Raw genomic sequence first — 110,126 nt, 5'->3', positions numbered from 1 at the left:
GCGGCAGCTGCGGACGCAGCCGCCATGGCGCGCGGCGTCGACGGACGCCGCGGCGGAAAAGTGCTGCGATTTCTTTTGGATCAGTGGCTAAACGGCCCAATCTCGAACGTGCCGTCGGGATTGATTCGATTGGCGGGATCTGCGGCCCAGGCCTGCGAGATAAAGCCGCCGCGTCCGTCGGGCTGAAGTTTTGACGCCCAAGCGACCAGCACCGGCAGAATGACGGTCAGGACCGCACCGACCACCGCAACGCCCTCCTCAGCGACCGCCGCCGGCGGATAGATGACGGCGATGGCCTTGAGCAGGCCCTCGACGATGGGGAGGCCGGCCGCGAGCTCGGCTTGCAGGTTCTTCGATCTCCACGCGGCTTCGAGAGCCGCGAAGTCCGGGCTGATCGGCGTCAGCGCGGCAAGGACTTCGGAAACGTCGGAGACGCCCGTCGAGATGGCGGTCGGAACCGCAGCGACGTCTTTTTCGACCGCCGGGACTGCCGCCGCGACGGTCGTTTCGGCCTTGGTGAAAAAGCCGAGGATCGAGCTGAGAAGGCTCATTTGCCCGCGTCCGGATTTGCGACCGTGCCGGTCTTGTTGCCGTCTTTCGCGGCTAGCCCGGTATAACCGGCGCTGATCAGGCCAGCGCCCATCGCAAGCTGTGCGCCGTCAGAATTCCAGTTCGGCGCATGGCCGGCGGCGAGCGCTTGGGTCGCCTCAGCGACGACGCCCGCGATGAGTGCGACGCCGGCGGCGATAGAACCGATGCCGCCAAGGGTCGTTTTGATGTTGCGATAGGCCTCGATAAAAAAGCTCATGCTTGCGTTCCTTTCATTGTAGGGGCGGCGGCGAGCATCGAGCGGCTCAGCTCGGCTTCGACAGCACGCGCAACCGAGTCCAACTGGCGTTGCTTGGCGGCCATCTGCAGCGCGAGCGCCTGGCATGCCGCAACGCGCGCGTCCCAGCCCTTGCCGAAGCGGGTCCAGTTCGACAGTCGATGCAGGAAGGTGAGGCGCCTCGCGCAAAGGGCGCGGATCACGGCGTCGACGTCGGCCTTGGCGCCGCCGGCCGCGCGCCATTCCGAAAGCGCTTTTGCCGGACCGGAATTGACCGCGTAATCCAAGACCACGAGATCTTCGCCTGCGCGCAAATCATCGCCGCCAATCGCGTCCCAATATTCGCGGCGATAAATGGCGTCGCGTTCGGATGGCGCCATCAGATAGACGCTGCGCAACGGCAAGCGGCGCGCTTTGCGCCAGGCATTGTAGGTGCGCTGCGTGATCCCTTCGTCCGTGCGTCCGCCCGGATCGCGAGGATCGTCGACTTTCCCGCCTTCGCGCCGAAGCTCAAAGGCTAAACAGGGAGAGAAATTTGCAGAGGCCATCAGAACCCTCCAGGCAATAAAAAACCGCCCATGGGGCGGCGGGGAACGACGATATTTTGTGAGAAGGAAACCGAGTTCAGGCGCTCGATGCGCACGGCAGAGACGGCCGCCCTAAATGGGCGCGCCGTCCTTCTGAATTTTAGCTCGCCGGGCGGCTCAGATTGATGACCGGCGGGGTCGTTGGGGTGATCGGAATGATCGGGGGCGGCGTCGCCGGGCCAGCCGGCGCGCTCTTTGCCGCCATGCTCAGCGGCGTCGCAAGAGATGGCGCCGGCGGCGAGGTCGGTACCGGCGGGATCTTCGACATGATGGTCGAAGCCAGAGTTGTCAGGGTGGTGATCGCCGTGCTTACGCTGGTGCGGGAAGAAGGCGCCGTCTGCAGCGCCGCGACCTGAGCTTGAAGCGCGGTGATCTGGGCTTGGAGCCCCGAGATCGTTGCGGCGTCGGCGGCCTGCGCGGCGGCTACCGCAGCTGGGATAGCGGCCTGCGCGGCGGCGACAGCGGTCTCCAGAGCTGCGACGGCGGCCGCGAGTGGATCTGTCGTGGTTGCCATCTTAATTTCCTTTCAAAATGAGAGGGCGTCGGGCGCAGATCCGTTCAATCGACCCGCGAGATCTGAACCAGGGCCACTCCGACCTGCGTCATGCCGAGCGCGCGAGCGGCGCCAAGGCTGAGGTCGATGCATCGGCCTGTCCAAGCGGCGGGGCCGTAATCATTGAGGCGCGCGACGACCGAGCGGCCGCGATAGGACACTTTCACCCTCCCCCACCTGTGCGTGGGCATCGCGACGCTGATCCGATGCGGATTGAAGCTCTCGCCGCTGGCGGTGATCGATCCGCTCTCATATCCGTAATAGGAGGCCCGGCATGTTTCGGATCGGGCGTCCATGGCCAGGCCAGCCCACGCGAGGATCGTGAGCAGCCCAAGCAACAAGAGCTTTGACAGGATGATCTCTCCAATGAAAAAGCCGCCCAAAGGGCGGCTGGAGCTCGGTTTGAACGAAAGTGAAATCGGGTCAGGGCGCGGAAGGATGCAGCGACGGCCATCCGGAATGGATATCGACCGCCGAGGGATCGGGCGCGGCGGCTATTGCGGCTTTGAGGGCGTCGGCGTGGCTTGCGCAGGCTTCAAGATGAGCGCGGGCGGCTTGCTGCGGCGTCACGCTGTCCGGCAGCTGCGCGAGCCAAGAGGGGGTGAGCGAGGTGTGCTGCGCGGACGAGTGACGCCGCTCAAGATCGCGCAGTTTTGCCGCGCGCAATTCCTCGACGGTTGGCGCCGGCTTCTCGACGATTGCCAGCGTCTTGAGATCGACAAAGTGCGATCCGAGGGATGGAACAAATCCCCGTATCGTAGCAGTTCCAGACTCAATTTCTGCGTCCAGGCATTCGTCTTGCATGGTTCCAAAGCTTAGAATTTTTCCTGTATTTACGTCGTATCTTATAAACTCCGCCATTATTACCTCGCATATTCGATTGCAATAAGTGAAACGACGCCAGTATTTAACGGCTCGCCATCTGGACCCACTACATTTATATTTACACTATGGGTTCCAGCTTTGGAAGACAATAAAGTGAACTGCGCAGTTGTTGCATTAAATATCGTGTTAATTGAAGATGAACCACACAGAGCAATATCTACCTGTTGAACAACTGCTCCATCTATCTCTAATGTAAGCGTCCCAGGTTGAGGTGAGCCTGAAGTAAGTTGGGCTGCATTTCCTCCCGCATACGTTCCAATTATAAAGAAAGGCAATCCTCCCTTTAGGGACATATTAATAGTTATGTTCTGAATTCCATTTGCTGACGCAATCGTCGTAATGGAATTAGGGGCAATCGCCGACGTCGTGACGGAATTCGGGACGCCGAGGTTCGTGATGTCCTGGTTATTGCCTGATGCCGCAGATCCCAAATTGCTCCGCGCGCCGGCGGCCGTCGTGGCGCCGTGGCCGCCCTGATCAATCGAAAGCGGCGTCGTCAGGCCGTTGATGCTCGTTATGTTCGAGTTTTCGCCCGCCTCGGCCGCGCCGAGATTGGCGAGCGCGCCGGCGGCGGTCGTAGAGCCATGGCCGCCCTGGTCAATCGAAAGGGGCGTCGTTAGGCCGTTGATGCTCGAAATGTCCGAGTTGGGACCAGAGGCGGCTGCGCCGATGAGCTCGCGCGCGATTGACGGCGGCGTGAATCCCTTGCCTGAGGGCGTGAACTCGAACACCGCGCAGGTGGAGAGATCCTGAACCGAATTTCCAAAAACGTTGAAGCTTTGGAACTTCATGAAGATCGTTTTGCCGATCATCGCGGTGGGCAGCGGAAATTCGAAGATCGCGTTGTCGAGGCGTGCGAATGGAGCGCCCAAATTGTGCGATGCTACCGTCGTTCCGAACAATCCGCGTTGCAGAAAGCCTAGTTCGTAAGCGTTCGGACCTGTGAGCGTCGCCGTTGCGTAGGCGAACATCTCATCGTCAACGATGCAAAGGGTGACGCCGCTCTCGGCGTCAGCGTCCGTACCGGACTGCAGCGCGCCGCCGCTTTCGAGCAAGCTCACCGGCATCTGGTTGACGGGATCGGGATTCTGCGCGCCGATTCCAAATCCGACGCTGAGCACGCCCATGCGGGATGCGCCCGTGATCCGGCCGACCTGCGAATAGGTGTTGTTGTCGGTCGACAGGAAGATGTTCGCGCCGCCCCAGTTCGGGTCGGCGGTTCCCCCTATCGCGCCCGATGGAGTGGCGATCGCTTCCTCGATTATCGCAGCAGCAGGGCTATTGGGGGCAAAGGCCGGAAGGAAGGCGAGAGGCTCGTTGCCAGCAGAATATGCCGCGCCCCAAAAGAAGAATCCCGATCCAGGCACGCCTTCGTAGGTGACGTTACCAGGGGTGTTCGAAAGAAAGATGACTAGCTCTTGATCTCCCTCCGCTTGTATGACAAGCGAGGCAGTGATCGTGAACCATCCGTTCCCCTGGTTTATGATGTTGGCATCGACCGTCGCGGTTCCCAGGGTGTTGATCGTGCCAGCGACAAGATCGAACTCTAGATTTGCAACAGTCTGCACGACGTCCAATAGCTGAAGGAATCCTGCTGTTCGCTCTGCCGGCTTGATGTTGACCGAAAAAGTGACCAGCGTTCCTTTTGGCTGAGGCGGCGTGATAAGAGCGGCTGCAAAATTGGTGGTAGTGGTCGAATTTTCTTCCAGCTTAAAGACCGGAGCGACGCCGCCGGATATGGCCACCCAGACCGCCGCAGCGCCGTTGGTCAGTTGGAACGGCGGCTCGAAAATGATCGGCGTGTTGACCTGAGAGGGAATGGCTGCGGCGTTGAACACCGTCGATGCGCCGCTGCTGAGCTGCACAGGATATTCGACCGCCGTAGCGGCCCCTTGCGGGAACTCCTCGGCCGTCACGCTCAGCAGCCCCTGATCGTCCTCTTCAATCGAGGTGATCCGGACCACGGTGTTATTCAAACCGATGTCCACATCGGTGAGGGTCACGAGATCCATGGGCTCGAGCAGGCAATACTCGTAGGACAGCTTAAAGGAATAGGTGTTCCGGATGTAGAGCATCCGCTGCAAAATGAGCTGCGCGGATATCTGCGCGCACGACGAGACGCAGAACTCGTGCGCCGTGACCATCGAAGCTTTTTGCGTTCCGAAAAGATCGATCGAGGCTTGATCGAACACATCGACGGGAACCGGCGCGTAAGCGTTGCCGGCTCGATCCAGGAACTCCAGCGAAAGCCAGTTTTTCGCATTGAACGGATCGGTGCGCTGAATCTGAACCGGATCGGCGCCCTGCTCCGCGATAAAATCATCGTCGGTCAGATTATAGACCGGCGTCACATTTGGAATATACGTCGCGAACTGGCCCGCGACCTCGGCGTCGCCGTAGGGGATGAATTTGAGTTGGCCGCCAGACCAGACGGCCGCGGTGTTGGTGATCTGAAGCCAGCGCGCGAGAATGCTGGACCCCTGCTCCGCGTTGACGAGCGCCGGAGACATCGCAAGGCCGACCGCCTTGCAATAGGTCTGATAGGACGAGTCCCCGGACGATCCGAGCAGCGTCGGCAAATCGATCGTGAGGTCGCCAAGCACGCCATATTGCGGATTGGACAAAAAGTCCTGAATGATCAGCGCCGGATCGCCATCGATGGCGCCGGCCACCGGCGAATTGAACTTCGACGCGGCGAAAACCTCGAACGACAAGGCGGGCAGCGACGGCGAGCCGCCGAGATCGAAGGAAAAATTATTCGCGTAAGCGGTGCCGCGATAGGACAGAGCCGGATTGTTTAAGACGGGAGACAGCGGCCCCTGCGTCGGGCCGCCGGTTTGAATGCCGAAGCCGATCGCGCCGAGGCCGGTGTTGGCCGCGCCGTTGAACGCCTGCGGCGCGGTAAAGCTCGGCGTCGACTGATTGTCCCAGACGCCGCCGACGCCGTTGATCTGGCCTTCGCAGATCGCCAGATAGAAGCCGCTCGTATAGTCAAAGCTGCCGCTGAAGGCGTTGCCGGAAGAAATGCCGCCTTTGCCGCCGCTGGAATGCCCAACGGATCCGACGCTTTGCGGGAACGAATGAAAGTTGCCTGTCTCGATGATGTTCGGGGCGATGCGGACCGCGCCCCAAACAATAGCGATCGGAAGCGCGTTGCATGACGTTTGAAGCTGCAGGCCGGTGTATGCCGGAGCCGTCGGAGCCCTGTGGTTAAGAAAGCTCATTTTATCCTTTCCCAGAGGCTATAATAGCGACGCTGGCGAGCCGGATCTGACAGTTGAATGTTGGCGTCCAACCCCTCTTCGAACGTGGTCCGATAGGGGTGGTAGGCGTGGACGAGGCGAAGCGGGTCGGTCGAGGTCACCACCCCGCCATGGCTGTAGCAGCGGCCGTAGCGGAATACGACGATGTCGCCGAGGCCGGGCTGTTCGACCTGCTCGCAGCGCTCAGTGACAAACCCGAGATATCTCTCGGCGCTGCGGTGCAAATGCCAATCGGGCGGATAGGGACGCGGGTCGAACGGCGCGACGAGGCCGGTGTCGACGAACACGCGAACGATCAGCATGCCGCAGTCGACGCCGGCGCCGCGCACGTCGGCGCAGGGATGGTAGGGCGTGCCGATCCACTTGCGCGCCTCGGCGACGATCAGCGCTCTGGTCTCCAGTTCGGTCAAAACCATGTCAGAGCGCAAAGCTTGGCGGGGGGACGAACGGAAACCCGCGAAAGTTGACCAGATTGTTGAATTTGTTCTGGCAAGTCGAAAACGAATGGTCGCAGCCCTGCGACACTTGGAACGTGTCGCCGGCCGTCGGCTGGTTCAGCAGCGGAAACGACAGGGCCAGTTGCGTATTCGTTGCGCTCTTGACGTTCGCCGTGGTCCCGGTGTTCGGGCCGCTCAAGAAGACGATCGAGCCCTGCGCGAACGCCGGCAGCGCGCCGGACCAATTGATGACCGAAAATGTCGATCCCGCGCCGACGCTCCCGTTTGTCGTGAAATTGGCCTTGAGCAAGGTGCATCCGGAATCAAACAAGGCGTGCTGGCAGTTGGGCGAATAGAGGTTGCGCGGCATATCGACGTCGAGCAGAACCAGGTCCGAATTGACGGTGATCTGCGCCGTGGTGCGCCCGATGCTATCGACCGCGCCGACGCGGCCCTTGAACAGGATAACGCTGCCAATCGGGTTCGCGGCGTCGATCAGCGCAAAAGAATTTAGGAAGGCGCGCTGGCGCACAACTTCGGCGCCGTCGAAGAGGCCGTTTTGGATGGCCTGCATCAGCGGGATTCCGCCGACCGTTTCAGTCGGCAGGGCCTCGATCGTAATCTGCTGCTCGTCGACGCTCAGTCCGACCTCGGACTTGTATTTGAGGCCGTTGACCAGGACCGAGTTTGCGACATAGACGAGACCGTTGATGACGACCGGGACCTCGATATTCGTGTAGGCGAGCGTCAGCCCGGCCATCGTCGTGATCAGGAAGCAGTCGGCCATGAGCACCAGCCCGTCTTTGCTCGCGCGCACGGCGTTGAGAAATTCGATCAGTTGAGGTGTTGCCGCTTTCAAGGTTTGACGCTCCGGAATTTCAATGAACTGACCTTCCACAGGCCGGACATGAAGTTCTCAAAGTCCTCCTGATCGTCGGTGAATCTGCACTGGAAGGCGTAAGTGAAGTCTGCAACGATGCCAGACGGGGCTGGAGAGGGCTGCGCGCCTCCAACTAGAGTCGCGCCGATAACTTGAGAAGGGCCTATCCCAAAATTGGCGGGGGCAGCGCTACCCAATGTGAATTCTATTTGCGTAAAGAACGCTCCGGCGCCTGGAACTCCTTGATATGAAGTGATTCCGTTTGGAGCTTCTAAAAGAGCAATATCTCCCTGGACTCCTAGACCTGATGTCGTAAGAAAAGTCATTGAGCAAAGAAAAAACCCGTTGCCGGCGGGAACCATTGAAGTCGACATAACGTTGCTTGATGTCGTTCCAGGTTGAACTTGTCCAGTCGCCATGTTGTACACAGCCTGAAACCCTACGACGCTGTCCGATACAAACATTACGAAAGAAGTTCTTTGTGCCGGAGCGGCATAAAAAAAGAACGTCACTTCAGTTCCAACAGGCAGGGGAGCAGAAACCGCCGTTTGCGCAAGATGCTGGCCGTTAGACCCATCCTCTGCAACGAAGTTGGAGGCTGTTGGAATCTTGATAGGGGGGCCTAGCGTGAAGACAAGTTGGTTAGGCTGTAAGAGAATCCATGACGAAGGATTGGCCACATTTGGTGATGTTAGAGTTCCATTTGCCACTGATACCCAAGCAGGAAGGAAGTTGGGAGTTTCGTTTCCGACCGCCACGTTCGATCCGAAAATATAAACTCCGCCTCCAGATGTTCCGGCAATCGCAAGAGCCCCATCTAAAAAAAGAGCGAGGGTAAGCTCTACGTTTAAAGCTGGTTTAGAGGTGATTGATAACCTAAACCATCCTCCGCCAATCGGCGTTATAGATTGCGAGATTGGAACCAGGTTACCAGGAGAAGGACCTAGTGATGTCCCCGCTTTCAAATCAAAGTTACAGTCGACTCCCGTTACTGTATCCCCAATAAAAAGGACAATCTGGCTTTCCTCTGCCGCCTTCGCATATACTGTGAAAGTGAATGAAGTTCCGACCGGAACTCCCGGGACTGCTTGCTCCGCGACGTGCTGGTTAGCCGATCCATCCTCCGCGAATTTTTGCACAGGACTCAGAGTCCCGGTCGTGTTCGGATCTTGCAAGGACCAGATCGACGGTTGCTGTATCCCGTTCAAGAAGACGTTTGAGACCCGCGTCACCCAGCTCACCGCGCCCGTCGACGGCCCGAGGTTGCGCATGAACGTGAACGAGTCGGACACCCCGTCCGGAATGGCTATTTGCTGATTGGCGGCGGCATTGTCGGTCGGGTCGGTGTAGAGGAAGGTGCCGAACTGCCCCTGGACATGGTTATAGAGGCCCATGAGGCTCTGCAGGCTGTTTGGCGTGACGCCGGGGAATTGTCCGTCTGAATCCAGCCCGTCGTAAGTAAGCTCGAACTCGTACAGCGGATTCACATAATAGGGCGCGCGAACTTCGCGGCCCGAAACGTGACTGGCGATGCGCGTGCTCCAGGACGGCCGTTTATGAACGGACCATCCTTGGCCGCCGAGCACTGGAAATAAGGGAGGAATCGTCAAGCCGAGGTCTTTCTAAAAACTATGTCCTATCGCCGAGCCGGGCCAATGCCATGCTGGACGCCGCGGGACATGGCGCGATGAATCGTTTTGATCAGCGCCTTGTCGTTGTTCTGAAACAGCCGCTGCACGCCTTGAGCATCTGGCGTGTTGAAATGGAAATGCGTGCCGCCGTTGCCGCCGCCCGCGCCGCTGGCGCCGGTCGGCGAGGCGCCGCCACCGGAGAGCGCGCTGCGCATCGCCGCCGCCGGTCCGGCCGGGACGATCATTTCGCCCTGATGCACCTGCGCAATCGTGTCGCTCGGCAGCTCCCAGGCGCCGGTCGCAAAGCCAGGAAGGTGCAGCGCGCTGAGGAGACCGGTTAGGATGCTTCCGCCGGGAATCAGATTGATGCCCTGCTTGACGAAGCCGCCGAAGAGCGGGGCTATCCCCGCTCCGATCGCCGAAGTAACCCCGCCTTCGACCCCGCTCGCGGCCGCGCCGCCTGGGCTCGCGGCGCCAGCCACAGCACCGCCGCCCGCGCCCGCAGCGCCGGTCGTTCCCTGTGCCGGCGCTCCGAAGATGCTTGGCAAGGCCATTTTGGCCATCTGCAGCGCCCAATTCTCGACGATCTTGACGCCCGCCTGCAGAAAAGTGTCTTCAATCGACGTCGCCAGGCTCTTGGCCGCCTGGCCGAACGTCGTGGTGCGCTGGATCATGCCCTCGAGCGAGGTGGTGACGTTCGAGCCGATGGCGTCGAAAGCGCTTTTCCAGCTCGCCTGCACCTGCTTTGCCGCTTCCGCCTGCGCTTTGGCGTTGGCGTCCGCCGTAGCGCTCGGAATCGTCTGGATCTGCGTCGCCGCCGCGCGAAATTGCGGCGTGCCTTCGCCATAGATCTCCTGCAAGCGCTTTTGGTGCGCGATCTGGAGCGCCTCGATTTGGGCATTGACCGCGACCTGCCGCGCAAGCCCTTCCTGGGCGGCGATCTCGCGTTCCTGCGTCTCCGATTTGATCAGCGTGATGCGCTCATTAAAGCCATTCAGCGCCGTCTGATATTTGGCCTCTTCCACTGCTGCGTCGTCGGCCGCCTGCGCCGCCTGGAACGTCTTGTTCGCCTGCTCGATCTGATTCTGCGCCGCGATAAACTGCTCAGAACTCCGATCGGGGAACGCCGCCTGCACATGCTGTCCGGCCGCGACTTGCGCGTCGCGCTTTGCCGCCGGCGTATCGGCCCGGGTGATGGCGAGTTGATCCTGCGCCTTGACCACTGCGAGCTGTCGATCGGCGAGCGCAGCGCGCCCCTGCTCGAGCTGCAGCTGCAGGGCGCTCCTGGCGCTGAGGTCGTTGGTCAGCGCCAGCTGCCGCTCGAGCGCGGCGTTGCGCTGTTCCTGGTCGGCGACGTCATTGCGGGCCCCGGCAGCGTTGCGCGCAGCGATCGCCAAATTGGCCTGGTCGAGCGCGTTGCCGCCCGCCTGCTTGTCGAGCAGCTGCTGACGCAGATCGAGCTGCGCCCGCATATCCGCCGTAATCGCCGCCTGATTGCCGACGCCGCCGGGCGCATTGGTGATATTGGCCGCTTCCTGCTGCCGGCGCATGGGGTTCGACGTAAGGCCGCCGATCGCGCTGGCGACGTTTTGGTCGCTGCCGGTGCGCGCGGCGGCGATGACGGAGTCCGGGACATGACCGTAATTATAGGCAACCGAGGCGATCGACGCTTTGGCGGCGGCCGACAGATTATTAAATTGGGCGCCGATCTCCTTGGCCGCTTCGGCGGTGAATTCGGGAATGCGACGATTGAGATCGCGCCAGGCGTCCTCCATCGTCACCACAGTGCTGCTGGTCACCGGGCTGACCTGGCCGGACGCCGAGGTCGTCGTGTCCGAGCCAAAGCCGGCGCGGAACCTGCCGTCGCTATCGACCTTGGCATTCGCCGAAAAGCTCTCAAAGCCTGCGACCAGCTTGCCCGCGTCGGTCGTCGATCCCTGCAGGCCGGAGCGCAGCGTGGCGATCCTGGCGTTGACGGCGTCGAGTTGCGCAGTGAGCGGATTATCCGATTGCAGGACGCTGTTGATGGCGCGCGCCGATTGCTCGAGCGTCAAAGGTTGGGCCGAGACGGCCGCGCCCCGCGCGCGCAGCGCCGCGACGTTGCTGGCTAGCGCCTCGTTCTGCTGCCGCAGGCTTTCGGTCAGGCTGTCGACGAATTTTTGGCTGGTCCCAAAGGCTTGGGCATTCTGCAGCTGCTCGGCGGTGGCGCGCGTCGCTTCCTGGCCGAGAGCCTGGAATCTGTTGACGATCACGTCATAGATGGCGGCGTTCATCCGGTTGACGTTGCCGGTCTGCTGCGCCGCGCGGAACTGCTCGACTTCCGCGTTGGTCACGCCGGCGAGGCTCTGCAGAAACGCCTGTCCGCGCGCATTTGGGTCGTCGAAGACCGCCGCCCATTCCTTGGCGGCGGCTTTGGCCTGGTCGGAGGAGCCGGCATATTTGGCCAGCAGATCGACCAGGGCGTCATTGACGGTCGATGAATAATTATGGATCGACCCGAACAGGCCCTGGATGGCGGTGGCGTCGCCTTGGGTGACGCCGGGTATTTTCTGCAGCTCATTGATATAGTCGCCGATCACCTTGCCGGTGAACACAAAGCCATTGGCGGCGGCCTCGATCGCCGTCACATTGCCGGCGAAAGCCATCTGACGGCCGACCTGCGCGATCGAGGCTGCGGTTTCCAAAGCCTTGGCCTCGAGATAGGCGAAGGCCGCCGCGCCGACGAGCGGAGCGGCGACCAGGGCATAGCCCAGCGCGTTCGCCGCGACGGTGGTCACGACGGCGCCCGAGGCCGCGGACAAAAGGCTCGACGCGTACGTCCCCGCGCTGATCGCGGCGCGGCCCATGGCCGAGGCGCTCAGCGCGGTCGAGGCCGCCAGTCCGGCGTCACTGAGGGCGAAGACTTTAACGGCGGCATTGGCGGCGACGATGCCCGCCGCGACCTTTGCGGCGTCGGAGACGATGCTGCCGATTTGCTGAAAAGCGCTATTGGCGTTCTCGACCGAGGATCGGACGTTGCCCGCAAATTCGTTGACCGACCGCGACGCCTGGAGCATCGCGGTCCCGACGCCCGAAACGTCAGCGCCGAATTTTAACGTAACGTCCCTTGCGGCCATGATTTGTCCAACAGAGAAAGGGCCGCCTAAAAAGCAGCCTCAGCAGAGCAAACTATTTGGAAATGTATGGCGACCAGCGTCCGAACGAGTGGCGCCGGATATCAGCGCTTCAGAGTTTTTGCGCGGACATATGCCGAAGCTTTTTGAAGACAGCTTGGACTTCTTTGAAGCTTTTACTGTCTTTTATCCGGGCGATTTCCCGACTATCGTCTACGAGCTCGCCCGGCTTTTTGGGCCTCTCGATGCGATGAACCGCCTTCAGAATTTCATGGACCGGCGGATTTTCGGTCCAATAGTCGAGCAGGTCGCGCACCTCGAGCCAGGGCTCGTCGTCAATCTGGGCTGACGTCCAGCCCAGGGCCGTCTTTAGGCGGCTCCGGATCCAAGCCCAGGTGCTGCGCCGGTCGTCGGCGCTTCGGCTTCCCCCCAGGCGGATTGCTGAACAACGGCGAGGCTCTTGCCTGTGACATCGCCGGGAGCCTTGATGACGTCTCCGTCGATCATCGCGGAGTAGACAAGGCCGCCGAGCGTGCAGCGGCCCAACATTCGGCTGTCGGGAACCATGACGCTGTCTATGCCATCAAGCAGCTGGTTGACGATGCTGGATGGAATGGCGTTTTCGTCCTGGCCGACGTCGCAATAGACGATGGCGCGGACTTCAAGGGTCCGAATTGGCGGTTGGTTTGGCGACGGCCGCTCATATGTCTCGGAATGCTCGACCAGCATCAGCGCCGGCGTGTTGATCGCGGCGATCGATTCCGGCCTGCGGTTGCGTCGCCCTATCGTTGCGAACTCGCCCGATCCGGCGAGACGGGAAAGCAGCGCAGTCATGATCTGTTCGCGGCTCGCGGCCATCATGCCCCCGTCGCATTGTTGATCGCGGCCTCGAGGGCATCGACGATCTCATCGTCCATCTCAGCCAGCGCGCCGCTGAGGATATGCTCCGGCTTGATCTTCGCCCCCGGCCAATGCACGGCTTTGGCGAAGACCTCATGCGCGTCATCCATGAAGTGCAGGGCTTGCTCGACATTCGGCAGGATCGTTCGCGCCGGCAGCGTCGCGCCGTCCTCGAGGATATGCGCGTAGAAGACGCCGGCCCAAACCGAAGCGATGACGCCCGTCGCAGTCGCGGCCACGTCGCCATCGATGCTGGCGCGATAGGCGGCGGTGCGGACGTGCGCGCGGCGGCGCACGCGATCGACGAGCTCGGCCTCGAGCGCCTGCTCCGCCGTGAGCAGAGCGGCGCGGATGCGGCCGTTCATCTCGTCGAGATAAACGAGCGCATCCCTGTCGTCGATTTCGACGGAAACGCCCAACGCCATCAGGCGACTCCCGCGGCACCGAGCTCGATGGCGCCAGCGAAAGCGCGTTTTTGCATGTCGACGCGCGTCACGTTCAATTTTTCGCCGGTCGAGGACAGGATGATATTGTCGTTCTTTTGCACGGGCAGCGGGAAACGCGCCTGCGCCAGATCCTCGATCATGACGATGACCTGGCGGTCGCCTTGGGTGATCGAACCGGGCTGACTGGCGCCATAGCCGGCCCGCGCCGGGTCCTGGCCGTCGGGCTGGTAATTGGCGACCATGGCAGAAACGACAGCGGAGAAAGTCACCGTGCGCGGCGCGACGCCAGAGATCCTTTGGAAGATGACCTCCTCACCTCGCTGGGCAATGCCACGCCGATGCGCCGCTTGGGCGCTGAGGCTAATCATCGCTGTCGAAGCCTCGCAAACTCTCAAGCGCGGCAATGCATGCCACCGTGTCGCTATTGGCGAGCGCGGTCTTTGCAGCGTCTATAGCGACGGTCATCATAGCGATCGCAAATTGTAAGTTTGCCTGCGGACCCGCATCCTTGGCGTACTCGCGCCAGCGTTCGCGCTTAGCTGAAACGCGTTCGATTTCGTCGAGGAGGCATGTCCCTACGGATTCGCCTTCAGCCATAGCCCTCTCCATTTATCGCACCATCGCCGTCGCGTTGAGCAACGTCGAATTATTGTAGGTCCCCGCGACCACGACGACGGCCCGCAGCCGATCGCCGAGGACGCCGTCAACGCTGGAATTGGGCGCCAACGATTGCTGCGTCGGCTCGGCCGGCGTCGTCTTTGGCGTCAGGGCGGAGAGATTGACGATCTCCGTGCCGCTCGCCTGCGCGAACTCGATTGCGGCGATGTCGATCGCCGTCTGGCCCTGGTCGATCGAGGTCTGGATGTAGACCGTGCAATTCTCGCCGCCGGAGCCGTAAAGGAACTGCGCCTGCAGCGATGCCGAGAGCATCCCCGCGAGGCCAGTGATCCAGTCGCCGACGAAGGTTCCGGCGCCGGTAATTTGGAACGCGCCGCCGTTGAATGTGAGCTGTATAGGACCGGGATTATCCATGTGATTTTCTTTGCTGCTTCTCTTCGCGGACGCGCTGACTAGGCGATCACGGGCACGCGATAGTTGCGATCGAGCATGGCGCCGATGTCGGCTGGCATATCTTCCGCCGCGCCAGGCCCGGAGCCGTAGAAATATTGCGCTTCATAGACGCCGGCGGCGTTCTCAGAGCGGATCAGCGGATCGCGCTCGCGCGAAAACCAGCGCATTTTCACGAGACGAATGACCGCCTCGCGCAGATCGTCCGGGATCTCGACGTAACCCGCCTGGTACTGCACGATGATTGGCAGCGCCGGCCATTGGCGGACGTTGCCATCGAACGAAAGCCGCGCCAGCTGGCCGCTCGTGTGATCGACCAGGAAGCCGACGCCTTCCGCCACTGATTCCGGATGCAAGGCGCTTTGCGATGGAAAAGTGCGTGGCGGCACGCTCACCGGCGAAATCGGCGAGTGCACATTCTCCACGACCGTCACGCTGTTCGGCGGCGACTGCGTGGCCGTGACGAGACCTGTGGCGGGCAAGGTCCAGGCCTCGCCGATCGGCATCGGCGCGGCGTTCTGCAGCTTCTCGCCAAAACTTGTCGTCGAGGCGTAGACGTTCCAGCCGATCGCCAGGGCATTCTTGTCGAGCGGCGGCCCGGCGACCTGCAGCAGATTACCGGCGCCGACCACAAGCCGCGTCTCGAGCGATGGCGCCGTCTCGCCTTCCGCGGTCACATAGGTGATGCGGACATAATAGATGCTCGCCGCGAGCGCGCCGCCGGCGTCCGCCGACAGAAAAGGCGCATGCGGCGGCGCGATCCCCGCTGGCGAAATCCGCGCGACGATCGGCCAATGCGCGAGTTGCAGCGGCAGGAAACCGCCGTGGATCTGCCAGGGATGCGCCTCGCGCCGCGCCCAAAATTGATCCTGATAGGTTTGCACCTGGAAAACGCGGTTGCAGAACTTGGCGACGGCGCGCGACTGCCGCGTGATGACGTCTTTGAGCCAAACGTCATCAGCGCCCGAGGCGATTTTGAGCTCCAGCTTGATGTCGGCGAGGGAAATCAGGTCGAGCGGCGCACCGCCCTGAAAGGCGGGAACGGCGGGGATCAGCACCCTCGATAGGATCGTCGGGGACGAGGCCATCAGTACAGCGCCACAAGGCCGGAGGCCGTGGTTCCGGTGGCCCAGACGCGCTGCGCTCGGATGCTCAGCACGGTTCCGACCGGGACATTGGAGAGGGTGACGCCGGGGGAGCCAGCCTGGCCCATTGCGGTGATGGTGATGTTGCCGGCTTTTCCGAAATAAATCGCCTTGGTCACGAAAGGCAGATCGGTTGCGTCGCTCGGGGCGATGACGGCCAGATTCGTCGGCGGGCTCACCAGGTCCGGGCCCATGCCCTGAAACAGATCGGTCATGTCGATCCTTGCTATTTGGTGAGATAGGTTTGGCGGCGGTTATGCTTGGCCGCCTTCGGTGACGCGGAGTCCGGCTGACTCTGCTGAGTGGGAAATGGCTTTTTCCCATGATCCGGCGGATTGGCCGCAATTTCGCCGGACGCCTCGAGGCGCGCCGCGACGTCATCCGGCAACACCCGCCTTTCGCCAATACGGTGCGGCAGGACGTCACGTGTAAATTCGACGAGCTTCATTTGTTTTATCCCTGCTGCGTCTCCGCGCCGCACCGATATTTGCTTGCCACTTAGGCGATTGCTGATTAATTCTGCGGCGAAGCGCTCAAATATTGCTCACTGATTCGAACTGAGTGGGAGCGTTTATTAGTCGAACGGTCGCTGTAGTGATGACTACCGCCGGCCGCGATTTTCAGGAGTTCACACTATGAACATCTTCAAGATGTTAGCCGTAGCCACGATCATTGCAGGCTCCACGGGTTTCGCTGAAGCAAAGCAGGCGAGTTCCCATTTTGATGATCAGCGTCCGGCTCAAGAAGAGGGCGTCACCATGGGGCGCTCCGTCGGGGCCGACCCCCAGAGCCTATCGCGTGGCGGAGTGGAGCAGTTGCCCTCAGCGGGCAGCTCGTTTGAAGCGCTGCCCCCAGCCCGCGGCCCCTATCAGCGCTATTAGATCGTGACAAGCTACCAGTGATTAAAGAGGCGGGAATCAGTCCCGCCTTTTTATTTTTGTCCGGAACAATGCTCTAGCCGACCGGCGCTTCGAGGGTGTCGAAGCCGGCAAATACTCCACTTGGGAAGATGACGGCAGTGTCCGTCGTGGCGCTCGAGAGATGCGGCGTGACGGTAAGCCGGATGAAGCGCCGCGCGCTGTCGAGCTGAATGCTCGGCGAAGCGAGATTGCCGGGAAGGTTAAACCCCTGTCCCGGAATATTGGGATTATCCGCGTTGACGAGCGTCAGGCGCGCGACGCCCTGGATGTGGCCGCCGCCAGTCGGCCCCGTCAGATAGGGCGCCGAAGGAACGGTGGCGTAATCCGCGAAGTTGACGCCGTCGGCCGAGTCCTGAACGTCGAAGGCGACCGACAAGGTCGCACCGGCCGCTAAAGTCGCATCCAGCAGGACCCCGACGTCGAGTGTCTGCGGCAGGCTTCCCGTTGGGAAGCCCAGGCGGTCGATGACGTTGCCAACCAAGGGCACGTTGTCCTGCGCCGAGCCGGCGGTCCAGGACAGGGATTTTGACAGCGCCTTGATGTCGATCAGGTCGCCGATATGTTTGCGGTCGGAAAAAGCAGACACGTGCGTGCCTCCTCAAAAAAATGTGAAATGGAGAGGGCCGGTCAACCGGCCGCGAGGATTACTGGATCGCCGGGAACCAGCGGACGAATTGTGCGATGGCGATCGAGGCCGGGTGACGCATCTGGAAATCATGCTCCATGATGCCGCGGATCAGGGTCTCATCGTTCGAGAATGCGCTTTGCGTGACGCCGGCCATATCGACGTATGTGCCCTCGCGAGACACAGCGAGCTCCAGGGTCATGGAGTCGAGGATCATGGCGTCGGTCATCTCGACCAGCATGACGAAGGAGCAGTCCTTATTGGCGCCCGTCGCGTCCTGGATGTTGATCGGAATCTGCGTCGACTTTTTGAAGGGGTAATTTAGAAGTTTCCCTTCGGACAGTTCCTCGCGGTAGATGTATTCGCCGAGCGAGTTCTGCACGTTGTTCAGATAGTTGAACGATCGCGGATGCATGAACCACATGCGGCGCATGTCGGAGACGTTGGCGGTGTCGAGCTTGTTGACGAGGCCGCCGAGCTCGGAAGCAGCCGTAGCGAAGGTGAAATTTTCATTTGAGGTGATGAAGTTGCCACCGACAGCGGCCGTCGAAGGCGCCGTCGAAAGAAACACGCCGACGGAGCCGCCGTTGACCGCCGCCCACTGGTTGGCGAAGCTCAGGAAGCCGCGCGGCGAATCCTGCGTGCCGTCGCCGACCAGGAAGGCCAGATCTTCGCGCAGGGCACAGACCTTGACGAGATCGTCGCGGACAAAGGCGTCGGCCGCGGGATCGGCAAAGCGCATCAGGTCGTTGGAGACGGGGATGAGGGCGCGGAGCTTCTTATAAGTCGCGACGATCTGGCCGAGGCCAGGTTGCGTCGTGCCGATCGGCGAATGCTCGGACCCGTAGGTGGCGACCGATGCGCTGGTCTGCGATGGCAGAGTCATCGTGCCGCGGGGCATGGGCAGCACGCGCGGGTTGGAGGCGCGAACTACAGCGATCGGGCGCAGGAGTTCGATGATCTCGTTGACATATTCCGGCGGCACAATGAAGCCGCCGGAGCTGCCGATGCCGGCCACGAGAGCCTTGGTGACGAGATGACGTTCGCCGTAAAGATCCTGGGCGATCTGGCGAGCGTGATAAGGGTTGCCGCCGGCGGCGCCGATCATCTTCGCCAAGCCGCCGAGGATAAGGCCCTTGGACGAGCCAAATCCCTTACGCTCGGCCGCGGCGTCATCGGTCCAGGGATCGTCTTTGACGGCGGCGGGCACGCGTCGCTCGTCCTGGCCAGCGACCGGAAGCGCGGTTTGGGCGCTCAGCTCCTGAGAGGTTTTCAGGCGCTCAATCGAGGCGTCGAGCTCTTTGATCTCGCCTTGAAGTTTTTCGAACTTCGGCTGATCGACCAGGATTTTAAAGTCAGGCTTTTCGGCGAGCGCCTTGAACTCATCATAGACTGTGGCGCGCCTCGCGCGCAGCTCATGTATAGACATAAGAGGCTCCATCTAAGGGATGCGGCGTCGTCCGACGCGGCGGTTGGGGGTTGCCTAAGCCCACAATGAGAAAGGCGGCGCTCCGCATGTCGCAGGAGTGGAATCCTGGGCTGACCAACAAGCTACAATCGTAGCCCGGTCGTCTCTTCACATCGGGTTCATTTGAGGAACTTGGCCTGCAGAAGGCGAGTTTCCCCGCCAGCGATGTTAGGAGAACTAACTCATGAAAAGATTAGGTGTTTTGGCGAGCGCCGCTGCGCTCGGAATTGCGATAATTTCTAGTGGTCCTGTCTTAGCGCGCGGAGGCGGAGCGCACGGCGGCGGCGGTTTTGGCGGCGGCGGTTTCCACAGCGGCTTCGGCGGCGGGGGCTTCCGAGGAGGCGGTTTTGAAGGGCGCAGCGTGGGATTCAACCGCGGCTTCGGCAACCGCGGTTTTAACAGACGCGCGTTCTTCGGCGGGGGCTTCGGATATGGCCCATGCTATGGCTACGGCTATTATGGCTATCCTTACCCTTATGGCGCGTGTGGCTTTTACTAACCTTCCACGCAGGTAAACCCACTTCCGGCATTTTGAGCACCCCTCCAGAGGCGACCCTTTGGAACCGGGCCTGAATCCGAGTTGCTTGAAAAAAGCAATACCAGGAGGACTCATGAAAAGACTTGGCATATTTGCTAGCGCCATTGCGCTTAGCGCGGCGGTTATGTGTAGCGGCGCGGCACTAGCGGCGGGAAACACTGGCGGAGCCGGTTCGGGCGCAGGCGCCGCCGGCGGCCCGAGCGGAGGCGCTATGACCGGCGGACACCCTGCTATAGGGGAGGCCGGAACGGGCATACGCGCCCCGGGCGCCGGCTCCGAAGGACGTAGCGTTGGCGGCTCTGATGGCCTCGCCGTTCATTCGAATGGAAACGGGACGGGTTGCGTTCCGCCGACCACCTGCAACCAATAGACGCGAGGTTGCTATGGCGCTGGAGACAAAGCCAGCGCCATTGCCAGACGCTTGCGATGCTCGATCTCGCCAGCGAGCTCCACGTCTGCAAGCTCGTCGGAATCACCCGGCTCATTGGAGCCATCCGACGATCCAGCGCGGTCCTGGATATCCTTGACGTGGCCGCAGGCGGTTTCAATATGGCCTGCGGCCTTGGACATACAGTCCATCGCTTTTTCGAGGCATTTGGCGTTTTCGGCGCTGAGCATGCGGCCTGACTTGCGGAATGCGGCGCGCATGCGTTTGGTCGCGTCAGTCAGCGAGTCGTCAGAGGCGAGATCGACCGGAATGACCTCGACGTCGCGGCCAGCGAGCAGCTCGGCGGTCTCCTCCGCCGTCATGGCCAGGAAGACGTCTGCGAGGGACTGCAGCGCGTCGGCGAGCATCGCCGGGACTTTGCTGCCATCCTGCTCCCACTCAGCCTCCCAAACTGAACTGTCTTGCAGGCAGCCGAGTTCGCCTAGCAGGCGCGCCAGACAGGCGACATCGTAGAGGCCTTTGATTTTGGGCTTGATCGCTTTGGTCTTTGATGCTGGCGCGTTCTTTCCGTCTTTCATTTTTGCCTCGTAGTCGTCGAGCACCGCACGGGCCTTTTTCAACACCTCGGACGGAACCTCCGCGCCAATCATGTCATCGGCATCGGCCGCGTCTTTGATGGCCGTCAGCCTTCCGTCGATCACGTCGGCGAAGGGCAGTCTGTAGGAGCTTTTCAGCCTCGGATTGGCGTCGTCATAGGCGAGGAAGCCTTTGCGCGCCCAGGCGACGTCGGGATTATCACCATCGAAACCGGCCTTCGCGAAAATGCGTTCAGCAGCCTCTGAGGCGTCCCAATCGCTTTTTTCCGCGATCGGCAAATTGAGCGAGGCGCCGCATTTCCAATTGCAGCGGTCGCCTGGCAGCGAACGGGCCGTGACGACGGCGCCAGGATCGCAAGGGACCGCGACGCATGATAGCTCCATGAGCTCCCACTCCTTGTAGAGCCAGCCCCCGCCCTTGATTGGCTCTGCGGCGATCTCGCGAAAGCCGACGCTGACTGTTTTCATGACGCCGGCTTTGTACAAGGCGCAATATTCGTCTGCCTTGGCCGAAGCTCCAGCCGGCGCGAAGGTGATGACGCCTTCGACGCGATCATCCTTGATCTCGGGCGCGAAATTGCCGACCGGGCACTGCGGATTGTGATCGGCCAGGACGATATTGTTCGACAAATAGTTGTCGAGCTTGCAGCCCTTGGCGACGAGGACGTCCCTGACGCGATCGCTTTTGCCGCTGTTGGCGACGACGCGGATCTGCCGATCGCCGAGCGCCGCGTCGGAAACGACCGAGCCGGCGAAGAGTTTGTTCTGCATGGTCACGGATTCCAAGGGACTCCGACCGCCGCCCTATTAGGCGTTCGGTCGATCTAAATTGGTCTGCATTACGGCCGCTCGCGGACATCGTGAAAATCTCGCGCAGGGCCGGTCTCGGCCGAAGTGGCAGCCTGTCGGCTTTCGGGCGAGCAACCCGGCAAATCGGACGCCAACGTCGGAGGGCGGCTACGGTCGCTACTGTTCCCCAAAGCAGACTTCAAGGCAGTCCAGCAACCATTGTGTGTGCTCCCGAGTTAGAGCTGAGCCTGCTTCATCGGCTCACTCCGAGGGTAGCTGACGGGATGAATCGGACGTGGACGCAGGGAGGGTCGTTTTGATCAACGGTGAAAGTCGGCTTCAAAGGCAACAGGAGGTACTAGCCGAGTTCGGCGAGTTGGCCCTGCGCTCGGACAACTTGGATGAAATCCTTACCGAAGCTTGCCGCCTGGTAGGCGAGGCCCTGGATACGGACTTGGCGAAGGTCATGGAGATGCAGGAGGACGGCGTCACGCTCCTGGTTCGGGCTGGCGTGGGGTGGAAGTCCTATGTCGTAGGTAAAATAACAGTCACGGCCGTGAGGGGCTCGTCCGAGGGTTATGCCCTACAGACCGGCCTGCCAGTGATGTCGGACGACATTGACCAAGAAACAAGGTTCAAATACGCGGACTTCATTAAAGACAACGGCGTAAAGGCGATCGTCAGCGTCATCATATTAGGCGCGGACGGCAAGTCTCCTTACGGCATATTACAGGTCGACAGCCGAACCCCCCGAAACTTTAATGAACAAGACACCAAGTTTCTCCGCGGCTATGCAAATTTGCTTGCAGCGGCGGTGGACCGCCTCCGCGTCGCTGGTGAGATGCGCGACGCGCAAGCGGCTTTGCGAGAGAGCGAGGCCGCTTTGCGCGAATTGAATGAGACGCTGGAGAAGCAGGTCACGGAACGTACGCGCGAGCGGGATCAGATTTGGCGGGTCAGCCCAGACCTTTTCGTATTGTGCGGTCTTGATGGGTGTTGCCGTAGCGTTAATCCAGCCTGGACTGAATCGCTGGGATACCCTCGCGAGGACCTCATCGGCGCGCGCTTTGAGCACTTGGTTCATCCGGAACAGCTAACCGCCCTGCGCGGCGCATTCGAGCGGCTGGTTCAAGGCACAGTGGTGCACGACCTTGACGTTCAGATGCGAGCTCGTGACGGCTCATATAATTGGCGCAGCTGGACCTGCATACCCGAAGATGGCGAGTTCTATGCGGCCGGGCGTGATATCGATGATCGTAAGCAGCTTGAGGAACAGCTGCGTCAGTCGCAGAAAATGGAAGCAGTGGGGCAGCTGACGGGTGGCCTTGCGCACGATTTCAACAACCTTCTGACCGGCATCACAGGTAGCCTGGAACTGCTAGGAACCCGTGTCAGACAGGGGCGCCTCAAAGATGTCGACCGCTACATCGGCGCGGCGCAGGGAGCCGCTACACGGGCGGCGGCACTGACCCACCGGCTACTGGTGTTCTCGCGCCAGCAGACGCTCGCCCCGATCGCAACCGACGTCAACCGACTTGTAGCGGGGATGGAGGAGATGGTCCGGCGCACGGTCGGACCCGCGATCGAAATCGAGGTCGTGGGCGCGGCTGAATTATGGACCGCCTTGGTGGATCCCAACCAACTTGAGAATGCGCTGCTGAATCTGTGTATCAACGCACGCGATGCCATGCCTGACGGCGGCCGAATTACCATCGCGACGGCCAACAACCGCCTGGATGAGCGGAAGGCCCGCGCGCGTGACCTGCCCCCTGGCGACTACCTGTCCCTTTGCGTCATCGATACCGGCACCGGCATGCCGCCCGAGGTGATTGCCCGCGCCTTCGACCCCTTCTACACCACCAAGCCGCTCGGACAAGGCACCGGCCTTGGCCTCTCCATGATCTACGGCTTTGCGCGGCAATCTGGCGGGCAGATTCGCATCCAATCCGAGGTAGGAGCGGGCACGACGATCTGCCTCTACCTGCCGCGGCACGATGGTGAGGAAGCGAAGGTGCAAAGTCCAGCAGGGCTCGATGATGTCGTCTCCCGTGCCGAACATGGCGAGGCGGTACTTGTCGTAGACGACGAGCCGACCGTGCGGATGCTGGTGGCCGAAGTGCTTGAGGATCTGGGCTACATCGCGATCGAGGCGGCCGATGGCGCTGCTGGGCTGAGAATACTGCAATCCGACGTAAGGATCGACTTGCTCGTGACCGATGTTGGCTTACCTGGCGCCTTAAACGGGCGGCAAGTGGCCGATGCAGCGCGCCAGGTCAGGCCCGAGCTGAAGGTGCTTTTCATTACCGGTTACGCCGACAGTGCGGTGTTCAGCCGCGAGAACTTGAAGCCCGGCATGTCTATCCTGATCAAGCCGTTTCCAATGGAAGTGTTGGCTAGCCGGATCAAGGAGATGATCAACGCCTAAAACCCCAATGTCCGATTTCCACCAGGTGCAGAAGTCTATCCGCCTGAACTCTTGCATCTGCAAGGTCCGCTTTTGGGCCTAAGCGAGATACCCGCCCACGGCCGGCGTGGGCGCGAAGCTCTGTTCGTCCGCGCGCGCCGAACGTCGCCCGAGTTTTATGAACCGTCATTCAGTGGCGGCGGCGCGCCGTTTGTCATTGCGTTATCGTTTGAGATATGGGTCGGCACATTGTCAGCCGCTGGCGCATCGCCTTCGGCCGCGGTCGGATGCCCCGCCCCGTCCGGCGCCGTACCGGTGGCGTCGCTGCCCAGCGCGGCCATGTTAAGCGGGCGATATACCTCGTCGCCGCCTTCGACTGGCGGAAGATTCTCGCCGGCGCGCACTTCGTTTGGCGAAAGGAAGCCGGTCAGCATGCCGACGCGGGCCGAATTGTAACGGGTCGTGATGTCGGCGCGGAGCAACACGGTTTCGTCCATGTCGATCTCAAGGCCCTCGTCAGAGAGGCCGAAGACCTGATCAAACTTTTGCTCCCAGCGATGCAAATCAGGCATGACAGTATTGTTGACGTAATCCTGATCCATCTGGACGATGTTGACGCCGCGCAGCTGATCCGTGCCGAGCTTATGCGGCGGGATGCGGTAAAAGCGGGCGATGTCTTGCACCTGGTAGGCGCGCTGGGCCATGAACTCCATGTCGACCGAGGTGAGCTGCAATTGGTTTGCCTTGATGCCTTGTTCGAGCACCGGCACGCCGCCGACGTTTTGAATGCCGGCGAAGGCGTCGCGGAACTGCTGACTGAGACGCTTCCCGGTGTCCTCGGACAGTTTATGAGGAGCCTCGAGCACCATGCTAGGCCGGGCGCCATTGGCCATTTGCCGCGCCGTTTGCTGCTCGAGGCCCATGGCGACGCCGATGGAATCGCGCGCGATGCCGATCGTCGAAAGCGCCATGAGCGCGTTCAAGCTCAGGCCGCGCAGATGAAAAATATCCTCCGAGGCGATCGAGGACGGAAACTCGCGCAGCATGGCGATCTGCCACAGACCGAGCCGATTGACGTTGTAGAAGATCTGGCCGTCGAAGCCCTCAAGGACCAAAACGGCGTCCGGATTGATCGGAATGAGCTCGGAGACAACGCCGCGCCCGTCGCGCTTGATGGCCGCATAGGCATTGCCGCGCAGAAGATAGGCGGCGTTCATTTGCTCCATAAACTCGAACCAGGTCTGGACCCGGTTGGGCCGGCGAAAGACCTTGCATAGCGGATGCGTGGTGTTCTCCGCGCGAGAGCCGTCGGACCGACGCGTGAACAGGCGCGGCGTGCAGCGGGCGGTATCCTGCGAGCGGATGGTGACGCAGGCGTAGACGGTAGAGACCGCCATCGCCGTGCCCTGGCTGATGTTCAGCCCCGTCGTCGACGGCGTCGCGCCCAGCGTCGGCAGATATCCCATCGCCGGGAGCGCGGCGCCGACGCTTTTCTCCTTTGGCGCGAAGGCCTGGCGGATGCGGGAGACGAGGCTCATGCGGAATTCATCTCATGTTCCAGATTTTGAGCCAGCCGCGGTAAACGACGACGCCAGGGATCATCCAACGGGACCTGAGCACGATAAACGAATTAGCGTGATCGGCAGACATTTGTCTTCGGAGGGCGTATTGTCTGATCGGATCAACCGCACGCTATTTTTAAGGCCATCCGCGCGCCGTACAGCTCCAGATCGGACTAGCGTTTTCCCAATGTTGAACCCAAGCCAGAACATGGCCGACGCGCACGCGATTGCGCTGGCGATCATCGATACGATCCCGGAGCCGTTTATCGTTTTGGATAACCAGTTTCGCGTGCTGGGAGCCAGTCGTTCCTTTTACCGCACTTTCAACGTCGACGCCGAGGACACAATCGGCTGTCTGTTCTACGCTCTGGGCGAAGGCCAATGGGACATCCCGGCGCTTCGCGTGCTGCTTGAAACCATCATCCCGGAACACGCGGCGATGGACGGCTTCGAGGTCGAGCACGATTTTCCTGACCTCGGCCGCCGGACCATGCATCTGAACGCGCGAAAGATGCTTTACAAAGACAGCTCAAGCTCGATGATTCTGCTCGGTTTCACTGATGTTACGGCTCGACGCGTAAATGAGCGCGAGAAGGAGGAACTTCTAACGCAAACCAAAGAGCTGTTGCGCCAGAAACAGGTTTTGCTTCAGGAAATGGAGCATCGCGTCGCAAACAGCCTCCAGATGATCGCGAGCATCCTGCTATTGAAAGCGCGGGCCGTCACGTCAGAGGAAACGCGGCTTCATCTGCGCGACGCCCATCAACGTGTCATGTCGATCGCCGCAGTCCAACAGCACTTGCATGCATCCGAGGGCATTCGACAGATTGAAGCTCGTTCCTACTTGGAGAAGCTTTGCGGCAGTCTAGCCTCATCGATGATCGGAGACGGCCAGCCTATCACGATTAAAGTGGTGGCGGATGAGGGGACCATCGAATCGGCTAAGGCGGTGAGCATTGGTCTCATTGTCACAGAACTTTTGATCAACGCGATTAAATATGCTTTTCCAGCCAACAAAGCCGGCGCCCTGGTTCTCGTCACTTACGAGGCCGAGGAGGCAGATTGGAAATTGACCGTCTCAGACAACGGCGTCGGAAGAGCCGACGGCAGTATGAGTGTAGGCGGCGGATTGGGAACGGCCATCGTTAACGCTCTAGCCAATCAACTCGAAGCTCGAACCCAAGTCGTTAGCGGCCCCGCAGGCATGAGCGTATCAATCACGCGGGCAACCTTCACATCGCGGCAGCCACAAGCAAAATGATTCTCCGATCTAAATTACAAGAAGGTTGTGGCCATCCTCATAGACCGAGCGACCTCCAAGCGGCTTAGGATTCTGGCTCATCAGCGCAACGGCGTTGAAGAGGGCCATCAATGGGTCGATCTTGGCGGAGCCGGAGGCCTGCTTGGTCACGACGATCGAGTTGCCTTTCGGTTCGACTTTCGCGTTGCTGACGCACCATGCCATCATCCCTGATCCGCAATGGACGAGGTTGCCGTCGGCCAGTTTAACTTCAGTCATCTTGATCGTGCCGGTCAGCTTGTAGCCCTGCGACACGCCGACGATGCGATCGTCGCCCGAAATGTCGCGCAGCGCCATGGCCTCGACGATCTCCGCGACGCCGTAAGGGTCAAGCCCGACGGAGGCGAGAGTTCCGGCCTGGTCGATCTCCTCCGCGATGTCGGCCACTGATTCGAAGGCGATCGACATGCGGTCGACGATGGTGAGATCGCCATGCTCGGCAAAATCGCGCAGTTTCGAGGCCTCGCTCTTGCGCCGCTCGAGCACCGAGACATGCGCGAAGGCGTGGCCCCATGACAACCACTTGCGCGTGATCCTGTCCCGACCCACGACGCCGACGCCGAGGAGATCGTCAAGGCCGCCGCCGTCGACGCCCATGGTCACGACGTCCGAACGCCTGATGATCTCACGGAGCGTGAGGCCAAATTCGACATTGGCCTCCCAAAACTCGGCGCCAGGCCAGCGATCGGCGCGGAGCGCGAGGCCGATCTCGACGTTGAGGTGCTGCGACGCCCAGCGCCGCAGCTGGCCATCGCCGCTGTCGACCGCCGTCTGATATTCTTCGATCAGCCGATCGAGCGTGACCGACCGGTCGAGATTGGGCGTGACCATCCACCAATTGGCGGAATCGTTCCAGGCAACATCTTCCGGAAACTCGTAAAGAATGGGCAGCATGGCGCCGCCGATGAGGCCGTCGCGGATGGCGCGGGCCTTGGCGAGCTCGGTCTTGAAAACGCCCGCGGGCGGCCGCTCAGACTGCGTTGTGATGAAAAACAGAAACCCTTCCGGCTGAGAGATGAGGCCGCCGCGGAGCTGCCCGATGACGCGGTCGGCGTTGGGGTTGTTGGAGACGACATGCAATTCGTCGACGAGAATGCCGGAGGGTTTCACGCCGGTGAGAATGTCGGTCGAAAACGATTTGATCTGCAGGGTCGCGCTATTGCGCTGATGCGTGATCTTTTTGAGGTGAGGTTGCACGTGCAACAGGCTGCGCAGAAACTTGTCGGTCGCGATCATGCCCTCGACCTGGCGGAAGGCGAGCTCGGCGATCTGCTGGGTTGGGGCGACGAGCAGGAACTCGGCGTAGGGCCTCTCGTTAATCAACAGCGCGGTCAGCAGGATGGCCGCGCCGCCAGTGGTCTTGGCGTTCTTCTTCGGGACAGCAGGAACGGCTCCCGAACCCGCCGGCGGCCGTTCGTCGGGTCGATCGACCCGAACAGCGCGCCGACGATGTCGCGGATCCAGTCCCCTGAAGCATCGCGCATAAGCGGCGTGCCGACGACGTCCGGTATGCGCAGGCGCCCGAACACCGTGATAGCGCGGGCGGCCGCCGCTTCGTCCAGCGGCAGGGTCGGCACGAGAGAGCGACCTGACCGCAAGCGATCCTGCCAATCTGGGCAGGCGAAAGACCATGCGCCGCTCAATTAAGAATGCCCGCCCACTCATTGAGATCAAGCTGCTCGCCTTTTTTCGAGGTTGGATTCTCCGCATCCGGCGAGGGCGGTTGCGGCGGCGGCGGCGGATCGACGAAGGCGGCGCGGCGACCGAAGCCGCGATCGAGCAGGGCATTGGAGGCAGCGACCGCCGCGGCTTCGCTGTTGCCGTACTGGGAGATAAACGCCAGGCGCTTGATGGCCGCCGGCGAGTAGGACCTGGCGAGGATGGCGATCTCTTTCTCGGAGGCGACGCCCTCGACCTGCTCGAGCGGCATCGGCTCCTGCGGCAGCTTCTCCGGGGAAACGGTCGCTTCCGGCGCCGCGGCCGAAGCGGACTTCACCTTCGACGCCGTGGATCTCGATGATTTACGCCCAGCGCCAGGCCGCGCGCCGCCATGCTTTCCGGCCATTTTACCTATCTCTTGAAAACTTGATTACTTGATTGCAAGCCCCTGAAATTATTCCCAAAAAAATCTCTCCGTTGGGGAATGTGCGGTGGCTAGACGAGGAGGTCAGAGTTTTCAAACCCCCTACCCTTCGGTCTTGCGCGATCCGTCTGGCCGCTCCTTGAACATGCGATCGTGACAATCGCAAAGAGATCGCAGGTTCGACATGTCATCTGCGCCGCCCCAGCGTCGAGCTCGGCCATGATCGACGAACTTCGCTGGCCTGCCGCATCCCTTGACCGTGCATGTGTAGCAGTCGCGCTCAAACACCTTCTGACGCGTCTTGGCCCACAATGGCGATGAATAGAACGGATCAACTCTCTTCGGCTGCATTGCAGCGATCGTGCGATCCTTCGCCACGCGAAGCGGCTTGATCATCTTCACGATTGGGCCTTCGCACAAAGAGAAGCCCAGCAACCTTGCGGCGCTGGACTGAAACTCACGACGCAGTTATCCCTGCGGGGTGATCATCGGTTCCACATAAGTGTCGCCGTATCGAAACGACACGTTAAACCGCAGGTCCTGAGCAGCAGATCAAGTCACGCTAATCAGCTCGTCAACCCCTATTTTCACTAATACCGCGCGGTTCAACATATCGATCATGACCGCGGCTTGAGTGCCAACGATCCTGAGGCACTCTCCACGTCGACCCTGCAAAGCGCCGCGCGCAAACTTGACGACTGCGCCGGCGACAATCGGTGATGGCTCGCGTTCGTCGTAAACGCCCGTAGCCTGCTCTTTCCGCATGTCCTCAATCAATTTCGTTGGCACGACGACTGGAGCGCCATCATTGGCCAGTATCGCTTCAACTCCATCGGTATGGCGGAGCGCATACCATGAGCAGCCCGGAACAAAGCCAACGAAAACATATCGCGGAAACAAGAAGCGCATAACGCGCACCCGCTTCCTCCGCAGCTTGATCTGCTTTGCGCCGGCCGGAGAAAACGTCAGGAAGCCCTTTCGCTGCAAGCCGTCCGCCGCGCGCTTTTCCGATTTGACGTTCGTATAGGCGACATACCATTTCGGCTCATAGATCTCGTCCGTGACGAGGCTCAAGCGATGCTCCTCAACCGTTCTCGCGTTCATATAGGCGGCATACCAATCGCGTTCGCCATCGCTCACCTTCGTCGCTCTTGCACCCATCTTCCCACCTCGCTGGCCAACTTTGTCACAAACGATTTTCACGAATTAAATCAACGCCCTGTCCTACCTGTCCTACCTTTTGATAAATAAAATAAAAGGTAGGACAGCTAATACCGATGCAACATCAAACGCTTGTCCGACCTGGCCGACCTGTCCGACCTTTTTTGGCTGCTCCGATCTCAATCGCAGGGAGCGAAAGACCTTCGCTGGATTTGCGCATCGCTCGCGCGCACGTGAGAAAAAGGTCGGACAGGTCGGCCAGGTAGGACAGCGCTTTGAACTCAAAAGGGAATTTCGCGTCCTATCTTTTCGTCTTCGTCCGAGAAGATCGGACAGTTCGGACAGCTAGAACTGCGCATCGTGTTCTCCTTCCCCCACGCCATCCTCATTTTCAGCCGAATCCTCTTCGTCGCTCGGCACGCCAAACGATCCCCAATCGACGGCCTGGGCGACGGCCGATTGAAATGCGGCGCGACACTCCTTCAGCGTTGGGAATAAAAAGCAGGGCACGCGGCGTATGACCGTCGACCCGTCTGCAAGTTCGACCGACATGCTCTGCTTGCGGGTCGAAACGGTCGGCACGAGCCTGCGCAGCTTCATGCCGAGGCTGATCTTTTCAGCCTTGCGCCGCACGCCAACTTTCTCGGCGTTGTGCACGTAATCGTCGAACATGGTGTCAACCGGAACCTGTCGCTTCCAGCTGCCGCCGCGCCTGGTCGTCGTGCCATCGCACAATCGTTCGAACCACCAGCTCGTCACCGGATCCAGCGACCGCAATTTTTGCTCGAGCAGCGCCGCGGTTTTCGGAATGATGCGCACGTTCGGCGCGTTCGGCGCGTCAAGGTCGTAGGCCAGCAAATCGGCGAGCAGCGCCTCGCGGCCGCCCGCATTCATTTCAGCGTCCATCTCGGCGAAATAGGCGTGGTTTTGCGCAACATGGGGCGCGACATCGAGCACGCAAAAGCGGCGTTCCTCAAGGCCGGCCGGAATCACCCAATCCTCATTCGAGGAAAACATCAGCCGCACGTAATTATCGAGCCGGATCGGATCGACGCCCTTAGCTTCGATCATTTGCTTGGGCGCTGTCGCCAGGCCTTTCAGCCGGCCCTCGGCCGCCTTGTCGCCGGCCCAAAAGCCTTCGTCCACCTGCAACAGCAGGCACGAGGCCATATGCGCGTTGAATTGCCCGACGAGATAGCGCGGATCATCAACGAGGAAATAGTGCGACTGGAAAAGCGAACCGAAGATCTCGCCGACCTTGGTTTTGCCGCTGCCCATCTTGCCGCGCAGCACGATCGCCGTTCCGGCGCGATCGCGCGGGCGCTGGACGATGTGCGCGCACCAGGCGAAAATCCAATCGAAGAGCTTTCGGTCGCCGTTGGCGATGTTCGTCAGCAGATGGTCGCGAAAGGTTTTATACTTCAGCGGACGTTCCGCGGCCGGCGTATCGAAGTCCGGCTTGACGGAAAAGCCGCGCCATACGTTGAAATAGTTTTTCGTGCCCGGCGCATTGTCAGGATCCGGAAAGAATTCGATGCCGTCATAGGTGCGGCGATTCTTTGCATTCAGCCAATGTGGCGCCCATTTGACCCAGCGTTTAACGTCGACCCAGGTCACCGTGCCGTTGGCGTCTTCACGCCGCTCGCGCTTTTTGACCGCTGAGCTTCGATTGGAGAAATAGGCCCTGAAGGCCTCGATCGACAACACCCGGGTGCGGTCCTCGATCGGCGCGTCGGGCGTCTCGCGCATGATGATGGCGCGAGATCCCATCAACACTAGACAATATTCCGCGTTGAGCTTCTCGACGATGCCGTCAATGCCGCCACCGTCGTCACCGGAGCCATCTTGATCGTCAGGGGGATCCACCGGCGGCGTGCGCGGAGGATCGCCTCCGCTATCGCCAGCGAGGGAGGCATTCGCCGGAAATGCGAGGATCTCCGCCGTTTCGACGGCAGCGACGATTGCGGTTGGATCGTTCATGAGCGTCAATCCTCGCATAATATCGCATATTGAGATATTATGCGCTGGCAATTAGCATCGCGATATGAGATAGTCGGCCTGTGAAAACGGTCTCCTTCACTCGCGCCGCGGCTGCCGACCTCCGCGTCCATCGCTCGGACGCCAATCGCATCGTGGCCAAGATCGAGCGCTATGCGCAGACCGGGGCGGGAGACGTGAAGCAGCTTGTGGGCTCGACGGGGCTGCGCCTGCGGGTTGGCGATTTCCGCGTGATTTTTGAGGAAACCGAAGCCGAGATCATCGTGACGAAAATCGGACCGCGCGGCGATGTCTATGATTGAAGGGAAAGCACAATGAGCCATCAGACCATCAGGACGCCAGGCGGGGAAACGCTGGTGATTTTGCCGCTCGCCGAATTCGAAGCGCTGCGCGACGCTGCGGATGCGGCCGACCACGCAAGGGCGATGGATGCGCTGGCGCGGGGCGAAGATGAGCGGTTGACGGCGAAGGAGGCGCTGGCGCTGGCTGAAGCTAAAACGCCGCTCGCGTTTTGGCGGAATAAGCGCGTGATGACGCAGGGCGAGCTCTCCACGCGCGCCGGCGTTTCGCAAAGCGCCATCGCCGACATGGAGCGTGGCGCGCGCGTTGGGACGGTTGCCGTCCTCAAGCGCGTCGCCGAGGCGCTGGGCGTGCGGATCGAGGATCTGGTCGCCGAGGAATAGGCGTCGCCTGCTCATGCCGCTTTCCCTTCCTGCCACATATCGTTGAAATCGACGCCGGGCGCGGCCATGGCCAGCCGAACCATCAATTGCGGATGCGCAGCGGAAAACCGCTTCGCCGCGCGCTCCAGCGCCATCCGCGTATAGAACGGCTCGCTATCGCCATCGCCCAACAGACAGAGCTCAAGCACGCCGGCGGGGATCCTGATCAGCGGGAACTCCGGATCATCGCGCGGCTCATTGTCGGGCACGAGAACCGGCCGGCTCTTGCCGTTCTTGTCGTCTCGGGTCAGCGTTGGATGCTTGATGCGGCCTCCGGCTTTACCGCAAAGATTGCCGAGATCGACCGAGGTGCGGAATTCAGCGCCCTCGAGCAGGGCCGACGCCGACGCCGCCAGAGCGCAATAGACCGAAAGCACCGTCTCAATGCCCTCGCCGAGAAACAGCCGCGAGGGGCCGCGCCGATCGCCGGGAAACGCCGCCTTGACGCCGCCCGAACGCAACAGGATCGTGCCGCCTTTGATCGAGCCGCGCGCTTTTTTGGACGAGAGAATCTCGCCGGTGTACGGGTTGACGATAAAGGCTTTGCCGTTCGGACGCTCGAGATCAATCCAGGTTCGCTGCACGCCGCGAAAGCGGCCATCCGGGCCGCCTATAGCGCCGAGCAACGCCGGACCTTCGTGAATTACCCGGCCGCCCTGCTCGCGCGGCTTGTCCCAATAGACGACCTTTTCGTGGAATCGCAGCCGCGCCTCGGGCGGCGCCGTCAGGCCGCGGCGAGATAAATAGGCTTCTCCCAGCGTGCCCCGCAAACCTCGCGCGCCGGTCCAGAGCTCGAACGCCGCACGCCGCTCGCGCTCGCGAAAACGAAAGCTCGCCGCCTCTTGCTCATGGCGCTTCGCCTCGTCGGCCGCGTGAGCCTTCGCCGCGCGCTCATTGATGGCGCGCTTCTCTGCCTCGGTCAGTGCGGACGCTCCACGAGGCGGCGGCTCGCCGGTCACGGTCTCGACCGCCGCCAGAAACTCGGTTCCGTCAATATGCTGCGCCAGGGCGATCGCGTCGCCGGCGGCGCCGGACGCGCGGCAGTTCCAGACATTCTTGCGAACGTTGACGCCAAATCGATCGCGGCCGCCACAGCCGGGGCACGGCACGCCGTTGTCTCCGGCCATGGCTTTCGACCAAAGACCGCGCCGCTCCAGTTCGGCTTTCACCGTGACCGCCCGCGCTCGCGCAATCCAATCGTCAGAGGCCTGGTCACGCATGATCGGCATTCTTTTTCAAATCTTCGATCGCATTCCAGACTGTATCGATCGCATAACCGGCGACCGAGGAGCATTCGCCAGCGTGGTCGCGGGTCATGGCGGAGCGGATCTCTTCAATCGTGGCGCCATGCTGCAGAGCGAAGCTGGCGAGGATCATGGCGTCGCGCGCCTCGGCCTCGAGATCGTTCGAGGTCTTGTCGGTCGCCAGAAAGATCTCGCCGACCCGAAAGGTCACAAAATCGAAGACCGAAAACGAGACCTTGAAGCCGCTTTGGCGATAGAAAAACTCGACCGTGAACGCGGTGCGCCGCTTCGGGAATAAACTGCGAGTCATCAGGCGGCCTCAAAGCTCTTGGCGGTCACGCCTCGCAGGAAGGTTTCGCCGCTCGTCATCTGGACCGGTTTGCCCTTGCGGGCGATGAGGGCGCGCAGGCTGCCGGTATGGTCGGCCAATGGCAGTTCGTCGAAAACGAACGTCAGCCGCCCGATCTGCGGCATTTCGAGCGGCAAGCCGCCGATGTTGCGGAGGCTGATGCCGACCCACACCCGCGCTTCCGGCATATCCCGGATGATCTTGAGGCCTGTCTCGAGCCTTTGCGTTATGATTATGTGCTCGGGCCTACGCGCCTCGCTCAGCGGCCGGCCGGTTTGCCCATGGCTCAACGGCAAGAAATAGCCGCCGGCCAGTCCAAAATACAGCCGCGGAGAGTGTGGAGGTTTAAGATCGGCGATCGCCGATCCATCCTCGCGCAGAAATGTACATTCGACTGAGCGTGACTCGTCGACATAAGTACTGAAACGTCCGATCAGCGCGGGATAAGATCCAGCGCCGAGACGGGCGACATAATCGAGATGCGGACGGAAAAGAACCCGGCCGTAGAGGAGCAAAGGACTGAGCGGCAAGAGCCCAAGCGAATCGAGATAGCGGCGGGCAATTGCCGCATCTGGATGATCCAGAGGAACCGCATGCCGGAGTATGTCTTTGACGCGGCAGGCTGAGCGCACGGATCCAGGCAAGGGTGCGCTGCGCCGATCGATAAGGCTCATGCAGCATCTCCATCAATTTGGATTGACGTCTTTGGTCGGCTCGTTTTCCTGCGCTGTGACGGCGGAATGAAGCCGGGCACGGAACGCTGGGCTAGAATGGCGTCGGAAGGCTTCGTCAGCGCCGCACGACGCCCTGGTGGGATCAGAGCGGTGGGGAAGGCTCCCGGAATGTACGGCGAGCGGCAGGGCTCGACGGTCCATACGAACCAGGCGTACATGGTCGCCGTCGATCCTTCAGGGTCATAGCCGCCCTCGCAGATCGGGACGCGCTCTACAAACGGCGCAAACAGCGCCGGCGGATGCGGCGAAAATATCTCCTCAAAGCGCCCATCGCTCTCGAGCCATTGGATACGTTCGAACAGGGCGACGCCGACGCGCGCCTCGTGTATAGCCACCTCAAAGAAGCCGGCGGCGCCTTCAAACGGCGGATTGGCGATGATCCAATCGACACCAGGCCGCCGCGGGGAATTGAGAAAGTCGCGCTGGTGGATTCCGAAAGCGGAGGTGGTTCCTCCTCCGGCCAATTTGTAGATCATCACATCGCTGGCGATGACGTGCTGCGAATACTCGGCCAGCACAGACGACATATGGCCGAGCCCGGCGCAGGGATCTTCAATGCACTCCCTGGCGTTCCAGCCAAAGCCAGGGATCATCGGCAAAACATGCTCGAACAACGCCCGCGTCGCCCAGGGCGGCGTCGGAAACAGCTCGAGCTTTTGCCAGGGCTGACCGTCGGATAGCCGGGGCCGCTTCATCGCCCGCACGGCGCTGTGGCCCTTCCCTTCCGTCATCGGCATTCCCCGGCGAGTTTTAGGAAGGCGAGCGGCCACGTGCGCGGCTCGTCGCATCCGTCAAACAAGACCCAGGCGAAAAGGCCGCTCGTGGCGAGCAGGCGACCGCTTGCGCGCAGCACAGGGCCACAGGTCGAGACATACTTCGAGCTCGATCCGATATCCCGTTCTGGGATAAACGGCACAGCGTGCGAATCGATAAGAATGGATGATTCCGCGACGCCGAAGGCGTTGTCATCAGCCATAGGATGCCGCCCTCCGCATCCGTGCCCATCGCAATGCGACGCCGGCGCCACGCAGCTCGCGTATCTTTTCGTTGATCGCGCCGCGGCTGGTCGCGAAGCGGGCGGCGAGATCGGTCGGGCCGACGCCGGCGTTCCAGGCTTCAATCAGTCGCTTTTCCGCATCGACGGTCCACTTGAGACGTCTCATGCCAGCGCCTTTCGTTTGGATAGAAGGCGGGTCAGATGATCAATGATCGCGGCTTCAAGCAGATCGGAGCTTTTCAGCTTCGGATGCTTTGCCGCTTCGATGGTCGCGATCTTGTATGCTTTGCAGAGGTCTACAGATGCGAACACCTCGATAAGGCGTTTGTCAGTCCGCCATTCGGCATGGTCCGAAAGCACGGTGGCGACAGCAAAGATGATTCGAGACAGCAACGAGCCGCCGCGTTTGCCCTCCGAGGCCCCGACAGCCTGCAGCGTCAGGATCGTCAACGCCTCGCCATATCTCGCGAGGCATATGCCGATCGTGCCGCAAGCAATCGTATGGCCCGGCTTCAGATCCTTGCCGGCGATGCAATGGGTGACGATCGTGACGCCGGCCTTGCGCGCGACGGCCTCGACCGCCAGGGCCTCCGGAGCGCCGGCGGCCAGCGCGCTCTTGTAGATCATCAGCCGGTTCATCCGCGTCACCTGGCCGTTGATCGCCCGGAAGGCTTGCGCCTGTTGTTTGCGATCGGCCTGGATGATCAGGCACGGCACTGAGTCGACGCCGATCGTCGCTGCGGCCGTGGTGCGGTGCTGGCCATCGACGATCGCATAAGCACCGCCGGCGACAGGGCTGACGACGACGGGCGCAAATTTCCTCCAGGAGAACGCATCTGCAATCGCGCGAATGTTGCGTTGGCCGGCTGGAGTGATCTCGCGTTGATAGGCGTCGTCGACGATCAATTTGCCGATCGGCAGCCACCGCAGCTCGGGCACGGGGCCGTAGTCTTCCGGGCCATGAACGTCGGCCAGGGGCTCAATTTGCCTCATGATCACGCCCTCTCAATTCGGTCGGCTACAGCGAAAAGCCATTTCGCGATAGCGAGATCGGCCCTGGCTCCGACGCCAATCGCCTTTGCGCAAAGGCGCACAATCTCGGCAGCAACAATCCGCATAAAAACCGCCCCTAAAGCTGGCCGATCTCGCGTTCGAGCCGCGCCAGCTCGGCGCTCAAATTCTCGCGACGCGCAGCGCGCGACGCAGTGCTCAGCCAATCGCATCCTGGGAAACAGGCGGCGAGGAATTCGGGACCATAGGCGGCGACCAGCCGACCAAACGCATGCATGTTCGGGGTTGAGGTTCCGTCCAGCCACTTCTCGACGGTGCGCTCAGACGCGCCAATATTTGCCGCGACGCACTGCGCCGTCTTGACAGGATGGCGTGTTGCAAAAAAGACACCCCAAACTTGGGTGTCGATTCCCCCAAACTTGGGGAAGAAAGACCCAGACTTCCGCATAAAACCCTCCGATGCTTGGGACATCGGGGGTTCCGGAAAGGAGGCGATGGAATAGTTTGAGACGCGCATTGCAATTATCCCAGAATGACCCGCGGGCGCTGGAACGCTCAAAGGTCGGAACGCATCAAAGGCAAAGCATGAGCAACGAGATCACGATCGCCTCGACGAGCGAGGAGATCGAAAGACTGAAAGGCCATCTCCTTGTTGTGGAGACGGCGCTCGGAAAATTGGTGTGGTGCTGCGCGCGCGACGCGCGGCGCCACGGCGATTGGCTCGCGGCGTATCTGGTCGCACTGCGCACGGAGCATGAATGCTGGGCAGATCAGCCGCCGTTAGGCGAGGCAGCGATGCACGAGGCCGAAGATCGCCTCGGCGGAATTCTGCAGGCGCTCGATCAGGGCGCCTTGGCGATTTGCCCGAAGAGTTGATGCCGCGGCGCGTGGCGATTTTCAGAGTTGGGCAAGGTTGCCGAATCATGAATTCGGCGTTTCCTGCTCCGTGATTTAGCGATGAAAGAGCAATGGTCATGGCGTCACCTCCTGCCTCGAAGGTGAGTTTTCGTGGCCGTATGAGAAACGCTTCAGGTCCGCGAGATCGAGAGACCCGCCAAATTCGGTAAACAACTTTATCTGCCAATGAGCAGGGATGCCGCGCTTTCGCCATTTGAATATAGCGGCCTGCGACGCACCCAGCTCCAAGGCTCGCCGTTCAATTTCCTGCTTCGTGGGAGAGGTCTCTTGCATGCACATTAAAATTGGACAATTCGTCCAATTTGTCAAGGACACGATGTCTAATGCTCTTGGACAAATCGTCTAGCATCATGCGGAGCATGGCAGAATCAAACGAAGAGCTAACGTTCAACACCGCTTTTTGCAGCCGCGTCAAAGAACTGCGGGAAGCAAAGAATTGGACAGCAGAGCAAATGGCCATAGCCCTGGGCATACCCTCAGAGCGATATCGCAAATACGAGGTTAGAAGCCCGCTGCCACAGTATCTCCTTCCCAGGTTTGCTGCGATCGTGGACCGCTCCATCGAATACATTGTGACGGGAATGGAGGTTAAGTCACAGACTGTCCGTCATCCGGTAAAGAAGCGAATGCGCGCGTAGATCCGCCCGGATCGGAAAGGACCCAAAAATACAAAAGAGAGATCGAGGCGCACCGGTAGAAGCCGTCTATACCGGTTCAATCCACGGCAGCCAAAGGGAATGCGCGCCCGGATTTGGCTGAAGCACAGGCGTGAAATCAGGGGAAAAACCAGCCCTCTCGACCTGCGGTTATATTTTTGGTTATATTTTAGATTGACTTTGTACGGCTCGTGGACGATTTTTGCTTCTTGGATAGGAGCCGGACATGGACCGTGAGGAAGACCAGAACAACGCGATGGCGATTGCCGAGCCCATACTGGCGGGCCTTTATGCGATCTTGAACGAAGCGGTCGCGTTTTATTTCGATGATGCGAATTATTCGAACGCCGCGCGCGCTGAGCACAATGACCGGGCCGTGGCGAACAATATCTATTCACACGCTGAAAAACGGGTCGTGACCTTTGCCGAAGGTACACCCGGCCTGAACGTCATCAACTCTCACTCATTGATAGTAGCTAATTATTTGGATCAAGGGCTGTTTCGCTTCAAAAAGGTCAAAGCGAACGGCAAGCATAGCAACTATCAGACAAAGCAACAGCAAGACTATGACGACCAAAAAACTTTTGCGGATTTCCCCGCTCCTGCGGTCCGTCTCACCGTCGGTTACGAACTGGATGCGTCTGGTGCTGGGCTAAAGCGGATCATGATCGCGAGACCGATTGGACGAAGCATTTTATGGACTGCTCAGGTGATGATGGAGGCAGAGGTCGCACGATGGGAAGACATTACACCGCGACGTTTTGATGCGACAGAAAGTATTGATTTCGATGCTGACCGGGCAAGGAGCCGTCGCGGCCGTGGCAGATGATATTTTTAACCCCGATATGCTTCGGCTCGCTCGTGACGCGCGAGAACTTACCCAAGCCGAACTGGCCACTAATACCGGCATGACGCAGGCGTTTATGTCTAAGCTTGAGCATGGTCTGATTGCTCAACCCGGCGAAGAAGCTCTCCGACTAATTGCCGAGGAACTTCGCTTTCCCGAGCATTTCTTCTTCCAGAGAGAGCGAGCGATTGGATTCCCGCATTTTCATTTTCGCAAACGAGCGAAGCTTGGCGCAAAGCCGCTGGCCAGAATTGGAGCTTTGATAAATATTCGTCGGCAGCACGTGGTTAAGCTCTTGCGTTCCTATGAAGCGCCGGTCGCGAAACCAATTCCGCAAATTGATCTTGACCAATCCGGAGCTACGCCGGAACAACTTGCTGAGCGGTTGAGAGCTTATTGGATGATGCCTCGTGGGCCCGTCTCGAACCTCGTCGAATTAATCGAGGAGGCGGGTGGTATTGTTACTTCTGCTCGATTTGGCACGAACCTTTTGGATGGCCTCAGTTTTCGAACGGAGGGATTGCCTCCTTTGTTTTTCATGAATCGGGAGATGCCAAACGATCGCTTTCGGTTTTCGTTAGCGCACGAGCTTGGCCACATGGTCATGCACAGCCTGCCGGATGATGACGAAAAAATGGAATCAGAAGCTCATCGCTTTGCAGCCGCGTTTTTAATGCCGGCGAGCGATATCAAACCATATTTGGTTTCTCCCAAATTGAATGCGTTGGGGCGTGTCAAAGCATACTGGAAAGTATCGATAAAATCATTGATTAAGAGAGCTTTTGATTTGGAGTTAATAACTCCTGGCCAATATAAATCGCTAAACATACAGTATGTAAAGTCTTTTAAAGGGGTTGAGCCGGTTGAGTTAAAGCCGGAGATACCCCTTCGTCTCAAAAACATAGTTACCTACCACCGAACGACTTTAGGGTATTCGACTGATGACCTGGCAAAAATGCTCGCTGCCCGGCCAGAGGATGTCGAGCGCGTTTACTTCGGGGGAAAGCCAGGGATTCGACTGGTTGTATCTAACTGAATAGAGTTCACCCCCTCCAGCGTGAAAGTCTAGCCGCTTGGGCTGAGGCGTTGTCTTGCTTCGGGTGGCAACGCTCACGACTCTTGAACCGGCTCAGCCCGGCCTTGCTCCGGGCTTTTATGCGCAGGATGGCAAATGGCGTGCGCTTGCAGGAAAAACTTGGACAATTTGTCCTTGACTAGTTGGACGATTTGTCCAATATTGCTTCATCACACCGATGGAGCGCCGACATGGCCCAAACCTTTCAGCCGCCGATCCACGCTAAAGCGGTGGCGGACGAGCAGGCAATCGCCGTCATGCACGGCGCCATCGAAAATCTGTCGTGGAATGAGCTCAATCTCTTCGAGCATCGCGTTTTCGCCTATCTCACCGCCGGCATTCCTTCGCGCTTCATCATGCGCTTCGACGAGGCGGCCCTCGCCGTCGAGCATATTCGCCGACGCGCCATGGGCGATGTGCCCGGCGCCGTCTTCGGCGAGGCGGCGTGATGAGCGGCCTGTTCTACGATCCGCCGCAAAGTCCAATCGGCTCCCAGATCGACGAAGGCAGTCGGACCGAGGGCTGTTGCTGCAAGCCGGACGACCCGAAACCTAACGCGCTGATCGAAGCAGCGATGATCGTTATTTACGCCGTCGTTGCGACCGCCTGCCTACTTGCCCTTGCAATGTTCGGCATCGTCGCCCCGCGCATCGTCAGCGATGCAATGCATTCCATTTCATGCCCCTCCGCGCCGGAGCAAAGCTCCTTGCAGCAGAGCCCGGCCCGCGTGTTTTCCCCCAGCGCGGGCCGGGTCTTTTCTCAAATCGATCCAATCCTCATCGCACCATTTTGGAGCCAGCCATGACGCTTGACGAATATTTCGTCGGCTCGTTCAGAGAGGTGGCTTGATGACTATTTTACGCCGCTCCCTCAAAGCGCCAGACATGCGCCAGAATGCGCTTGCGGAACGAAAGAATTGCTCTCGCGCCGGCGTCCCGGCCGAGCGATTGAATGGCGAGGTTGTGCGCCATATCTCTGGCTGCACGATAGACTGGCGGCGCGTCGCCGCTCATCTCGATCCAAGATTCCAATACAGCGCTGCGCCTATCCGGATCGTCCTTTCCCGCGGCGAGCTCTCGCGCAAGGGCGATATACCCTCGCGCCAGATCGGAATGCAGCGCCGCCCGTCCGCTAAAATCGAAGCAGAGATCTGCGGCTCCGAAAGCCGCGATCAAAAGTCCAGAAAGCCAAGCCACGAACACTTCTCCGGCCGCGGCAGTTCCAAGCAGGATTGTAAAGAACATCGTCCAACGATGCAGGCCGGTAAACCAGGCCTGCCTCGCGCGATGATAATGCACGTCTACCGCGAGATAAAATTCGAGATCTGCGGCTTCCGTGTTCAGCGTGACGACGTCGGCTTCGGAGCCGGCTTCGGCTGTGGCGGAGGAGCCGCTGGACGCGTCCGGGGCCACTCCTTCTGTAGCGGCTTTGTCGGAGGCGTGGGCGTCTGCCCAGTCTTGTTTGTTGCCCATTGTTCAACCCTTTCTATTCGTGATCTCCAATCGGTTGGTGGTTGGTGGTTGCGAGGCCCGATCCGCGTGCTGGCGGATCGGGCCACTTTCATGATTCGCGGAATGCCCAGCGATGGGAATTCGCCAATAGATCCGCGTCAACCCGCCGTTGAGGAGGACAGGCCGTTATGAGCCCTTCGATCAGCCCTACGCCGCAATCCGTCACTGAGGACGATTGCAATGAATTTATCGACCTTCTGGTCACGGAAGCGGCAGAAGGCGCGCCGCGGGACAAGGGAGTCGCGATGAAGACGCTGCCGCATTTCAGCCGCGCCAAAATCGCCGTCCTGAACGGTGCGCCCCGCACCGCCTATCGCATGATCATGCGCGCCGCCGACCTGTTGCTGAACGAGGCCGCAGAATGACCGCCGCCCTCCAAAGCTCACAAAATAACGGTCGCCAGTCATTGACCGTTTCGCTGCAGGCGATTGTCGGCGTTAGCGAACTAAACCCCCGCTTCTTCGATGATCGCGAGGACATCGACGGGCTCGCCGCCTCGTTGCTGGCGAGCGGACAATTGCAGCCGCTCCTCGTAATGACCACGGACCATCCGAGTCGTCCCGCCAATTGGGTCGGCGATTTTTACGTCGTTCTCGACGGGCAACGCCGCTGGCGCGCGATGCAGCTGCTCGCCGACCAGAATGGCGGCGCAGCGCACTATGCCGTTGACGTCGAGGTGTTTGCCGCCGACGAGCCTTCTCTTCGCGAGATCGCGCTGGCCGCGAATACAATGCGCCGGCCGCTGCACCCGGTCGAGGAATATGAGGCATTCGTGGCCATGGCTCGCGCCGGCTTCGACGAAGAGCGCATTGCGCGAGATTTTGGCCTCGGTCTCCGTCACGTCCGCCAGCGCCTGGCGCTGGGACGCTTGTCGCCCAAGATTTTGACCGCCTGGCGGGAAGGCAAGATCAACGCCGACGTGGCGCAGGCTTATACCGCCGGCGATGCGCACGCGGCGCAAGAGGCCGTCTTCGACCAGCTCAGCACAGGCGGTCACTATCCACATCAGATCCGGCAAAAGCTGCGCTCCGACACGCTTTCAGGTCAATCGAAGGAAGCGCTCTACATCGGCGCCGACGCCTATGTGGCCGCCGGCGGCCGGATCGAGGAAAACCTTTTCGAGGAAGAAATCATTTTCCGCGACGGCTCTCTGTTGAAGCGTCTCGCGCGCGAGAAGCTTTTGGCCGCGGCGGAGGCAATCGCGGAAAAAGAGGGCTGGGGCTTTGTCGTCGCCGGCGGCGATCAGCCCGACGGCGGTTATCTCGTCGAAGACTATGAGGTGGACTTCCTGCCGGCCGAGGAGCAACGGCTCGAAGCGATCGAGGATGAAGAAAACGCAGTCATCGCCGCCCATGGACCCAACCATGCTCGGATTAATGAATTATGGGCAGAGAGGGATGGCATTGAAACTCGCGCCCTGCTCCGCTCCATCCCCCAATCCCAACGCGCCACGCTCGGCCTCGTCGCTGACCTCCAGCTCGATGGAACCCCAATGTTCGGCAGGGGTTTCGAGGCTAGTCCTGCAACTCGCAGCGACGGTCTGTCAGTTCGTGATTCCGCGCCCCCCGCACCAAGGAGCGTGGAGAAGGGCGCGGCGGCCGAGTTTTCGCCCCTGTCGGTGGCCGCGCCCGACAAAACCTCAAAGGCCGTCCGCGCCGTCATCGACGAAGCCGTCGAGAATTCCTTTTCCGAATGCATTCGCTCGCGCCCCGATCTCGCCCTGATGGTCGCCGTCGCCAAACTCGGAACAGATTACGGCCAAGCCTATGGCTGCGTCGGCCTGTCGATCACAAGTAATCAATCCTTCGAGGCCAGGTCGGAGCTCCTTAAGAGAATAGGGCGGCTAAGATTTAACGAGGCGCTGGCGATTTGCGCCAATGCGCCGCTGGTCGATCTCTCGGTCGCTTTTACGGAACTCGTCGCGCGCTCGATCAGGATTGTCGGCGATTCTCTGCGGGGCGAAGTCCCGCTATCCGATCTGACGCCCCTCGCCGCAGCGCTTTCTATGCGCGGCGCCCCATTAGCTGCCCAGCTCGATCAAGCGTTCGATCGCAAGGCCTATTTCGACGCGGCGACAAAAGGCGCCGCCCTCGCCGTCGTCGACGCGATCGGCACGCCGGCGATCAATCGCGCCGACAAGAAAGGCGCCATCGCCGACTATGTCGCGGCCGACGCGACGAAAAAGAAATGGTTGCCGGCGCCGCTCGCCGCCTGGGCCGAAACGCCGGCGACGTCGCTCGAGCTCCCGCGTCAAGAACAGGACGAACGGCCACTCGCGCAGGCCATGGTCGAGGCGATCGACGCCGATGAGGACGAGGCGGCGGAGGAGGCATCGGGCAGCCATGCGATCCCCTCGCACAAAACTGCCGTACATTTCTTCCTCGAAGAGGTGATGGATTGCAGCACAGGCGTCGAACGGCCGCAAACCAAAGCCTCCGTCCTGCATCAGGCCTATTTGAACTTCGCCGCCGGGCGCGGCCTTCCCGAGCTGACTATCACCGCTTTCAGCGCCGCCGTTCTTGCGCTTGGCTATGAGAAAAAGCGCATCAAAACCGGCGTCCACTATCTCGGAATCGCTTTGCGCGAGCAGGTCGATGAGGCCGCATGATGTCGCCTCATCTCAACAAGCTCAAATCTCGCCTGGCGCACATCGAACGGCGCATCGGCTGCTGCGACCAAATTATTCGCAACGCAGTTCTTTCGAAATCCGAAATCGCGGTCGCCGTTGAAGATCGCGCCACACTCGCGCCCGAGCGCGAGCTGCTCGCCGATCAGATCACGGCGATCGAAGCCTTCGAAACCGCCAAGCGCGAACAACTCCTAACGGAGAACCCATGAACATTTTGTCTCACGCGTGCTCTTTCTTGAGCGAGGCCGACGATGAGCGGCGTTAACAAAGTCATTCTCATCGGCCGTCTCGGCCGCGATCCCGAGGTGCGGCGCACCAACGCCGGCGGCGCGGTCACCACCTTCTCGATCGCGACGTCGGACACCTGGCGCGACAAGGCCAGCGGCGAGCGCAAAGAGCGCGTGGAATGGCACAACATCGTCATCTTCAACGAGAACCTTGGCAAGGTCGCCGAGAGCTATTTGAAGAAAGGCTCGCAGGCCTATGTCGAAGGCAAGCTGCGCACGCGATCCTATACCGACAAGGATGGCGCCGAGCGCAGGACCACGGAGATCGTGCTCGAGCAATTCGGAGGTCAGCTCGCGCTGCTCGACAAGGGCGAAAGAACTGGCCCGTCGGCCGACAGCTATGGCACGGTCGGCGACAGGCCGGCGCGGCCCGCGCAGCAGCACGATGATCCGCGCATGGCCATGGGCGATCGCCCTACACGCACCGCCGACGTGATCGACGACGACATTCCTTTCTGAGGATTTCCCCCACCCCGTCTGGCGCCGTCACGTTCTGCCCCGCAACTCACGCAACGTTATTGACGCCGACATTTTCTTGAGGAGGCAGCGATGCCAGACGAGTTTCAAAAGCTCGCGTCAACGCGGAAAAGATTGAAACAACGCTCGGCGACGCTGAGACGCGCAAAGAAGCGGATCAAGGCGCAGCAGGCCACGATCAGCGCCTTGGAGCAGCAATTGCGACAGACCTTCAGTCGGGACCACGTCAATATTTTGTGTGAAACGATCACCGGGAAGAATGACAGGATTCTAGAGCTTGAGATAACATTGCAGCGGATCAAACGCATCGCAGATATCTCCGCAAATATAATGCTCAGTCCAGAGCGCATCGGAACTTGGAGCGCTCAAGAAATATCCAAGCAATTCCATCGCATCATAGATCGAAGCGTAATCGCCATTAAGACCGTAAGCCGGACGGCCTAGGCCAATGGAGCACTGTCGCCACAACAATCTACAAATCCATCGACTGCTGCCGTTACCTTCACAATCCACCTCCATCGCCGCGATGCTCGCGCCGGAGAAAGGCCAAGCCTGAACCATGAGTCGCGCCCGCTTAACCGATAGTTTGTTTCTTACCGAGGGGGAGATTGCCGCCAGGGTCGGGATGACGTGCCTTGAGTGGCAGGCGGCGGCCTATGTTCTTGAAAAGAATGGTTTGCCGACGCCTGACCCCGTATTTCACAACCGCCGATATTGGCCAGCAGTCAAGGCATTTTTGGACCGGCGCGCCGGGATAGGCAATGATGCTCCGTCGTTAACTCGCGACGGAGGAGAAAATTGGGATGGAAATCTTGGACGAAAGTCACGCGCCAGGGCGTAGGGTCATGCTCCGCAAGACGGGCAGGCGTGACGTTTATTGGGTTGCGTCAAGGGCCGCGGTAAAAGCCGGATACGAGCCAAAGACCCTATTTCTCAGGGACGATCCTGGGGATACAGACGCGCCACCACCGGTCGCAGCGCTGTGCCGGCGTTATTGGGCAGAGATGTTGGAATTTCTAAGAGGTGTGGCGACGACGCCAGGTGGCGCCTCGATTGGCACCATTGCGTGGCTGGCTGAGATGTACACCCGTGATGAGGAAAGCCCCTACCAGACCAAGCGGGCGGTCACAAAGGAGGGCTACGATAAAAGCCTTAAAATCCTAAAGGAGACGGTCGGCGCTCGCCGTATCGACGCTATCACGTCCAACGACGTTCGGAGGTGGCACAAGGAGTGGGGGCGGTGTGACGACGAGGGAAAGCTTGCCAACCCGCGCCGCGCCTATGGCTGCGTGCAAATGCTCAGAATCATTGTCAAATACGGCAAGGGACTTCGTAATTCGGCATGCAAAGATCTGGCGGGGATCCTCACGGATACCGAATTCTCACCCGGTAAGGGGCGTAAGCAGACGATATCTGTCGACCAGGTCAAGGCGTTTATCATCGAGGCTCACGCTGCCGCGTTGCCGAGCATGGCGCGGGCGGTCGCGATACAGTTCGCGTGCGCCCTCCGCCAAAAGGACGTGATCGGAGAATGGCTAAGAAAGCCAGATGGCAAACATTGGACGGTAGGTCTACGCTGGGGCGAGCACATCAAAGCCGATTGGCACCTGGAGAAGCCCACCAGCAAGAGCAATTTCGATGAAGTTGCAGAATTCGACCTGCGTCTCTTGCCAATGGTCATGGCGGAACTTGTGACAGTACCGATTACAAGCCGGATTGGCCCCGTGATTCTGGATGAGCGGTCCGGCCGGCCGTATATTCAGCGCGAGTTTGCCCGGCGCTTCCGCAAGATCGCCCAGGCAGCCAGGATTCCTGACAAGGTCTGGAACATGGATACGCGGGCCGGTGCGATTTCAGATGCCTATGACAAAGAGGCGAAATCGGAGGACGCCATGGAACTCGGCACGCACAAGCAGCTAGCGACCAACCTGAAATATAAGCGCGGCCGTATAGCCGCAACAAACCGCATTTCCAAACTGCGATTCGGCGACAAGAACGAGGGCTGAACGAGGCCGTCTAACACGTCGTCTAACACGAGTAGGTGCCAGGGATCTCGCACTCCTCCAATACACCTTTAAAATCAATGTGGTGCGGACGACGGGAATCGAACCCGTATGACCAAAGGTCGAGGGATTTTAAGTCCCTTGCGTCTACCAATTCCGCCACGTCCGCAACATGCCGTCCTTGGCTTTTGTCAGACATTGCCGACGGAGCCAAATCCAATCAAGCGCTACGCATGCGCTAGCGCTTCCGACCGCCTGAGGTAACGTGTTGCGGCGGCCGCGTCAAAGTCGGCGCCCGCATCGCGGTCGCCTTTGCGCCGCTCTAATCAGGCGCCGCCAATCAAAATGCCGGCCGCAAGGACGAGGCCTCCCCCAAGCATGACCTTGGCTGCCGCTGAAACCGGAGGAATGTCCATGAAGCGCCACTGGATATAGGCGATTATGAGCAACTCGAACATCACAACCACGGCCGCGATGGCGGTGGCGGTGTAGAAATTTGGAATGAGGTAGGGCAGCGTGTGGCCGATGCCGCCGGCGACTGTCATGAGCCCGCACACGAGCCCCCGAAGAAGCGGCGCGCCGCGGCCGGACAGCTTTCCGTCGTCGGCCAGCGCCTCTGCAAACCCCATCGAGATGCCGGCCCCAAGCGAGGCCGCCAAGCCGACCTGAAACGCATTCCACGGGTTATGCGTCGCAAAGGCCGCGGCGAAGACGGGGGCCAGAGTCGATACTGATCCGTCCATCAGGCCAACGAGGCCCGGTTGGATGATCTGGAGTATGAAACGGCGGCTCGCGTTCTCGTCCTCCCTCCCGCGTTTCTCTCCTGGCAGACGTTTGGCCTCAATCGCGCTCGCCCGCCGCTCATGGCCGGCCTCGGCCTCGGCGAGATCGCCGAGCAGCTTGCGAATCTCGGCGTCGCTCGTTCGCTCCATTGCGCGGTGGTAGAATCGACCGGCGTCCTGCTCCATCACCCTCGCCTGCCGACGCAGGATTTCGATGCCGAGCGGGCGCAGCTGCCACATCGGTCGCCGCTGGATCCATCCGCGAATATCCTGACGGCGAATGAGCGGGATGTGGCTGCCGAATTTGTTCGTGAACATGTCGATGAGCCAGCGGCGATGGTCGCCTTCCTCTTCAGACATATCGACGAACATTTTTGCGCTGTCGGGATAGTCATCGCGCAGCATTTCGGCGATGTCGGAGTAGATGCGGCCGTCCTCTTCCTCGCTGCTGATTGCCAGTGCCAGAATCTCGCGTTCAGTCAGCTCGGAAAAGCCCTTCATGTGCGCGCCCTAGTTTGGAATAATTCCAATCAAGGGCTAATATGGCGCCGCAACCAATCTCGCAAGAGAAAATCGGCGGGAGAAGATTGGGCAAGAGAAAATCAACGCGGAAAATCGGCGAGGGATCGGATGAGCTTGCTTCTCTCTCTAGCGGTTCAAACCCTCGGCCGCAGCGAGATGGACGCTTCCTCGGGCCGCCGGTCGCATCGCGCGCCATAGGCGGCGCGCGCATCGCTTTCCTGCCCGCTATTTGGACCGGCCTCCGACGACGAGGGACATATCGCTCGCGCCGCTTTCGATCGAGGCCGTTCCGTTAGTTGGCCCTGCTAGCGAGCGCTCATAGCTCAATTTGATTGGAACGGATAATAGCGAAGGCTGGTGAAAACTGAATTTTCCTCGGCCTTGGCTCCGCCGCCGAAGCCCTGGAAGGAAAATTTCTGGACATAGGCATATTGCAGACCGGCCCGGAATTGACCAAAGGGACCTGAATAGATGGTGTCCCAGAAACCGGCTGTGATGCTCCGAATCAGATGGGTGTTGCCGACGCAAGCGGTGCTGAGCACATTCGAGCATCCCGCGTTGGTGTACAGAGGATTGCCATCGCCGAAAGCGCTGACGGCGCCGGACGCGCTGATGCTGTTGGAGAAGCTCGCCTGCTGAATTTCTTCGCCCGCGTAGGTATAAATGTCCAAACCGGGCTGAGGACGCCAGATCAACCCGGCGAGCAAGGTCGTTTCCTGAATAGGCGAAAGCGAGCCGTTCGCATTGACGCTGACGTCGGGAAGCGATCCGGTGGCGTAGCGGCCGATGCCGCGCCCGTTCATGCCGGTGAATTGGAACTCGAGGTTTTGCGGAATGATGGGCACAAGTATGGTGCCGCCGTAGCTGCCGGCCGCGACATCCTGATTGCTGCCGTTGACCTGGTTATAAAAATCGCGGAACAGGCCGTAGGCCTCCACATGGATGTGACGATCGCCGAAAGTCGGATCCCAGGCGACCTTGCCGATGATATCCGGCATATGATTGAGCGATATCGAATTTCCCGAATTGAACAAGGACGAGCCGGGGGGCACGAAGGTGTTGACGAGGGTGCCGGGGAGAGCGGCTGTCGATCCGACCGTCGGCACGCCGCCGACAAATGGGCCGGCTTGCGCGCCGGGTCCGACGAAGGTGTTTGTTTGCGGGTTTTCCGCCGACACAGCGAACCACAAGGTTTTGTCGAAGTCCTTGACGACGCGGATCTGCGGCTGACGCGCCCAATTGAAGCCAGGCACGAACTGCGTGTCGATCGTCAGAGGCGTGTTCTCCGTGCGCGGCATGATGCCTCTCGTATTCGCCGTCAGCAACGACCAGTTCTGACCGGCGAGGACGTGAAAGCCGAAATCATCCTGATCCATCGTCAAATAGATGTTGCGAATGCGCGGCGTAAATGAATTGCTCTCGTTGCTATTGGCGGTTTGCGCCGCTCCGAGGAAATCAAGATCCATCCAGCCGGAGAGATGCGTCGTCGGATTGACATCGCCCTGCACGAGAAGCGAGACGCGGCTCGCGCGCGCGCTCATGCGGTACTCATTGGCGTTGCCGGTGCGCACATTGTTGTAAGGAATGTTTGCGAACGGCGTCGTGATGTCCGCGCCAATGTTGCGGCTGCGGAAAACGCTTTCCGCTGCGAGGAAGCCGCCGGGCGTAATGGTGACGCCATTGATGTAGATGCTCGGGGCGCCCGGCACCGGGCGGCCTTGGATTGACGCCTCCTCCGCCGAATAGCCGCCGGGCGGCAGCGGAGTTCCGCCGAGCGGGGCAATTCCCACTCCCTGGAGACCCCCGTATGGAGAGCCCGGCGTCGGACGCCCTTGTATCGATGCTTGCTCCGCCGGAAATCCTTGCGGCCGCACCGCTACATTGTGGATCTGAACCTGGGTTTCCTTCTGCTTGCGAGCCTGGTCGTTGACCTTCTCTTCAAGCTTCTTCAGCTGAGCCTTGATCAAGCGAATTTCTTCGGCGGCGTCATCTGCGCGCGCAGCGCCCTGGAAGGCCACAAGCGCACCCAAGGTCAAGGCCGCCACGGCCCGATTGCGGTCTCGTCGTTTCATAATTTGCCCTCCAGCCGCCGAAAGTCCCAAACGCGACTTTGCGCTCGTTCAGAAGATGTCGATTGGCCCTGCCCAATAATGCGTCTAACGCGCCAATTGTCTACTTAGTCTATAAAGATATATAAGCAATTGAACATACTAAACTTTCGCCGATTTGAGCTTCGGCGCGGCATTTAACAGAGCTGCAAAGAAAGCGAATTCGAAATTATGTAACTTATTTGTCACGCCAGACTTCAGATCCGCATGACAGCGGTCCCGCAGGCGACAGAATTTTACGGAAAAAATGAGACGCTTGAATCCTAGGCAGTAGTGACGAATTACCTGAGCATGATAGCAATAGCGGCGAGCAATACGAAGCCTCGGTAGTTTGCGAGGAGCTTGTCGTATCGGGTTGCGACGCGCCGGAACTGCTTCAGTTTATTGAAGAAACGCTCGACGAGATTGCGCTCCTTGTAGAGCGCCTTGTCGTAGGGGAGCGGCGCGCGGCGATTGGATTTTGATGGGATCACCGGCTCAGCCTCACGCATAAGAACAGCCTTGCGCAAGTGATTGGCGTCATAACCTTTATCGGCGATGATCGCATCGGCCGCAAAGCCTTCGATCAGGGCGTGCGCTTTTGTGATGTCGTTGCGCTGCCCAGGTCCGAGAAGGAGCCGAACGGGGTTGCCGAGTGCGTCTGTCGCGGCGTGGATTTTGGTGCTCAAACCACCGCGAGAGCGGCCCAGGCCTTGGGCATCCGCCCCCCTTTGGCGATCCTTGCGCCGGCCGCGTGCTGATGGGCGCGCACGATTGTTGAGTCGATCATCAGCCATTCGAGATCGGCCTCGGCGGTGAATGCCTCAAGAAATCCGTCCAAGGCGCCGCGCTCGATCCAGCGATAGTAGCGGCGTTTCACCGCCTGATGGTCGCCGAAGCGTTCGGGCAGATCGCGCCAGCGGCCGCCCGAGCGGGCCATCCATAACAGCGCGTCGACGAAGCGTCGATTGTCGCAGCGCGGCCCGCGCTGGCCGGCTCTTCCGCCTGGCACAAGATCACAAAGCCGCTCCCATTGATCGTCTCGCAGCGCATCGACATCCCGAATCATCAAGGCTGATCTCCAAAAATCAGCCTTGAATCATGGAAAGATCCTCGCGAGAATCCCCCAAACGCCGAATTCGTCACCACGGCCTAGCAGCCCATGATGGCGGTTACGGGTCATCCGATTTTGAGGAAAAACGAGATATCGCATGCGGCGAAATCAAGGGCGGAAGAGATTTCCTGCAACATGCCGTGCAGGTGGTTCTAAACCCTCTATCCCTGGCGTCAGCGAGGTGGCGCGACCTGACAGCGGGATGAGAATCTCTGAACATTTCATGTCGCAATTCATGTTGCGTAGAGCTGCTGCCGCATTTTGAAACTCATTTGAAATCAATGGTAATCGCTTGAGACACGCACAACATGGGAAAGAAGCTGCGGCTATCTAACCTATTGATTTTGTTGGCGTTCCGGAAGGAATTCGAACCGCTGACCTACGGTTTAGGAACCTGTAGGTGTTACTGCCCGAGTGGTGAGGTGACCCTCGTTCTGATTTCATGCGCAACGCGTGCCGAACGTTGGACCACGCCGGTCTGTCGCTGCCGGCGCCGCCCCCAAGCGAGAGTGACCGTGCCAATGTGCCTTTGCTGCGCGGTAGCCGGGTGGTAGCCCTGGATTTCGTTAGCTCTGGCGCGACCGTCTAAGTCATTGAGAATATTGGCTGGGGGACCTGGATTCGAACCAAGATTGACGGAGTCAGAGTCCGCTGTTCTACCGTTGAACTATCCCCCAACGAAGCTCTCGCGATTGAGGCTTTCGCTAGGCCGTTCGGCAAATCCTCAGGGGCTTTGCAAAGCGTGCGAATGGTCGGGAGATCTAGTTCCTTGCCCGGTCGCTGTCAACGTTTTGCCCCGGCCAAGGCTTCCGCCGCTTGAGAGCCAGCGGCTTTTTCGCCGTTCAAGGGGTTCACCGGGTCCCACCGGTAGCGCAATGTTTCGAATCGCATGCCGAGCGCATCGAAAAGCACAAGTCTGCCGACCAATCCTTCTCCGAAACCAACGATTTCACGCGTGACCTCCAGCGCCATCATTGCGCCGAGCACGCCGGTCAGGGCGCCAAGAACGCCGATTTCGGCGCAAGAAGGGGCGACGCCTTCGGGCGGGGGCTCTGGAAACAGGCATCGATATGTCGGATTCGGCTCGCCAGCCTCGCTTTGCTCATAGGGACGCAAAACCGTCAGCGAACCGTCGAAAGCGCCGACAGCAGCAGTGACCAGCGGCCGCCTGGCGAAAAAGCAGGCATCTGAGACGACATAGCGGGTTGCAAAATTGTCCGATCCGTCCGCGATTACGTCATAAGCGGCAACTATTTCCTGCGCGTTTTGCTCCGTGAGCCTCATTTGATGCTGCGTCGCCTTGACATGCGGATTCAGCCTTTCGATCGCCGCAGCCGCGCTCGAAACCTTGGGCCGGCCGACGTCGGCCGCGCCATGCAGAACCTGACGCTGCAGATTGGACAGCGAAACTTCGTCATCGTCGATAACGCCTATTTCGCCAACGCCCGCCGCCGCAAGATACTGGATCGCCGGCGAGCCGAGGCCGCCGGCGCCAATCACGAGAACGCGCGCGGCTTTCAACTTCTGCTGGCCGGGGCCGCCGACGCCGCGCAAAACGATATGGCGCGCATAACGCTCGATTTCTTGAGGCGAGAATATGGCTTCAGTCGGCGTTCGCAATGATCCCAAGCTCCTCAGCGCCGGCAGCCTGATATCGCAGGCGAATCCTATCGGCTACACGAGAATATAGTCGGTGGCGGCCCCCGTTGCGATATATCCCTCGAGCGCAATTACTTTGGCTTGGATTCATGCTAGATGAACCCGCCGCGTCGGGACCGCGCTGATTTTAAGTTTGGGGGGAACAACAACATGACGATGAATATGAAACGCGCGCTGGGCGCGATCGCCTTTTCGTGCGCCATGACAACGGTCGCCTTTGGCTTCACACAGCATCAGCAGCAGGCTTGCCAGGGCGACGCCATACGCCTTTGCGGTCACTTCATTCCTGACCACGGCAGAATTCACGCTTGCCTGACGGCGCACAGGGCGCATATTTCGCACGCATGCCGCGCCATCATATAGTTTGTCAGGCTGCATATAGTTTGTCAGGCTGAGTGCGACGAGGCATGCTCGCCATCAATTCAACTGATCCAGCCTGCTGTTCAGCTCCCTCTTAGCTGCGGACCCGCCGAATGCAGAGGCTAACGAAGGCATGTCCAATCTTGGGTTCATCTTTTCGTCAAGACCTTTGACTGAGCGCGTCTTGCGGCTAAGCTCCGGGACCTCACCCTTAACCCGGACCAATAGTTCGGATGGGTGCTGACCAATCTGTTTTGAGACTTCGCTCGCACTGCGCAACGTGGAATTGGAGGTTGAAAGAGAAATGCCGAAAAACCTGAAACGCATCCTTGGCGCTGCATTCATTTTGACCGCCATGACGACAGCTGGCCTAGCTGAGCCGACCTACGAGGAGGAGCAAGCCGACTGCGAGGGAGACGCCCTGCGCCTTTGCGGTCCCGTCATTCCCGATCATGAAAAAATTCGCGCTTGCCTCGTTGAATATCAAGCGTATCTCACGCCCGCCTGCCGCGCGATCGTCGCTCCGCAGCGCTCCGAGGAGACTCGCTGACCTAAAGGCGGCGACCATGCAACGCAGGATTGAAACGATCCTGCGTTGCATGTTCTCGAACTGCTGTTTGGCCTTATCGGACGGAGGCAAATTGCGCCCCGTTCACGCCGCCTGCGCCGAGTTGGCGAGGGCGCCGCAAACATCATCGACAATACGCTCGACGAGGTCGCGGTTATCGCCCTCCCCCATCACCCGGATGACGGATTCGGTTCCGGACGCGCGAATAACCAGGCGGCCGGCATTGCCCAATGTCTGGCGACCAGCCTCGATCGCGCGGACCACGCTGGCGTCTTCCAGGGGCTTGCCTTTGTTGACTCGCACGTTTTTCAGCACCTGCGGCACAGGTTCGAACCGGTGGCACACCTGGCTTACCGGCTTTGATTGCCGTTTGACGACCGCCAGCAGTTGCAGCGCGGCGACGAGGCCATCGCCGGTGGTGCAGTAATCCGACAGGATAATATGGCCGGATTGTTCGCCGCCGAGATTGTAGCCGTTTTGGCGCATATGCTCGAGGACATAACGGTCGCCGACCGGCGTGCGCGCCAGGGTGAGGCCGCTTCCCTCCAAATAGCGCTCAAGTCCAAGGTTCGACATCACCGTCGCGACGATGCCGGGCTGCGACAATCGCCCATCTTCCTTCCAGCTCTGCGCGATCACCGCCATCAATTGATCGCCGTCGACGATCTTGCCCATTTCATCGACGATCAGCACGCGATCCGCGTCGCCATCGAGCGCAATCCCGATGTCGGCGCGCACCTCCCGGACTTTCTTGACCAGAGCCTCGGGCGACGTGGAGCCGACGCCGCGATTGATGTTGAAGCCGTCCGGCTCGACGCCGATCGAGAACACCTCGGCCCCCAGCTCCCACAAGGCTTCGGGGGCGACCTTGTAAGCCGCTCCGTTAGCGCAATCGACGACGATGCGCAGGCCCTCGAGAGAAAGATTGCGCACGAGCGTCCGTTTGGCGAACTCGATGTAGCGGGCGCGATCGCCCTCGACTCGCATGGCGCGGCCAAGATCGGCCGGTTTGGACAATTTGAGCGCGAAGTCTTTTTCGAGCATCGTCTCGATCTTGGCTTCGACCTCATCGGATAATTTAAATCCGTCCGGGCCAAACAGCTTGATGCCGTTATCCTCGAAGGAATTATGCGAGGCGGAAATCATCACGCCGACGTCGGCGCGCATCGAAGGGGTCAGCATCGCGACGGCGGGCGTCGGCATCGGCCCGAGCAAAAGCGCATCCATGCCGACCGAAGCGAAACCGGCGACCATGGCGTATTCGATCATATAGCTGGAGAGCCTGGTATCCTTGCCGATCACAGCCCGGTGGCGATGTTCGCCGCGCTGAAACAGGACGCCGGTCGCCTGAGCGACCTTCATCGCCAGTTCGGGCGTGATGACTGCATTTGCGAGGCCCCTGATTCCGTCCGTTCCGAAATGTTTGCGCACCATAAATAAATATCCTTGAGCGAAAATTCAGCGAACAGATCGCGCCGGCACCGCATTTGACCCAATTCCCGCCACGGCCCCACTCTATCTTGCATTCCCCCGCCGTTTTACACCTGCACGAGGCTGGCTTGATTAAATCGCAATTGCGGAACCAAAAGCGCTCTGGATTAAATTCCGATGAAAGCGCTTATTTTATCCTAAATCGCGCCAAATTTACAACGGGAACTCGTGCATGAGGCTTTTCGAGAAACTTTTAGGCGCCTGCTTTGCGGCTAATCTATGCATCGCCATCGCGCCGGTCGCGCCGCGCGCGGAAACCACGAAGGCTCCAGAGACGCGGTTCGAAGTCGCGCAATATTATGGCTCCCCTCCCGGCAGCGTCGGCGAGGATAACTCCTATGGCGCGCCGCAACAGGACCCCTCCGCCCTTCTCGTTCGGATCGATCGTCTGGAGAACCAAATCCGCCAGATCAATGGGCAGATCGAGCAATTGCAGTTCCAAAACCGCAGATTGGAAGACCAGCTTAAGAAATTCCAGGAAGACGTCGATTTTCGGTTCCAGGATAATGGACGGGGCGGCCCGTCCGCCGCTCCCGCCAAGCCCTTGCAGAAGCGCAGCGAGGCGATCGACAATCTGATCGATTCCGACGATGAATCCCAGGCTCCCATCGCGGCGCCAAACCCGGCCGCGACGCCTTCCCGGGCCGCTTGGCGCGGCGATGCGTTTGATCCTTCCGCGGATCCAGACGCGCCCGGCGCGCCGCGCTCGCTCGGCAACCCGACAGCGTCCGCCTATCCGGCGGCGGGCGGGTCCAGCGCGCGCGGGACGCAAATGAGAAGCGACGCGGGCCTTGACCCGGCAGACCCCGAGGCCCCGCTCGATCTTTCCGGCGGCCGCTTGCGCAACGCGCAGCCTGCCGCCCCCTATCCGGCCAGTCCGAGATCGGCGACGCCGGGCAATGGCCCAGCCGACGCCCCTGTCGCCGCCTTGACGACCCCGAACGGCGTCGCGCCGGGCGCAGCGCCAATCAATCCGGTGAAAGAAGAGTTCGACGTCGCGCTCGGCTATTTCCGGCAAAAAGAATATGAAAGCGCCGAAAAGAGTTTCGCCGCCTTTATTCAGAAGAACCCCAAAAGCAAATTCACCTCTGACGCGACCTATTATCTTGGCGAAAGCTTTTTCCAGCGCGGACGCCAGCGCGAGGCGGCGGAGCAATATCTCAAGATTTCAACGCAATACGCGAATTCATCTCGCGCCCCCGACGCCATGCTGCGTCTTGGCCAATCGCTCAACGCGCTCGGCGCGAAGGAGCAGGCCTGCGCTACTTTCGGCGAAATCTCCCGTAAATATCCAAACGCCTCGGCGTCGGTTAAGTCCGGCGCGGAGAGGGAGGCCAAACGCGCGCAATGTTGATCGCCGAAAACCACGAGGCCGGAATTGATCTCGTCCAGGCGGACGCGGGCTGCGCTCTATCGGCCAACCGCGCCGCATTATTTTCGCCGGAGGCGATCGCGCGGCTGTTCAGCTCTTGGGAAACCGCGCAAAAAATTCTTCTCGCCGTGTCGGGCGGCCCCGATTCCATCGCCTTGATGCTGCTGGCCGCGGAATGGGCGGGCAGCAGAAGCCAGCGCATCTACGTCGCCACTGTGGATCATCGTCTGCGCAAGGATTCAGCGTTCGAGGCGGAACAGGTCGCCGCATGGGCCGCCGCGCTGGGCCTCCCGCACGCTACCCTTGTCTGGGTTGGTTCGCGGCCCAAATCAAAAATCCAGGAATTGGCGCGCGAGGCTCGCTATGACCTTCTGCTTCGCCATGCCGCCATCGTCGGCGCCGATATTGTGGCGACTGCGCATCATGCCGACGATCAAGCAGAAACGATCCTGTTTCGTCTGCTCCGGGGAAGCGGGATTGGCGGATTGTCCGGCATGACCCCCGCCCTGAAGCGCGGGGAAATCACCCTTTCCCGGCCTTTGCTGCAGCGCAGCAAAATAGAGCTGATCGCTATTTGCCGCGCCAAGGCGCATTCGTTTATCTCCGACCCTTCCAACCACAATCCGGCCTATGCCCGAACCCGTATGCGCTCCCTTGGAGCATTGCTCGCGGAACATGGTCTCGACAGCGAGGCTCTGCTGCGGCTTGGTCGCCGCGCCGCTAGAGCTGAGGCTTCTCTCGTCGAGCAAGCGAGAGCCGTAAGCGCCGCGCTCCCCGCCAAGCGCGATACAAATTGCTTCTCGGCCGATATTTCGCCCCTCGTGGATCAGCCCGAGGAAGTTTTTTTGCGCTTTCTCGGCCAAGAAATCGCCGCGCTCGGCGATCCGACCCGCGCCTTGCGCCTCGAGCGCCTGGAGACCCTGACGCTCGCCATGCGGCAGGCGCTCCGCGCCGGCGCCCCTCTGGCGGCGACGATGGGCGGGACGGCGCTTCAACTTGGTCGCGGAGGGGTTTTGACAATCCGAACGGAACAGCCGCGACGGCGAGGCAGAGCAAATTTGCAAATGCCGGACGATGGCTTGTAAATTGCCAGCCAGTCGTCATCCCAGCGCTGTTCCCCTTGGCAAGGTTGGACGCCGCGCCTACATTGACCTTACTAAAGGATTGGCGTGAAGTGAGTTTTTCTTTCAACGGGCGGCCGGCCTTCCGGTCTCAATGGCCTGTAGCGGGAAGTTAAGATGAATCCGAATTTTCGAAATTTCGCGCTGTGGGTGATCATAATCCTGCTCGTCGTGGCGCTCGTCATGCTGTTCCAGAATCCTGGGCAGCGCGCGGCTTCGCAAGACATTACGTTCAGCCAGCTTCTGACCGAGGTGGATCAGGGCCATGTTCGCGAAGTGACCATCGCCGGCAATGAGATCACCGGCCATTTCTCTGACAACCGCGCTTTTGCGACCTACGCGCCGAATGATCCGACGCTGGTCCAGAGCCTCTACAAGAAAAATGTGTCCATTTCGGCGAAACCGCCGTCCGACGGCAATAATTGGCTGCTGACGCTCCTCGTCAATGGTCTGCCTCTGCTCGCCATATTCGGCGTGTGGATTTTTCTGTCGCGACAGATGCAAGGGGCCGGCGGCAAAGCCATGGGATTTGGCAAGTCTAAGGCGAAGCTTCTGACCGAGGCGCATGGGCGCGTCACATTTGAAGATGTCGCCGGCGTCGACGAGGCCAAGGAAGATCTACAGGAAATCGTAGAGTTTCTACGCGATCCGCAGCGTTTCCAGCGGCTTGGCGGGCGCATTCCGCGCGGCGTGCTGCTCATTGGTCCGCCCGGCACTGGCAAGACCTTGCTGGCGCGCGCCATCGCGGGCGAAGCCAACGTCCCCTTCTTCACCATTTCGGGTTCGGATTTCGTTGAAATGTTCGTCGGCGTCGGCGCAAGCCGCGTCCGCGATATGTTCGAACAGGCCAAGAAGAACGCGCCCTGCATCATCTTCATCGACGAAATCGACGCCGTCGGCCGCCATCGCGGCGCGGGTCTTGGCGGCGGCAATGACGAGCGCGAGCAGACCTTGAATCAGCTGCTCGTCGAGATGGACGGTTTCGAAGCCAATGAGAGCATTATTCTCATCGCCGCGACCAACCGTCCTGACGTGCTCGATCCAGCTTTGCTGCGGCCGGGCCGCTTCGATCGCCAGATCGTCGTGCCGAATCCCGACGTCGTTGGACGCGAGCGCATTCTGAAGGTGCATGTTCGCAAGGTTCCGCTGGCTCCCGATGTCGAATTGAAAATCGTCGCGCGCGGCACACCCGGCTTTTCGGGCGCCGATCTGATGAATCTCGTCAATGAGGCGGCGTTGCTCGCGGCCCGCCGCGGCAAGCGCGTCGTCACCATGGCCGAGTTCGAGGATTCGAAGGACAAGATCATGATGGGCGCTGAGCGGCGCACCATGGTGATGACCGAACAAGAGAAAATGCTGACCGCCTATCATGAGGGCGGCCACGCGATCGTCGCGCTCAATGTTCCGGCGACCGATCCAGTGCATAAAGCGACGATCATTCCGCGTGGACGCGCGCTTGGCATGGTTATGCAGCTTCCCGAACGCGACAAGCTTTCGACGAGCTACGAACAGATGACCTCGCGACTCGCCGTGTGCATGGGCGGCCGCGTCGCCGAGGAGCTCGTGTTCGGCAAGGACCAAGTCACATCAGGGGCGCAATCGGACATCGAGCAGGCGACCAAACTGGCGCGCGCGATGGTCACCCGCTGGGGCTTTTCGGATCAGCTCGGCACGGTCATGTATGGCGAGAACCAGGAAGAGGTTTTCCTCGGCTATTCGATGGGCAAGCAGCAGACCATCTCTGAAGAGACGGCCCGCAAGATTGACTCGGAAGTGCGTCGTCTGGTCGAGTTGGGCCTTTCGGAAGCAAGACGGATCATCACCGAGAAGCGCAACGATCTCGAAATGCTCGCAAAGGGTCTGCTTGAATACGAGACTCTGTCCGGCGATGAAATCATCGGTCTTCTGCAGGGTCGCAAGCCCGTTCGAGAGAATCCCGAGGACTCGGCGCCCTTGCGTGGGTCGCCTGTGCCTACAGCCGGAGTTGGTCTGCGGCCGAAATCGGGTCCGGGCCCTGAGCCGGGCGGCCTTGAGCCTCAACCGCAGGCTTGAATAAAGCCATCAGCGCGGCGCTAATGATTTCTTGTGGCTGCTTTCTCGCAAGAGAAAGCAGCCACAAACATATTTAAGCCCTTCGGAAATTCCCTGCCGATCTATCGATACAACATGGCTCGCTGCGAGGCGCGGCGTTCTCCCTAAAGCGCGTCGTCGAACGCGAGAACCGCATTGAGCAATACCTGCGCCCCCGCGGCGCATTCCTCGCGCGAGGTCGACTCATTCACATTGTGGCTGACGCCGCCAAGGCAGGGCACAAAGATCATCGTCGTTGGAGCGATGCGGTTGAGGTAGGCCGCATCATGCGCGGCGCCAGACACCAGTCTGCGGTGGTTGAGCCCAGCCCGGTTCGCGCCGGTCTCAACGCAGGCCATCAGCTCGGGGGAGAATTTTACCGCCGGTGAATTCCAGACAGGCTCGACAGAATGCTCGAGGCCGATCTCGGCGGCAATTCGAACGAGGTTGGCGCTGAAGGCGTCAGCCATGGATGTCAGCACAGAGTCATCCGGATGTCGAAGATCGACGGTGAGAAAGACTTCTCCGGGAATAACGTTGCGGGAATTTGGGGAATTCTCCAATCGCCCAACCGAGGCGACCGCCTTGGGGCCATGGTCGTGAGCGATGCGGTCTACGGCCTCGACGAGTCGGGCTGCGCCCAAGAGCGCGTTGGTCCTCATGGACATCGGCGTCGCGCCCGTATGACCCGTCCGACCAGTGAGAGTCACGTCGTACCAGCGCACGGCCTGCACGCCGGTGACAAGCCCTATCGCGACGTTCTCGGCCTCAAGGATTGGGCCTTGCTCGATGTGCAGTTCAAAGACTGCGCTCAATCGATGGCCGCCAGCCTTCTCAATCCCCTTGTAGCCGATGCGCGCCAGCTCCTCGCCAAAACTTAACCCGTCGCGGTCTTTGCGGGACCATGCATAATCCGGCGTGAAAACGCCCGCGAACACCCCGGAGGCCAGCATCGCCGGCGCAAAACGGGCGCCTTCCTCATTGCTCCAGTTGATTACCTCCAGCGGGGCGTTGGTCAGGTAGCCGGCGTTCTCCAAGGTGCGGAGGATTTCCAGTCCAGCGAGCACGCCGAGAATGCCGTCGAACTTCCCGCCTGTCGGCTGAGTGTCAAGATGGCTGCCGATTGCAATCGGGGCTAAGTCGGCCCTCTTGCCGGGACGCCGGGCGAACATGTTGCCAACCTCGTCGACCGTCACGCTGCACCCGAGCGCTTCTGCTGCTTTCCTGAACCAGTCCCTTACGTTTTTGTCGTCATCGGTCAGCGCGAGCCTGTTGATGCCTCCGCCAGCGCAGGCGCCAAACTTTGCCGTCTCATGCAGGTCGTCCCAGAGCCGCGCCGCATCGATTGTGAGGTTTTGCATAAATTTCCCCTTGGTGGATTCCTTCGCTTCACCCGATGCAAGGGCGAAGGCGGCTCGTGATGGCGCGCCGCTGCCGTCTGAGCCGGATTGCTTTCCCGCAACCAGCCAGCTCAGCACATTTGCGTTCTCGCCAAGCCTATGCGGCATGGCCAAAAAAAGAGCGCCTCACAGGGTGAGGCGCTCTTATGTTCGACGTGACGAAAGCGCAGCCGCTGTTCAGGACTGCGTGCCTGCGAGGACCGTGACCGCGCGGCGGTTTTGCGACCAGCACGAAATGTCGTTGCAAACCGCGACGGGCCGCTCCTTGCCGTAGCTGGTGGTGCGAATGCGTGCGGCCGGAATGCCTCGCGCGACCAGATATTGCTTGGCCGCTTCGGCCCGGCGCGCGCCGAGAGCGAAATTATATTCGCGCGTGCCGCGCTCGTCCGCGTGGCCTTCAACGGTGAAATTATAACGCGCATATTGCTGCAGCCAGCGCGCCTGCTTGTCGAGCGTCGCTTGCGCGGTCGGGCTCAATTCGCTGGAATCGCTATCGAAGAAAACTCGGTCGCCGACATTAACAGCGAAATCCTGCGGACTGCCGGGCGTCGCCACCCTGCCATTGCCGGCGAGCGCAGCCGGATCTTCGGCGGGGTTTTTCGCGCAGGCGGCGATCGTGAGGGCGGCGCCCAGCACGGCGGCGATTTTCCAAGCGCCCCTCCGTTTGAGAAAGCTCATCCCTAAACTCCTTGTATGATCGCAGAACAAGCTTGGTCGTACCACTTCGATCGTTAATGGAAGGTTCCGTCAACCTTGATTGAAGCTTATCAACAACCGTTGCATTTGAGCATTCGAAGCCCATGGTTAGCCAAAAATTAACAGCACATGCTTGCCAGAATCTGGACAGCATCAGTTCAATAGCGGGCTCCAGGCGGGATCCGACGCAAAGCCCGGCGTCGGGACTGGAAACTCGCTGCGGCCGAACACGTCGACCATGAAAATTCTCGGGCCATCGGAGCCTCCCGGATCACGAAAGAACATCAAATAAAGACCATTCGGCGCCCAAGTCGGCCCTTCATTATGATAGCCTTCAGTCAAGATTCGTTCGCCGGTTCCATCCGGCCGCATGACGCCAATTGCAAAGGTATTGGCCTTTTGCTTGGTGAACGCGATCAAATCGCCGTTTGGCGACCAGACCGGCGTCGAATAACGTCCCTCGCCGAACGAGATCCGCTTTGGCGCTCCCCCGCTCGCAGACATAAGGTAGACCTGCTGGGTTCCGCCGCGATCCGATTCAAAGGCGATCTGGGTTCCATCCGGCGAATAGGATGGAGACGTATCGATCGCGCTCGAATCAGTCAAGCGCGTCGTTGTGCGCGAGCGAGTGTCCATCGTGAAGAGGTTCGTCGCAGCGCCTTGTGAAAGAGACATTATGATCTTCTGCCCATCGGGAGAAAACCGAGGAGCAAAAGTCATGCCGGGGAAGTTGCCGACGACCTCCCGCTGCCCTGTTTCAATGTTCAGCAACAGCACTTTGGGGTCAGACGCGCCGAAGGACATATAGGTTACGTCCTGCGAGGAAGGCGAAAAACGCGGCGTCACGACGAGATCATCGCCCCGCGTCAAATAGCGCACATTGGCCCCGTCCTGATCCATGATCGCCAGGCGCTTGCGGCGATGTTCTTTCGCGCCCGTCTCGTCGACAAAAACGACGCGCGTATCGAAAAACCCGGATTCTCCGGTAATCCGGGTAAAGATGGCATCGGAAATAATATGCGCCACTCGCCGCGAGTTATTGGGGTCCGTCACATATTGCTGGCCGGCGACCTGTGCGCCGGTGCTCACGTCCCACAGCCGGAACTCCGTCTGCAGGCGCCCATCAGAACTGCGCCCGCTGCGCCCGGTCACGACGAACTGCGCGTTGAGGCTGCGCCAGGCGTCCATATTCGGCGGCTGATCCGGGTTGGCGATCTGATCGACGAAAGTCGCCGGATCGATTGGCGCCAGAAACACCGAGCGCTTGAAATTATTGGTGATGATGCTGGTGACTTGAGCGCCCGCCGCCGGGTCGCCTGTAAATGGGGCGACAGCGATGATGATCGGCTTAAAATCGCCTCCTCGACGCACGTCGAGATAGCGGTCTTCGGCCCGGACAGGCGCCGCCGCAAATCCCGCGAAGAGAGCTGAAGCGAACAAGATTGCGCAAAACAGAAGCTGCGCCGGGAAACGTCGCGAAAAAACGGCAATTTTCAAAGCATGTCCTCGGGATCGAAACGGACGATCCGGCCTTTCCATTGGTCATAATAGGGTTGGAACTGCACAGGAATGCGCAGCGGATTGCAGCGCCGCACCGCCCGCACCGCGCTCTCGGCGAGGCCCCGGAGCGCGGGATCCGATGGTGGGTTGAGCAGCGAGGGCTGGCCGATCAAGGCGCCATCCTCCGCATATTGAACATGAATCTCGGGAACATACTTCAGTCCGCCGAGGCCGACATAATTCCAGCAACGCTTGTACTGTTCTTGCAGCAATCCGTCGAGCTGTCCCCATAGCGATGGCGACATTTTAGCCGCGCTCGCGGTCGGAGAACCAAGTGAGGCCACTTGCTGAAGTTCGGAGCCGGTCGCGGCTTTCCTCTGCGGCGCATCCTTGTTCAAGAATTTGCTGATGTCGCCCACATCGAATTTATCGATCGGATCTGCGGCTTCATCGCCTGATTTCGGCTTCGGCGTCGGTTTTGGGGGCGGATCCTTCGGCTTGGTTTGGTCAAGCAGTTTCGCGACCTCGTCCGGCTTGAATTTGGGCTCAAGCTTTTTCGGCCGCTCGACCGGCTTTGGCTCCGTCGCCGGCTGGTCTTTTGCCTCAATCTTGGGCGGGACTTTGGGACTGGGGGCGGCCTTTGGTTCGATCGCCTCGGCCGAGTCGGGCGGCGGCGGCTTCACCGGGGCGGGAGCGGCCGCTGCTGGTTTGACTGGCTCTGGCTTGGGGGCCGATTTGACGGGCTCCTCGACCGGTCGCGGCGGCGGCGCGATCGCGCTACGCTCCGGCGGCGTCGGGATGTCCTTTGTTTCGTCGCGGCCGGGATCCTGCTCGCGCTTGGCTTGCGGCGGAGGCGTTGCAACGTCCGTCTTGGCTTCGGGCAGCGGCGAAACGGGCTTCGTCTCGGCGAGGTCGGCCAGCTTCTCAACCCTTTGCTGCGGCTTGGCCTTTTGCTGAGCTGTCTTTTCGCCTTTCATGATCTGATTGAATTCCTGGTCGCTCACCATCTCGACCGGAACGCTTTCACTCGCATCGTCAAATCGAGGCGCGCGCGAAAATGAAATCAGGGCGGCGAGGAGCAACACGACATGTGCGCCGCCGGAAATCGCCGTGCCTGGATTTTCGCGCAGCGACATTGCCGTTTAGTTCTTGTTCGGATCGGTGACCAGCGCGACTTTCTTATAGCCGGCGGTGGTGATGATCGACATCACCTCGGCGATCTTGCCGTAATTCACCTGATTGGCGCCGCGCACATAAATCCGCTCGTCAAATCCCGATTTGGCGACGTCCTTCAATTTATCGGCCAGCTGATTCATGGCCACCGGCGCGTCCATGACGTAAACGTCGCCCTTGTCGTCCACAGCGACCGAGAGCGGCTTCTGATCGACGTTCAACGCCGCCGATTTGGTCTGCGGCAAGTCGATAGGCACGCCCGTGGCGAGCAATGGCGCCGCAACCATGAAAATAATCAAAAGAACCAGCATGACGTCGATAAACGGCGTCATATTGATCTCGGCCATCGCGCTATAGCGCCGCGCGCGCCGTCCCCGGCGTCCGCCTCCGCGCGCTGAAATCGCAGACATCCCCATATTCGCTATCTCCCGCGCCAGCCGCAAAAGGCGTTTTCAGCCAAAATGCGATAAACCCGCAGCGCCAGCGCCGTAGAGCCTTAATGCTTCAAATCGCTGGCGCTCACCGTCTCCGAAAAGTCCGCAACTTTTCGGGATCATGCTTTAAGCTGCTTGATCATGCGCCGCGCGCTGATCGATTTGACGCGACAAGATCGACGAAAATTCGTCCGCGAACCCTTCGAGCTGCGCCTGTTTCTTGGCGACGTCGCCCTGCAGTTTGTTATAGGCGATCAGCGCCGGAATTGCGGCGAAAAGTCCGATCGCGGTGGCGAAAAGCGCTTCGGCTATGCCCGGGGCGACTACCGCGAGGGAAGTGTTGCGCGACGCCGCGATCGAGCGAAACGACGACATAATGCCCCAGACCGTTCCGAACAGGCCGATGAACGGACTGGCTGACGCGACGGTCGCCAGCACCAGGAGATTGGATTCGAGCTTTTCGATCTCGCGCGAGATGGACACATCAAGCGCTTTCTCGATTCGAGCCGGCAAGCCCATGAAGGACGAGGCGGCGCCTTGCACGGAACGCCGCCATTCGCGCATTCCCGCGACAAAAACGCTCGCCATTCCGGTCGTCGGCCGCGACGATAAGGTCGCAAAAAGCTCATCAAGGGAGGCGCCCGACCAGAACACTTCCTCGAATTGCGCCATGGCGCGCTGCGTCCGGCGAAGAAGAATGGCTTTGTTGATGATGATCGCCCAGCACCAGACCGACGCGGAGAGCAGGCCGATCATGACGATCTTGACCACGATATGCGCGGACCAAAACATCGCCAAAAGGGAGACTTCGGAGCCAGAAGCGGCCAAACCGGAAGCTGCGACGCCTGTAGCCGCAATGTCGGCAGGATTCATTGTGTTCGTCCTCGTCGGCTGGCGGGTTCTAAAATGGCGGCCGCCTCACGCACTGCACGCCAATTCTGTTTTGGCGGGGAAATCGGTCATTTCTGCGGCTTTACAATGCCGGAAGTTTAACCTCAATCGGAGTTAATATCCCGTTACGGCGAATTGACGGGATTTGACTTGAGCTTGACCAGAACTTCTTCCGGAATTCGGATCGCCTTGCCTCCCGCGATCACGGCTATTCTGACTTTCGCCGTAACCAGAATCTCTTTCTCGCGGAGAATCGCCTGCGCCATTTCGATCGAGGCGCCGCCAAGAGCTTCAATTTGCGTCTCTACCAAAAGACGGTCATCCATCAGCGCGGCTCTGCGAAAATCTATGGTCATGGCGCGCACCGCGAAATTAAAGCCGCCGCCGTCTCCCGCAAAAACAGCTCGATGCTCGATCCCGAGCGCGCGCAAAAATTCGGTGCGTCCGCGCTCGAGGAAACGCAGATAGGAAGCGTGGTAAACGACGCCGGAAAAATCCGTGTCCTCGTAGTAGACGCGGACGCCGAATCGGTGCGGGGCCGAAGCCGCGCTCGCCGGCGGCTCAAAATTAGGTGGCATGGGCCTGATGGGCTGGAGTTTTGGGCGCGTCGAAATCCTTAGCTTTTTTGTGCGCACTCGCTCAAGCTCCGCGCTGGTCTGTCGGGGCGAGAAAAATATCTCCTCTCGCCAAGCTGAGCCTATCTCCTGTCACAATCGGCAGGCTCGATGGCGCTCAGCGTCCCGGCGCCAATATGAATGATCCCTTGTAAGGAAGGAATCTCTATGGCTATGGAGCGCAGCCGCAAGATCGCAGTACTCGGCGCGGGGGCTTGGGGCACGGCGCTCGCCAACCTCGCGGCGCGCGGCGGCGGCGAGGCGACGGCGGAGGCTGACGCCGAAGTGACGCTGTGGGCGCGCGACGCGGATCACGTCGCCGAGATGGCTGCGACCGGCGTCAACGCGCGCAAGCTGCCGGGCGTGCCGCTGCTGTCAAATGTCCGCGCCACCGCCGACTTGGTGGAAACATGCGTCGCCGACGTGATTTTCGCCGCGGTTCCCGCGCAGGCGTTGCGGTCTACCCTTCAATTGCTTGCGCCAACGCTGCCCGGCGGGCCGCCGATCGTCGTCTGCGCCAAGGGGATCGAACATGGGACCGGCTTATTTCTTTGCGACGTCGTCGCCGAGGTTTTGCCGGACAATACGCCGGCGATTCTGTCCGGCCCAAGTTTTGCGCAGGATGTGGCGCGCGGTCTCCCGACCGCCGTGACGCTGGCGGCCCATGACGCCGACCTCGCCGCAGCCTTAGGGGCCATGCTGGCTGGGCCCGCGTTTCGCGTTTATTCATCGAGCGACGTTCGCGGCGTCGAAATCGGCGGCGCGGCGAAAAACGTTCTCGCCATCGCCAATGGCATCGCCGCGGGCCGCGACCTCGGGGCGAGCGCCGGAGCGGCGCTGCTCGCGCGCGGCTTCGCCGAACTCAACCGTTTCGGGCGAGCGTTCGGGGCGCAGCCCGCCACGCTGATGGGCCTTTCAGGTCTGGGCGACCTAGTGCTGACCTGCACTTCCATGATGTCGCGTAATTTCTCGCTTGGCTTCGCGCTGGGGCGCGGCCAGACGATCGCTGAAGCGACGCAAAGAATTGGCCTGGCCGAGGGCGTTTATACTTGCGGCGTCCTCGTCGACCTCGCCAATGCGGAAGGCGTCGACATGCCGATCGCCAGCGCCGTCGACGCAGTGCTGGCCGAGCGCATCACCATTGACGAGGCCATCGCCGCCCTGCTCGCGCGGCCATCAAAACCCGAGTGCTGAATCTTCAGGATAGTTCTGTCGCGCCATGAACGTGAAAAATGGCGCAGCCGCCTAGCTGGCGACAGCCGCTCAACCAATCAAAATTAACGGAAAACACCAAGGTTATGGTGCCCAGGAGAGAAGTGACATAAAACCTAATAAATCAAAGATTTAGAGCAAGGTGCGGGCCCTTTACGGCTATTTGAATTGTAATGGTTATTTTACGCGTGCCCCGCACCTCTGCTAGCCTCTCCCAATGGCCGCAATCCTCTCTTATTCATTCCGAGGAGCATCAGGAAAGCGCTATCGCTACGCGCTCGTTTCTCGCACCTTTTGACTGAATCACATTGCCCGCGCCATGCCACGCAAGAATCATGATTGCTACTACCGTAGCCATGAACGATATCGCCGACATCTTCCGGTAACTTCGGCTTCATAACCGGTGTCACCCGGAGTTTGAAGATGTCAGCCCTAGAGGCGCATCCACAAGGTCGACGGCAATTAAGCGCCCGGCGGCGTCATCTGTTGGAAATACTATCACCGCGTCGATTCATGCAAAAGCTACATGGAAATTGGCATTTATATGACCCTCTACACACAAAATGTCGAAACACCCGAATTTACGCAGCGGGTGCGTATCAATCAGAAAAAACTCGCGGACAATCTGAAACCCAGGTACGATTTCGTTGTTTGTGGTTCCGGCTCTTCAGGTTCAGTCGTGGCGCGACGATTGGCCGAGAATCCTGAGGTCAGCGTTTTGTTGATCGAGGCTGGAGGCTCCGACGACGTGCCTGACGTAATGGAAGCGAACCGATGGCGGTCAAATCTGGGGAGCGAACGCGACTGGGGTTTTCGAACTCGGCCAAACTCCAACCTGAACAATCGCATTCTTCCAATGGCCATGGGCAAGGTCCTGGGCGGCGGATCCAGCATCAACGTCATGTATTGGGTGCGTGGACATAAAAGTGACTGGGATTTTTTTGCCGCTGAGGCCGGTGACGAGGCGTGGAACTATGACTCTGTCCTAGAAATCTATCGTCACATCGAAGACTGGCAGGGGACGCCGGATCCGAAATACCGAGGAGCCGGGGGACCTCTATATGTGGAGCCCACTCGTACGACCCCTCTTTCCCTTGCGGTGTCTGAGGGCGCGCGTTCGCTCGGTATTTCTACATTCGAAAACCTCAACGGCCGCATGATGGAGGGCGATGGAGGATGGTCCCAAGTTGAGTTGCGACAGCGTGATGGACGAAGGCTCTCCATATTCCGATCATACACCTTCCCCTACATGGATCGGCCGAATCTGACGGTGCTCACACAAGCCATGGTTACGCGCCTAGTGTTTGAGGGAAAGCGGGTGTCCGGTGTCGAGATCGCCTACGATGGCAAGGTCCATCGTATCTCTGCTGGGTTTGAGGTTATCCTATCGTTGGGTGCAATCAATACTCCGAAGGTGTTAATGCAGTCTGGTATTGGACATGAAGATGAATTGCGGCGGCTTGGAATACCTGTGATGCAGCACCTTCCTGGAGTCGGGAAAAACTTCCAAGATCACCTTCTACTGTTCGGTTGTGTGTGGGAGCACGAACCCGGCGATGCCGCTCCGGGCGGAAATTCATGTCTTTTGTGGAAGAGCGACCCCGCACTCGATGCTCCGGACATGCAGTGTGTGCATCTTGCAGGTGCGTATATAAGCCCCGGAACAGCGAAGTTTAATCCTCCTGAGAATGCATGGACGTTCGTTCCAGGTCTCGTAAGGCCGAAAAGCCGAGGACAGCTCCATCTTACGGGACCAAATCCGCTCGATGCGATGGAGATTGACGCTAACTTCCTCGGAGATCCAGACGATCTGAAGGTTTTTCTGAGGAGCATCGAGCTCTGTCGGGAAGTAGCTCATTCCTCTGCGCTCCGCTCTTTCGTGAAGCGCGAGGTGATTCCTGGTGACTTGAAAGGACCAGATCTCGAAAATCTGGTTCGAGATTCGCTTCTCACTTATTGGCACCAAACTTGTACGGCTAAGATGGGGCGGGATTCTATGTCTGTGGTAGACAACAAGCTTAAGGTTTACGGGATGGAGAATATTCGCATTGCTGACGGATCCATCATGCCACGAGTGACGACAGGCAATACAATGGCCCCGTGTGTCGTGATCGGCGAGCGTGCGGCAGAGATGCTGAAGGCCACGCATCGGATATGACTTGAAACAGCGGATTCAAGACGCGGCGGGGAGCCTACTCGGATCGCTTGCCGAAAAGCTGGTCATTGACCAGGGCATCATCCACGAACGTTGGCACCCGGGCGTCGAGGTCTTAGAGGTTGGTCGCGCACACAAAAGTGGCCAGCCGGCCTGCGTCCTCGTCGTTGACGACGATTGCGCGATGCGGAACATGGTCATCAGCTATCTTGAACAGTACGGCATGCGTGCTGTTTGGGCGGCGGGACGAGGAGACTTCGATCGTCACTTCACGGGAGACGAGGTTAGCCTCGTGGTCCTCGATCTCCGGCTCGGTCAAGAGAATGGTCTTGACCTGCTGCGAGAGATCCGGGCGCGCTCCGACATCCCAGTGATCATCGTAACCGGCTATCGATGTGATGAAGCTGATCGGATAATTGGCTTGGAACTCGGCGCTGATGACTATCTCACCAAGCCATTCAGTCTTCGTGAACTTCTAGCGCGCATCACGGCTGTGCTGCGGCGACGGGAAACCAAGGGCGTTGCGCCTCGGCAAGATTTGGAGCTGAGCGTTTACACATTCGGTGGTTGGCAGTTCAATCGACGCTATGGTCTTCTGACTAACTCCAGTGGAACCGCGGTCACTCTGACGAAGAACGAGCGCGCGCTCCTGATTGCGTTCCTCGAAGCGCCTCGGCGAACGCTCTCTCGCGAGTATCTTATGCAAACCACAGGCCGGCATGAGGACATCTCCGATCGAAGCATCGATGTGCAGATCCTGCGCCTGAGGCGCAAGTTGGAGGCCGACTCGGACGCTCGGCGGATCATTCAGACACATCATGGGTTCGGTTACGTGTTTGCTCTGGAGGTCAAGCAGTGTTTGACGCTGCCCGAAAAATTCAAATAGCTCCTGTGCAACCTCTATTCAATGACCCGCAACCAGGACGCAATCCGCCAGCTATTCAGGATCCGGCGCGACCTGGCGGGCAACCTGCCGCTGCTGCCGCCCATATTCCCTGACGCTATGGCACCGATCGTTCGCAAGGCACCCCGACGGCGAGCGCGAACTGCCCCTGATGCGCTGGGGCACCTCGCTTAGGACGCTTATTTGGCTGACTAATACAAAGAACTTGAGGGGTAGATCTTATGGGTGACTTTAAACAGGCTTTTTTTGAGCTTAGCGATTTTCCCACACTAAAAGCGCTGGCTTCGGATTGGCTCGTGATGCGTGACGAGCTTGCCAATCTTCAAGCGCCGGTAATGGATATCGACCGCAACAAAAAAACTCACCATCAGGTTCGTGATGAAATTCTTCAGCGAACTCAGGCAGGTGAGAAGTACGGCTGGATAAAGGGCTGGGGACGGCCTCAGGGCAATACCGATTGGGTGCAATACGGTTTGGTAATCGACGACCTTGCCATGCCGTTTGCGAGCGCTGCTTTGCCGAAAACGGTGGCTCTGTTGCAGGGTATAAAAGGGCTTCATGTCGCCGCTCTTTCTCGGCTTGCGGCAGGTTCATTTCTGATGACGCACACGCATCCGGAACTGCCGGTAAAGGGGTTGCTACAAATGCATGTGACATTACAAGCACCTGATGACCGTAATTTCGCATACCTGAACGTCGCTGGAGAATTTCGGCACCATTTGAACGGAAGCGGTTATATCTTTGATGGATCTCTTGACCACTTTGCGGTAAATGCCTCCTATCAGGATCGGATAATCTTGTACTTAGAGTTTTCCAAAAAGAGATTAATGCGTCGAGAATAGCCTCTGAGCTTAGCTATTCAGTTGAGATGTTCGGCCGACTGGTGCCGTGTCCACGTGTAGCGCCACCAAGACCACAGGCCGCGGGAGACTGCATTCCGGACTGCCGCAGGGAGTTTCACACGGCCGCAGTGTTACCACGGGTAACTTCTTCTATGGAAAGTGAAATCGTCGTGTAACGCGGGCACCGTAACCTGGTTGCTAAGCTGGACAACATTGAGTAGCAAGCACGAAGGTTAATGGTGTTTCAAAAATTCGAAGGGAAGACCTACAAGGGCGAAGCCGTGGTCGTTTGGTTTCAGGACGTCGGAGTGTCCGAAAGCGGCAATTACGTGTCGCTATTCTGGTTGAATTCGCTCTCAACGAAGCCAGTACGATCGGTTTGCAAAAGCCTCACGCCGGTCGACCGCGCGTTGCAAGAGATGGACTTACTCGAAACTATGGGCGTTGAGACTGAAACGCTGCGTAGCGTTGCGAGCTAAGCCCCGCTTTTCGCGAGCGATGATAAAGGCTTATGGCGCTATCGTGACTATTTCGTCGATGAACCGCAACATGTCTGCATCGAAGGAGCCGCTGGCGCTTCAGATGGGGATGGGAAGCGCATTAGAAGAAACCTTCGAGAGCTGCGAGAAAACTGATGAGCAACGACAAGATCGTCGACTTCAAGAGGGAGGTCGACCGAACAAGAAGTAACGCTTTAAAATCGATTGGCGGCGGTGGCACATCTGAAGGTAAGGAAGCACACGTCGCCAGGCTTGAGCAAGATTTTCGGGAGATCAAGGATGATCTCAAAGCGATGCGGGTCGACATGTCTACGGTCCGTGGCCGAATAGAAACCCTGCCCACAACTTGGCAGTTAATTACCCTCGTATTCGGGATCCTGGGTGGTGCGTTTCTAATTTTGCACTTTGGCCTCCCACACTCCTGATGGAGATCTCACCATCTCTGCCAAATGCCGACTCAGTGCCGGGATTTTTTCAACCCGAAGTCTTATCGACCTACGAGGAGCGCCCTGGCTCTCCAAATATTCGACGAAGATGTTCAGGGCCCAAGCCAGCGGAAGGCGAGACGGGCGAGCGTCGGCTGTTCTCCTTTCTGACGACACAGTTGAGCGACGTGGTGCGCCCGATCCATGCCAAGGCTATCCCGGTGCTGCTCACGACGCCCGAGAAATGGGACACTTGGCTAGGCGGATCTGTCGATGAAGCTGCTCCCCTTCAACGGCCGCTGCCGAACGAAAAGCTGAGGATCGTGGGAACAGGACAAAAGGCCGACGAGCGGGGTGGTCGATTCCAGCGCAAAGCTCATCCTTGATGATTTTCCATTGCGTCGTCGCGAACTCCGTGAAGTCGCCGCGCCCGCAAGCGTAAAACGCTTAACGATTGAATATCGAATTCTTTTAGGCCGCAGAGGCTCCGCCAACCTCATTCCGACGGCGGCTTCGCCATTTGCGCAGCGCCCGGTCAATCGCAGTCAAGACGAGACCAAGCGCGAAGAACACCCCGAGAAAAACGGGCGCGTTGATGAACCAGAAGGCGGCATTAGCGCCGCCGCTCGAGAAATCGATGTAGAGCGCACTGAAGTTAGGCGCGCGGAAAAAGTTGCCTCCTTATCCGACGATGCCAAGGAAGCCGCCCGCGAGGCTGGGCTGGACGACAACCAGTCTGCGCCATGATGTCCCATCGCGCGCGTGGATGATGAGTGGTCCTTGTTCGCCCGAAACGGTGTGCGAGCGCGTCGAGCCGTTGATCGGTAAAACGTCTCAATCAAATCCGTCCGCACGGCCGGGAACTTTTTCAAAAGGCACAAACATGGATACCAGTGAGGCGACGAGCGGCGAATTGACCATCGCGCAACTTAGGGAACGCCGCAACGCGAAGTGGACTTTATATTCAGGCGACGTGATTCCTTGCTGGATCGCAGAGATGGATTTCGCGGTTGCTGGGCCGATCCAAACGGCGCTGGAGCGCATGGTTGGGCAGCAAGACTACGGTTACCCGCTGCGGGACGGCGCCGCTGCCAATCTATCGCTCGGCCGTGCGTTCGCTCGACGCATGCGCGCTCGTTACGACTGGGAAGTGGCAGCCGAAGACGTCACCGCCGCCACCAATCTCGTGCAGGCCAGCTTCGCGAGCGTGCTTGCGTTTAGCGAACCGGGCGATGGCGTAGTGGTGCAGACGCCATGTTACCCGCCTTTCCGCGAGGCCGTCCTCACCACCGGACGCCGCTTGGTCGAGGACCCGCTCGAAGACGATGGCACACGCTATGTGATGAAGCTCATTGGGCTAGACGGCAGAATCAATCCAACTACCCGCGTGATGCTATTCTGCAATCCGCACAATCCCACTGGCCGAGCCTTTAGCCGGGAAGAACTGGAAGCCGTCGGAAGGCTGGCTGTAGCACATGATCTAGTGATCGTGTCCGATGAGATCCATGCCGACCTTGTGTATCCGGGACAACGTCACATCCCGCTCAGCTCAGTTAGCTCGGAGATCGCCGCCCGCACTGTCACTATCACCTCCGCGACGAAAGGTTTCAACATCTCGGGCCTGACTTGCAGCATCATGCATTTCGGATCGCCCCGGCTGAAGGCGCGCTTCCACGCACGAGTGCCGCATCGATTGCTTGGCACGCCGGCGATCATGGGCGTCGACGCAACAGTAGCGGCTTGGGACGAGGGACAACCATGGATGGATCGCACACTTTCGAAGCTTGCGTCGCGGCGCGATCAGTTGCTTGGCCGGCTAGCGCGTGAGCTTCCCGAGGCGCGAGTTCACGCGCCCGAGGCAACATATCTTTCCTGGATCGATTTTTCAGCGCTGCATCTACCGATGCCGGCGGGACAGTTTTTTTTGCAGCGGGCCGGCGTCGCCGCGAGCCCAGGAGAAAATTTCGATCCTGCGGCAAGTCATTTCCTCCGCCTTAACTTCGCGACATCGTCTGAGATCCTCGACGAGATCCTGAACCGTATGGTGCGGGCTGTGCGCACAAATGCCTAAACTGCCCCTGTTCGGACGCAGGGAAATTCAGAGAGCTGCTCGCTAGCATCGGCTTATTGAGTGGCCAGCTCCAGAAGCGCCGTTCGCGATGCGCGGATGTCGGGCAAGGCTTGAACTTTACGCGCTTCGGCCAATTCACGCCAAGGCCATGCCGGTGCTGCTCACGACGCCCGACCAATGGGATACGTGGCTCGAGGGATCGCTCGATCAAGCGCTTGCGCTTCAACGGCCGCTGACGCACGAAAAGCTCAGAGTTTGTGCGACAGGCGACAAAACGGACGCGGCTGGCAGTCACGTCCCTGGCTTTTGATAAGGAACCCCCGCTCGCCAGGGTCTAAACAGCGGCGGGGGCAGTTATCACTACCGGGACACGATCGTTGGGCCTCGAAGAGAGTCTCATGCAAAGACATCAAGGGGGTGGCGAAACGGCCCGGCTCCCAGCGCGGGTGCAACCCACCCCACCGCGCTTCTTGACCAGACTGGAGCCGGCAGACCGCCCAGCCTAGTCGATCAACGCTTATGGAGCAGCGATGTTACGACGTGATTTCATTTGCGAAAAACACGCTCCGCGCCTACTCGATCTTCGCGGTCCACCTATGCCCGGTCGTCGTCGCTGTGACCGTAATCGCCTCGGTCGAGACCGGTCCCGTGCCCGTGCTATAAACCCCACAGGGGGCTAGCTCGATCGAGCCGCCTGCCGTCGTAGATGCAGCAGCCGTGAAGTTGATGAAGAGGCTCTCGGCCGTCGTGATATTTTGCGAAGCGGCTGTGCACGGATTCTCGATGAAGATCGTCATTCTAGCAGAGACCGACGCGACCAAAGTCTGAGAGGTGCCGCCCGTCGTTACCGCGCCGCTGCGATCCGTCAGCGTCTTCACGTTGGGGACGATAGTGACCGCAACAGCCTGAGCCAGCGGAGTTGCGCCACCCAGAGGCTGACTGATCGCGCCACCGCCGCCACCTCCTCCACCACCCGTGCAAGCGGCGCCGGTCTCGTCGATTACCGGAATGCCCTGACTACCCGGATTATAGATCGCCGGCAGAGAGTCGCATGAGGTGACAACGAACGCGCGCATTTGCGCATGAGCCGCAGCCGGCGCCAGCGCCAGCATCGCAAACAAAAGGACCTTGACCACCAATCTAGTCATTGCAGGCGTCCTCATTTTATGTGCGTCAGCAGCCAAGCGCCCACGCCGGACGCCAAACCCCCTCCAAGTCCACCCAGGAGCGAGTTTCGTATGTTCCGCGCGTCGGCGCCTTTGCGTTGGTTCTCGCTGGCTATGAGCTGATCGAGGTCCTCGCGCATATTCTCTACGGATTCAAAGCGATCGATGAGCGCTTCGAACTTCGCGACAAACCGCTCGAGATTGAGGGAAAGCTGGGCTAGCGGCTTAATCCCCTCTTCGAGATTTCTGATCCTGGCTTGGTTGTCCGATGTGAGTGCAACCATTTCTTTTTCCCACGTCCAGCGCTCGTTGAGCAGCCGGTGTTCACGATTTTCGCCTTCGTCCGCCATTTCGAATTATCCCCTGAAAGCCTTCCTCGGCGAACTTCTTAGGTGGTCACGAGACCTGCGGCCGCCGGCGGCGCGGCGATCGGCGCGGGCGATACAACGACAGGCGCGGGATTGCTCTCGACGCTCGCCTGATAGGCGCCAATCGTGCTGAGGGCCAACGCCTTCACCTCATCGGGAGTGATGCCCAACTTCGCGACAACGGGCCCGGCATTAGCGATCGCGGCGTTAGCGACCCGCGCCACCTGCGGCGACTCGACGTTGACGTTGATCGTCGAGAGCTTGTCGACGCCTTCGCCGACCATGCGATGCACTTCGTCCGCCATCGCCTTGCGCACGAGATCCATCTGCGAACTGGAGATCTGGATCTTGAGATATTTACGCGCGAGATTCCCCACGGCGCCGAGTCCCGCGAGGATCACGACCGCCGCGACGTCCTGGATGGCGGGCTTCAGAAATTCAACGACCGGCCCGATGCTTACGAGCGTGTTCATGTCAGCGTCTCCGTGGGATGGACGATGCTGCGCACATCCGCTTGGAGCATGAGCAGAACCGTAACAGGATCTATGGCGTGGTAGCGTTTGGCGAGCGGGATGGGCCACCAGCCGCAGTGACGAAGCGAGTCGGCGATCGAGGCCGAGCAGATCAGTTTACGCGGATCATGCAGGCCGCCGTTGAACGTCGCGAACCCCAGAATGGCCTTCATGTCGTATTGCCAGCCGATGCGATATTCGAGGAAGGCCACCCAATGGGCGTACATTTCCGGCGTCATTTGAGATCGACGAAGATTTGTAACGTGTCCTCTGGCGCGTAGTCGCCGGGAAGGCGTTGCACGCCGCCTTGGGTCAGCGCCGCGATGATCGTGCCATCGGCCATCACCGCTTCGACGTGGCTCACCGCGGCCATATTGTCGAAGCGGATCAAGCGCGAAAAAAAGTCATCCTTCGTTGTCACGAAGCGAATTCTTGCGGTGTTCGCGGGCGGAACGGGAACGATCAGCTCCTACTTGATCGGCGAAGCAGCGAGAGCCGCGAGCGAAGTTGCGCCCGTCAGGATCCCCGAGACGAGATCCTTCGCGGAGATGAGCTGGAAATTCGCGAGTGAGGAGCAACCGGCGACGATTGGCGAATTGGGCAACAGCGCGATTTCAAGATCCGTGATGATCTCGATATCCACGGCGAGGTGAATTTTCGGCATATCGCTAGCCACCGGGAGCGCCTGAACCTGCGCGACGAAGGCCTGAATTGGCGTCCAGCAAGCCGCCGTTATCGTATTTCCGGCGGCCTTGGCGACAGTCTGAGCCGCGGCCAAATCCGCGGCGGCGTCGCTCGTGACCCAAGCGCGAACCTTGTCGACCATTTGGTCAGGTGACTGGAGGCCGGTCTCGTTGAGGCCGAGCGGATCGAACGGCAGCGGGATCGGGAGCTTCGAAGTCGTCGCGGCGGCATCGCCATTCAAACCGAGCGGGTCGATCGGGAGCGGCAGCGGCAATTTCGCTTTCGAGGCGGCAAAGGAAGGCGACGCACAAACCAGAGCGGCGCAACAAATGGCGACAATCAAGCGAAATCCACGCATCGTTTTGGTTCCTTTCGTGAGGGGAAGAGCACGCGCGAGTCTCATGCGGCGACTCCCAAAAATTGCTCTCGCTCGGCTTCGCGGCGACCCTTCAACTCTGATGGGTGATCCCACATCAGGAAGGCATTCGCCGCGGCCTCTAAATTGCCGGCATTGATCATGTGGACGACGGTCGATCCGACGAAGCCATGCGCGCCGATGTTGAAGGCAAGCGAAACGCAAGCGTCGAACTGATCTTGGCTGATGCTAACGCGGATCGCCCGATTGACTGCGGCGATTTCCGGCGCGAGATCGGTATGGAGGATTCGCATTTCCTCGTCGGGAGTGATGGTCATCCCGGCATGAACCGATGGCGGACTCGCGCGGCCCGTATGGCCGACGCCGATGGTCCAAATCCCGCGGCTGTCGCGATAGGCCTGGAGCCGCGATCCCTCGCGGGCGATCAAGGCCTGCAAGCCCTTTTCGGAAATGTCCATTATTTCACCTATTAAGGCTTATCGCCTTCGAGGATGTGCCAAGCCGGCGTCACAACGTCGACCGTGTAGACGACGCCGATTCGATCCTTGATCAGTTTGATTTCGTCGATCTTCAGAGGCTCTTCCGGGTGGGCGAAAATATTCCGCGCCAGTTCGCCGCGACGAACTTTCTCGGTGCCGGCCAAAGTCTCATCACCCCGTGTCGCGATCAGCAATGCGTTGATCGCAACATCGCCCAACGTGATGAGCTTGCCCTCGACGCTAGGAATCGGCTTATTCGTCGTGGGATCGATCGGCGCGGGCTCGCGCAACTCGTCGCCGCGCGCGCCATGCAGCACGGCCTGGAACGGAATAACGCGGCCGTCGCCATCGGCCATCGCTATCGTCGAAAGGGAGAGCCCGAGAATCACTGCAATGAAGGCTGTTTTGATCATCTACTGTTCCTTTGATCAGTACGAAGGGACGAAGTGCTTGGCGCCGGTCGTGTCTAAAACCGTCAGCCATTCCTTGATGGTCGTGCTGGCGCCGGTCGGTCCGAGCGTCGTCATCGTCGTCGCTACAGTTCCATTGGCCGTGAAACTGGCGGCTGACACCTCGAGAGGACTCATGAATTCGATAACGCCAGCGGGGCCTTTGGCTCCGATCTGCATCGTCACGCTGGCGTCGCCGCCAAAGCCCTGAGGCTCAAGGACAATGGGCGCGCCCGTTGCTGACGGTAGAAACTCAAAACCGTTTACATCGATGTTGCTGGTCGGAATTATTAGATTGATTCCGCCGCCGCCGTTTTGGATGATGAATCCGTTGTCGCCGATCGTGATATCTTGAACTGAAGCAGCGTTATCGACTTCGAATGATAAGAATGCGCCAATGAGGTCTACGGTGCAGTTGGCGGGATAAGATGCAGTGTTATCGCAATACTGCTGCTTGAATCGGGAGCCGCGCGGGAACTGCATGAGCGTTCCGCTTTGCCCAGCCGTCATACCGTCATTGCCCTGCAGCGCGTTGTATCCGGCAAAAATACCCTTCAGGAAAGTCGCGCCGTTGTTTTGAATATCCAGGGCCGCTCCGGCCGGTTGCGGAAGCGCGTCATACAGCCCTGTCTGCACATTGAGGCAAATTTGCCCCGGCACCGTCAGACATCCGCCGCCACTCAGCAGCCTGAGTCCCGCGCTCCCGTGCCCGCTAGCAAACTCTAGATTGTACGAATCAAACCCGACCGATCCACTTGTCCTAAAGTCCGTGATATTCCACTCGCCAACCGAGCAGCTCGCGGCGCCCGGATAGATCCGGCACTCGCCGTATTGAGCAAATGCTGCATTCAGCACGCTCGGTTTGTCATTAAAGCCGAAGAAAATCGCACCAAACGCCGAGCCGGTCGTATCCAGGGTCCTACCCGCACCGGTCACTCCGACACCCGAAGGGCCAGACTCCGCTAGTACATTTCCCACATTGCCAAAGGCGTATTTGCCCCCGGAAAATGGATTAGAGCCAAGAAAATCCCCCGTCGAGGGCACAAACGCAGTGAGCTGCCCTTGAACAAACAGCGTGCCGGTGGCGACCGCCGCTCCGTTGATCGTTGGAGACGAAATCGTTGGGGATGAGATTTGCGGCGCGGAAATTGTAATTCTGCTTGGCAGCCCAAAGGTGTGGGCTACCGAATCGACCTGCCCGGTCGCAACCCACTGCGTTCCATCCCACATGTTGTCAATGACGGGATTGGCCGAAGTGTTGCACCAATGCTGAAAGAGTTGCGGGCCGATCGGCGCCGTAGGACCGCTGAAGCAGCCTGCGATAGATTGAAGCGCCGGATTGAGAAAATTGCCGTTCAGCTCAGAAAGAGGAAACGGCACGCCCGGCTGCGGATTGACGATGGGCATCGTAATGCTGGCCTGCGTCGCCGAGGCCGGCTCCACGCTTGACCCGATCGCAACGCAAGCAAGTGCGAGGACAGATGAACGAACCAATTTAAGCATGACGGTTGTCCTGCTATGGGCTCGCGAATTCTGTCCGCTCGCGCCTCCTTAGATGATGATTGCTGGGGGTTGTGGCGAGCTCGCTGCTGGTCTGCGCCACGTGTCGTATATAGCCTGAGATCAGACGATTGTCACTGTCAAAAGGCCCTACATCCTCAACGATGCAGTGAGATTCGCGAACGGACTTCCCGCATTGAAGGTGTTCGTATTCGTCCCATCGCCATTTTCGAGCGCTTGAATAAAATGCGATCCAAGCTGAGGCGAAATCGCATTCATAACAAAAGGGTTTCCGGTGACGACGACGGGGGCGTTAGTCGCCGCCCTGACTACTCCCGTGGTTCCGAAAAATGCGGTGATGCTGTCCACTCCGAATCCTATCCCCGACGTTGCGCCCTCCGCCGCAGGGGTATCGATTCTGTTGGCGTAGCTCGGGCGGCGATAGGCGGAAGGCCATTCCCTGCTCCTGCACGGGGCTTACGAACGGAAAGGTATCGACACGTCCGACGCGGCGGGCGCGTCAGAAGTCGTCCTATTGCTTGATTGGGAGGTTGCGCCGCGCTCTGCTGGCCGGCAACCGAGGCGTCACTTGGTCGATCTACTCATCTGACCTGCGCCGATTCGGTTATAGCATGTGAGGCGGAGGCCCCAAAATGAGAGAGCCGCCCCGAAGGACGGCCCCGTTTGTCCGTGACCCGCGTGGGGTTAAGCGACTCGCAAGGCGGGCGGAAGTTCTTGAGCCAATCTCGTCAATCCTTTTGGCGTGATCCGCACTTGCGTTGTGATCTTTTCGGAGCCGTCCGATCGGTGAACGGTCGTCGTCTTGTGCTCGAGCAATCCGACCACGAGCTTGGATTGATAGGCGACGTCGTGATCCGTTCCGGGGCGCCGGTAAATCCAGCTGTGGTGACGTAAAAATTTGAATAGCTCGGTCGGGCGCACTTGTAGGGTCTTTGCCGAGTCTGTGATGCACAGCGAGCCGTCCGCTTCTGCGATGCGCTCAAGCGCGGCAATCTTCGGCGCCGCTGCGGCCTTATCGGCTTCCAAGGCCAGAACCTTTTCACTGTAGGTCAGCAAGAGGCCGCGCATCGCAGTCGGATCGTTCAAGACTTGGATTGGATCGATCGCCGGCCGGGCGCGAAGCTCCGCCTCCATCGCGTCGAACGCGTCTATATATGCCAGCTTCCATTTAAGCGCCTTTGCACCCGTGAAGCCCATGGCGATGACCGCAAACCCTTTTCGATCCATATCGTAGGATCTGTAGGTTTGACCGTTCTGAGCCTCAATATATGGGGTATGCGCAAAATTGCGCAGACCCAGGGTGGGTTCAGACGCGATCAGGTTGTCTATATCCCTCAGCACGTCGCGATGGTTCTTTGCAAAATAGGACGCGACGTCCCGGCTGTTGGCAAGAACGTCGCCGTTTTTGATCGCAACAACGGGCTGGCGCCCAGAGTTCATTTCGATTTCATCGTTCATGATCAGGCTACCCGGACGGCGTGCGGGGTCACGCGAATTTCGTGCAAGGCCGCGGCGATGGTAGTCAGAGCCTTCGTCAGGCTGAAATCCGGATGCTCGAAATCTACGATGCGCGGATATTTCACGATGTGCGCAGCAAAAGCCTCGACGCCGGCAATCGTGGTTGCGTTCGTTGCGAAGAGTCGTTTCTGCGCTTCGCCTTCGCGGGCGTAGATAACTTCGTAGGCTGCATCATCGGGGGAGCCTTCCGCTGCCTTTAAGTCAACGTTCGCTACCCTATGCGCTTCGATCAGCGCGAAGATCGGATCTGGCGACGGCGCCGCAACCGCAGCTAGAGCCGCGCCCGGCAGAAGCACGGCCGCTGGGGCGTAGCTCATAATCATACGACGGGACGGTCTATCCGTATGGATGCCGGATAGATCTCCGCATCTATCGGACGGTATGATATTATTTGTCTTAGCCATGGTTCGCCCTCATCTGGCGTTCTGGGGTTAGGGGGCGGCTAGTGCTGAAACACTTGACCGCTCCCGACATGATTTGTATAACCATTGGATATACATAATGTCAATCCACTGGCGATACAAAATAATGATCGAGAAGCGAAAAAAAACGTCAACTCTTGCGATCAGGGTCGAGCCAGATCTCAAAAGTGCAGCCGAAAAAGCCGCGTCTGACGACCATCGGTCTCTCACTCAGTTGATCGAGAAGCTTCTGACCGACTATCTTCGGTCTAAAGGGTACCTGAAATGATCTATCTTAATGCGCACCCGACTAGATGCGCGATCTTGTGAACTGATCGGATTGGGTAAAATCGATTGAACTGATCGGATTGGGTAAAATCGATCTCAAGGACCGCGTGAAATGACCGGCCCGCGCCGGTGCGCGTGTGCGATTGCCGTGAGCGCGGCTATTGCTCGAAGGCTGTTCCCTATCCAATTATTGCCCTAATGGGCAACGATACGGGCGAGAGCGCGTTTCTGGTTAAACTCGCGGTAACCGCGAGATTGTGGGCAATTTGGCTCTTGCGACAAAGGCCATTATATGAGCCTGGACGGCGCAATGAGGCGGAAGGCAATAACATTGTTGCCCTCACCACTATAAATGATGTATCTTAAAGGTATCGTCTGGAGGAGATTGCCTTTGTCTCAAGCGGTTAAACGCTTTGAGAATATGAAAAACAACCCTCGAGACAATTGGGATATACAAGATATTCAAGTGGTTTGTGACCACTTTGGGATTCAGTGTGAAGCTCCGACGCGGGGTTCGCACTATGACGTTTCCCATAAGTCTCAAGCAGCCATCCTTACGATCCCTAAGCGTCGCAAAATTAAGACAGTGTATATTAAAGCGTTTGTGGACTTTGTTGATGACGTGGTCAGGAGCAATTCCGATGGACAATCTTGATTATAGGATCGTTGTCCAGCCGCTTTCCGAAGAGGACGGCGGCGGCTTTATCGCGACTGTGCCTGATTTACCCGGCTGCATGTCCGATGGCGAGACTCAGGCGGAAGCAGTCCAAAACGTCCTTGACGCCATTCGGGTGTGGCAAGATCGCGCCCGCGCGATGGATCGACCGGTCCCGCGGCCAGCGCGTCAGTCTCAATACGCCTAAGTTAGCGGCTCTCGCGCGAGCGATCCGCGTCTAAGACCCCACCAGGGGCCGCTGTAGAGACATTTGCTACAGCGTAGAAGTCCGACCCCGCTTCCCGGCGGGGTTTTCTTTTTCGGTTATTGGTTCCTTGCGATCATCGGATAGGCAAGAAATGACCGAGTGAGCGTCGCCGCAGTCGTCTTGGCTGCTCTTTTGTCGGGCACGCTCTTGATGTACTGCCGCGCGCGATCGGGGTTCAGCAACGCATCAGACACAAGGGACTGCACGTCATGGATGCCCGCCAGTCGCAGGGCGTTCAGCATGTATCCACCCCCGGCCAATGCGGCGCCCGAAGCAGCGCCATGAAGGCCCCCCTGTTCAAGACCGGCCGAGCCAGCAAACAAGATGGCGGTCATAAGGGACGCCGGGGCGTGCTTTGCTTTGTTGGCTTGTTCGGTGTCTTGGGCCGTACCGGGCGATCCAGCGACTTTACTCCCCACCACTGACCGGTTGGCGCGATCGAGATCGGAAGCGACCGCGCGGAAGCCTTCCATCTCCTTCGGCGTGAACAACTGCGAGAGCACGGACGCACTTTGGCCGACGAGCTTCTTGAATTTGTCCGCGCTGATGGCTTTCTCGCCCGAGGTCCCCGCCTCTGTTTGCGTCATGAATTGCTTTGCCATCCAATCGGACGCGGCCTTTCGAAGGCCTGCTGCGGCGTCCGGATTACCCTGAGTCGCCTGCACCAATCGCTGTACCTGCGACACCCGATCGTCGGCGCTCATGATCTTGCCGAGGCGGTTTACAACCTCATCCGCGCTCTCGGCCCCCATCAATTTGCCAATGGCGCCAGATTGGAAAGCCTTTAGCGCGTCGTTTTTAGCTGTGACCGACTTCATTAAATCGTCGGTCGCCGTCGCGGCATTATCAAACCGTTTGCTGAAATCTGGGGAGGCCTCGTCCATGGCCCTGAGGGCATCGGCGTGCTGGCTCTTCCACATGGCGAGGGCGCTCGGCTGGAGAATCCCTTCGCCGTTAATGGCGCGCGTCCTGAGGCTTTCCATCGCCGCGTTCTGCATGGACTGAACTGCGTCTTGCGTCGATCCAGCGGCGGAATGGTAGGATTTAACCGCCTCGTAGCCTTTTGGGCCTGCCGGGAAGAGTTTGGCCGGGACCGCGCTGTTCGGAAGCCGATAGTCTCCGGCTGTTCCTGCCGAGCGCAGGACATCTCCGACCGGTCCTTTGGCAAAAGTCTGTTTGTTTTGCTTGGTCGCTTGGGACGCGGCCTTCAGTCTTGCTGCGGCGTCGGCGTCGAAGTTGGGCTGGAGTGCAGTCGGCGATATTCCCGAATCGCTCGGAGGATTTCTAAGTCCGCCTCTCCCTTGGCCCCCTGCTCCATGTACGCTAGAAAAGGCAACCGATCCTGCTCCGGCATCTCCGCCAAAACCTGTTGCAGTGCCTGTCCTAGCGTCGACTTGCTGTCCGGCATAAAAGTTGGCTTGCCACTGTTTTAGACGAGCGACCGCCGTCGCATCGGGATCCAACGCGCCCTGAGACACAGCATGCGCCTGGACCGCCGCGCGGTGTTCGATGGCGTTATTTATAGTATCTTGCACGCTCGACATCAATTGCGCCATGCGCGCATAAGCGGGCGTCGAGCCGCTTGTCGCCCGTTCCTGCCGCATCGCCGCCGCCAAATTGCTGCGTAAATCGGCTACCGTCTGAAATGGCTCGACCGGCCGGTAGGCCGTGATCAGACCGTTGAACGTTTTCTCGTCCGGCGAAATGAACGCCTGCGCCGTTGGCGATAGATCTCCGTAAATCTTCTGATTCGCCTGAGTGATTGCATTTGTCGGGTTGGCCAATGTGCCGTCCGGGTCGACCGCATTCCAAAGTTGGCGCTCGTTTGCCTTGGCCGCATCGTTGGCCGCGGCGATATGGCTGCGGAGATCTGCGCCAGTCAGTTCCGGGCCTGCGCCCGTCCCGATCCCAGAAGCCGCCGTTTGGGCCGCCGTTTTGGCCACATCGATCTGGCTCTGCGCCCTCGCGTCGAGTTGTCCCAACTGATCGGTTAAATGGGCCGAAACAGCCTCCGGATTGCCCGTCGGCTGCATTTCATTGAGCGTGCCAAGCCGCGCCGAATTTTGCTCTGCCGACCGTTGCAGATAGCCCGCAGGGTTCGTGGTGCGATCGCCCCGCTCCATCTGGCCGAGACCTTGATCGCCGGTTAATTGGAACGTCGTGGGTTTTGATCCGGGAACCAATTCGTCAGGATCGGACTGGGACAGGGCTTCTCTGAAAGCAGATGGGTCCTGAGCGCCTTGCATAAGCCGCTGTCCAGCAAGCCTTTCCTGCATGGCTGGTTTACCAATGGCCTTGAGGCCTTTGGCGACGACAGGCGCAGCGACATTCGATGCTGCTTCAGCAGCTCCCGCCGCTCCGGCCGCCCCGACGCCACCCGCGAGCGCGCCTGCGAACCTGGCATAAGGCTCTAGCGATGTCCCTTCTGTCATATTTCCAGCCGCTTCCGACCCGGCGGCGGGAGCAACTGCGCCGATCGCAAGCTTTTTGGCGGCATTCCCCGGCCCCGCCAACGCGACGGGAGCAAACTCACCCACCGTTTGGGAAAACCGACCTGCGCCCGTTTGCGGGGTATGAAGAATTGGATCAAGGCCGCTTTGAATCGCATTCGATGCGTCGTCTAGCGACGGGACGCCGAACGGACGATGAGCCTCAGCCTTCGCCTGGGCATCTAGCGTTTCTGGTGAAGCCGGGCCGAGCCCCAAAGCTTTGCGCGCCAGCCAATCGCCGCCGCTGACAATGGCGTCCGCGCCCATTTTGCCGATTGCGGCCGGTGCAAAAGGCGCAGCCGCGACGCCGCGGACGAGGCCGCTTGCGCCGCTCGCCACAACATCCTTTGCTGTATCCAACGCTGACGGCCCCGGAGGCCCTTCCCAAGGCGCGCCCTGAGCGAACGTCGCGTCAATGTCCGACAAGTCGTCAGGAGCAGCGGATGGGTCGTGCGCGCGCACAGTCAGCGGCGGGGCTTCCCCCGGAAAAGCGCGTGGCGGGGTGTAGGTAGGCCCGGCGGCTGGCGCGCCACTACCAAACGCTGCATCGATGTCAGAAAGATCGTCCACTTAATTTATTGTCCCAATTGGGCGGAAAAGGATGCGCCCGGCGCGATAGGTTGGATCGGAGACGAACTGTCACGCCCATTGAATTTGAACATCTGCCCTGGCTTTATTCCGCGTTTGGCAAACGCATCGGCCTGTTGAGGATTCATCGTAGAAGGAGCGACATAGGTCACGCCTTGCGTCCATTCGCTTGATGGCGGCAGGTCCATCCCTTTGAAATTGCCGATTTGTCGCTGCGCGGCCCGTATAAAGCCGCCCAGCGGATTCGCATTGCTCCACTGTCCATAGAAAGCTGACGGGCTCTGCCAACCTTGGGTCTGCGCCTTTTGCCAGTCCTGAACGAACGCCCGATTGCGCTCCATGAGGCCGAGGCCTTCGGCGATCAATTCATGGTTGGCCTGCGGCAGCAGTTCGGCATTCGGCGTGCCTTTATTTGCCAGCGCCTGAAATTCGGATTGAGCGAAACGGGGGTTCGCGGCTTTCAGCGTATCCAACGTCAGTTGAATGCCTTCTTTTCCGACCCATTGAACCGCTGCCGGATCACCCCCAAGGATGCGCTTAGCGAGATCGGGATAGCCGTATGATTGGGCAATCGCAGCGCCGGCCTGCAATTTCTCAGTGGTCGATCCGGATTGGAAAAGTTTGAAGGCCTGCGCCAAACTTTGAAATCGCGCAATTCCCTGATCCAAAACCGGCGCCTTGCCAACCATGTCGCTGAATTGGCCGTCCGCCTTGGCGAGTTCCTTCGCCCCTTCCCCAATTCCGGTCACTTTGGCTCCAGCCGGGACGTCCGGGACGGGATAGCCGCCGCCCTTCGGCGCAGCGGGAATGGAAGTCGTCACAGCGGCCGTCTTCGGATCGATCTCCATCGCTGGAGGCGTTCCTCCGATGGTTGGACCTTGTAAGGCCGCTGCACCGCCGCCCGGATTCTGACCCCCGAGATAGGCCACGCCGCTCGGGGACATAGCGGGCGCTAGTTCGTTCTTGACCTCGCCCTCCGCTCGCGCCACCGCCGCGGCCGCCCCAGCTTTGACTTGATTGAACCCAGGAAGGGGAACGCGATTGCCATTCACATCATAGGAGTAGCCCTGCGTCTCAATTTGATTGGCAGCGTCGCTATATTGTTTCGCTGTGTTCGCGAGCAACAGGGACGCCGCAAGCGCAAATGCTTTCTCACGCAACACGCGCGGGTCGAAGTTCGGATCGAGTTGAACCTGGGGATTTGCCGGGGCCGCGGATCCTGCGGATGGAGCCGAGGGCGCGATTGCTGATGCAGGCGCCGTAGGGCTCGACGGGCGCGATGACGCTGCTGCAGAAGTCGCGGCAGGGGCTTGGCTGCCACTAGGCGCTCCAAGCCCAGAAAATTTCTTGAGCGTCGACATCATGAGATCCAATTGGCCCTGCTTAATGGCGTTCTCGGTCTCAACCCCCTTCGTCTGCGCTCGAGCGAGGCCGGTGCTCGCCTGGTTCTTGCTACTTTCGACCATCGTTTGCAGCCCTTCAAGGCCGCCCTGCCCGATGTTCTGCCACGGATTGAGCGACTTGCCTCCCATGATCCCGAGGCCGGCCGCAAGCAATCCGAGCCGGGTGCTGTCCGATAGATCGAGACCAGCGAGGCCCTTATGATGCGCGCCGGTAGCCCCGATAGCCTTGTCGATCGGCGAAGGGGCGATCTCGTCAGCCGCGCCAGATGGAGGCGAAGCGCTCGCCCCGACCGGAGCGCCGGCGACGCCAGCCGCACCAAGGCCGCCGCCAGCCGGGCTATCGGCATAGGAGCTTGCGGACGCCGGAATGCTGGCGCCTGTTCCATTTTCGAATTGAGTAATGGCGCTGGCCACCGTCGAGCGGACCGCAGGATTGGTCATGTCGATCGGATCGTTGATCCCGACACCCAGCTTGCTTGCGACAAACCCAGCATAGGCCGTTGGATTATTGTCGCCGTCACCGGCTGGGGCCCATTTGCTCGCGATCGCCAGAGGCGTCGATACGCCCTTGCTCGCATAGCTCTGGAGATTTTGGTCAAGCGCTGCGGATCCGGCCTGCGGCGTGTTGAATGTCGCAAATCGGCCGTCCGAGCCAGTGTAACCGGGGAGGCTCTGCGTCCAGGCATTATCGATGAGGTTGCCAGGATTATTATTGCGGATTCCCCTCGGTGCGGTCGCCTGATCGATAGCGGCGAGTGCAGGCGCTGGACTTGGTTGCGGCGCTGCGGCGGCGCCTAGTCCAGGCGCGGAGGCCGTCTGGCTGACATCGGCAGGCGGCAACACGCCGTTAGCGGCGGGCGTGAAGCCAAGAGCCGTGGCTGGATTCGTCGCCGCGGCCGCGGCCAAAGGCGTGGTGTCTGGGACCTGAGTGTTCAGCGCATCCGGATCGAAGACAAGGCCGGTGACGCCGCCGCCATCGTCATAATGAGGCCGACGCATCACGCCGCCATCGCCGAGAACGGTTCCGCCGTCGCGATAGGCCGCAGCCGCCAGACCAGTCCCGCGCGGCACGCGGCCGCCGCGGTTGAGATCGTCAAGGCTGTCCTGCACCGCGTCGCTGACTGCATCGCCGGCGCTCGTATTCGAAAAGGCGTTGCCGAGGCCCTGGATGCCCTTGGCGATTCCCGCCATGTTCTGCCCCTGCTGCGCGGGCGTCTGTCCCGGCGCGGCGCCCGACGATCCCTGCGGCATGGTATGGCCGATCGGCAGCGACGGTGTTGGAACCCAGGAGCCGCCGCCGAGCCCAGCCGGAACGCCCTGCGTTGGATCGAATGCGGGCTGAAGCACGCCGCCGCCGAGACCGCCGCCGTTCGCATAGGTGACGCGGCCGCCGCTCGCCAGGAACGATCCAAGGCCAAGCAGGCCGCCCGCGATGGTCGACCCGGTATTTCCGCTCTGCTGTTGCGTCTGGCCGGTCGTCGTGCCTCCGGATTGCGAACCGATGCCCTCGACGATATTGGCCAGCCAGCCCGTCGTCTGGAAGGGATAGGCGAGCTGCTGCAAATATTGGTTGTAATTTGCGGTGTCCTGAGCCTGCGTCGTCTGCTGTTGCAGCGTGCCCGCGTTCGTTTGCGCGTTGGCTTCGTTGAGGTCTTCCGTCTGCTCCGTTTGGCCGAGCGTGCCGAGTTGCTGGCTCGCCGCGAGCTGACGCGCCGCCGTATTCTGCTGAGCGCCCAAATCCGTCGTTTGCTGATTATTAAATTCGGACTGAGCGTTTTGGAAATTCTGATTATTCAGGCTGGCGACAGTCGCATTCGTCGCGATATCCTGCTGACCGGCCAGCGCCGCCTGTGCGACGCCCGCCCGATCGCCTCCGAACGCGCCGGCTGAGATGGAATTGCCCTCGAGCGACGCAGCCTGTTGCTGATTCTGGTTATTGATTTCGCCGAGCGTCGTGTTGACGACATCGCTCTGATAGGGCGATTCGAATTGCGCAAGCGCCGCGCCTGAATATTGCGTCGGATTGATCGCTGCAGCGCTGGCGCCGGCGAGGCCTGTGGCCTGCGCGTTATCGGCGTCTTGAACGCCCGACGCTGCGTTGATCGCGTTAATGCCGGTCGTTTGCTGCTGATTAACCGGCGCGACAAGTTGCCCAGTGAACGGCTGATAGGGCGTGGCGGCGTCCTGCTGCGCCTGCGACACGACCTGATCGTAATTTTGCATAACATTAGGCGGCGGCGAAAAGCTCTGCGACGTGTTTGATTGGCTCGAAGGTTTGCTTCCCATGGTCGTTGCCTCTAATCGAAACGCGCGAAATTGCCGTGCACACTTCTCGCCCGATCACAGTACGCCAAATGCGCCTCTTCAGCCGTATCAAACACCCCAACGTGCAGGTTAATACCGCCCACCATAATTTGGGCCTTGAACCTTCCCCTAAAGAAAGAGACCCCCTTTAGCCCCACGGCGTTTCCGGGAGATCTCCTGTTCATGCGATTTTGAGAGGAAGACGCTCTACGCAGATTCTTCCAACGATTATTGGAGCCGTCGAGATCGTCGTGATCGCATTCTGGATCCGGCCATTCGCCGGTCATATAGAACCACGCGAGACGATGCGCGTAACGCAGTTCGCCATCAATTCGAATCAGTATGTAGCCGAGAGACTCGCTAAAGCATCCGGCGATCTTGCCAGCGTGCTGCGCGTTCCACGCCTTGTCAGTGCGTGCAAATTTTTCTCTGACGGGCCTAGGCAGCCACGTGCAAATCCCGGTCTCGGGATCGTAGACCAGAACCTCTAGCAGTCGCTCACGGGTGAGTGCCATTTTGATTTGATCATCCAGCCAATCCCGCCCGGATTAAGCCGCGTCCTTTTTCGACGCACGGTAGTTGAAGAAAACTCCCCCGACAGGCAAAAGCCTTTCGTAGAGACGTTTCTTCGCCTCAAGCCTTGTGTCGGAGATTACCCCAATAAGCAGATCAAGACCAGTTTGGTCGGCGGCATGCTTTGCGAATTGGATCATCCGTTTGGCATAATCAGATTTGCGATAATCAGGCCGCACGAAGTTAAACAATTCCAAAAGCTGCATTTCGTCGCTGTAATAAACGGGGCAAATTTCCAAATAGATTACCGCTCTAATATCATTTGAAGGCCCGATAACGCCGATGATCGCATTTTGCCGATTGACCCCGCGCCAAATGACATTTTTAGCTTTTTCTTCGGAGAATTCGTGCTGTCCGTTTTCTTGGTGAAGAACGCAGCAAATTCGAAATATCTCTTGATAATCATCCGTCGTCGCGATTCGGAGGACATTATCGATATCCTGAGCACTCGCCTGATCAGAATGCGCTTCGGTCATTTTTTCACCGGCCCCGGCAGTTTCTTCAAATCCTTGATGTTATTTTTGCGCACTTTCTTGACGAACTCGTCGAGGATTTCGTGACCGAGCTTTAAATTCCCCTGCCCAATCGCAAGAACCACTTCCGGGGGAACAACATGCTCTCCGCCGGCGGCCATAATATCGATCGGCGGACCGCCAACTTCGACGTGGCCGCCTTTGGCGCGCAGGAGCGACCGCTCGGCATGCACTTGGCCCGGAATCGTGTGGCCTTTGGCAAGATCGGGAGACTTTACGCCAAACGGTGCGGCGTCGGGCGAGAAAGGCGCGGAGGAAAACAGCTTAGCCAGCGCGTTATGCCCGGCAAGGGAGTTTCCTTCGGCCCCAGGGAGCCCGCTGACGACATCGGCCGGGATCACATAAGAGCCAGCCGGGACCGATATGGGCAAAGTGTCCGTGCGACCGCCATCAACGCCATGCAAGGGGCCGACGACGCCGCCCGATGCGAAGTGTTGCCGCTTGCCCATGCTGAGGGCAAAGCGAACAGCGCCGTTTTTCGCCCTTTCCGTCGGATTGCTCATGCGGCCCTCGCATATTCACCGAAGTGCTCCGCCGCAGCTGCGATATATGCGGCATGAGCATCCTCTCGGGTATCAAAGCAACCGAGGTAAATCCGTCTACCCCGGACCTGAATACGTGCCCACCACTTACGATCGTCACTGTGCCGCGAAACGCCCTTGAATGATGAACTGCTATCGCGCCTCAGCGACGTATTCGCCATATTTTGACCGTTGGTTGCCTCACGCAGATTCGACCATCTATTATTGCTCTTATTCAGATCCCAGTGGTCGACTTGATGTTCGGGCCACCGGCCGGTCATGTAGAAAACTGCTAATCGGTGTGCGAGATATCGAAGCCCGTCAATTTGGATTCTTACATATCCGTTAGATTGAATATCGCCAGCCTCATCCCCAACCTGGATATGGCTTTTTGGGGCTGTCTTCTCTCGCCAAATCCAGAGTCCGGTCTCCGGATCGTAGTGAAGCACTTCCTTCAGCCGCTCATGCGTAAGCAATTCTTGCTTCGTCAAGCCTGCACCCCTTTAAGCAATTGGCCGACAATCACTGTCGGCGAGCGCGCCTTGTAATTCAAAATATCCACCGCGCCGGGCGCCGTCGACAAGACCGGCGCCGTTCCGCCGGCAAATTGCCAGTTCGTTCCGAAAATCAGCGTTCGTCCGCCGGTCGCATCCTGAGTGATATAAATCGACCCGGCCTGCCCTGCTTTAGCGTTCGTGGGATTCGCCAATTCCGCGTTCGTCGTCAGCGTCAAACCGTTCACGACCCTTACTCCGTCGCCGGAAGAACTTTCCGTTTTGCTGGAAGACTTTTCCGCCACGCTGGAAACTCCCTGTGCTTCAATCCATGAAGCGAAAGGAGTTTCTATTGAGACACGCACACACACAGCTAGAACTAGAACTTGATAGTGACTCTAATTTCGAAACCCTCGGCGTTGGCGCGTCGAAGGCTATCTCTAAACTTCACCGCCGGATGGATGCCCGGCGTAAACTCGATAAGTCTTTTCAAAACCTCACAGCGGCATTGCTGGAAGGGAACCGAACATTAGAGAGAGTCTCGGCCGCACTCGGCGTCGACGTCGTTGTCAGCGGCGCCGAAAGGGGGAGCCCTGTCGCCGGAACGAATAAGAACGACGAGGAGGGCAAGCAGAGCGAGAGCGAGCAAGGCGGAAATCATGTTCTGTAGCCTTTGCTTTGAGAGGGCTTTCCAAAAGAAAAGGCGGACGAGGATCGTGGGGCGATCGCATCAGTCCGCAGGCGGGCGCGCGGAGGGTCGCGCCAAAGGGTCAGAATGGGATGCCGCTTCATGCCCGGAACCCCTTTGCCCGCTTAGACCAGCGGTAAGCCGCACGCGCAGAAATCGCCGCGATGATGACAGCAACGAAAAAGCAATTGAGCAGGATGTTGGCGCGGCGCCCGAATAATCGAAGCGCGTCCAGCGGAATCCTGACGGCGTCGTCTCGAATTTCAGTGATCGGCTCGCGGAGATGGAACACCCTGATCATGCGGCTTCTCCGCTGACGGGAACCCCGGTAACTTCGGTCGACGAAAGAGCGGAGGAAGCGGATTGGACAGATTGTATTTTCCGACCATCGAGCCTGGGATTACGACGCCCTCCGGCGCGTCATCCACGCTGATTTGCCCAACTCCTTCGACGAATGGCTCAAGCGCCATGCGGCACGCCTGTTTGAATACCGGCAGGAGTTCCTTGTCGTGGAGGTCAAAATCGAGCCTGAGGAGTTCGCCAGGTTTATTGCTCCGCACGGGCGCGCCGGCAATCTTCGCTCCCTCTACATCTTCGCAGAGTTCGTCGGCATGCAAAACGAGAACTGATTCACACAGCCCATCGTCACAACGGGCGCTGATTTTGTCGGCAGCTTTGACCAGCCTTGTCGCCAACGCTCCGACTTTTAGAGCCAAATGGCATCGATCGAGCGCGTGGGTCGTCTGGCTCATTCTCTGCACTCACTTTCTGCAGGAATGGAACTCTCATGCGTCAAGAAAATTCTGGCAGCCGCGGCCTTAGTCCCTTCCCACCGGTCTAGGCGAGGAATGGTTGTCTTGGCGCGCCACCGCGTCCAAGTTGAGCGGTCAATGCCCGCCGCGCCAAGGAGGACCGAAAGAGGCACGTTTGCTTCCTTCAGCTTCCGTTCAATCTCTGTGACTTCATCAAGAAAGTGTATAAATGCATAATGCATCTAATCGCGACAGTCGTCAAGCATAAATGCACCGAGATATGCATGGTGCATTTATGCTTTATTGGTGTCATGGATTTATATGAAGCCAGCAAGGCTTACGTCAGGCATGTCTGCGACGTCAAAAAGTGGGCCCCTAGCCGCGTCGCTGCGGAGAGCCACGTGAGTTCCACAACTCTCACGAGGTTGCTCAACAAGAAAAATTTCTATTTCGTCTTGAAAGAGGAGACGCGGAATAAAATCAAAAGGGCAACCGGTGTCGATTGGACCCCGTTTTTCAGTGGCGAAGCCAGCCCGCCAGAATCCAGACGGGAACGTTCAAATATATTATTGATGAGCCCTAGTGCGTTGCCCGAGACGGCATTAACGCAACGTCTAGTAAGCCTTTGGAAAGAGTTCTCGCGCAGCTTAGAGCGTCAGGGACGTCCGATGACTCCTGAGATGGAAAAACTTTTAGAAACAAGGTTTGTAGCAGAACGGCTAGAGTGGCCAATTCAGATTGCTGGTCTCGACCTAGAGGCATCTGACAAAGCTCGAGTTGACCTGTTAGTTCAAAAAACCTTGATAGAACTCGAGAAAGAACAAGATCAAAGATAGACATTTAAACACGCCTCGCGGAAATAACGCTCAAACTCTACATGTTTTGATAAATGATTTATTCCGAAGATATTATTAGTCGATCTACGCAGTGACATAAGAACCTGAAAATGTTATTATAGCAAAATAAATGATAAGGTTGCATCTCGATTGCTTTATCACTCTTTAGTATATACGCGACCATGGGGATTAATTTTTGTCGAGCATTACGGAGTTCAGGAACGACGCGAATGGCCGAATCCGAAAATCTGGTGCTTGAGCACCTTCGCCACATCCGAGGAGCCGTGGACGGCCTTCGCGAAGACATGCGCGAAGTGAAAGAGCGGCTTGGAACGCTTGAGGCGAATTATGCTTCGGTTTCGCGCAGAATCGACCGGATCGAAGGGCGCCTCGAACGAATTGAGACGCGGCTGGATTTGGCTGAAGTCTGACGACGAAAGTTTATCATGGCCGACAATTTCATTATTTCTACATTCTTGTTTTTATATTCTATTTCTTCTTGGATATATGATTTCATAAAAAATATCTTAGGTCGAAATCTCACAGTATTTGATGGGGTTGTTATTCTAATTTTTATTAATTTGATTGTAAAAAATAATGCCAACACGATGATAAATACGATGACGTCGATCTCCAAGAGAGCCGCATCTCCTCAAATTTGGAAATCTTAAAGGCAGAGTTAAATGACATTAAACGCTCAATAGCTAATATTCGCTAGCGTGGAATGGCCGTATTGTGTGGGCCAAGCGCGGGCACACGGTCCGAAATGCGGACCGGCCGCAAATCGCCAGCGCCGGCGCGATAGGATCGAGGCGATGCGGCGGCAAGGCCCGGCAGATTGTGACAGGGTCTTGAGCCTTGGAACGACGAAGGTTGAATAAGAACCGTTGTGTTCGCAGAGACTTATTTCAGATGAAACTCGTTTAAGTGCGCTGATAAGTGCGCTGAAACTGGTTCGTAATGTGCCCCGCCTATAATTTCCAAATGTATGCCACTGGAGGTTAAAATTGAACACAGAGCCCACTGCGGAAGAGCGTTTATCCCAGCAGGATGGAAGTGAAACGCATCGACGGAAACCCGATATTCTCGCCCGCATAGAAGCCTATAAACGCCGCGAGGTTCTTGCCGCTAAGTCGGAGATTTCATCCGAGGCGATTCTGAAACTCGCTCGACAGGCATCGCCGCCACGCGGTTTCGCGTCGGCGATTGAGGCGCATCTCCGTGAAGGGCGCCCCGCACTGATAGCGGAAATTAAAAAAGCCAGTCCTTCGAAAGGTCTGATCCGTCCGGATTTCGATCCCCCTAGCCTCGCCCGCGCCTATCTTGAAGGCGGCGCCAGCTGCATCTCAGTTTTGACCGATGAGCCCTCCTTTCAAGGCCATCCGGATTTCCTTCGGCTTGCGCGCGATGCTTCCGGGCTGCCTGTCTTGCGCAAGGACTTTTTGTTCGAGCCTTATCAGGTCCATCAGGCTCGCGTTTGGGGTGCCGACTGCATCCTAGTCATTATGGCGAGCGTCAGCGACGCCGAGGCTCGGGAACTCGTGAACCATGCCCATGATCTGGGCATGGATGTTCTCGTCGAGGTCCATGACGCGCATGAACTCGAGCGCGCCCTCCCGCTGGAAACGAAATTGATCGGGATCAACAACCGCGATCTTCGCAGCTTTGAAGTGTCACTCGCCACAACAGAGGAACTGGCGCCTCGGGTTCCTGGCGACCGTTTAGTCGTGGGAGAGAGCGGCATAGGAAGCCATGCAGACATAGTGCGGCTAACAAATGCCGGAGTTCGAACCTTTCTGGTCGGAGAGAGCCTGATGCGGCAACAAGACGTGGCTGCTGCTACTCGATCACTTCTTTTCGGCTAAACTCCACATGCCTCCCTCTATCCCGGGCCTAGCGCCGGGCTTTTTCATAGCGGCCGTTGCCGCGTTACAACGGCTGACGGTATTCGTCACTGCGCGGCTCAGTTTGGAATTGCGTAGGCGGACCGGGAAGAGGATCGTTTCCTGGGGGCGGCTTCGTGGTTGGGAAGCTGCCGTGTTGGTAGAAGCCGCCCTCGACTCTCGTCCGAGTACTTTGGCCGGCCCGCTGCTAGCCGCCGCGCGATTCGATTCTCCATGAAAAACTCACCTGGCCCGCGAATAAACCCGGCGTTGGAGCGCCATCCAAGGCACGCCACACTCATTGGCAAAATTATCCTCGCGTATGGCGAGATTGAATTCTCAGTCTGCCGGAATGCAGGCAAAACCCTGGATATGCTGGGTGAGATTTTGACCGCTCTTTACAAAACCAGAGCTTCGTCCGCTCGCGTAGAATTTGCGCAATCGATTATCGCGCAAGAATGCAAGGAACTAGGTCTCGCCAAAGACCTTGTCTCGCCAAAGACCTTGAAATTTGCGTCGCTATGGTTGCGATATGCGCGCGCATTCGAAATCGTTACGCTCATTGCAATTGGGCGGATTCTCCAGATCACAAAGGCGGCTTATTTTTTGCCGACCTTGAAAAATCAGAATTCGACACGGACACCGAGTTTTTTCATCATTTTCGGCATGTCAGCATTGGCCTGCTGAAACAGCAACTTACTTACTTCGCTTACGCGCGGGAATGGCTTGATTTTCTGGATCATGAGATAGCTGTGAAGCAAGGTCGTCTAAAAAGCCACTTCTGGCCAAAGCCACAAAAACTAGAGCCACCCCCTGAGCATAGTCCAGTAGAGAAACACATTCCCCCGTGGCTAAGCGAAGGTCAGAAAGACCTTTTTGTACAGCATATTCAGGCAGCGAAAACGAGATCTTCCCGACCGACACCTGCACAACGCGCTCAAGAAAAGGCACGGGCCGAGAAGAAGACGCTGCAGGCTGAAAATATTCGCCGGAGCCAGGAGGGAGAAGCTCGCTCAAAATCACGTTCTTCTGGTCAGACTTAACGCGGTCGAACGGCGGGGCTTTCATGGCGCGCCTCCATCGCCGATCGAAGAATTCGGCCAGGCGGCGACAAGCGCATCTCTCAAAGATTCTAAATCGCCGCACGCACCTAAATGAAGTGCACTGGAATTATCTGCCCACCAACAGTTAAACGCTTCTTCCAAGGCAATATATTCTTCTGAAGAATACCTCTCCTGTGATTTTGAGTCTCCTCGGCTCATGTCCGAGCTTTCTGGGCTGATGTCCGAAAACGACACGAACCTCCTAACGGCCGGTTCTCGCGACGAGCTTTGCGTCATATTCATTTCTCCTTCAGGCCGCCTCGCGCGGGCTTTTTCATGGTCATCTGCGCAGCAAGGAAATTGCATAGCTTTTGCCTGCCGCAATTCCTGGATTCCGGTACACCGCGATGCGTTCACAAAGAGGTGTCTATGGTTGAATATCCCGCGTGGAAGGACATGAGTCCTGGTCAGAAGTTTGAGTTTCTGAACGAGTGGTGCTCGAATTTGAGCCGTCAGGTGCAAACTCTCGAATCTGAGAATCAAGATTTGCGTAATACTGTTCGTCGTCTGCAGTCCGCGGCCTTGTCGAATTCCACGGACGCTTTCCATGAAGGGGACGATGAGCCCTAAGCTTGAATTCTTCGTAGGTTTCTTCCTTCATAATTATAATCCTTCCACTGTTTAATGCCTACAGGTGGCGGCCTCCTCAATGACGAAACGCTTCAAAGGCTACCTAGCTGTCTTTCTCATGCTGGTCGGCTTGACCGATATTCTCGAAGGTATCTTTGGGAAGAACATAATCTGGTTCGTAATATCGTTCGCGGGTTTATTCGTCCTATATAATGATGAATACTTCTAAATTAATACGGACAGATTACCTGGATTACCTCACCGATCGCCAGGGCGACTATAAAATGGTTAAGAAGATCGTCCTCGGGTCGCCCTAATCCAGGAAAACAATCTCTAAATCTCCGTCTTGAGTTAGACGACGGCGCCCCAGAGCAATCCATCGACCTTTCGCTTTCTTTCGTCGGCCTGGCGTACTTGGTAAAGGCCCTTCAGGATTATCAGGCTCTTCATAAAATCCCCATTCCGTCCAGCCTTCGCCCAAAGGGCAAACCTTCTCTAAAAATCGTGGCTGACGAATAGAGTCCTCTGCGGCTTTTGGCGTATCCATCCATCGACCCCTCGATTTTCATAACGCCGCCTTCGGCAAATGGACCGTTAGATGCATGCTAGAATAGCAGGGCAGCGAGCAGGCGCAAGAAAATAATGCATTTCTGCACTTTTATGGTTGACTGCTAAGATGCATTAATGCACATTACCTCCATCAACCCGATGGAGCGCCGACATGCAATTCGAAATCAGAAACAGGTGGAGCGGAGACGTTCAGTTCACGGCCGAGATCGAATGCGCAGATGATGCGCTGATCTCAATTAAGGTCGGGCTGGCGGTAAAATGGGGCGTCTCTAACCGCGCGAACCTGGACGGCGCGAACCTGGACGGCGCGAGCCTGCGCGGCGCGAACCTGGACGGCGCGAGCCTGGACGGCGTGAACCTGCGCGGCGCGAGCCTGATCGGCGCGAACCTGCGCTCCGTGCGGGCGGATCTGTACGATATTCTTCTGCGCGCTATCCCCGAGGTTCCGGCGCTCCTGACCGCTCTGCGCGAGGGTCGCGTCAACGGATCGACCTACGAAGGCGAATGCGCTTGCCTGGTCGGCACGATCGCGAACGTCCGGCAGGTTTATTACGACACTCTCGGACTGGCCGATAGCTCGAGGCCTGTCGAGCGCTGGTTCCTTGGCATCAATAAGGGCGACACCCCGGAGAATAGCCAAATCGCCAAAATCACCGAAGGCATGATCGTTGAGTTCATGGACCTCGTCGGCCTGAATTCTACGGTCGTCGCGGAAAGTGCGGTGCAATCATGAGCGCCGATCTCATCCACCACATTGTGACTTTCACTGACGGCCGTGTGGGGCATCCCGCCGCCGGCGCGTTTGAAACTGAATTCCCCCTCGCCCGCGCAACGATGCTCGAAGATATCGCCGAGGAGCAATATCCCGATCTGCTCGCGATCTACGAGATCAACCTCACCGCCGGCACGGCGCGGGATGTGACCGAAGATGTCGCGGCGGAACTCGCCAAGACCTACGATTATGACGAGCTACCGCAGGAGGCGCGGGATCTCTGCGCACGATTTCTCCTCAACCTAGATCGCGCGCCGATCGAGCACGCATACGCGATGCTGGCGCATTCCAAATCCCCCGAAAATTGGTCTCGGAGGGAACGGGCGTGACCCAGATCAGCCGAACCCCCATGGATCTGAAGCGCGAGCGCGCCTTCGATCTTGCCAACGCGGACGCGGGCTATTTCTCCCACGCCGAATATGCCGCGAAGTGGTCTGATCACGGCCAGCACCGCGATCTTGATCGCGCACCGGAAATGCTGGCCAGCCTCTATTTCATCGACGAGTTTCTCATCTCGATGCTGCTCGTCGCTGGCGTGTGTCTCTTGATCGGGTGGCTGTCATGACCCGCACATTCTTCCAAACGTTCGAGCGCGACGATGGCGAGACCGAAATCACGGTCGAGTATTCGATCAGCGACTACCTCCCCGCGCAGACCTACGGGCCGCCGGAAAGTTGCTGCCCGGCGGAGGGCGGCGAGGTCGAGATTGTCAAGGCGTGGACCACCGCAGAGCCCAGTCAGGACATCACGCTGACCGACGCCGAGGAACAGCGGATGTCGACGTACATCCAAGAGAACCCTCCTCCCGACGACGATTACGACCCTTACGATTTCTGACCCGTTTCATTGCCGCCGAGTGCGGCACTCCTAATCCGAGGATACCGTCATGATTTCCTACAGCTCGACATATGCCTATGCCAGCAAACTCGATGAAACGCGCCTGTTCCGCACCGCAGAAGAGGCAAAGGTCCACGATCAGAACGTCGCTATCGATCGACTGACCCATAGATCCGGATCAGATCTGGCGCGGGCCTTCAGTGATAGCGAGTCCGGCAAGGAAATCGGCGAAGCGATCATTCATCTCGCTGCCGCCATCGAAGAGAAGCGCCAAGCGCTCTGGTACGCCGAATATCAGAAGCGGGAATCCGTGAAATCAACCGCCGAGCAGCCACCCGTTGCCGAGGCGGCAGAATGAAAGCCCTATCAGCCGTCGGAGGCAACCATGATCCGAATTATTTTAATCGCGAGCTTAGCCACCACGAGCGCGCCCGCTTCACCCCCGAAGAGTTCGAGCTTTTTAGTTCCGGGCTCGACGAAGTTCGAGAAGTGGAATCCCCAGCCGCGCGCGAAGTGCGGGCGCAGTTGCGTTGGGTAAGGCGCCTGATGTGCGCCATCGCGATCGTCTGCATCGCGGCGTCTCTTTGGTCGAAGGTGATGTCATGAACGAGCAATCAGCCGGACGGCAAATCGCCGCGATCGACGATCGGCGCGGCGCCGTGGTTTCCGCGCCCGTGTCGGATGGAGATTCCCTTCTCGCCGTAATCAGCAAGGCCGCGCGCGATCCCGCCGTCAACGTCGATAAGATGGAACGGCTTATGTCGATGTATGAGCGCGTCGAGTCCGCGCGGGCGAAAACCGCCTATTCCGCCGCTCTCTCGGCCATGCAGCCTGACCTCCCGGTTATCCAGGAGCGTGGCAAAATCACGATCCACAAAAAGGATAAGCCTGGCGAGATCCAGCAAGAAACGCCTTATGCGCGCTGGGACGACATCAATCAGGCAATCCGCCCGGTTCTCGGCAAGCACGGGTTTGCCATTTCTTTCCGCACGGGCCTCGCCAGCGACGGCAAGATCACCGTCACCGGCATTTTGAGTCACGCGGGAGGCCATCAGGAAGAGACCACGATGACGCTGCCGCACGATAGCACCGGCAGCAAGAACGCGGTTCAAGCCGTGGGGTCATCCACCAGCTACGGCAAGCGCTACGTCGCCATGGCGCTTTTGAATCTGAGCAGCACCCGCAGCGAGGACGATGACGGGCGCGCCGGTGGCCACGCTGAACCCGAGTTGCCAGACTCCGTGCGCGCCTATCTCGATCTTGCCGCCGAAAAGATCGCTGCCTCCCAGACAGCCAAAGAGCTGAGCGATTGGTGGTCCGAGCAGAAAGAGCAACGCATTGCGCTTGACCTAGTCAACACGCTCCAGGGGCCCCGTCCCGGCTATCAGCAGCTTTTCGGAGCTTATTCCCGACGTGGCAAGGAGTTGAGCCGATGAACGTCATCGAGTGCGCCCAGGGATCAGCGGAGTGGCACGCCGCAAGATGCGGGCGCGTGACCGCCAGCCGCGTCGCCGATGTCATCGCCAAGACTAAATCCGGTTGGGGCGCCAGCCGCGCCAATTACATGGGCGAATTGATCGCCGAACGCCTGACCGGAGAACCCGCAGAGAAATACACCAATGCGGCTATGGCATGGGGCACGGAAAAAGAGCCAGAGGCGCGCGCCGCTTATGAAATGGCGACCGAGACATGGGTTTCGGAAGTCGGCTTTGTTTTGCATCCGAGAATCGAATGTTCCGGCGCCAGCCCCGATGGACTGGTCGGAGCCGACGGTCTCATCGAAATCAAAGCGCCTAATACCTCGACACATATTGAGACCCTATTGGGGCAAAACGTGCCCAGCCGCTACGTCACGCAGATCCAATGGCAATTGGCCTGCACCGGTCGCGCCTGGTGCGACTTCGTCTCTTTCGATCCTCGCCTACCAGAGGCCATGCGCCTTTTTACCTCGCGCGTTACCCGCGACGAGAGGCTGATCGCCAGCCTTGAGGCGGAAGTCGCCGCTTTCCTGATCGAGCTCAATGACAAGGTTCTGGCACTCACCGATCTCTATGGGGAGAGGGCGGCGGCATGAGCGCACTCTTAACGATTAATTGGCGCTGGGACGGTGACGCGCTAACGCCATTCAGCGCGAGGGGTCGGCTAGATGCCGATAAGGAACTTGTGATCGGCGAAACCTATAAGCTCGCCGTGGTCGAGAATGTCTCGCAGGCGTCGCGCGGCCATTATTTCGCCTCCCTCAAGGAAGTCTGGCGGAATTTGCCAGAGAACCGTGCTGAGCAATTTCCCACACCCGAGCATTTGCGCAAGTACGCCCTGATCAAATGCGGATACGCAGATTCTCGCCAATTTGTCGCCCGGACCGGCGCCGAGGCGCGCGAACTGCAGATGTTCGTACGCCCGAGCAATGACGAATACGCCCTGATCCTAGTGGATCGGTGCGTCGTGACGATCTGGACCGCCCAAAGCCAGAGCGAGCGCGCGATGGGCAAGAAAGCGTTCAACGAGTCCAAAAACGCGGTGCTCGATTATGCGCAATCCTTGATCGGCGTGACGCGCAAGGAGCTCGAAGAGAACGCCGGGCGAGCGGCATGATGCAGGATGTCGCCACCACAAAGCGCAAGCCGCTGACGAAAACCCAGCGCCGGACCATGTGGGAAACTCATGGCGGGATTTGCATAATCTGCAAATTACCGATCGACCCGCGAAAGGTTTGGATCGACGAGCACGTTCGCGCGCTGGGTCTCGGCGGCACGAATGACCTATCGAACCGCGGCCCGGCCCATTTCGAATGTGCAGAGGTCAAGACCGCGATGCATGACATGCCGGCGATCGTCAAAGCCAAACGCCAGAAGGATGCGCATCTCGGAATCAAAGACGAGACCCGCGCCAAGATCCCATCGCGCCGAGCCGAGCCGAAAGAGCGTCGATTTGATCGCACCTCACTGCCGCCGAGGCCGCTTTATGTAGAGGAAACGAGATGATGCTGCGCAGATCTTTCCTGAAATTCCTCGGTGCCGCGCCGGCGGCCATCTCTCCATTGGCCGCTGACGCGGCGCGCATGGCTGGGCTGAACGCCACGGCATTGGGGGGTTACACCCCGATGATCGGACTCTCCAACAATAGCACCGTCGGCATGCCGGTACCGAATTCTCACCAAACAGGAGAAGGCCTAGCCAAATGGCTTCTAGTCCACGGCGTGCCTGATTGGGTCAAAGAGAATATGCGGCAACGGCACAGAGTTCCAAACGCCCTCGATGCCGATCTGGCCTCCAATCGATCGTTCTCGCTTGCTGCGAAAATACTGATCCAGCGAGAGCGCGATTATGATCGTGCGGTCAAAGACCTGTTCTCGAAAAACAAAATCGATATCAGCCGTGTCGCCTTTGAGAAATCTACCGGGCTCCAATTTTGGGTATGATGATGATCTTCGCCAAACTATCCCTCGATCAAATTCACGCCTACGTCGAAAAGGGCTCGCTAGCGCTGCGCTATGATGGGGTGATTTTCGACTCCATTTCGCAGGCCTATCCGGCGCCAGTGCGACCGGAAGACCGGATCAAGGACGTGCTGTTCCCCGCGCGCAAGCCCGGATGGTTGCTGCAAGAGATGAGCGACGACTGGAATCTGCGGTCCATTGAAGGCGACCAAACGGCATTTGCTTTCTCGCTCTGTTCATCCGGCGAGACCGACTATTACGCCATGATGATTGCAGGGCGCCTCCGCAGAGAGATGACGGAGCAGATCGCGGGGAACATGTGATGGGCGAGCATAGCAAGATAGAATGGACCGATGCGAGCTGGTCACCTATCCGCGCGATGGCGGCGACGCACGAAGGCCCGCGTTTCGGCTGGCATTGCGAGCACGTCAGCGAAGGTTGCCGGAATTGCTATGCGGAGAGGATGAATATTCGGCTTGGGACAGGCTTTGAATTTAAGCCCGGGCGCCTGCACGGAAACACATTCGGCGATACACGACGCGATGTTAGCCTTTTCCTCGACGAGAAGATGCTGCTCGCGCCGACGCGCTGGAGGCGGTCCCGAATGATTTTCGTCTGCTCAATGACCGATCTGTTCGCTGACTTTGTGACGGACGAATGGATAGACCCCATGTTCGCCGTGATGGCGCTTTGTCCGCAGCATACGTTTCAGGTGTTGACGAAACGCAGCGCGCGAATGCGCTCATATTTTGCGGAACTTAAAGCTTCAGGTCGATGGCTGCTTTGGACGCATCCGCAGTTCGGTCACCAGATCTTTGATCCGATCGCTGCCAAGTTTGAAGTGATGTTCGCGCATATTTGGCTTGGCGTGTCTGCCGAGAATCAGGAAACCGCCGACGCGCGCATTCCTGATTTGCTGGCAACGCCCTCCGCCGTGCGCTTTGTGTCGGCCGAGCCGTTGTTAGGACCGATCGATCTGTTCAAGATCCGAGAGACAACCGGATTCACATTTAACGCCCTCTCAAAAAAAGCTGGGATCGGCTTCCGCAGCTGCGGGCTCGATTGGGTCATCTGCGGCGGCGAGAGCGGCCCCGGAGCGCGGCCAATGCAAGAAGCTTGGGCCGAAAGCCTTCGAGATCAATGCAAGGCCGCTGGTGTGGCCTTCTTCATGAAGCAGATGGCGAAGAAGGCCCCGATTCCAGAGTACCTCATGATCAGGGAGATGCCGAATGCACGGTGATCTCGCGATCATTGCTCTGATCGAATGCGGACGCCTGCGTGTGGATGCGGAAGCCGGGCATGTATACGCGCCTAAATCCAACAATCCAGATAAACCGATCGGATGCTTGACGAAGAAGGGATATCTTCGCGCATGCGTCAGTGTCGGTGGAAAGCAAATGCACTTTATGGTGCATCGCATCGTCTGGGTGTCTGTTCATGGGCCACTACCTGAAGGACATCAAGTTGACCATGGAGTTGCGGGAAAGGCGGTGAACCGCATCACCAATCTTGATGCAGTTACCGGTACCGAAAATATGTCGAGAGCCGCCCGAGACGGAAAATTCGCCCATGTCGGCCGCCGAGATGGAATCAGAGATATTGCGGGCAGGTTTGGCAAGAAAACCGTCTCCCGCCATCTCGCGGCAAAGGAGAGCGCGTCGTGACCACCGCATTCCCGCTTTCGTGGCCCGATGGATTCCCGCGCACGATAAGGCGCGAGACTGGCCAGTTTAAGACGACGCTCGCTGGCGCCTTGGAGAACGTCGAGACGAGTCTCACGGCTTTCGGCAAAAGCAGCGGCAAGCCAGTCGCGAACATCATTCTTTCCTCGAACGTGTCGCTGGGCCGCGAGAAGCCGGACGACCCCGGCGTAGCTGTTTGGTTCACTTGGGAAAACACACAGATCTGCATTCCGGTCGATCGCTACTCGACGCCGGCGGCGAACCTTCAGGCGATCCATCACGTGATTGAAGCGCGGCGGACGGAACTGCGACATGGAACCCTGGCCGTGGTCCGCGCGACCATGAAGGGGTTTATCGCCCTGCCCGCGCCCGGCGGCAAGCGCCCTTGGTGGGAAGTTCTCGGCGTTGAGCGCAACGCCACCTCCAATGAAGTGGACGGGGCCTGGTCTGCCCCCTGAAAAGTGATCCTCCGTGAAGTATGGGCTTATGAGCCTGATGGAGGACTGCGCAATGCCGAGGAAAAGACACAAGGCGGAAGAGATCGTCGCGAAGCTACGGCAAGTCGAAGTGCTTAGCGCGCAAGGGCGACCGGTCGCGGAGGCGATCCGCTCGATAGGGGTGACGGAAGTTACATACTATCGATGGCGGTCGGAATACGGCGGCCTGAAGGGCGATCAGGTGAAGCGGCTGAAGGAGCTGGAGGCGGAGAATACGCGGCTCCGTCGAGCGGTGTCCGATTTGACGCTTGAGAAGCTGATCCTGAAAGAGGCTGCCTCGGGAAACTTCTGAGCTCCGCGCGTCGTCGCGCCTGCGTGGAGCATGTGATCGCCGAACATGGCGTTTCCGAGCGGTTCGCTTGCCGGGTTCTCGGTCAGCATCGCTCCACGCAGCGCAAGGTTCCGACCAAGCCCGATGACGAAGCGGCATTGATCGCCGACATCACGGCGCTCGCCATCCAGTACGGCCGCTATGGCTACCGCCGCATCACGGCGATGTTGTGGGAGCGAGGCTGGAAGGTCAACGTCAAACGGGTCGAGCGGATCTGGCGACGCGAGGGGCTGAAAGTTCCGGCCAGACAACCCAAGCGCGGGCGTCTCTGGCTCAATGACGGCTCGTGCGTCCGGCTGCGCCCGCAATGCCCCAACCACGTCTGGTCCTATGACTTCGTCGAGGACCGCACTCATGATGGCAGGAAATATCGCATGCTGAATATCATCGACGAATTTACCCGCGAATGCATCGCGATCAGGATTAACCGGCAGCTGAAGGCAGCGGACGTCATCGACGTTCTCTCGGACCTCTTCATCTTGCGAGGGGTTCCGATCCACATTCGTTCCGACAACGGCCCGGAGTTCATCGCCAAGGCGTTGCGTGACTGGATTGCCGCCGTCGGCGCGAAGACCGCCTACATCATGCCGGGCAGTCCCTGGGAGAACGGCTATTGCGAGAGCTTCAACTCGAAGCTGCGCGACGAGCTTTTGAATGGTGAAATCTTCTACACTCTCAAGGAGGCGAAGGTCGTCATTGAGCGATGGCGACGCCACTACAACACCGTGCGCCCGCACTCATCGCTGGGCTACAAGCCGCCAGCCCCGGAGACCCTGCAATGGCCGGCTTCGCAATCCGGACCAGCTTCGCCCGCCACGCCAGCAATAGCGCCAGGGCCGACAATGCACTAACATTCAAACTGGATCACCCCATGGGGGCAGGCCAGGCCTATCGCCGTCTAGCGCAAAAGCTCCATCCTGACCGTGGCGGATCAACTGCGGCAATGGCCGAACTGAATGAAGCCCGCGATGAAGCGCAGCGTCGATGACCGCCGCCCGAGATCAAGCCCGAAAGGAACGATGGATATGAGCGCTTACAAGGCTGAAGATTTGGCGAAGTCACTCAACCAAGTCCATGCCTGCATAGACGGGCAATATGTGCCGGCGCGCCCGATCAACTACAGATGCGATACGCCCTGGATGCGCATCCGACTGGCTTGGGCCGTGCTCACCGGAAAGATGGATGCAATCAAATGGTGGAAGCAATGACCGAGCACACCCCCACCCCCACCAGCCCCATGCGCAGCGACAGCGCCTACGAAGCAGAGATCGCAGGGCTCAAGAATAGAGTGGATGGCCTTGATCAGGAAAACGCGCGTCTAAACGCACGTCTCGTCGCCGTGGAAAAGGAGCGTGACGTTTTAGCCAAGCGCTTCAATGGCCTCAATGCCATCATCTCAACCGCCTGCGCGGCTTCCGATGCGGTCGAAGCGGCAGTGGAGGGCTACGACAGCGTTAACCCGTCATTCTATATGAACGACCACCCTAAGGCCATGCAAGCCGCGCTCACAGCGGCCAATCTTAAAGCGATCAAGATCATCGAAGATGCGCAAGCGGCTCCGGACGCGGTGGAGGCGATGGAAAACGCGTTTTGGGAATGTGATGGAAATACTAGCGACAGCCTCAAGGCTGCGCTCACAGCAGCCAACATCAACATTGCAGCCGAGCGCGAGCCGGTGGCGGTCGACGAAGTTGAACGGGTTGCCCGAATGATCGCGCGCCGTCTCGGCCACAATGACGACGAGGGAATGTACTGGGACAGGTATGTTCTGCCCGCACGGCTTATCGCGGAGCATTACGCCGCTGTGCGCGAGCTCGCCGAGAAGGCCGAGGCCGAGCGGGATGCGGTCCTCTTCGCCAACAAAGACCTGAAGCTTCATTGGGATGTGTTGAAGGCGGAATACGACAAGGTCATTGCCGAGCGGGATAGGCTGAGCGAAGTCATCCGGCTCGCGCATCTTCAGGACTCGGTGAACGATTGCTATCAGGGCCGAAGCTCGACGATGGAAGACATCTTCGGCAAGGCGCCTGCCTATTCATCGGCGCGCTATCCCGCATGGCATACGGCGGAGCACTGGAGACGCGGCAGTATCGACCCATTCGCCGCGCCGGTCGATGGAGAGAGCAAGCCATGAGCGACGAATGGCGCGAAGGCTACGACGCGCACCTAGATGGTCTTGCCATAACCACAAACCCATATCGGGGAACGATAGCGCATGATGATTGGAGGTGTGGCTGGCTCACATCCAAAGACGAGGACAACCCCAATGGATGATTTACGCGAGCGCATTGCGATGGCGATTCATGAAGCCAGAGGATCTTGGCTGACCAACTCCGAAGATCTTCGCGGGCCGCACATACTGGCCGCTGAGGTCGCCATGTCCATCATCGAACCCGAACTCGCCGCCATCCGCCAGAGCACGCTTGAGGCGGTGCGCGAGAAGGCTGCGCAAATTGCCGACGCGGTACATCGGGACAACTGCCACAGCATCGCGAGTTCGATCGCATCAGATACGCGGATGGTCACGGCGTACAAGATCGCTGCTGAGATCAGGAAATTGGAGCTGGGCGAATGAGCTACGACGCAATTTACTCCGCCACACTGTCAGAGGTCACGCGTCTTCGCGAAACCATCGCCGCCAAAGACGCCGAGCTGGCGTTGATGCGGGAGGCGCTGGAGACATACGAGGATGCGCTCAGCGAGGCCGAAGCGATTTTTGGTGGCGAATATGCGGACCATTACGGCCCGATGTTCGAACTTGCCATGAAGGCTCGAGATGCACGCGCCGCCCTTCAGGCGAGTAAGCCAGCCAACGAGAAAGGCCAAGCCTGAACCATGAGCCGCGCCCGCGCATCAATCCGTTGTCCTCGCGATCCTGTCGGCCTAAGCCTCGAGGAAGCGGCGGCTTATGTCGGACTGAGCCCGAGCCTGTTCGAGCGCTTGGTCCGCGAAGGGAAAATGCCATTTCCTCGGAAGTTTGCAGGACGTACGGTTTGGGACGCCGACGAAGTAGCGACCGCCTTCCGTCGCGTTCCGCATACGCCCCCCGCGAATTTGCAACCCGGCGTTGTCTCAATGCATGATGAAGAGCCAGAAAGTCCGTGGGGACGGGCCAGGCTATGATCATGGTGGCGGGAATGCCTTGGGTTAAGCCTAAGTACCTCGTTGAGGATACTGATCGGTTCGGAAACCTTAGAACCTACGTCCGGGCGCCGGGCCAGAAAAAGATTAGGATTCGCCCCGAGAAAGGCACGCCGGAGTTCTGGGAAGCCTACGGCCTGGCGCTCAAAGGCATCCAATATCAGCCGAAGGCCGTCCCTGCGCCGATTGTTCGTGCGAAAACCGGATCTCTTCGATGGCTATGTGAGGCCTATTTCGAGCAGTGCGCAGAATTCAGGCGCCTTGATATCGATACTCGGACAGTTCGCCGGCGAGTGCTGAACAATTGCTGGGATGAGAAAATAGCGCCCGGTGATGAACTGATGTTCGGCGACTGCCCCATCAAGGAGTTTGGCCCTAAATTTGTAAAGATCCTTCGAGACCGTAAGATTGATGCTCCGGAGGCCGCAAATAGCAGGCTCAAGGCG

General features: G+C 59.2%; 129 protein-coding genes, 2 tRNA genes and 1 pseudogene (1 of these 132 cut by a window edge). 57 read left to right on the top strand and 75 right to left on the bottom strand.

The features are described 5' to 3' along the window. Positions 1–80: 80 nt before the first annotated feature. The 11 genes from WDN46_08260 to WDN46_08210 form a co-directional block, all read right to left on the bottom strand. Positions 81–551: a hypothetical protein gene (locus WDN46_08260; protein MEJ0093417.1), complete on the bottom strand. Its 471-nt coding sequence runs from the start codon at positions 549–551 to the stop codon at positions 81–83. Next, entirely contained in the window at positions 548–808 is a 261-nt protein-coding gene (locus tag WDN46_08255; GenBank protein ID MEJ0093416.1) for a hypothetical protein, read from the bottom strand. The genes WDN46_08260 and WDN46_08255 overlap by 4 nt, the downstream gene beginning before the upstream one ends. Further along, positions 805–1,374, bottom strand: coding sequence for a glycosyl hydrolase 108 family protein (locus WDN46_08250; GenBank protein MEJ0093415.1), 570 nt, complete (start codon positions 1,372–1,374; stop codon positions 805–807). Before WDN46_08250 ends, WDN46_08255 begins: the two co-directional genes overlap by 4 nt. 139 nt (positions 1,375–1,513) lie before the next feature. After that, positions 1,514–1,927 (bottom strand): hypothetical protein, encoded by a 414-nt coding sequence (locus tag WDN46_08245; GenBank protein ID MEJ0093414.1) that lies wholly within the window; start codon positions 1,925–1,927, stop codon positions 1,514–1,516. A gap of 44 nt (positions 1,928–1,971) precedes the next feature. Continuing rightward, on the bottom strand, positions 1,972–2,304 hold the full coding sequence (locus WDN46_08240) for a septal ring lytic transglycosylase RlpA family protein (protein MEJ0093413.1): 333 nt from the start codon (positions 2,302–2,304) through the stop codon (positions 1,972–1,974). Positions 2,305–2,389: 85 nt separating this feature from the next. Next, the gene (locus tag WDN46_08235) at positions 2,390–2,770 is read right to left on the bottom strand and encodes a hypothetical protein (GenBank protein MEJ0093412.1); all 381 of its coding nucleotides are present in this window, start codon (positions 2,768–2,770) and stop codon (positions 2,390–2,392) included. A 59-nt stretch (positions 2,771–2,829) separates the two neighbouring features. Further along, positions 2,830–6,075 carry a phage tail protein gene (locus WDN46_08230; protein MEJ0093411.1) on the bottom strand — a complete coding sequence of 1,082 codons (3,246 nt, stop codon included), beginning with the start codon at positions 6,073–6,075 and terminating at the stop codon, positions 2,830–2,832. Further along, complete coding sequence (locus WDN46_08225; protein MEJ0093410.1) at positions 6,072–6,530, bottom strand: hypothetical protein; 459 nt, start codon at positions 6,528–6,530, stop codon at positions 6,072–6,074. The genes WDN46_08230 and WDN46_08225 overlap by 4 nt, the downstream gene beginning before the upstream one ends. Position 6,531: 1 nt before the next feature. Then, on the bottom strand, positions 6,532–7,410 hold the full coding sequence (locus tag WDN46_08220) for a DUF2163 domain-containing protein (protein MEJ0093409.1): 879 nt from the start codon (positions 7,408–7,410) through the stop codon (positions 6,532–6,534). Then, on the bottom strand, positions 7,407–9,017 hold the full coding sequence (locus WDN46_08215) for a DUF2460 domain-containing protein (protein ID MEJ0093408.1): 1,611 nt from the start codon (positions 9,015–9,017) through the stop codon (positions 7,407–7,409). Before WDN46_08215 ends, WDN46_08220 begins: the two co-directional genes overlap by 4 nt. Before the next feature lie 50 nt (positions 9,018–9,067). Then, positions 9,068–12,178, bottom strand: a complete 3,111-nt coding sequence (locus WDN46_08210; protein ID MEJ0093407.1) for a hypothetical protein — start codon at positions 12,176–12,178, stop codon at positions 9,068–9,070. 130 nt (positions 12,179–12,308) lie between these two features. Between WDN46_08210 and WDN46_08205 the strand changes: the two genes are divergently transcribed. Further along, positions 12,309–12,524 (top strand): hypothetical protein, encoded by a 216-nt coding sequence (locus tag WDN46_08205; protein ID MEJ0093406.1) that lies wholly within the window; start codon positions 12,309–12,311, stop codon positions 12,522–12,524. Between the two features lie 20 nt (positions 12,525–12,544). On the opposite strand, the gene WDN46_08200 is transcribed toward WDN46_08205, so the two are convergent. From WDN46_08200 to WDN46_08165, 8 genes are read right to left on the bottom strand one after another with little or no spacing between them, the layout of a single operon-like run. Then, positions 12,545–13,036 (bottom strand): hypothetical protein, encoded by a 492-nt coding sequence (locus WDN46_08200; protein MEJ0093405.1) that lies wholly within the window; start codon positions 13,034–13,036, stop codon positions 12,545–12,547. Beyond that, entirely contained in the window at positions 13,033–13,500 is a 468-nt protein-coding gene (locus WDN46_08195; GenBank protein ID MEJ0093404.1) for a hypothetical protein, read from the bottom strand. The genes WDN46_08200 and WDN46_08195 overlap by 4 nt, the downstream gene beginning before the upstream one ends. Continuing rightward, positions 13,500–13,889, bottom strand: coding sequence for a hypothetical protein (locus WDN46_08190; GenBank protein MEJ0093403.1), 390 nt, complete (start codon positions 13,887–13,889; stop codon positions 13,500–13,502). Before WDN46_08190 ends, WDN46_08195 begins: the two co-directional genes overlap by 1 nt. After that, a complete protein-coding gene (locus tag WDN46_08185; GenBank protein MEJ0093402.1) occupies positions 13,882–14,118 on the bottom strand; it encodes a hypothetical protein in 237 nt (78 codons plus the stop codon). The genes WDN46_08190 and WDN46_08185 overlap by 8 nt, the downstream gene beginning before the upstream one ends. Before the next feature lie 12 nt (positions 14,119–14,130). After that, on the bottom strand, positions 14,131–14,553 hold the full coding sequence (locus tag WDN46_08180; protein MEJ0093401.1) for a hypothetical protein: 423 nt from the start codon (positions 14,551–14,553) through the stop codon (positions 14,131–14,133). Between the two features lie 38 nt (positions 14,554–14,591). Then, entirely contained in the window at positions 14,592–15,677 is a 1,086-nt protein-coding gene (locus tag WDN46_08175; GenBank protein ID MEJ0093400.1) for a hypothetical protein, read from the bottom strand. Beyond that, positions 15,677–15,949 carry a hypothetical protein gene (locus WDN46_08170; protein MEJ0093399.1) on the bottom strand — a complete coding sequence of 91 codons (273 nt, stop codon included), beginning with the start codon at positions 15,947–15,949 and terminating at the stop codon, positions 15,677–15,679. The genes WDN46_08175 and WDN46_08170 overlap by 1 nt, the downstream gene beginning before the upstream one ends. Positions 15,950–15,960: 11 nt before the next feature. Next, positions 15,961–16,182, bottom strand: a complete 222-nt coding sequence (locus WDN46_08165) for a hypothetical protein (protein ID MEJ0093398.1) — start codon at positions 16,180–16,182, stop codon at positions 15,961–15,963. A gap of 187 nt (positions 16,183–16,369) precedes the next feature. Here WDN46_08165 and WDN46_08160 point away from each other — a divergent pair, with 187 nt between their 5' ends. Continuing rightward, positions 16,370–16,615, top strand: coding sequence for a hypothetical protein (locus WDN46_08160; GenBank protein MEJ0093397.1), 246 nt, complete (start codon positions 16,370–16,372; stop codon positions 16,613–16,615). A gap of 73 nt (positions 16,616–16,688) precedes the next feature. On the opposite strand, the gene WDN46_08155 is transcribed toward WDN46_08160, so the two are convergent. From WDN46_08155 to WDN46_08140, 4 genes are all read right to left on the bottom strand, one after another. Next, positions 16,689–17,240 carry a hypothetical protein gene (locus WDN46_08155; protein MEJ0093396.1) on the bottom strand — a complete coding sequence of 184 codons (552 nt, stop codon included), beginning with the start codon at positions 17,238–17,240 and terminating at the stop codon, positions 16,689–16,691. 58 nt (positions 17,241–17,298) lie between these two features. Further along, on the bottom strand, positions 17,299–18,708 hold the full coding sequence (locus WDN46_08150; protein MEJ0093395.1) for a phage major capsid protein: 1,410 nt from the start codon (positions 18,706–18,708) through the stop codon (positions 17,299–17,301). A 292-nt stretch (positions 18,709–19,000) separates the two neighbouring features. Continuing rightward, entirely contained in the window at positions 19,001–19,375 is a 375-nt protein-coding gene (locus WDN46_08145) for a hypothetical protein (protein ID MEJ0093394.1), read from the bottom strand. Positions 19,376–19,666: 291 nt separating this feature from the next. After that, a complete protein-coding gene (locus WDN46_08140) occupies positions 19,667–21,040 on the bottom strand; it encodes a hypothetical protein (protein ID MEJ0093393.1) in 1,374 nt (457 codons plus the stop codon). Between the two features lie 334 nt (positions 21,041–21,374). Between WDN46_08140 and WDN46_08135 the strand changes: the two genes are divergently transcribed. After that, entirely contained in the window at positions 21,375–23,483 is a 2,109-nt protein-coding gene (locus tag WDN46_08135; protein ID MEJ0093392.1) for an ATP-binding protein, read from the top strand. Positions 23,484–23,638: 155 nt separating this feature from the next. Here WDN46_08135 and WDN46_08130 read toward each other — a convergent pair whose 3' ends face one another. Next, a complete protein-coding gene (locus tag WDN46_08130; GenBank protein MEJ0093391.1) occupies positions 23,639–25,000 on the bottom strand; it encodes a phage portal protein in 1,362 nt (453 codons plus the stop codon). 211 nt (positions 25,001–25,211) lie between these two features. Between WDN46_08130 and WDN46_08125 the strand changes: the two genes are divergently transcribed. Continuing rightward, complete coding sequence (locus WDN46_08125; protein MEJ0093390.1) at positions 25,212–26,285, top strand: histidine kinase dimerization/phosphoacceptor domain -containing protein; 1,074 nt, start codon at positions 25,212–25,214, stop codon at positions 26,283–26,285. Positions 26,286–26,294: 9 nt separating this feature from the next. On the opposite strand, the gene WDN46_08120 is transcribed toward WDN46_08125, so the two are convergent. The 6 genes from WDN46_08120 to WDN46_08095 all read right to left on the bottom strand — a co-directional run bounded on the left by WDN46_08120 (position 26,295) and on the right by WDN46_08095 (position 31,548). Next, positions 26,295–27,659 (bottom strand): terminase TerL endonuclease subunit, encoded by a 1,365-nt coding sequence (locus WDN46_08120; GenBank protein MEJ0093389.1) that lies wholly within the window; start codon positions 27,657–27,659, stop codon positions 26,295–26,297. Beyond that, on the bottom strand, positions 27,656–27,922 hold the full coding sequence (locus WDN46_08115; GenBank protein ID MEJ0093388.1) for a hypothetical protein: 267 nt from the start codon (positions 27,920–27,922) through the stop codon (positions 27,656–27,658). The genes WDN46_08120 and WDN46_08115 overlap by 4 nt, the downstream gene beginning before the upstream one ends. Positions 27,923–27,963: 41 nt before the next feature. Next, positions 27,964–28,389 carry a hypothetical protein gene (locus tag WDN46_08110; protein ID MEJ0093387.1) on the bottom strand — a complete coding sequence of 142 codons (426 nt, stop codon included), beginning with the start codon at positions 28,387–28,389 and terminating at the stop codon, positions 27,964–27,966. Positions 28,390–28,509: 120 nt separating this feature from the next. Beyond that, on the bottom strand, positions 28,510–28,803 hold the full coding sequence (locus WDN46_08105) for a hypothetical protein (GenBank protein MEJ0093386.1): 294 nt from the start codon (positions 28,801–28,803) through the stop codon (positions 28,510–28,512). Between the two features lie 156 nt (positions 28,804–28,959). Next, the gene (locus WDN46_08100) at positions 28,960–29,568 is read right to left on the bottom strand and encodes a transcription termination/antitermination NusG family protein (GenBank protein MEJ0093385.1); all 609 of its coding nucleotides are present in this window, start codon (positions 29,566–29,568) and stop codon (positions 28,960–28,962) included. 345 nt (positions 29,569–29,913) lie between these two features. After that, positions 29,914–31,548 (bottom strand): primase-helicase family protein, encoded by a 1,635-nt coding sequence (locus WDN46_08095; protein ID MEJ0093384.1) that lies wholly within the window; start codon positions 31,546–31,548, stop codon positions 29,914–29,916. Between the two features lie 80 nt (positions 31,549–31,628). Here WDN46_08095 and WDN46_08090 point away from each other — a divergent pair, with 80 nt between their 5' ends. Both WDN46_08090 and WDN46_08085 read left to right on the top strand, forming a co-directional pair. Next, positions 31,629–31,868 (top strand): type II toxin-antitoxin system RelE/ParE family toxin, encoded by a 240-nt coding sequence (locus WDN46_08090; GenBank protein MEJ0093383.1) that lies wholly within the window; start codon positions 31,629–31,631, stop codon positions 31,866–31,868. A gap of 12 nt (positions 31,869–31,880) precedes the next feature. After that, positions 31,881–32,249 (top strand): helix-turn-helix transcriptional regulator, encoded by a 369-nt coding sequence (locus WDN46_08085; protein ID MEJ0093382.1) that lies wholly within the window; start codon positions 31,881–31,883, stop codon positions 32,247–32,249. Positions 32,250–32,260: 11 nt separating this feature from the next. Here the strand turns inward: WDN46_08085 and WDN46_08080 are convergent, their stop codons facing one another. From WDN46_08080 to WDN46_08045, 8 genes are all read right to left on the bottom strand, one after another. Further along, on the bottom strand, positions 32,261–33,508 hold the full coding sequence (locus WDN46_08080; protein ID MEJ0093381.1) for a DNA primase: 1,248 nt from the start codon (positions 33,506–33,508) through the stop codon (positions 32,261–32,263). Next, positions 33,501–33,842 carry a hypothetical protein gene (locus tag WDN46_08075; GenBank protein MEJ0093380.1) on the bottom strand — a complete coding sequence of 114 codons (342 nt, stop codon included), beginning with the start codon at positions 33,840–33,842 and terminating at the stop codon, positions 33,501–33,503. The genes WDN46_08080 and WDN46_08075 overlap by 8 nt, the downstream gene beginning before the upstream one ends. Next, a complete protein-coding gene (locus WDN46_08070) occupies positions 33,842–34,555 on the bottom strand; it encodes a hypothetical protein (protein MEJ0093379.1) in 714 nt (237 codons plus the stop codon). Before WDN46_08070 ends, WDN46_08075 begins: the two co-directional genes overlap by 1 nt. Next, complete coding sequence (locus tag WDN46_08065) at positions 34,552–35,346, bottom strand: SAM-dependent DNA methyltransferase (protein MEJ0093378.1); 795 nt, start codon at positions 35,344–35,346, stop codon at positions 34,552–34,554. Before WDN46_08065 ends, WDN46_08070 begins: the two co-directional genes overlap by 4 nt. Continuing rightward, positions 35,343–35,591, bottom strand: coding sequence for a hypothetical protein (locus WDN46_08060; GenBank protein ID MEJ0093377.1), 249 nt, complete (start codon positions 35,589–35,591; stop codon positions 35,343–35,345). Before WDN46_08060 ends, WDN46_08065 begins: the two co-directional genes overlap by 4 nt. Further along, on the bottom strand, positions 35,584–35,778 hold the full coding sequence (locus WDN46_08055; GenBank protein MEJ0093376.1) for a hypothetical protein: 195 nt from the start codon (positions 35,776–35,778) through the stop codon (positions 35,584–35,586). The genes WDN46_08060 and WDN46_08055 overlap by 8 nt, the downstream gene beginning before the upstream one ends. After that, positions 35,775–36,605, bottom strand: a complete 831-nt coding sequence (locus WDN46_08050; GenBank protein MEJ0093375.1) for a ParB/RepB/Spo0J family partition protein — start codon at positions 36,603–36,605, stop codon at positions 35,775–35,777. The genes WDN46_08055 and WDN46_08050 overlap by 4 nt, the downstream gene beginning before the upstream one ends. Before the next feature lie 136 nt (positions 36,606–36,741). Then, positions 36,742–37,095: a hypothetical protein gene (locus WDN46_08045; GenBank protein ID MEJ0093374.1), complete on the bottom strand. Its 354-nt coding sequence runs from the start codon at positions 37,093–37,095 to the stop codon at positions 36,742–36,744. Between the two features lie 113 nt (positions 37,096–37,208). Here WDN46_08045 and WDN46_08040 point away from each other — a divergent pair, with 113 nt between their 5' ends. The 5 genes from WDN46_08040 (at position 37,209) to WDN46_08020 (ending at position 40,924) form a co-directional block, all read left to right on the top strand. Beyond that, positions 37,209–37,499, top strand: coding sequence for a hypothetical protein (locus WDN46_08040; GenBank protein ID MEJ0093373.1), 291 nt, complete (start codon positions 37,209–37,211; stop codon positions 37,497–37,499). Positions 37,500–38,423: 924 nt separating this feature from the next. Further along, a complete protein-coding gene (locus WDN46_08035) occupies positions 38,424–39,026 on the top strand; it encodes a hypothetical protein (GenBank protein MEJ0093372.1) in 603 nt (200 codons plus the stop codon). Next, entirely contained in the window at positions 38,962–40,080 is a 1,119-nt protein-coding gene (locus WDN46_08030; GenBank protein MEJ0093371.1) for an ImmA/IrrE family metallo-endopeptidase, read from the top strand. Before WDN46_08035 ends, WDN46_08030 begins: the two co-directional genes overlap by 65 nt. Positions 40,081–40,310: 230 nt before the next feature. Then, positions 40,311–40,568, top strand: coding sequence for a hypothetical protein (locus WDN46_08025; GenBank protein MEJ0093370.1), 258 nt, complete (start codon positions 40,311–40,313; stop codon positions 40,566–40,568). Further along, positions 40,568–40,924 (top strand): hypothetical protein, encoded by a 357-nt coding sequence (locus WDN46_08020; GenBank protein ID MEJ0093369.1) that lies wholly within the window; start codon positions 40,568–40,570, stop codon positions 40,922–40,924. The genes WDN46_08025 and WDN46_08020 overlap by 1 nt, the downstream gene beginning before the upstream one ends. 52 nt (positions 40,925–40,976) lie before the next feature. On the opposite strand, the gene WDN46_08015 is transcribed toward WDN46_08020, so the two are convergent. Next, the gene (locus tag WDN46_08015) at positions 40,977–41,591 is read right to left on the bottom strand and encodes a hypothetical protein (GenBank protein ID MEJ0093368.1); all 615 of its coding nucleotides are present in this window, start codon (positions 41,589–41,591) and stop codon (positions 40,977–40,979) included. A gap of 167 nt (positions 41,592–41,758) precedes the next feature. Here WDN46_08015 and WDN46_08010 point away from each other — a divergent pair, with 167 nt between their 5' ends. From WDN46_08010 to WDN46_07985, 6 genes are all read left to right on the top strand, one after another. Further along, positions 41,759–41,995 (top strand): hypothetical protein, encoded by a 237-nt coding sequence (locus tag WDN46_08010; protein MEJ0093367.1) that lies wholly within the window; start codon positions 41,759–41,761, stop codon positions 41,993–41,995. Further along, entirely contained in the window at positions 41,992–44,238 is a 2,247-nt protein-coding gene (locus WDN46_08005; GenBank protein ID MEJ0093366.1) for a ParB/RepB/Spo0J family partition protein, read from the top strand. Before WDN46_08010 ends, WDN46_08005 begins: the two co-directional genes overlap by 4 nt. Continuing rightward, positions 44,235–44,468 carry a hypothetical protein gene (locus tag WDN46_08000; protein ID MEJ0093365.1) on the top strand — a complete coding sequence of 78 codons (234 nt, stop codon included), beginning with the start codon at positions 44,235–44,237 and terminating at the stop codon, positions 44,466–44,468. Before WDN46_08005 ends, WDN46_08000 begins: the two co-directional genes overlap by 4 nt. Before the next feature lie 42 nt (positions 44,469–44,510). Next, entirely contained in the window at positions 44,511–45,005 is a 495-nt protein-coding gene (ssb, locus tag WDN46_07995; protein MEJ0093364.1) for a single-stranded DNA-binding protein, read from the top strand. Between the two features lie 90 nt (positions 45,006–45,095). Further along, the gene (locus WDN46_07990) at positions 45,096–45,467 is read left to right on the top strand and encodes a hypothetical protein (protein ID MEJ0093363.1); all 372 of its coding nucleotides are present in this window, start codon (positions 45,096–45,098) and stop codon (positions 45,465–45,467) included. Positions 45,468–46,027: 560 nt separating this feature from the next. Beyond that, on the top strand, positions 46,028–47,029 hold the full coding sequence (locus tag WDN46_07985) for an integrase (GenBank protein MEJ0093362.1): 1,002 nt from the start codon (positions 46,028–46,030) through the stop codon (positions 47,027–47,029). 80 nt (positions 47,030–47,109) lie between these two features. On the opposite strand, the gene WDN46_07980 is transcribed toward WDN46_07985, so the two are convergent. From WDN46_07980 to WDN46_07950, 7 genes and pseudogenes are all read right to left on the bottom strand, one after another. Continuing rightward, a tRNA-Leu gene (locus tag WDN46_07980) sits at positions 47,110–47,195 on the bottom strand. A 157-nt stretch (positions 47,196–47,352) separates the two neighbouring features. Beyond that, the gene (mbfA, locus tag WDN46_07975; protein ID MEJ0093361.1) at positions 47,353–48,309 is read right to left on the bottom strand and encodes an iron exporter MbfA; all 957 of its coding nucleotides are present in this window, start codon (positions 48,307–48,309) and stop codon (positions 47,353–47,355) included. 344 nt (positions 48,310–48,653) lie between these two features. After that, the gene (locus WDN46_07970; GenBank protein MEJ0093360.1) at positions 48,654–50,402 is read right to left on the bottom strand and encodes a hypothetical protein; all 1,749 of its coding nucleotides are present in this window, start codon (positions 50,400–50,402) and stop codon (positions 48,654–48,656) included. 317 nt (positions 50,403–50,719) lie between these two features. Then, positions 50,720–51,486 (bottom strand): annotated as a pseudogene (locus tag WDN46_07965) (IS5 family transposase). A gap of 648 nt (positions 51,487–52,134) precedes the next feature. Next, positions 52,135–52,208, bottom strand: a tRNA-Gln gene (locus WDN46_07960). Between the two features lie 106 nt (positions 52,209–52,314). Further along, a complete protein-coding gene (gene moeB / locus WDN46_07955; GenBank protein MEJ0093359.1) occupies positions 52,315–53,151 on the bottom strand; it encodes a molybdopterin-synthase adenylyltransferase MoeB in 837 nt (278 codons plus the stop codon). 126 nt (positions 53,152–53,277) lie between these two features. After that, positions 53,278–53,568 carry a hypothetical protein gene (locus tag WDN46_07950; GenBank protein ID MEJ0093358.1) on the bottom strand — a complete coding sequence of 97 codons (291 nt, stop codon included), beginning with the start codon at positions 53,566–53,568 and terminating at the stop codon, positions 53,278–53,280. A gap of 268 nt (positions 53,569–53,836) precedes the next feature. Between WDN46_07950 and WDN46_07945 the strand changes: the two genes are divergently transcribed. Beyond that, complete coding sequence (locus tag WDN46_07945; GenBank protein MEJ0093357.1) at positions 53,837–54,100, top strand: hypothetical protein; 264 nt, start codon at positions 53,837–53,839, stop codon at positions 54,098–54,100. Between the two features lie 102 nt (positions 54,101–54,202). On the opposite strand, the gene glmM is transcribed toward WDN46_07945, so the two are convergent. Then, on the bottom strand, positions 54,203–55,552 hold the full coding sequence (gene glmM, locus WDN46_07940; protein MEJ0093356.1) for a phosphoglucosamine mutase: 1,350 nt from the start codon (positions 55,550–55,552) through the stop codon (positions 54,203–54,205). Between the two features lie 229 nt (positions 55,553–55,781). Between glmM and ybgF the strand changes: the two genes are divergently transcribed. The 3 genes from ybgF to ftsH all read left to right on the top strand — a co-directional run bounded on the left by ybgF (position 55,782) and on the right by ftsH (position 60,154). Beyond that, positions 55,782–56,963 carry a tol-pal system protein YbgF gene (ybgF, locus tag WDN46_07935; GenBank protein MEJ0093355.1) on the top strand — a complete coding sequence of 394 codons (1,182 nt, stop codon included), beginning with the start codon at positions 55,782–55,784 and terminating at the stop codon, positions 56,961–56,963. After that, on the top strand, positions 56,957–58,066 hold the full coding sequence (gene tilS, locus WDN46_07930; GenBank protein ID MEJ0093354.1) for a tRNA lysidine(34) synthetase TilS: 1,110 nt from the start codon (positions 56,957–56,959) through the stop codon (positions 58,064–58,066). The genes ybgF and tilS overlap by 7 nt, the downstream gene beginning before the upstream one ends. Positions 58,067–58,219: 153 nt before the next feature. Then, complete coding sequence (gene ftsH, locus WDN46_07925; protein ID MEJ0093353.1) at positions 58,220–60,154, top strand: ATP-dependent zinc metalloprotease FtsH; 1,935 nt, start codon at positions 58,220–58,222, stop codon at positions 60,152–60,154. A 143-nt stretch (positions 60,155–60,297) separates the two neighbouring features. Here ftsH and WDN46_07920 read toward each other — a convergent pair whose 3' ends face one another. From WDN46_07920 to ybgC, 7 genes are all read right to left on the bottom strand, one after another. Continuing rightward, a complete protein-coding gene (locus WDN46_07920) occupies positions 60,298–61,533 on the bottom strand; it encodes a M20 family metallo-hydrolase (protein ID MEJ0093352.1) in 1,236 nt (411 codons plus the stop codon). A gap of 216 nt (positions 61,534–61,749) precedes the next feature. Further along, complete coding sequence (gene pal, locus WDN46_07915) at positions 61,750–62,250, bottom strand: peptidoglycan-associated lipoprotein Pal (GenBank protein MEJ0093351.1); 501 nt, start codon at positions 62,248–62,250, stop codon at positions 61,750–61,752. A 171-nt stretch (positions 62,251–62,421) separates the two neighbouring features. Next, positions 62,422–63,711 (bottom strand): Tol-Pal system beta propeller repeat protein TolB, encoded by a 1,290-nt coding sequence (tolB, locus tag WDN46_07910; GenBank protein MEJ0093350.1) that lies wholly within the window; start codon positions 63,709–63,711, stop codon positions 62,422–62,424. 50 nt (positions 63,712–63,761) lie between these two features. Next, complete coding sequence (locus tag WDN46_07905) at positions 63,762–64,904, bottom strand: cell envelope biogenesis protein TolA (protein MEJ0093349.1); 1,143 nt, start codon at positions 64,902–64,904, stop codon at positions 63,762–63,764. A gap of 6 nt (positions 64,905–64,910) precedes the next feature. After that, positions 64,911–65,357, bottom strand: a complete 447-nt coding sequence (locus tag WDN46_07900; GenBank protein MEJ0093348.1) for a biopolymer transporter ExbD — start codon at positions 65,355–65,357, stop codon at positions 64,911–64,913. Positions 65,358–65,501: 144 nt separating this feature from the next. Then, the gene (gene tolQ / locus WDN46_07895; GenBank protein ID MEJ0093347.1) at positions 65,502–66,248 is read right to left on the bottom strand and encodes a protein TolQ; all 747 of its coding nucleotides are present in this window, start codon (positions 66,246–66,248) and stop codon (positions 65,502–65,504) included. A gap of 143 nt (positions 66,249–66,391) precedes the next feature. Continuing rightward, positions 66,392–66,844 (bottom strand): tol-pal system-associated acyl-CoA thioesterase, encoded by a 453-nt coding sequence (gene ybgC / locus WDN46_07890; GenBank protein ID MEJ0093346.1) that lies wholly within the window; start codon positions 66,842–66,844, stop codon positions 66,392–66,394. Positions 66,845–67,054: 210 nt separating this feature from the next. On the opposite strand from ybgC, the gene WDN46_07885 reads away from it, so the two are divergent. The 9 genes from WDN46_07885 to WDN46_07845 all read left to right on the top strand — a co-directional run bounded on the left by WDN46_07885 (position 67,055) and on the right by WDN46_07845 (position 75,299). Further along, positions 67,055–68,074, top strand: a complete 1,020-nt coding sequence (locus WDN46_07885; GenBank protein MEJ0093345.1) for an NAD(P)H-dependent glycerol-3-phosphate dehydrogenase — start codon at positions 67,055–67,057, stop codon at positions 68,072–68,074. Positions 68,075–68,618: 544 nt separating this feature from the next. Beyond that, positions 68,619–70,250, top strand: a complete 1,632-nt coding sequence (locus WDN46_07880) for a GMC family oxidoreductase (GenBank protein ID MEJ0093344.1) — start codon at positions 68,619–68,621, stop codon at positions 70,248–70,250. A gap of 1 nt (position 70,251) precedes the next feature. Continuing rightward, the gene (locus tag WDN46_07875) at positions 70,252–71,133 is read left to right on the top strand and encodes a response regulator (protein MEJ0093343.1); all 882 of its coding nucleotides are present in this window, start codon (positions 70,252–70,254) and stop codon (positions 71,131–71,133) included. Between the two features lie 239 nt (positions 71,134–71,372). Continuing rightward, the gene (locus WDN46_07870; GenBank protein MEJ0093342.1) at positions 71,373–71,993 is read left to right on the top strand and encodes an aspartyl/asparaginyl beta-hydroxylase domain-containing protein; all 621 of its coding nucleotides are present in this window, start codon (positions 71,373–71,375) and stop codon (positions 71,991–71,993) included. A gap of 634 nt (positions 71,994–72,627) precedes the next feature. Further along, the gene (locus WDN46_07865) at positions 72,628–72,918 is read left to right on the top strand and encodes a hypothetical protein (GenBank protein ID MEJ0093341.1); all 291 of its coding nucleotides are present in this window, start codon (positions 72,628–72,630) and stop codon (positions 72,916–72,918) included. Next, entirely contained in the window at positions 72,918–73,304 is a 387-nt protein-coding gene (locus WDN46_07860; GenBank protein MEJ0093340.1) for a hypothetical protein, read from the top strand. The genes WDN46_07865 and WDN46_07860 overlap by 1 nt, the downstream gene beginning before the upstream one ends. Next, complete coding sequence (locus tag WDN46_07855; protein MEJ0093339.1) at positions 73,273–73,665, top strand: hypothetical protein; 393 nt, start codon at positions 73,273–73,275, stop codon at positions 73,663–73,665. The genes WDN46_07860 and WDN46_07855 overlap by 32 nt, the downstream gene beginning before the upstream one ends. Before the next feature lie 136 nt (positions 73,666–73,801). Next, complete coding sequence (locus tag WDN46_07850) at positions 73,802–74,989, top strand: aminotransferase class I/II-fold pyridoxal phosphate-dependent enzyme (protein ID MEJ0093338.1); 1,188 nt, start codon at positions 73,802–73,804, stop codon at positions 74,987–74,989. 88 nt (positions 74,990–75,077) lie between these two features. Next, positions 75,078–75,299, top strand: a complete 222-nt coding sequence (locus WDN46_07845) for a hypothetical protein (GenBank protein MEJ0093337.1) — start codon at positions 75,078–75,080, stop codon at positions 75,297–75,299. A gap of 262 nt (positions 75,300–75,561) precedes the next feature. Here WDN46_07845 and WDN46_07840 read toward each other — a convergent pair whose 3' ends face one another. The 11 genes from WDN46_07840 to WDN46_07790 form a co-directional block, all read right to left on the bottom strand. Then, entirely contained in the window at positions 75,562–76,137 is a 576-nt protein-coding gene (locus WDN46_07840; GenBank protein MEJ0093336.1) for a hypothetical protein, read from the bottom strand. A gap of 11 nt (positions 76,138–76,148) precedes the next feature. Further along, complete coding sequence (locus tag WDN46_07835) at positions 76,149–76,505, bottom strand: hypothetical protein (protein MEJ0093335.1); 357 nt, start codon at positions 76,503–76,505, stop codon at positions 76,149–76,151. A gap of 38 nt (positions 76,506–76,543) precedes the next feature. After that, positions 76,544–76,996: a hypothetical protein gene (locus tag WDN46_07830; protein MEJ0093334.1), complete on the bottom strand. Its 453-nt coding sequence runs from the start codon at positions 76,994–76,996 to the stop codon at positions 76,544–76,546. After that, on the bottom strand, positions 76,993–77,274 hold the full coding sequence (locus WDN46_07825; GenBank protein ID MEJ0093333.1) for a hypothetical protein: 282 nt from the start codon (positions 77,272–77,274) through the stop codon (positions 76,993–76,995). Before WDN46_07825 ends, WDN46_07830 begins: the two co-directional genes overlap by 4 nt. Beyond that, on the bottom strand, positions 77,271–77,456 hold the full coding sequence (locus WDN46_07820; protein MEJ0093332.1) for a hypothetical protein: 186 nt from the start codon (positions 77,454–77,456) through the stop codon (positions 77,271–77,273). The genes WDN46_07825 and WDN46_07820 overlap by 4 nt, the downstream gene beginning before the upstream one ends. Before the next feature lie 48 nt (positions 77,457–77,504). Next, complete coding sequence (locus tag WDN46_07815) at positions 77,505–78,122, bottom strand: hypothetical protein (GenBank protein ID MEJ0093331.1); 618 nt, start codon at positions 78,120–78,122, stop codon at positions 77,505–77,507. Then, on the bottom strand, positions 78,119–78,553 hold the full coding sequence (locus WDN46_07810; protein MEJ0093330.1) for a lysozyme: 435 nt from the start codon (positions 78,551–78,553) through the stop codon (positions 78,119–78,121). Before WDN46_07810 ends, WDN46_07815 begins: the two co-directional genes overlap by 4 nt. Before the next feature lie 11 nt (positions 78,554–78,564). After that, the gene (locus tag WDN46_07805) at positions 78,565–78,987 is read right to left on the bottom strand and encodes a hypothetical protein (GenBank protein MEJ0093329.1); all 423 of its coding nucleotides are present in this window, start codon (positions 78,985–78,987) and stop codon (positions 78,565–78,567) included. A 15-nt stretch (positions 78,988–79,002) separates the two neighbouring features. Then, on the bottom strand, positions 79,003–80,430 hold the full coding sequence (locus WDN46_07800) for a hypothetical protein (protein MEJ0093328.1): 1,428 nt from the start codon (positions 80,428–80,430) through the stop codon (positions 79,003–79,005). Positions 80,431–81,228: 798 nt separating this feature from the next. Further along, positions 81,229–82,002, bottom strand: a complete 774-nt coding sequence (locus WDN46_07795) for a phage regulatory protein/antirepressor Ant (protein ID MEJ0093327.1) — start codon at positions 82,000–82,002, stop codon at positions 81,229–81,231. A 2-nt stretch (positions 82,003–82,004) separates the two neighbouring features. Then, entirely contained in the window at positions 82,005–82,379 is a 375-nt protein-coding gene (locus WDN46_07790; protein MEJ0093326.1) for a hypothetical protein, read from the bottom strand. 1,013 nt (positions 82,380–83,392) lie between these two features. On the opposite strand from WDN46_07790, the gene WDN46_07785 reads away from it, so the two are divergent. Beyond that, positions 83,393–83,614 (top strand): type II toxin-antitoxin system HicB family antitoxin, encoded by a 222-nt coding sequence (locus WDN46_07785; GenBank protein MEJ0093325.1) that lies wholly within the window; start codon positions 83,393–83,395, stop codon positions 83,612–83,614. A gap of 116 nt (positions 83,615–83,730) precedes the next feature. Here WDN46_07785 and WDN46_07780 read toward each other — a convergent pair whose 3' ends face one another. From WDN46_07780 to WDN46_07750, 7 genes are all read right to left on the bottom strand, one after another. Next, positions 83,731–86,733 carry a hypothetical protein gene (locus WDN46_07780; GenBank protein MEJ0093324.1) on the bottom strand — a complete coding sequence of 1,001 codons (3,003 nt, stop codon included), beginning with the start codon at positions 86,731–86,733 and terminating at the stop codon, positions 83,731–83,733. Between the two features lie 5 nt (positions 86,734–86,738). Next, the gene (locus WDN46_07775; protein ID MEJ0093323.1) at positions 86,739–90,377 is read right to left on the bottom strand and encodes a hypothetical protein; all 3,639 of its coding nucleotides are present in this window, start codon (positions 90,375–90,377) and stop codon (positions 86,739–86,741) included. 74 nt (positions 90,378–90,451) lie between these two features. Then, positions 90,452–90,973, bottom strand: coding sequence for an HNH endonuclease (locus tag WDN46_07770; protein ID MEJ0093322.1), 522 nt, complete (start codon positions 90,971–90,973; stop codon positions 90,452–90,454). Between the two features lie 33 nt (positions 90,974–91,006). Continuing rightward, the gene (locus tag WDN46_07765; GenBank protein MEJ0093321.1) at positions 91,007–91,507 is read right to left on the bottom strand and encodes a GNAT family N-acetyltransferase; all 501 of its coding nucleotides are present in this window, start codon (positions 91,505–91,507) and stop codon (positions 91,007–91,009) included. Next, a complete protein-coding gene (locus WDN46_07760) occupies positions 91,504–92,067 on the bottom strand; it encodes a hypothetical protein (protein MEJ0093320.1) in 564 nt (187 codons plus the stop codon). Before WDN46_07760 ends, WDN46_07765 begins: the two co-directional genes overlap by 4 nt. Continuing rightward, the gene (locus WDN46_07755; GenBank protein MEJ0093319.1) at positions 92,064–92,576 is read right to left on the bottom strand and encodes an HNH endonuclease; all 513 of its coding nucleotides are present in this window, start codon (positions 92,574–92,576) and stop codon (positions 92,064–92,066) included. Before WDN46_07755 ends, WDN46_07760 begins: the two co-directional genes overlap by 4 nt. After that, positions 92,573–92,827, bottom strand: a complete 255-nt coding sequence (locus WDN46_07750; protein MEJ0093318.1) for a hypothetical protein — start codon at positions 92,825–92,827, stop codon at positions 92,573–92,575. Before WDN46_07750 ends, WDN46_07755 begins: the two co-directional genes overlap by 4 nt. Positions 92,828–92,910: 83 nt before the next feature. On the opposite strand from WDN46_07750, the gene WDN46_07745 reads away from it, so the two are divergent. Beyond that, positions 92,911–93,249 carry a hypothetical protein gene (locus WDN46_07745; GenBank protein ID MEJ0093317.1) on the top strand — a complete coding sequence of 113 codons (339 nt, stop codon included), beginning with the start codon at positions 92,911–92,913 and terminating at the stop codon, positions 93,247–93,249. A gap of 281 nt (positions 93,250–93,530) precedes the next feature. Here WDN46_07745 and WDN46_07740 read toward each other — a convergent pair whose 3' ends face one another. Continuing rightward, on the bottom strand, positions 93,531–94,019 hold the full coding sequence (locus tag WDN46_07740; protein MEJ0093316.1) for a hypothetical protein: 489 nt from the start codon (positions 94,017–94,019) through the stop codon (positions 93,531–93,533). A 284-nt stretch (positions 94,020–94,303) separates the two neighbouring features. On the opposite strand from WDN46_07740, the gene WDN46_07735 reads away from it, so the two are divergent. The 4 genes from WDN46_07735 to WDN46_07720 all read left to right on the top strand — a co-directional run bounded on the left by WDN46_07735 (position 94,304) and on the right by WDN46_07720 (position 97,781). Beyond that, positions 94,304–94,855 (top strand): hypothetical protein, encoded by a 552-nt coding sequence (locus tag WDN46_07735; protein MEJ0093315.1) that lies wholly within the window; start codon positions 94,304–94,306, stop codon positions 94,853–94,855. Positions 94,856–95,085: 230 nt separating this feature from the next. Then, on the top strand, positions 95,086–95,286 hold the full coding sequence (locus WDN46_07730) for a hypothetical protein (GenBank protein MEJ0093314.1): 201 nt from the start codon (positions 95,086–95,088) through the stop codon (positions 95,284–95,286). Positions 95,287–95,937: 651 nt separating this feature from the next. Further along, entirely contained in the window at positions 95,938–96,720 is a 783-nt protein-coding gene (gene trpC / locus WDN46_07725) for an indole-3-glycerol phosphate synthase TrpC (GenBank protein MEJ0093313.1), read from the top strand. Between the two features lie 539 nt (positions 96,721–97,259). Further along, on the top strand, positions 97,260–97,781 hold the full coding sequence (locus WDN46_07720; GenBank protein MEJ0093312.1) for a hypothetical protein: 522 nt from the start codon (positions 97,260–97,262) through the stop codon (positions 97,779–97,781). A 21-nt stretch (positions 97,782–97,802) separates the two neighbouring features. On the opposite strand, the gene WDN46_07715 is transcribed toward WDN46_07720, so the two are convergent. Then, on the bottom strand, positions 97,803–98,036 hold the full coding sequence (locus WDN46_07715; GenBank protein ID MEJ0093311.1) for a hypothetical protein: 234 nt from the start codon (positions 98,034–98,036) through the stop codon (positions 97,803–97,805). A 688-nt stretch (positions 98,037–98,724) separates the two neighbouring features. Beyond that, positions 98,725–98,958, bottom strand: coding sequence for a hypothetical protein (locus WDN46_07710; protein MEJ0093310.1), 234 nt, complete (start codon positions 98,956–98,958; stop codon positions 98,725–98,727). 174 nt (positions 98,959–99,132) lie between these two features. Here WDN46_07710 and WDN46_07705 point away from each other — a divergent pair, with 174 nt between their 5' ends. The 21 genes from WDN46_07705 to WDN46_07605 all read left to right on the top strand — a co-directional run. After that, the gene (locus tag WDN46_07705) at positions 99,133–99,714 is read left to right on the top strand and encodes a pentapeptide repeat-containing protein (GenBank protein ID MEJ0093309.1); all 582 of its coding nucleotides are present in this window, start codon (positions 99,133–99,135) and stop codon (positions 99,712–99,714) included. After that, positions 99,711–100,082 carry a hypothetical protein gene (locus WDN46_07700; protein ID MEJ0093308.1) on the top strand — a complete coding sequence of 124 codons (372 nt, stop codon included), beginning with the start codon at positions 99,711–99,713 and terminating at the stop codon, positions 100,080–100,082. The genes WDN46_07705 and WDN46_07700 overlap by 4 nt, the downstream gene beginning before the upstream one ends. Next, a complete protein-coding gene (locus WDN46_07695; GenBank protein ID MEJ0093307.1) occupies positions 100,079–100,318 on the top strand; it encodes a hypothetical protein in 240 nt (79 codons plus the stop codon). Before WDN46_07700 ends, WDN46_07695 begins: the two co-directional genes overlap by 4 nt. Further along, positions 100,315–100,590 (top strand): hypothetical protein, encoded by a 276-nt coding sequence (locus WDN46_07690; GenBank protein MEJ0093306.1) that lies wholly within the window; start codon positions 100,315–100,317, stop codon positions 100,588–100,590. Before WDN46_07695 ends, WDN46_07690 begins: the two co-directional genes overlap by 4 nt. A 49-nt stretch (positions 100,591–100,639) precedes the next feature. Then, the gene (locus tag WDN46_07685) at positions 100,640–100,948 is read left to right on the top strand and encodes a hypothetical protein (protein MEJ0093305.1); all 309 of its coding nucleotides are present in this window, start codon (positions 100,640–100,642) and stop codon (positions 100,946–100,948) included. Beyond that, on the top strand, positions 100,945–101,196 hold the full coding sequence (locus WDN46_07680; protein ID MEJ0093304.1) for a hypothetical protein: 252 nt from the start codon (positions 100,945–100,947) through the stop codon (positions 101,194–101,196). The genes WDN46_07685 and WDN46_07680 overlap by 4 nt, the downstream gene beginning before the upstream one ends. 158 nt (positions 101,197–101,354) lie before the next feature. Further along, positions 101,355–102,026: an ERF family protein gene (locus WDN46_07675; protein ID MEJ0093303.1), complete on the top strand. Its 672-nt coding sequence runs from the start codon at positions 101,355–101,357 to the stop codon at positions 102,024–102,026. After that, positions 102,023–102,664: a lambda exonuclease family protein gene (locus tag WDN46_07670; GenBank protein ID MEJ0093302.1), complete on the top strand. Its 642-nt coding sequence runs from the start codon at positions 102,023–102,025 to the stop codon at positions 102,662–102,664. Before WDN46_07675 ends, WDN46_07670 begins: the two co-directional genes overlap by 4 nt. Beyond that, a complete protein-coding gene (locus tag WDN46_07665; GenBank protein MEJ0093301.1) occupies positions 102,661–103,185 on the top strand; it encodes a hypothetical protein in 525 nt (174 codons plus the stop codon). The genes WDN46_07670 and WDN46_07665 overlap by 4 nt, the downstream gene beginning before the upstream one ends. Continuing rightward, entirely contained in the window at positions 103,182–103,574 is a 393-nt protein-coding gene (locus WDN46_07660; protein MEJ0093300.1) for an HNH endonuclease signature motif containing protein, read from the top strand. Before WDN46_07665 ends, WDN46_07660 begins: the two co-directional genes overlap by 4 nt. Next, positions 103,571–104,011, top strand: coding sequence for a hypothetical protein (locus WDN46_07655; protein MEJ0093299.1), 441 nt, complete (start codon positions 103,571–103,573; stop codon positions 104,009–104,011). The genes WDN46_07660 and WDN46_07655 overlap by 4 nt, the downstream gene beginning before the upstream one ends. Continuing rightward, entirely contained in the window at positions 104,008–104,352 is a 345-nt protein-coding gene (locus tag WDN46_07650; GenBank protein MEJ0093298.1) for a hypothetical protein, read from the top strand. Before WDN46_07655 ends, WDN46_07650 begins: the two co-directional genes overlap by 4 nt. Next, a complete protein-coding gene (locus tag WDN46_07645; GenBank protein ID MEJ0093297.1) occupies positions 104,352–105,269 on the top strand; it encodes a phage Gp37/Gp68 family protein in 918 nt (305 codons plus the stop codon). Before WDN46_07650 ends, WDN46_07645 begins: the two co-directional genes overlap by 1 nt. Next, positions 105,259–105,693: an HNH endonuclease signature motif containing protein gene (locus WDN46_07640; protein ID MEJ0093296.1), complete on the top strand. Its 435-nt coding sequence runs from the start codon at positions 105,259–105,261 to the stop codon at positions 105,691–105,693. Before WDN46_07645 ends, WDN46_07640 begins: the two co-directional genes overlap by 11 nt. Beyond that, on the top strand, positions 105,690–106,169 hold the full coding sequence (locus WDN46_07635) for a J domain-containing protein (protein ID MEJ0093295.1): 480 nt from the start codon (positions 105,690–105,692) through the stop codon (positions 106,167–106,169). Before WDN46_07640 ends, WDN46_07635 begins: the two co-directional genes overlap by 4 nt. A gap of 52 nt (positions 106,170–106,221) precedes the next feature. Beyond that, positions 106,222–107,390 (top strand): IS3 family transposase gene (locus WDN46_07630; protein ID MEJ0093294.1). Its coding sequence is split into 2 segments (ribosomal slippage): positions 106,222–106,486 and positions 106,486–107,390, totalling 1,170 coding nucleotides; the frame shifts between segments, so codons are not numbered across the junction. A gap of 174 nt (positions 107,391–107,564) precedes the next feature. Continuing rightward, positions 107,565–107,747 carry a hypothetical protein gene (locus WDN46_07625; protein MEJ0093293.1) on the top strand — a complete coding sequence of 61 codons (183 nt, stop codon included), beginning with the start codon at positions 107,565–107,567 and terminating at the stop codon, positions 107,745–107,747. Continuing rightward, entirely contained in the window at positions 107,744–108,673 is a 930-nt protein-coding gene (locus tag WDN46_07620) for a hypothetical protein (protein ID MEJ0093292.1), read from the top strand. Before WDN46_07625 ends, WDN46_07620 begins: the two co-directional genes overlap by 4 nt. Before the next feature lie 132 nt (positions 108,674–108,805). Next, entirely contained in the window at positions 108,806–109,114 is a 309-nt protein-coding gene (locus WDN46_07615) for a hypothetical protein (GenBank protein ID MEJ0093291.1), read from the top strand. Further along, a complete protein-coding gene (locus WDN46_07610) occupies positions 109,111–109,371 on the top strand; it encodes a hypothetical protein (GenBank protein ID MEJ0093290.1) in 261 nt (86 codons plus the stop codon). Before WDN46_07615 ends, WDN46_07610 begins: the two co-directional genes overlap by 4 nt. A 287-nt stretch (positions 109,372–109,658) precedes the next feature. Next, positions 109,659–110,126 carry the beginning of a site-specific integrase gene (locus WDN46_07605; protein ID MEJ0093289.1) on the top strand. The gene runs 696 nt beyond the window's last position, so only the first 468 of its 1,164 coding nucleotides appear in the window; the start codon lies at positions 109,659–109,661; its stop codon lies off the right edge, out of view.

It is taken from the genome of Methylocella sp., assembly GCA_037200525.1.
Taxonomy (GTDB): domain Bacteria; phylum Pseudomonadota; class Alphaproteobacteria; order Rhizobiales; family Beijerinckiaceae; genus Methylocapsa.
This window is presented reverse-complemented; position numbering and strand designations above follow the sequence as displayed.

Coding starts and splice junctions, on each gene's coding strand:
- WDN46_08260 (MEJ0093417.1), bottom strand. CDS start 551: ATGAGCCTTCTCAGCTCGATCCTCGGCTTTTTCACCAAGGCCGAAACG.
- WDN46_08255 (MEJ0093416.1), bottom strand. CDS start 808: ATGAGCTTTTTTATCGAGGCCTATCGCAACATCAAAACGACCCTTGGC.
- WDN46_08250 (MEJ0093415.1), bottom strand. CDS start 1,374: ATGGCCTCTGCAAATTTCTCTCCCTGTTTAGCCTTTGAGCTTCGGCGC.
- WDN46_08245 (MEJ0093414.1), bottom strand. CDS start 1,927: ATGGCAACCACGACAGATCCACTCGCGGCCGCCGTCGCAGCTCTGGAG.
- WDN46_08235 (MEJ0093412.1), bottom strand. CDS start 2,770: ATGCAAGACGAATGCCTGGACGCAGAAATTGAGTCTGGAACTGCTACG.
- WDN46_08230 (MEJ0093411.1), bottom strand. CDS start 6,075: ATGAGCTTTCTTAACCACAGGGCTCCGACGGCTCCGGCATACACCGGC.
- WDN46_08225 (MEJ0093410.1), bottom strand. CDS start 6,530: ATGGTTTTGACCGAACTGGAGACCAGAGCGCTGATCGTCGCCGAGGCG.
- WDN46_08210 (MEJ0093407.1), bottom strand. CDS start 12,178: ATGGCCGCAAGGGACGTTACGTTAAAATTCGGCGCTGACGTTTCGGGC.
- WDN46_08205 (MEJ0093406.1), top strand. CDS start 12,309: ATGCCGAAGCTTTTTGAAGACAGCTTGGACTTCTTTGAAGCTTTTACT.
- WDN46_08200 (MEJ0093405.1), bottom strand. CDS start 13,036: ATGATGGCCGCGAGCCGCGAACAGATCATGACTGCGCTGCTTTCCCGT.
- WDN46_08195 (MEJ0093404.1), bottom strand. CDS start 13,500: ATGGCGTTGGGCGTTTCCGTCGAAATCGACGACAGGGATGCGCTCGTT.
- WDN46_08190 (MEJ0093403.1), bottom strand. CDS start 13,889: ATGATTAGCCTCAGCGCCCAAGCGGCGCATCGGCGTGGCATTGCCCAG.
- WDN46_08185 (MEJ0093402.1), bottom strand. CDS start 14,118: ATGGCTGAAGGCGAATCCGTAGGGACATGCCTCCTCGACGAAATCGAA.
- WDN46_08180 (MEJ0093401.1), bottom strand. CDS start 14,553: ATGGATAATCCCGGTCCTATACAGCTCACATTCAACGGCGGCGCGTTC.
- WDN46_08175 (MEJ0093400.1), bottom strand. CDS start 15,677: ATGGCCTCGTCCCCGACGATCCTATCGAGGGTGCTGATCCCCGCCGTT.
- WDN46_08170 (MEJ0093399.1), bottom strand. CDS start 15,949: ATGACCGATCTGTTTCAGGGCATGGGCCCGGACCTGGTGAGCCCGCCG.
- WDN46_08165 (MEJ0093398.1), bottom strand. CDS start 16,182: ATGAAGCTCGTCGAATTTACACGTGACGTCCTGCCGCACCGTATTGGC.
- WDN46_08160 (MEJ0093397.1), top strand. CDS start 16,370: ATGAACATCTTCAAGATGTTAGCCGTAGCCACGATCATTGCAGGCTCC.
- WDN46_08150 (MEJ0093395.1), bottom strand. CDS start 18,708: ATGTCTATACATGAGCTGCGCGCGAGGCGCGCCACAGTCTATGATGAG.
- WDN46_08145 (MEJ0093394.1), bottom strand. CDS start 19,375: ATGCCAAGTCTTTTCATGAGTCCTCCTGGTATTGCTTTTTTCAAGCAA.
- WDN46_08140 (MEJ0093393.1), bottom strand. CDS start 21,040: ATGCAGAACAAACTCTTCGCCGGCTCGGTCGTTTCCGACGCGGCGCTC.
- WDN46_08130 (MEJ0093391.1), bottom strand. CDS start 25,000: ATGAGCCTCGTCTCCCGCATCCGCCAGGCCTTCGCGCCAAAGGAGAAA.
- WDN46_08125 (MEJ0093390.1), top strand. CDS start 25,212: ATGTTGAACCCAAGCCAGAACATGGCCGACGCGCACGCGATTGCGCTG.
- WDN46_08110 (MEJ0093387.1), bottom strand. CDS start 28,389: ATGGCCGGAAAGCATGGCGGCGCGCGGCCTGGCGCTGGGCGTAAATCA.
- WDN46_08105 (MEJ0093386.1), bottom strand. CDS start 28,803: ATGATCAAGCCGCTTCGCGTGGCGAAGGATCGCACGATCGCTGCAATG.
- WDN46_08100 (MEJ0093385.1), bottom strand. CDS start 29,568: ATGGGTGCAAGAGCGACGAAGGTGAGCGATGGCGAACGCGATTGGTAT.
- WDN46_08095 (MEJ0093384.1), bottom strand. CDS start 31,548: ATGAACGATCCAACCGCAATCGTCGCTGCCGTCGAAACGGCGGAGATC.
- WDN46_08085 (MEJ0093382.1), top strand. CDS start 31,881: ATGAGCCATCAGACCATCAGGACGCCAGGCGGGGAAACGCTGGTGATT.
- WDN46_08080 (MEJ0093381.1), bottom strand. CDS start 33,508: ATGCGTGACCAGGCCTCTGACGATTGGATTGCGCGAGCGCGGGCGGTC.
- WDN46_08075 (MEJ0093380.1), bottom strand. CDS start 33,842: ATGACTCGCAGTTTATTCCCGAAGCGGCGCACCGCGTTCACGGTCGAG.
- WDN46_08070 (MEJ0093379.1), bottom strand. CDS start 34,555: ATGAGCCTTATCGATCGGCGCAGCGCACCCTTGCCTGGATCCGTGCGC.
- WDN46_08065 (MEJ0093378.1), bottom strand. CDS start 35,346: ATGACGGAAGGGAAGGGCCACAGCGCCGTGCGGGCGATGAAGCGGCCC.
- WDN46_08060 (MEJ0093377.1), bottom strand. CDS start 35,591: ATGGCTGATGACAACGCCTTCGGCGTCGCGGAATCATCCATTCTTATC.
- WDN46_08055 (MEJ0093376.1), bottom strand. CDS start 35,778: ATGAGACGTCTCAAGTGGACCGTCGATGCGGAAAAGCGACTGATTGAA.
- WDN46_08050 (MEJ0093375.1), bottom strand. CDS start 36,605: ATGAGGCAAATTGAGCCCCTGGCCGACGTTCATGGCCCGGAAGACTAC.
- WDN46_08045 (MEJ0093374.1), bottom strand. CDS start 37,095: ATGTCCCAAGCATCGGAGGGTTTTATGCGGAAGTCTGGGTCTTTCTTC.
- WDN46_08040 (MEJ0093373.1), top strand. CDS start 37,209: ATGAGCAACGAGATCACGATCGCCTCGACGAGCGAGGAGATCGAAAGA.
- WDN46_08035 (MEJ0093372.1), top strand. CDS start 38,424: ATGGACCGTGAGGAAGACCAGAACAACGCGATGGCGATTGCCGAGCCC.
- WDN46_08030 (MEJ0093371.1), top strand. CDS start 38,962: ATGCGACAGAAAGTATTGATTTCGATGCTGACCGGGCAAGGAGCCGTC.
- WDN46_08025 (MEJ0093370.1), top strand. CDS start 40,311: ATGGCCCAAACCTTTCAGCCGCCGATCCACGCTAAAGCGGTGGCGGAC.
- WDN46_08020 (MEJ0093369.1), top strand. CDS start 40,568: ATGAGCGGCCTGTTCTACGATCCGCCGCAAAGTCCAATCGGCTCCCAG.
- WDN46_08015 (MEJ0093368.1), bottom strand. CDS start 41,591: ATGGGCAACAAACAAGACTGGGCAGACGCCCACGCCTCCGACAAAGCC.
- WDN46_08010 (MEJ0093367.1), top strand. CDS start 41,759: ATGAGCCCTTCGATCAGCCCTACGCCGCAATCCGTCACTGAGGACGAT.
- WDN46_08005 (MEJ0093366.1), top strand. CDS start 41,992: ATGACCGCCGCCCTCCAAAGCTCACAAAATAACGGTCGCCAGTCATTG.
- WDN46_08000 (MEJ0093365.1), top strand. CDS start 44,235: ATGATGTCGCCTCATCTCAACAAGCTCAAATCTCGCCTGGCGCACATC.
- ssb (MEJ0093364.1), top strand. CDS start 44,511: ATGAGCGGCGTTAACAAAGTCATTCTCATCGGCCGTCTCGGCCGCGAT.
- WDN46_07990 (MEJ0093363.1), top strand. CDS start 45,096: ATGCCAGACGAGTTTCAAAAGCTCGCGTCAACGCGGAAAAGATTGAAA.
- WDN46_07985 (MEJ0093362.1), top strand. CDS start 46,028: ATGTTGGAATTTCTAAGAGGTGTGGCGACGACGCCAGGTGGCGCCTCG.
- mbfA (MEJ0093361.1), bottom strand. CDS start 48,309: ATGAAGGGCTTTTCCGAGCTGACTGAACGCGAGATTCTGGCACTGGCA.
- WDN46_07970 (MEJ0093360.1), bottom strand. CDS start 50,402: ATGAAACGACGAGACCGCAATCGGGCCGTGGCGGCCTTGACCTTGGGT.
- WDN46_07950 (MEJ0093358.1), bottom strand. CDS start 53,568: ATGCAGCCTGACAAACTATATGATGGCGCGGCATGCGTGCGAAATATG.
- glmM (MEJ0093356.1), bottom strand. CDS start 55,552: ATGGTGCGCAAACATTTCGGAACGGACGGAATCAGGGGCCTCGCAAAT.
- ybgF (MEJ0093355.1), top strand. CDS start 55,782: ATGAGGCTTTTCGAGAAACTTTTAGGCGCCTGCTTTGCGGCTAATCTA.
- tilS (MEJ0093354.1), top strand. CDS start 56,957: ATGTTGATCGCCGAAAACCACGAGGCCGGAATTGATCTCGTCCAGGCG.
- ftsH (MEJ0093353.1), top strand. CDS start 58,220: ATGAATCCGAATTTTCGAAATTTCGCGCTGTGGGTGATCATAATCCTG.
- WDN46_07920 (MEJ0093352.1), bottom strand. CDS start 61,533: ATGCAAAACCTCACAATCGATGCGGCGCGGCTCTGGGACGACCTGCAT.
- pal (MEJ0093351.1), bottom strand. CDS start 62,250: ATGAGCTTTCTCAAACGGAGGGGCGCTTGGAAAATCGCCGCCGTGCTG.
- WDN46_07905 (MEJ0093349.1), bottom strand. CDS start 64,904: ATGTCGCTGCGCGAAAATCCAGGCACGGCGATTTCCGGCGGCGCACAT.
- WDN46_07900 (MEJ0093348.1), bottom strand. CDS start 65,357: ATGGGGATGTCTGCGATTTCAGCGCGCGGAGGCGGACGCCGGGGACGG.
- tolQ (MEJ0093347.1), bottom strand. CDS start 66,248: ATGAATCCTGCCGACATTGCGGCTACAGGCGTCGCAGCTTCCGGTTTG.
- ybgC (MEJ0093346.1), bottom strand. CDS start 66,844: ATGCCACCTAATTTTGAGCCGCCGGCGAGCGCGGCTTCGGCCCCGCAC.
- WDN46_07885 (MEJ0093345.1), top strand. CDS start 67,055: ATGGAGCGCAGCCGCAAGATCGCAGTACTCGGCGCGGGGGCTTGGGGC.
- WDN46_07880 (MEJ0093344.1), top strand. CDS start 68,619: ATGGAAATTGGCATTTATATGACCCTCTACACACAAAATGTCGAAACA.
- WDN46_07870 (MEJ0093342.1), top strand. CDS start 71,373: ATGGGTGACTTTAAACAGGCTTTTTTTGAGCTTAGCGATTTTCCCACA.
- WDN46_07865 (MEJ0093341.1), top strand. CDS start 72,628: ATGAGCAACGACAAGATCGTCGACTTCAAGAGGGAGGTCGACCGAACA.
- WDN46_07860 (MEJ0093340.1), top strand. CDS start 72,918: ATGGAGATCTCACCATCTCTGCCAAATGCCGACTCAGTGCCGGGATTT.
- WDN46_07850 (MEJ0093338.1), top strand. CDS start 73,802: ATGGATACCAGTGAGGCGACGAGCGGCGAATTGACCATCGCGCAACTT.
- WDN46_07845 (MEJ0093337.1), top strand. CDS start 75,078: ATGCGCGGATGTCGGGCAAGGCTTGAACTTTACGCGCTTCGGCCAATT.
- WDN46_07840 (MEJ0093336.1), bottom strand. CDS start 76,137: ATGACTAGATTGGTGGTCAAGGTCCTTTTGTTTGCGATGCTGGCGCTG.
- WDN46_07835 (MEJ0093335.1), bottom strand. CDS start 76,505: ATGGCGGACGAAGGCGAAAATCGTGAACACCGGCTGCTCAACGAGCGC.
- WDN46_07830 (MEJ0093334.1), bottom strand. CDS start 76,996: ATGAACACGCTCGTAAGCATCGGGCCGGTCGTTGAATTTCTGAAGCCC.
- WDN46_07825 (MEJ0093333.1), bottom strand. CDS start 77,274: ATGACGCCGGAAATGTACGCCCATTGGGTGGCCTTCCTCGAATATCGC.
- WDN46_07815 (MEJ0093331.1), bottom strand. CDS start 78,122: ATGAGACTCGCGCGTGCTCTTCCCCTCACGAAAGGAACCAAAACGATG.
- WDN46_07810 (MEJ0093330.1), bottom strand. CDS start 78,553: ATGGACATTTCCGAAAAGGGCTTGCAGGCCTTGATCGCCCGCGAGGGA.
- WDN46_07805 (MEJ0093329.1), bottom strand. CDS start 78,987: ATGATCAAAACAGCCTTCATTGCAGTGATTCTCGGGCTCTCCCTTTCG.
- WDN46_07800 (MEJ0093328.1), bottom strand. CDS start 80,430: ATGCCCATCGTCAATCCGCAGCCGGGCGTGCCGTTTCCTCTTTCTGAG.
- WDN46_07795 (MEJ0093327.1), bottom strand. CDS start 82,002: ATGAACGATGAAATCGAAATGAACTCTGGGCGCCAGCCCGTTGTTGCG.
- WDN46_07790 (MEJ0093326.1), bottom strand. CDS start 82,379: ATGAGCTACGCCCCAGCGGCCGTGCTTCTGCCGGGCGCGGCTCTAGCT.
- WDN46_07785 (MEJ0093325.1), top strand. CDS start 83,393: ATGGACAATCTTGATTATAGGATCGTTGTCCAGCCGCTTTCCGAAGAG.
- WDN46_07775 (MEJ0093323.1), bottom strand. CDS start 90,377: ATGCAAAATTACGATCAGGTCGTGTCGCAGGCGCAGCAGGACGCCGCC.
- WDN46_07770 (MEJ0093322.1), bottom strand. CDS start 90,973: ATGGCACTCACCCGTGAGCGACTGCTAGAGGTTCTGGTCTACGATCCC.
- WDN46_07765 (MEJ0093321.1), bottom strand. CDS start 91,507: ATGACCGAAGCGCATTCTGATCAGGCGAGTGCTCAGGATATCGATAAT.
- WDN46_07760 (MEJ0093320.1), bottom strand. CDS start 92,067: ATGAGCAATCCGACGGAAAGGGCGAAAAACGGCGCTGTTCGCTTTGCC.
- WDN46_07745 (MEJ0093317.1), top strand. CDS start 92,911: ATGAAGCGAAAGGAGTTTCTATTGAGACACGCACACACACAGCTAGAA.
- WDN46_07740 (MEJ0093316.1), bottom strand. CDS start 94,019: ATGAGCCAGACGACCCACGCGCTCGATCGATGCCATTTGGCTCTAAAA.
- WDN46_07735 (MEJ0093315.1), top strand. CDS start 94,304: ATGGTGCATTTATGCTTTATTGGTGTCATGGATTTATATGAAGCCAGC.
- WDN46_07730 (MEJ0093314.1), top strand. CDS start 95,086: ATGGCCGAATCCGAAAATCTGGTGCTTGAGCACCTTCGCCACATCCGA.
- WDN46_07720 (MEJ0093312.1), top strand. CDS start 97,260: ATGGTTGCGATATGCGCGCGCATTCGAAATCGTTACGCTCATTGCAAT.
- WDN46_07710 (MEJ0093310.1), bottom strand. CDS start 98,958: ATGGATACGCCAAAAGCCGCAGAGGACTCTATTCGTCAGCCACGATTT.
- WDN46_07705 (MEJ0093309.1), top strand. CDS start 99,133: ATGCAATTCGAAATCAGAAACAGGTGGAGCGGAGACGTTCAGTTCACG.
- WDN46_07700 (MEJ0093308.1), top strand. CDS start 99,711: ATGAGCGCCGATCTCATCCACCACATTGTGACTTTCACTGACGGCCGT.
- WDN46_07690 (MEJ0093306.1), top strand. CDS start 100,315: ATGACCCGCACATTCTTCCAAACGTTCGAGCGCGACGATGGCGAGACC.
- WDN46_07685 (MEJ0093305.1), top strand. CDS start 100,640: ATGATTTCCTACAGCTCGACATATGCCTATGCCAGCAAACTCGATGAA.
- WDN46_07680 (MEJ0093304.1), top strand. CDS start 100,945: ATGAAAGCCCTATCAGCCGTCGGAGGCAACCATGATCCGAATTATTTT.
- WDN46_07675 (MEJ0093303.1), top strand. CDS start 101,355: ATGTATGAGCGCGTCGAGTCCGCGCGGGCGAAAACCGCCTATTCCGCC.
- WDN46_07670 (MEJ0093302.1), top strand. CDS start 102,023: ATGAACGTCATCGAGTGCGCCCAGGGATCAGCGGAGTGGCACGCCGCA.
- WDN46_07665 (MEJ0093301.1), top strand. CDS start 102,661: ATGAGCGCACTCTTAACGATTAATTGGCGCTGGGACGGTGACGCGCTA.
- WDN46_07660 (MEJ0093300.1), top strand. CDS start 103,182: ATGATGCAGGATGTCGCCACCACAAAGCGCAAGCCGCTGACGAAAACC.
- WDN46_07655 (MEJ0093299.1), top strand. CDS start 103,571: ATGATGCTGCGCAGATCTTTCCTGAAATTCCTCGGTGCCGCGCCGGCG.
- WDN46_07650 (MEJ0093298.1), top strand. CDS start 104,008: ATGATGATGATCTTCGCCAAACTATCCCTCGATCAAATTCACGCCTAC.
- WDN46_07645 (MEJ0093297.1), top strand. CDS start 104,352: ATGGGCGAGCATAGCAAGATAGAATGGACCGATGCGAGCTGGTCACCT.
- WDN46_07640 (MEJ0093296.1), top strand. CDS start 105,259: ATGCACGGTGATCTCGCGATCATTGCTCTGATCGAATGCGGACGCCTG.
- WDN46_07625 (MEJ0093293.1), top strand. CDS start 107,565: ATGAGCGCTTACAAGGCTGAAGATTTGGCGAAGTCACTCAACCAAGTC.
- WDN46_07620 (MEJ0093292.1), top strand. CDS start 107,744: ATGACCGAGCACACCCCCACCCCCACCAGCCCCATGCGCAGCGACAGC.
- WDN46_07615 (MEJ0093291.1), top strand. CDS start 108,806: ATGGATGATTTACGCGAGCGCATTGCGATGGCGATTCATGAAGCCAGA.
- WDN46_07610 (MEJ0093290.1), top strand. CDS start 109,111: ATGAGCTACGACGCAATTTACTCCGCCACACTGTCAGAGGTCACGCGT.